The sequence below is a fragment of the Gordonia sp. NPDC003950 genome, assembly GCF_053605205.1.
Window position 1 is genome coordinate 1 of record NZ_JBSGIT010000018.1, and the last position, 115,343, is coordinate 115,343.

Annotated in this window: 110 protein-coding genes, 2 tRNA genes, 1 pseudogene and 1 riboswitch (1 of these 114 running past the window's edge); of the genes and pseudogenes, 50 read left to right on the top strand and 63 right to left on the bottom strand. The window is 67.1% G+C overall.

All coding sequences use genetic code 11. The features are described 5' to 3' along the window. Positions 1–349 precede the first annotated feature (349 nt). The 3 genes from ACWETB_RS16120 to ACWETB_RS16130 all read right to left on the bottom strand — a co-directional run bounded on the left by ACWETB_RS16120 (position 350) and on the right by ACWETB_RS16130 (position 2,233). Positions 350–820, bottom strand: coding sequence for a hypothetical protein (locus ACWETB_RS16120; protein ID WP_452212228.1), 471 nt, complete (start codon positions 818–820; stop codon positions 350–352). Positions 821–986: 166 nt separating this feature from the next. Further along, positions 987–1,748 carry a siderophore-interacting protein gene (locus ACWETB_RS16125; RefSeq protein ID WP_449742281.1) on the bottom strand — a complete coding sequence of 254 codons (762 nt, stop codon included), beginning with the start codon at positions 1,746–1,748 and terminating at the stop codon, positions 987–989. Between the two features lie 137 nt (positions 1,749–1,885). Beyond that, the gene (locus ACWETB_RS16130) at positions 1,886–2,233 is read right to left on the bottom strand and encodes a GNAT family N-acetyltransferase (protein ID WP_449742282.1); all 348 of its coding nucleotides are present in this window, start codon (positions 2,231–2,233) and stop codon (positions 1,886–1,888) included. A 322-nt stretch (positions 2,234–2,555) separates the two neighbouring features. Beyond that, a riboswitch (TPP riboswitch) is annotated at positions 2,556–2,668 on the top strand. Between ACWETB_RS16130 and thiC the strand changes: the two genes are divergently transcribed. Next, positions 2,662–4,353, top strand: a complete 1,692-nt coding sequence (gene thiC, locus ACWETB_RS16135) for a phosphomethylpyrimidine synthase ThiC (protein ID WP_449742283.1) — start codon at positions 2,662–2,664, stop codon at positions 4,351–4,353. (Overlaps the previous riboswitch by 7 nt.) A 50-nt stretch (positions 4,354–4,403) precedes the next feature. Next, on the top strand, positions 4,404–5,237 hold the full coding sequence (gene thiD, locus ACWETB_RS16140) for a bifunctional hydroxymethylpyrimidine kinase/phosphomethylpyrimidine kinase (protein ID WP_449742448.1): 834 nt from the start codon (positions 4,404–4,406) through the stop codon (positions 5,235–5,237). On the opposite strand, the gene ACWETB_RS16145 is transcribed toward thiD, so the two are convergent. Further along, positions 5,212–5,574 (bottom strand): VOC family protein, encoded by a 363-nt coding sequence (locus tag ACWETB_RS16145; RefSeq protein WP_449742284.1) that lies wholly within the window; start codon positions 5,572–5,574, stop codon positions 5,212–5,214. The genes thiD and ACWETB_RS16145 overlap by 26 nt on opposite strands. Positions 5,575–5,632: 58 nt before the next feature. Between ACWETB_RS16145 and ACWETB_RS16150 the strand changes: the two genes are divergently transcribed. Continuing rightward, complete coding sequence (locus tag ACWETB_RS16150; RefSeq protein ID WP_449742285.1) at positions 5,633–6,430, top strand: HAD-IIA family hydrolase; 798 nt, start codon at positions 5,633–5,635, stop codon at positions 6,428–6,430. Positions 6,431–6,508: 78 nt separating this feature from the next. Here the strand turns inward: ACWETB_RS16150 and ACWETB_RS16155 are convergent, their stop codons facing one another. Then, positions 6,509–6,892, bottom strand: coding sequence for an SHOCT domain-containing protein (locus ACWETB_RS16155; protein WP_449742286.1), 384 nt, complete (start codon positions 6,890–6,892; stop codon positions 6,509–6,511). Between the two features lie 132 nt (positions 6,893–7,024). Between ACWETB_RS16155 and ACWETB_RS16160 the strand changes: the two genes are divergently transcribed. Continuing rightward, positions 7,025–8,071, top strand: a complete 1,047-nt coding sequence (locus ACWETB_RS16160; RefSeq protein ID WP_452212232.1) for an LLM class flavin-dependent oxidoreductase — start codon at positions 7,025–7,027, stop codon at positions 8,069–8,071. On the opposite strand, the gene egtD is transcribed toward ACWETB_RS16160, so the two are convergent. From egtD to ACWETB_RS16175, 3 genes are all read right to left on the bottom strand, one after another. Next, on the bottom strand, positions 8,058–9,011 hold the full coding sequence (gene egtD, locus ACWETB_RS16165; RefSeq protein WP_452212234.1) for an L-histidine N(alpha)-methyltransferase: 954 nt from the start codon (positions 9,009–9,011) through the stop codon (positions 8,058–8,060). The two genes, ACWETB_RS16160 and egtD, sit on opposite strands and share 14 nt — an antisense overlap. After that, positions 9,008–10,279 carry an ergothioneine biosynthesis protein EgtB gene (gene egtB / locus ACWETB_RS16170; protein WP_452212236.1) on the bottom strand — a complete coding sequence of 424 codons (1,272 nt, stop codon included), beginning with the start codon at positions 10,277–10,279 and terminating at the stop codon, positions 9,008–9,010. The genes egtD and egtB overlap by 4 nt, the downstream gene beginning before the upstream one ends. A gap of 294 nt (positions 10,280–10,573) precedes the next feature. Then, entirely contained in the window at positions 10,574–11,068 is a 495-nt protein-coding gene (locus ACWETB_RS16175; protein ID WP_452212238.1) for a DUF5709 domain-containing protein, read from the bottom strand. A gap of 155 nt (positions 11,069–11,223) precedes the next feature. On the opposite strand from ACWETB_RS16175, the gene ACWETB_RS16180 reads away from it, so the two are divergent. Then, entirely contained in the window at positions 11,224–11,802 is a 579-nt protein-coding gene (locus ACWETB_RS16180; RefSeq protein ID WP_452212240.1) for a hypothetical protein, read from the top strand. Between the two features lie 14 nt (positions 11,803–11,816). Here ACWETB_RS16180 and ACWETB_RS16185 read toward each other — a convergent pair whose 3' ends face one another. The 3 genes from ACWETB_RS16185 to ACWETB_RS16195 form a co-directional block, all read right to left on the bottom strand. Next, a complete protein-coding gene (locus ACWETB_RS16185) occupies positions 11,817–11,966 on the bottom strand; it encodes a hypothetical protein (RefSeq protein WP_452212242.1) in 150 nt (49 codons plus the stop codon). A 12-nt stretch (positions 11,967–11,978) separates the two neighbouring features. Next, complete coding sequence (locus ACWETB_RS16190; RefSeq protein WP_452212244.1) at positions 11,979–12,497, bottom strand: hypothetical protein; 519 nt, start codon at positions 12,495–12,497, stop codon at positions 11,979–11,981. A gap of 845 nt (positions 12,498–13,342) precedes the next feature. After that, the gene (locus tag ACWETB_RS16195) at positions 13,343–13,780 is read right to left on the bottom strand and encodes a DoxX family protein (RefSeq protein WP_449742292.1); all 438 of its coding nucleotides are present in this window, start codon (positions 13,778–13,780) and stop codon (positions 13,343–13,345) included. Positions 13,781–14,074: 294 nt separating this feature from the next. Between ACWETB_RS16195 and ACWETB_RS16200 the strand changes: the two genes are divergently transcribed. Then, positions 14,075–15,439, top strand: a complete 1,365-nt coding sequence (locus ACWETB_RS16200; RefSeq protein WP_449742293.1) for a M1 family metallopeptidase — start codon at positions 14,075–14,077, stop codon at positions 15,437–15,439. Positions 15,440–15,587: 148 nt separating this feature from the next. Here the strand turns inward: ACWETB_RS16200 and ACWETB_RS16205 are convergent, their stop codons facing one another. Both ACWETB_RS16205 and rfbA read right to left on the bottom strand, forming a co-directional pair. Next, a complete protein-coding gene (locus ACWETB_RS16205; protein ID WP_452212247.1) occupies positions 15,588–16,199 on the bottom strand; it encodes a dTDP-4-dehydrorhamnose 3,5-epimerase family protein in 612 nt (203 codons plus the stop codon). Further along, the gene (rfbA, locus tag ACWETB_RS16210) at positions 16,196–17,074 is read right to left on the bottom strand and encodes a glucose-1-phosphate thymidylyltransferase RfbA (RefSeq protein WP_449742295.1); all 879 of its coding nucleotides are present in this window, start codon (positions 17,072–17,074) and stop codon (positions 16,196–16,198) included. The genes ACWETB_RS16205 and rfbA overlap by 4 nt, the downstream gene beginning before the upstream one ends. A 136-nt stretch (positions 17,075–17,210) precedes the next feature. On the opposite strand from rfbA, the gene rfbB reads away from it, so the two are divergent. Then, a complete protein-coding gene (gene rfbB, locus ACWETB_RS16215) occupies positions 17,211–18,215 on the top strand; it encodes a dTDP-glucose 4,6-dehydratase (protein ID WP_449742296.1) in 1,005 nt (334 codons plus the stop codon). A gap of 159 nt (positions 18,216–18,374) precedes the next feature. Here rfbB and ACWETB_RS16220 read toward each other — a convergent pair whose 3' ends face one another. Beyond that, complete coding sequence (locus ACWETB_RS16220; RefSeq protein ID WP_452212250.1) at positions 18,375–19,280, bottom strand: alpha/beta hydrolase; 906 nt, start codon at positions 19,278–19,280, stop codon at positions 18,375–18,377. Positions 19,281–19,386: 106 nt separating this feature from the next. Between ACWETB_RS16220 and galE the strand changes: the two genes are divergently transcribed. The 3 genes from galE (at position 19,387) to ACWETB_RS16235 (ending at position 22,357) form a co-directional block, all read left to right on the top strand. Beyond that, positions 19,387–20,406 (top strand): UDP-glucose 4-epimerase GalE, encoded by a 1,020-nt coding sequence (galE, locus tag ACWETB_RS16225; protein WP_449742298.1) that lies wholly within the window; start codon positions 19,387–19,389, stop codon positions 20,404–20,406. 78 nt (positions 20,407–20,484) lie between these two features. After that, positions 20,485–21,930 (top strand): DHA2 family efflux MFS transporter permease subunit, encoded by a 1,446-nt coding sequence (locus ACWETB_RS16230; protein WP_452212252.1) that lies wholly within the window; start codon positions 20,485–20,487, stop codon positions 21,928–21,930. Beyond that, positions 21,923–22,357 carry a MarR family winged helix-turn-helix transcriptional regulator gene (locus tag ACWETB_RS16235; RefSeq protein ID WP_449742300.1) on the top strand — a complete coding sequence of 145 codons (435 nt, stop codon included), beginning with the start codon at positions 21,923–21,925 and terminating at the stop codon, positions 22,355–22,357. Before ACWETB_RS16230 ends, ACWETB_RS16235 begins: the two co-directional genes overlap by 8 nt. 5 nt (positions 22,358–22,362) lie before the next feature. Here ACWETB_RS16235 and ACWETB_RS16240 read toward each other — a convergent pair whose 3' ends face one another. Both ACWETB_RS16240 and ACWETB_RS16245 read right to left on the bottom strand, forming a co-directional pair. Then, positions 22,363–23,625 (bottom strand): MFS transporter, encoded by a 1,263-nt coding sequence (locus ACWETB_RS16240; protein WP_452212255.1) that lies wholly within the window; start codon positions 23,623–23,625, stop codon positions 22,363–22,365. Then, positions 23,622–24,284, bottom strand: a complete 663-nt coding sequence (locus ACWETB_RS16245; protein ID WP_449742302.1) for a GntR family transcriptional regulator — start codon at positions 24,282–24,284, stop codon at positions 23,622–23,624. The genes ACWETB_RS16240 and ACWETB_RS16245 overlap by 4 nt, the downstream gene beginning before the upstream one ends. A 280-nt stretch (positions 24,285–24,564) precedes the next feature. Here ACWETB_RS16245 and ACWETB_RS16250 point away from each other — a divergent pair, with 280 nt between their 5' ends. After that, on the top strand, positions 24,565–25,782 hold the full coding sequence (locus ACWETB_RS16250) for an NAD(P)-dependent malic enzyme (RefSeq protein WP_452212257.1): 1,218 nt from the start codon (positions 24,565–24,567) through the stop codon (positions 25,780–25,782). A 90-nt stretch (positions 25,783–25,872) separates the two neighbouring features. Here the strand turns inward: ACWETB_RS16250 and ACWETB_RS16255 are convergent, their stop codons facing one another. Continuing rightward, entirely contained in the window at positions 25,873–26,556 is a 684-nt protein-coding gene (locus ACWETB_RS16255) for a VOC family protein (protein WP_059036365.1), read from the bottom strand. Positions 26,557–26,618: 62 nt separating this feature from the next. Here ACWETB_RS16255 and ACWETB_RS16260 point away from each other — a divergent pair, with 62 nt between their 5' ends. The 9 genes and pseudogenes from ACWETB_RS16260 (at position 26,619) to fabG (ending at position 35,039) form a co-directional block, all read left to right on the top strand. Further along, positions 26,619–27,203, top strand: coding sequence for a hypothetical protein (locus tag ACWETB_RS16260; protein ID WP_452212259.1), 585 nt, complete (start codon positions 26,619–26,621; stop codon positions 27,201–27,203). A 7-nt stretch (positions 27,204–27,210) separates the two neighbouring features. Continuing rightward, positions 27,211–27,627 (top strand): annotated as a pseudogene (locus tag ACWETB_RS16265) (helix-turn-helix domain-containing protein). A gap of 57 nt (positions 27,628–27,684) precedes the next feature. Beyond that, positions 27,685–28,365 carry a TetR/AcrR family transcriptional regulator gene (locus ACWETB_RS16270; RefSeq protein WP_083533907.1) on the top strand — a complete coding sequence of 227 codons (681 nt, stop codon included), beginning with the start codon at positions 27,685–27,687 and terminating at the stop codon, positions 28,363–28,365. A 193-nt stretch (positions 28,366–28,558) separates the two neighbouring features. Then, positions 28,559–29,773 carry a beta-ketoacyl-[acyl-carrier-protein] synthase family protein gene (locus ACWETB_RS16275; protein WP_059036368.1) on the top strand — a complete coding sequence of 405 codons (1,215 nt, stop codon included), beginning with the start codon at positions 28,559–28,561 and terminating at the stop codon, positions 29,771–29,773. Positions 29,774–29,806: 33 nt separating this feature from the next. Beyond that, a complete protein-coding gene (locus ACWETB_RS16280; RefSeq protein WP_452212262.1) occupies positions 29,807–31,381 on the top strand; it encodes a class I adenylate-forming enzyme family protein in 1,575 nt (524 codons plus the stop codon). Then, positions 31,378–32,193: an enoyl-CoA hydratase/isomerase family protein gene (locus ACWETB_RS16285; RefSeq protein WP_348808341.1), complete on the top strand. Its 816-nt coding sequence runs from the start codon at positions 31,378–31,380 to the stop codon at positions 32,191–32,193. Before ACWETB_RS16280 ends, ACWETB_RS16285 begins: the two co-directional genes overlap by 4 nt. A gap of 54 nt (positions 32,194–32,247) precedes the next feature. Beyond that, positions 32,248–33,372: a CaiB/BaiF CoA transferase family protein gene (locus ACWETB_RS16290; RefSeq protein WP_452212264.1), complete on the top strand. Its 1,125-nt coding sequence runs from the start codon at positions 32,248–32,250 to the stop codon at positions 33,370–33,372. Positions 33,373–33,439: 67 nt separating this feature from the next. After that, the gene (locus tag ACWETB_RS16295; protein ID WP_452212266.1) at positions 33,440–34,216 is read left to right on the top strand and encodes an enoyl-CoA hydratase-related protein; all 777 of its coding nucleotides are present in this window, start codon (positions 33,440–33,442) and stop codon (positions 34,214–34,216) included. Positions 34,217–34,280: 64 nt separating this feature from the next. After that, on the top strand, positions 34,281–35,039 hold the full coding sequence (fabG, locus tag ACWETB_RS16300; protein WP_452212268.1) for a 3-oxoacyl-ACP reductase FabG: 759 nt from the start codon (positions 34,281–34,283) through the stop codon (positions 35,037–35,039). A 161-nt stretch (positions 35,040–35,200) separates the two neighbouring features. Here the strand turns inward: fabG and ACWETB_RS16305 are convergent, their stop codons facing one another. Beyond that, positions 35,201–35,653 carry a 4a-hydroxytetrahydrobiopterin dehydratase gene (locus ACWETB_RS16305; protein ID WP_452212270.1) on the bottom strand — a complete coding sequence of 151 codons (453 nt, stop codon included), beginning with the start codon at positions 35,651–35,653 and terminating at the stop codon, positions 35,201–35,203. A 167-nt stretch (positions 35,654–35,820) separates the two neighbouring features. Here ACWETB_RS16305 and ACWETB_RS16310 point away from each other — a divergent pair. Further along, positions 35,821–35,896, top strand: a tRNA-Thr gene (locus tag ACWETB_RS16310). Positions 35,897–36,250: 354 nt separating this feature from the next. Further along, positions 36,251–37,180 carry a DMT family transporter gene (locus tag ACWETB_RS16315; protein WP_452212272.1) on the top strand — a complete coding sequence of 310 codons (930 nt, stop codon included), beginning with the start codon at positions 36,251–36,253 and terminating at the stop codon, positions 37,178–37,180. Positions 37,181–37,732: 552 nt separating this feature from the next. On the opposite strand, the gene ACWETB_RS16320 is transcribed toward ACWETB_RS16315, so the two are convergent. From ACWETB_RS16320 to ACWETB_RS16355, 8 genes are all read right to left on the bottom strand, one after another. Then, positions 37,733–39,322, bottom strand: a complete 1,590-nt coding sequence (locus ACWETB_RS16320; RefSeq protein WP_452212274.1) for a hypothetical protein — start codon at positions 39,320–39,322, stop codon at positions 37,733–37,735. 357 nt (positions 39,323–39,679) lie between these two features. Beyond that, on the bottom strand, positions 39,680–40,111 hold the full coding sequence (locus tag ACWETB_RS16325; RefSeq protein WP_452212276.1) for a nitroreductase family deazaflavin-dependent oxidoreductase: 432 nt from the start codon (positions 40,109–40,111) through the stop codon (positions 39,680–39,682). A 9-nt stretch (positions 40,112–40,120) separates the two neighbouring features. Next, the gene (locus tag ACWETB_RS16330) at positions 40,121–40,342 is read right to left on the bottom strand and encodes a hypothetical protein (RefSeq protein WP_449742311.1); all 222 of its coding nucleotides are present in this window, start codon (positions 40,340–40,342) and stop codon (positions 40,121–40,123) included. Between the two features lie 113 nt (positions 40,343–40,455). Then, positions 40,456–41,538, bottom strand: a complete 1,083-nt coding sequence (locus ACWETB_RS16335) for an ABC transporter substrate-binding protein (protein WP_449742312.1) — start codon at positions 41,536–41,538, stop codon at positions 40,456–40,458. A 127-nt stretch (positions 41,539–41,665) separates the two neighbouring features. After that, a complete protein-coding gene (locus tag ACWETB_RS16340) occupies positions 41,666–42,469 on the bottom strand; it encodes an ABC transporter permease (protein WP_348805302.1) in 804 nt (267 codons plus the stop codon). Next, on the bottom strand, positions 42,466–43,278 hold the full coding sequence (locus tag ACWETB_RS16345; RefSeq protein WP_449742313.1) for an ABC transporter permease: 813 nt from the start codon (positions 43,276–43,278) through the stop codon (positions 42,466–42,468). Before ACWETB_RS16345 ends, ACWETB_RS16340 begins: the two co-directional genes overlap by 4 nt. Continuing rightward, positions 43,271–44,128, bottom strand: a complete 858-nt coding sequence (locus tag ACWETB_RS16350; RefSeq protein ID WP_348805304.1) for an ABC transporter ATP-binding protein — start codon at positions 44,126–44,128, stop codon at positions 43,271–43,273. Before ACWETB_RS16350 ends, ACWETB_RS16345 begins: the two co-directional genes overlap by 8 nt. A gap of 96 nt (positions 44,129–44,224) precedes the next feature. Beyond that, positions 44,225–45,517, bottom strand: coding sequence for a DNA polymerase III subunit delta' (locus tag ACWETB_RS16355; protein ID WP_452212280.1), 1,293 nt, complete (start codon positions 45,515–45,517; stop codon positions 44,225–44,227). Positions 45,518–45,690: 173 nt separating this feature from the next. Here ACWETB_RS16355 and ACWETB_RS16360 point away from each other — a divergent pair, with 173 nt between their 5' ends. Continuing rightward, a complete protein-coding gene (locus tag ACWETB_RS16360; RefSeq protein ID WP_449742449.1) occupies positions 45,691–47,148 on the top strand; it encodes an adenylate/guanylate cyclase domain-containing protein in 1,458 nt (485 codons plus the stop codon). A gap of 47 nt (positions 47,149–47,195) precedes the next feature. On the opposite strand, the gene topA is transcribed toward ACWETB_RS16360, so the two are convergent. The 3 genes from topA to ACWETB_RS16375 form a co-directional block, all read right to left on the bottom strand. Further along, positions 47,196–50,258 (bottom strand): type I DNA topoisomerase, encoded by a 3,063-nt coding sequence (gene topA / locus ACWETB_RS16365; RefSeq protein ID WP_348805306.1) that lies wholly within the window; start codon positions 50,256–50,258, stop codon positions 47,196–47,198. A gap of 314 nt (positions 50,259–50,572) precedes the next feature. Further along, complete coding sequence (locus ACWETB_RS16370; RefSeq protein ID WP_449742315.1) at positions 50,573–51,154, bottom strand: hypothetical protein; 582 nt, start codon at positions 51,152–51,154, stop codon at positions 50,573–50,575. 100 nt (positions 51,155–51,254) lie between these two features. Next, positions 51,255–51,458 (bottom strand): cold-shock protein, encoded by a 204-nt coding sequence (locus tag ACWETB_RS16375; RefSeq protein ID WP_004022110.1) that lies wholly within the window; start codon positions 51,456–51,458, stop codon positions 51,255–51,257. 407 nt (positions 51,459–51,865) lie between these two features. Between ACWETB_RS16375 and ACWETB_RS16380 the strand changes: the two genes are divergently transcribed. Next, positions 51,866–54,232, top strand: a complete 2,367-nt coding sequence (locus ACWETB_RS16380) for a DEAD/DEAH box helicase (RefSeq protein ID WP_452212282.1) — start codon at positions 51,866–51,868, stop codon at positions 54,230–54,232. 143 nt (positions 54,233–54,375) lie between these two features. Further along, positions 54,376–54,918 carry a hypothetical protein gene (locus ACWETB_RS16385; protein WP_452212284.1) on the top strand — a complete coding sequence of 181 codons (543 nt, stop codon included), beginning with the start codon at positions 54,376–54,378 and terminating at the stop codon, positions 54,916–54,918. Between the two features lie 339 nt (positions 54,919–55,257). On the opposite strand, the gene ACWETB_RS16390 is transcribed toward ACWETB_RS16385, so the two are convergent. The 7 genes from ACWETB_RS16390 to ssd form a co-directional block, all read right to left on the bottom strand. Beyond that, positions 55,258–55,650, bottom strand: coding sequence for an Rv3654c family TadE-like protein (locus tag ACWETB_RS16390; RefSeq protein ID WP_452212286.1), 393 nt, complete (start codon positions 55,648–55,650; stop codon positions 55,258–55,260). Positions 55,651–55,663: 13 nt separating this feature from the next. Next, on the bottom strand, positions 55,664–56,074 hold the full coding sequence (locus ACWETB_RS16395) for a TadE family type IV pilus minor pilin (protein ID WP_452212288.1): 411 nt from the start codon (positions 56,072–56,074) through the stop codon (positions 55,664–55,666). Continuing rightward, positions 56,075–56,296: a DUF4244 domain-containing protein gene (locus ACWETB_RS16400; RefSeq protein WP_348805314.1), complete on the bottom strand. Its 222-nt coding sequence runs from the start codon at positions 56,294–56,296 to the stop codon at positions 56,075–56,077. A gap of 596 nt (positions 56,297–56,892) precedes the next feature. Further along, positions 56,893–57,519 carry a type II secretion system F family protein gene (locus ACWETB_RS16405; RefSeq protein WP_449742324.1) on the bottom strand — a complete coding sequence of 209 codons (627 nt, stop codon included), beginning with the start codon at positions 57,517–57,519 and terminating at the stop codon, positions 56,893–56,895. Then, positions 57,516–58,316, bottom strand: coding sequence for a type II secretion system F family protein (locus tag ACWETB_RS16410; RefSeq protein ID WP_449742325.1), 801 nt, complete (start codon positions 58,314–58,316; stop codon positions 57,516–57,518). Before ACWETB_RS16410 ends, ACWETB_RS16405 begins: the two co-directional genes overlap by 4 nt. Next, on the bottom strand, positions 58,313–59,485 hold the full coding sequence (locus ACWETB_RS16415) for a TadA family conjugal transfer-associated ATPase (RefSeq protein WP_452212291.1): 1,173 nt from the start codon (positions 59,483–59,485) through the stop codon (positions 58,313–58,315). The genes ACWETB_RS16410 and ACWETB_RS16415 overlap by 4 nt, the downstream gene beginning before the upstream one ends. Beyond that, entirely contained in the window at positions 59,482–60,618 is a 1,137-nt protein-coding gene (ssd, locus tag ACWETB_RS16420; RefSeq protein WP_452212293.1) for a septum site-determining protein Ssd, read from the bottom strand. Before ssd ends, ACWETB_RS16415 begins: the two co-directional genes overlap by 4 nt. Before the next feature lie 415 nt (positions 60,619–61,033). On the opposite strand from ssd, the gene ACWETB_RS16425 reads away from it, so the two are divergent. Further along, positions 61,034–61,843: an HAD family hydrolase gene (locus ACWETB_RS16425; RefSeq protein ID WP_449742328.1), complete on the top strand. Its 810-nt coding sequence runs from the start codon at positions 61,034–61,036 to the stop codon at positions 61,841–61,843. Positions 61,844–62,416: 573 nt separating this feature from the next. Here the strand turns inward: ACWETB_RS16425 and ACWETB_RS16430 are convergent. Beyond that, positions 62,417–63,196: an oxidoreductase gene (locus ACWETB_RS16430; protein ID WP_452212353.1), complete on the bottom strand. Its 780-nt coding sequence runs from the start codon at positions 63,194–63,196 to the stop codon at positions 62,417–62,419. Positions 63,197–63,405: 209 nt separating this feature from the next. Here ACWETB_RS16430 and acs point away from each other — a divergent pair, with 209 nt between their 5' ends. From acs to ACWETB_RS16445, 3 genes are all read left to right on the top strand, one after another. Beyond that, a complete protein-coding gene (gene acs / locus ACWETB_RS16435) occupies positions 63,406–65,358 on the top strand; it encodes an acetate--CoA ligase (RefSeq protein ID WP_449742330.1) in 1,953 nt (650 codons plus the stop codon). Positions 65,359–65,550: 192 nt separating this feature from the next. After that, positions 65,551–66,078, top strand: coding sequence for a phage holin family protein (locus tag ACWETB_RS16440; protein ID WP_449742331.1), 528 nt, complete (start codon positions 65,551–65,553; stop codon positions 66,076–66,078). Between the two features lie 3 nt (positions 66,079–66,081). After that, the gene (locus ACWETB_RS16445) at positions 66,082–67,020 is read left to right on the top strand and encodes an alpha/beta fold hydrolase (RefSeq protein WP_449742332.1); all 939 of its coding nucleotides are present in this window, start codon (positions 66,082–66,084) and stop codon (positions 67,018–67,020) included. A gap of 36 nt (positions 67,021–67,056) precedes the next feature. On the opposite strand, the gene ACWETB_RS16450 is transcribed toward ACWETB_RS16445, so the two are convergent. From ACWETB_RS16450 to nth, 4 genes are all read right to left on the bottom strand, one after another. Further along, the gene (locus tag ACWETB_RS16450) at positions 67,057–68,250 is read right to left on the bottom strand and encodes a MarP family serine protease (protein ID WP_449742333.1); all 1,194 of its coding nucleotides are present in this window, start codon (positions 68,248–68,250) and stop codon (positions 67,057–67,059) included. Continuing rightward, the gene (locus ACWETB_RS16455; RefSeq protein ID WP_449742450.1) at positions 68,247–69,008 is read right to left on the bottom strand and encodes an NUDIX hydrolase; all 762 of its coding nucleotides are present in this window, start codon (positions 69,006–69,008) and stop codon (positions 68,247–68,249) included. Before ACWETB_RS16455 ends, ACWETB_RS16450 begins: the two co-directional genes overlap by 4 nt. A gap of 158 nt (positions 69,009–69,166) precedes the next feature. Continuing rightward, the gene (locus ACWETB_RS16460; RefSeq protein ID WP_449742334.1) at positions 69,167–69,964 is read right to left on the bottom strand and encodes a TlpA disulfide reductase family protein; all 798 of its coding nucleotides are present in this window, start codon (positions 69,962–69,964) and stop codon (positions 69,167–69,169) included. Next, complete coding sequence (nth, locus tag ACWETB_RS16465; protein WP_452212355.1) at positions 69,964–70,740, bottom strand: endonuclease III; 777 nt, start codon at positions 70,738–70,740, stop codon at positions 69,964–69,966. The genes ACWETB_RS16460 and nth overlap by 1 nt, the downstream gene beginning before the upstream one ends. 173 nt (positions 70,741–70,913) lie before the next feature. On the opposite strand from nth, the gene ACWETB_RS16470 reads away from it, so the two are divergent. From ACWETB_RS16470 to ACWETB_RS16480, 3 genes are all read left to right on the top strand, one after another. Continuing rightward, a complete protein-coding gene (locus ACWETB_RS16470; RefSeq protein ID WP_348805328.1) occupies positions 70,914–71,126 on the top strand; it encodes a hypothetical protein in 213 nt (70 codons plus the stop codon). Between the two features lie 148 nt (positions 71,127–71,274). Then, the gene (locus ACWETB_RS16475) at positions 71,275–71,949 is read left to right on the top strand and encodes a Crp/Fnr family transcriptional regulator (protein ID WP_348805329.1); all 675 of its coding nucleotides are present in this window, start codon (positions 71,275–71,277) and stop codon (positions 71,947–71,949) included. 169 nt (positions 71,950–72,118) lie between these two features. Further along, entirely contained in the window at positions 72,119–72,970 is an 852-nt protein-coding gene (locus ACWETB_RS16480) for an MBL fold metallo-hydrolase (RefSeq protein WP_452212298.1), read from the top strand. A gap of 25 nt (positions 72,971–72,995) precedes the next feature. Here the strand turns inward: ACWETB_RS16480 and ACWETB_RS16485 are convergent, their stop codons facing one another. From ACWETB_RS16485 to ACWETB_RS16495, 3 genes are read right to left on the bottom strand one after another with little or no spacing between them, the layout of a single operon-like run. After that, positions 72,996–73,763 carry a TSUP family transporter gene (locus ACWETB_RS16485; RefSeq protein ID WP_452212300.1) on the bottom strand — a complete coding sequence of 256 codons (768 nt, stop codon included), beginning with the start codon at positions 73,761–73,763 and terminating at the stop codon, positions 72,996–72,998. Next, positions 73,760–74,236 carry a RidA family protein gene (locus tag ACWETB_RS16490; protein ID WP_452212302.1) on the bottom strand — a complete coding sequence of 159 codons (477 nt, stop codon included), beginning with the start codon at positions 74,234–74,236 and terminating at the stop codon, positions 73,760–73,762. The genes ACWETB_RS16485 and ACWETB_RS16490 overlap by 4 nt, the downstream gene beginning before the upstream one ends. A 5-nt stretch (positions 74,237–74,241) precedes the next feature. Continuing rightward, on the bottom strand, positions 74,242–74,406 hold the full coding sequence (locus ACWETB_RS16495) for a DUF4177 domain-containing protein (RefSeq protein ID WP_348808389.1): 165 nt from the start codon (positions 74,404–74,406) through the stop codon (positions 74,242–74,244). A 57-nt stretch (positions 74,407–74,463) separates the two neighbouring features. Here ACWETB_RS16495 and ACWETB_RS16500 point away from each other — a divergent pair, with 57 nt between their 5' ends. From ACWETB_RS16500 to ACWETB_RS16510, 3 genes are read left to right on the top strand one after another with little or no spacing between them, the layout of a single operon-like run. Further along, positions 74,464–75,609: an ArsA-related P-loop ATPase gene (locus ACWETB_RS16500; RefSeq protein ID WP_452212304.1), complete on the top strand. Its 1,146-nt coding sequence runs from the start codon at positions 74,464–74,466 to the stop codon at positions 75,607–75,609. Then, positions 75,609–76,712, top strand: coding sequence for an ArsA family ATPase (locus ACWETB_RS16505; RefSeq protein WP_348808391.1), 1,104 nt, complete (start codon positions 75,609–75,611; stop codon positions 76,710–76,712). The genes ACWETB_RS16500 and ACWETB_RS16505 overlap by 1 nt, the downstream gene beginning before the upstream one ends. Positions 76,713–76,772: 60 nt before the next feature. After that, a complete protein-coding gene (locus ACWETB_RS16510; protein WP_452212306.1) occupies positions 76,773–77,369 on the top strand; it encodes a hypothetical protein in 597 nt (198 codons plus the stop codon). A 210-nt stretch (positions 77,370–77,579) separates the two neighbouring features. On the opposite strand, the gene ACWETB_RS16515 is transcribed toward ACWETB_RS16510, so the two are convergent. After that, complete coding sequence (locus ACWETB_RS16515) at positions 77,580–77,888, bottom strand: WhiB family transcriptional regulator (RefSeq protein WP_449742340.1); 309 nt, start codon at positions 77,886–77,888, stop codon at positions 77,580–77,582. 309 nt (positions 77,889–78,197) lie between these two features. On the opposite strand from ACWETB_RS16515, the gene ACWETB_RS16520 reads away from it, so the two are divergent. The 5 genes from ACWETB_RS16520 (at position 78,198) to ACWETB_RS16540 (ending at position 85,988) form a co-directional block, all read left to right on the top strand. Beyond that, a complete protein-coding gene (locus tag ACWETB_RS16520; protein WP_449742341.1) occupies positions 78,198–80,648 on the top strand; it encodes a penicillin-binding protein in 2,451 nt (816 codons plus the stop codon). Between the two features lie 130 nt (positions 80,649–80,778). Further along, on the top strand, positions 80,779–81,720 hold the full coding sequence (locus ACWETB_RS16525) for a metallophosphoesterase (protein ID WP_449742452.1): 942 nt from the start codon (positions 80,779–80,781) through the stop codon (positions 81,718–81,720). Between the two features lie 82 nt (positions 81,721–81,802). After that, entirely contained in the window at positions 81,803–82,516 is a 714-nt protein-coding gene (locus tag ACWETB_RS16530; RefSeq protein WP_449742453.1) for a haloacid dehalogenase type II, read from the top strand. Positions 82,517–82,611: 95 nt separating this feature from the next. Continuing rightward, positions 82,612–83,022 carry a DUF7144 family membrane protein gene (locus ACWETB_RS16535; protein WP_452212309.1) on the top strand — a complete coding sequence of 137 codons (411 nt, stop codon included), beginning with the start codon at positions 82,612–82,614 and terminating at the stop codon, positions 83,020–83,022. A 242-nt stretch (positions 83,023–83,264) separates the two neighbouring features. After that, positions 83,265–85,988 carry a hypothetical protein gene (locus tag ACWETB_RS16540; protein WP_452212311.1) on the top strand — a complete coding sequence of 908 codons (2,724 nt, stop codon included), beginning with the start codon at positions 83,265–83,267 and terminating at the stop codon, positions 85,986–85,988. A gap of 210 nt (positions 85,989–86,198) precedes the next feature. On the opposite strand, the gene ACWETB_RS16545 is transcribed toward ACWETB_RS16540, so the two are convergent. Beyond that, positions 86,199–86,272: transfer RNA gene (locus tag ACWETB_RS16545), tRNA-Pro, on the bottom strand. A 172-nt stretch (positions 86,273–86,444) separates the two neighbouring features. Between ACWETB_RS16545 and ACWETB_RS16550 the strand changes: the two genes are divergently transcribed. The 3 genes from ACWETB_RS16550 to ACWETB_RS16560 all read left to right on the top strand — a co-directional run bounded on the left by ACWETB_RS16550 (position 86,445) and on the right by ACWETB_RS16560 (position 88,745). Next, positions 86,445–86,864: a DUF7144 family membrane protein gene (locus ACWETB_RS16550; protein WP_452212313.1), complete on the top strand. Its 420-nt coding sequence runs from the start codon at positions 86,445–86,447 to the stop codon at positions 86,862–86,864. Positions 86,865–87,003: 139 nt separating this feature from the next. After that, entirely contained in the window at positions 87,004–87,630 is a 627-nt protein-coding gene (locus ACWETB_RS16555; protein ID WP_452212315.1) for a lipocalin family protein, read from the top strand. Positions 87,631–87,704: 74 nt separating this feature from the next. Then, positions 87,705–88,745 carry an acyl-CoA dehydrogenase family protein gene (locus ACWETB_RS16560; protein ID WP_452212317.1) on the top strand — a complete coding sequence of 347 codons (1,041 nt, stop codon included), beginning with the start codon at positions 87,705–87,707 and terminating at the stop codon, positions 88,743–88,745. Positions 88,746–88,810: 65 nt separating this feature from the next. Here the strand turns inward: ACWETB_RS16560 and ACWETB_RS16565 are convergent, their stop codons facing one another. The 12 genes from ACWETB_RS16565 to ACWETB_RS16620 all read right to left on the bottom strand — a co-directional run bounded on the left by ACWETB_RS16565 (position 88,811) and on the right by ACWETB_RS16620 (position 100,878). Continuing rightward, on the bottom strand, positions 88,811–90,175 hold the full coding sequence (locus ACWETB_RS16565) for a M20/M25/M40 family metallo-hydrolase (protein ID WP_452212319.1): 1,365 nt from the start codon (positions 90,173–90,175) through the stop codon (positions 88,811–88,813). A 167-nt stretch (positions 90,176–90,342) separates the two neighbouring features. After that, complete coding sequence (locus ACWETB_RS16570) at positions 90,343–90,885, bottom strand: histidine kinase (RefSeq protein ID WP_452212321.1); 543 nt, start codon at positions 90,883–90,885, stop codon at positions 90,343–90,345. 73 nt (positions 90,886–90,958) lie between these two features. After that, positions 90,959–91,501, bottom strand: a complete 543-nt coding sequence (locus tag ACWETB_RS16575; protein ID WP_449742349.1) for a CbrC family protein — start codon at positions 91,499–91,501, stop codon at positions 90,959–90,961. 144 nt (positions 91,502–91,645) lie between these two features. After that, positions 91,646–92,131, bottom strand: a complete 486-nt coding sequence (locus ACWETB_RS16580) for a Dps family protein (protein ID WP_452212324.1) — start codon at positions 92,129–92,131, stop codon at positions 91,646–91,648. A 92-nt stretch (positions 92,132–92,223) separates the two neighbouring features. Beyond that, the gene (locus tag ACWETB_RS16585; protein WP_452212326.1) at positions 92,224–92,655 is read right to left on the bottom strand and encodes an organic hydroperoxide resistance protein; all 432 of its coding nucleotides are present in this window, start codon (positions 92,653–92,655) and stop codon (positions 92,224–92,226) included. A gap of 153 nt (positions 92,656–92,808) precedes the next feature. Beyond that, positions 92,809–94,284, bottom strand: coding sequence for a catalase (locus ACWETB_RS16590; RefSeq protein ID WP_452212328.1), 1,476 nt, complete (start codon positions 94,282–94,284; stop codon positions 92,809–92,811). A 138-nt stretch (positions 94,285–94,422) separates the two neighbouring features. After that, the gene (locus tag ACWETB_RS16595) at positions 94,423–94,878 is read right to left on the bottom strand and encodes a Fur family transcriptional regulator (RefSeq protein ID WP_449742352.1); all 456 of its coding nucleotides are present in this window, start codon (positions 94,876–94,878) and stop codon (positions 94,423–94,425) included. 84 nt (positions 94,879–94,962) lie between these two features. After that, entirely contained in the window at positions 94,963–95,622 is a 660-nt protein-coding gene (locus ACWETB_RS16600; RefSeq protein WP_449742353.1) for a hypothetical protein, read from the bottom strand. 75 nt (positions 95,623–95,697) lie between these two features. Then, on the bottom strand, positions 95,698–97,062 hold the full coding sequence (locus ACWETB_RS16605) for a hypothetical protein (protein WP_452212358.1): 1,365 nt from the start codon (positions 97,060–97,062) through the stop codon (positions 95,698–95,700). A gap of 507 nt (positions 97,063–97,569) precedes the next feature. Continuing rightward, positions 97,570–98,856 (bottom strand): lipase family protein, encoded by a 1,287-nt coding sequence (locus ACWETB_RS16610; RefSeq protein WP_452212330.1) that lies wholly within the window; start codon positions 98,854–98,856, stop codon positions 97,570–97,572. Positions 98,857–98,956: 100 nt separating this feature from the next. Beyond that, positions 98,957–100,345: a GntP family permease gene (locus ACWETB_RS16615; protein ID WP_449742455.1), complete on the bottom strand. Its 1,389-nt coding sequence runs from the start codon at positions 100,343–100,345 to the stop codon at positions 98,957–98,959. After that, positions 100,345–100,878, bottom strand: coding sequence for a gluconokinase (locus ACWETB_RS16620; RefSeq protein WP_449742355.1), 534 nt, complete (start codon positions 100,876–100,878; stop codon positions 100,345–100,347). The genes ACWETB_RS16615 and ACWETB_RS16620 overlap by 1 nt, the downstream gene beginning before the upstream one ends. Positions 100,879–101,033: 155 nt before the next feature. Here ACWETB_RS16620 and ACWETB_RS16625 point away from each other — a divergent pair, with 155 nt between their 5' ends. Then, the gene (locus ACWETB_RS16625) at positions 101,034–101,750 is read left to right on the top strand and encodes a FadR/GntR family transcriptional regulator (RefSeq protein WP_449742356.1); all 717 of its coding nucleotides are present in this window, start codon (positions 101,034–101,036) and stop codon (positions 101,748–101,750) included. 103 nt (positions 101,751–101,853) lie between these two features. Next, positions 101,854–102,819, top strand: a complete 966-nt coding sequence (gene glsA / locus ACWETB_RS16630) for a glutaminase A (RefSeq protein ID WP_452212333.1) — start codon at positions 101,854–101,856, stop codon at positions 102,817–102,819. Positions 102,820–102,902: 83 nt separating this feature from the next. Here the strand turns inward: glsA and ACWETB_RS16635 are convergent, their stop codons facing one another. The 3 genes from ACWETB_RS16635 to ACWETB_RS16645 are packed head-to-tail and all read right to left on the bottom strand — an operon-like array spanning position 102,903 to position 106,273. Further along, positions 102,903–103,931 (bottom strand): fused (3R)-hydroxyacyl-ACP dehydratase subunits HadA/HadB, encoded by a 1,029-nt coding sequence (locus ACWETB_RS16635; protein ID WP_449742358.1) that lies wholly within the window; start codon positions 103,929–103,931, stop codon positions 102,903–102,905. A 45-nt stretch (positions 103,932–103,976) separates the two neighbouring features. Then, positions 103,977–105,005, bottom strand: coding sequence for an aspartate-semialdehyde dehydrogenase (locus ACWETB_RS16640; protein WP_449742359.1), 1,029 nt, complete (start codon positions 105,003–105,005; stop codon positions 103,977–103,979). Between the two features lie 2 nt (positions 105,006–105,007). Further along, positions 105,008–106,273 (bottom strand): aspartate kinase, encoded by a 1,266-nt coding sequence (locus ACWETB_RS16645; protein WP_449742360.1) that lies wholly within the window; start codon positions 106,271–106,273, stop codon positions 105,008–105,010. A 182-nt stretch (positions 106,274–106,455) separates the two neighbouring features. On the opposite strand from ACWETB_RS16645, the gene ACWETB_RS16650 reads away from it, so the two are divergent. Further along, positions 106,456–107,772: a hypothetical protein gene (locus ACWETB_RS16650; RefSeq protein ID WP_452212336.1), complete on the top strand. Its 1,317-nt coding sequence runs from the start codon at positions 106,456–106,458 to the stop codon at positions 107,770–107,772. Between the two features lie 139 nt (positions 107,773–107,911). Here the strand turns inward: ACWETB_RS16650 and ACWETB_RS16655 are convergent, their stop codons facing one another. Both ACWETB_RS16655 and ACWETB_RS16660 read right to left on the bottom strand, forming a co-directional pair. Further along, positions 107,912–108,361, bottom strand: a complete 450-nt coding sequence (locus tag ACWETB_RS16655) for a hypothetical protein (protein WP_452212338.1) — start codon at positions 108,359–108,361, stop codon at positions 107,912–107,914. A 173-nt stretch (positions 108,362–108,534) separates the two neighbouring features. Then, entirely contained in the window at positions 108,535–109,230 is a 696-nt protein-coding gene (locus tag ACWETB_RS16660; RefSeq protein ID WP_449742363.1) for a TetR/AcrR family transcriptional regulator, read from the bottom strand. A gap of 193 nt (positions 109,231–109,423) precedes the next feature. Here ACWETB_RS16660 and ACWETB_RS16665 point away from each other — a divergent pair, with 193 nt between their 5' ends. The 4 genes from ACWETB_RS16665 to ACWETB_RS16680 form a co-directional block, all read left to right on the top strand. Next, the gene (locus tag ACWETB_RS16665) at positions 109,424–110,959 is read left to right on the top strand and encodes an MFS transporter (RefSeq protein WP_449742364.1); all 1,536 of its coding nucleotides are present in this window, start codon (positions 109,424–109,426) and stop codon (positions 110,957–110,959) included. A 10-nt stretch (positions 110,960–110,969) separates the two neighbouring features. Then, positions 110,970–111,542, top strand: a complete 573-nt coding sequence (locus ACWETB_RS16670; protein ID WP_452212340.1) for a nitroreductase family protein — start codon at positions 110,970–110,972, stop codon at positions 111,540–111,542. Positions 111,543–111,569: 27 nt separating this feature from the next. Next, positions 111,570–114,533, top strand: coding sequence for an ATP-binding protein (locus tag ACWETB_RS16675; protein ID WP_452212342.1), 2,964 nt, complete (start codon positions 111,570–111,572; stop codon positions 114,531–114,533). Positions 114,534–114,599: 66 nt separating this feature from the next. After that, positions 114,600–115,343 carry the 5' portion of an ATP-binding cassette domain-containing protein gene (locus tag ACWETB_RS16680; RefSeq protein ID WP_452212344.1) on the top strand. The gene runs 246 nt beyond the window's last position, so 744 of the gene's 990 nt are visible here — the first part of the coding sequence; its start codon is at positions 114,600–114,602; its stop codon lies off the right edge, out of view.

The window sequence follows — 115,343 nt, forward strand, 5'->3', positions numbered from 1 at the left end:
AGTTCCGGCGCGGTAGTCGTGCGAATTGTGGTGTCGGCCATGATGTTCACCCCCTCTGCTCGGTCGCTCCAACTGAACTGACTCAAGTGTAGCGAGGGGGTACGACAAAACTGATCGGTGCGGAATCTGCTGGGTGCGAGAACTATCCGCATCCTCAGCGTTGGGTTCGGTTGGGGGTGGCCTGGTTTCGCTGTCGGGTTGCGGAGGAGGCCTCGACCTCGACAGGCTCGGCCTGCGGATACACCGACCCGCAAGCTCGTCGGCACTCGACCAGCGGGGATCAGGCGCACTCGACCAGCGGAAGCGGGGGTGGACCGGCCGGCCTCCGTGCGGGCGGGACTTGCCCGCCCTACTCCTCCGCAGCCCGCGCGAGCGCCGGCTTGAGCAGGTCGAGGACGTAGACGGTGGCGTTGGGTGAGGGTTCGTTGAGCCCGGTCACCTGCACCGTGTCCATCAACGTGACCGCACCGGCTTTCACCGAGTCGAGATTCTGGTATCCGGGAAGTCCGGGCAGTCGCTTACGCAGGTCGTCGTTCTGGACGCCCATGACGAGGAGGTCGGAGTTGAGCCACGGGATGTTCTCCGCACTGATCTGGAACCGCGGCTCGCCGGTCTTCTGCGACTGCGCGATCAGGCGTGGCGCCATCACCAGTCCGAGCGATGTGAACAGCTGTCCGGCACCGTCATTGGGGTCACCGAGCACGGAGAACTGGTCGGTGCCGTAGAGGTACGGCCGCGGCCGGTTGGTCGACGGCGTACTGCTCGGTTGGATAGTCGTCGGCCGGGTACGCAGACCCGTACGCCTCGTCGTAGGGGGCATCTGCCCCACCCGCCGCCCCGCCGACAGCGTCGTTACCGGCCGATCCCTGTGTCATGTCGTACTCCCGTCATACCCGGAGTCCACCCCCGGAACCCCGCTGAAGGAGAGGCTAACCTGCCTGTTCGCGATTCCCAACCCGCTGTTGCCCAGACCGAACCGCAGGCAATCAGGACGGATCGGCCTCCGGCCGCCAGTAGGCCTGCGCCTTCACGCCCTTCTTGCCGAGGCCGAAGTCCTCGCGCAGCACCCCGGCGACGGCTCGAGTGCTGGTGGAATCCAAGGCGACCCAACCGAATTGGCCGGCGGACGGGGTGGCCGCGGCGCGCACCGCGTCGACGAGGGCGGCACCGTCACGCTCGCGGCGAACCCAGTGCAAGGTGTCCTGCGGCCGCAGCCGGATCGGCAGATCCTTATCGTCGTCGTGCGCGAATTCGAACCAGATCGTGGCCGCCACCTCCGGCGACGACGACGCACTCAGCGCGTCGAGCAACGAATTGATCGCCGGCAGCGAGGCCGGATCACCCGCGATGAGCCACCCGGTGGGAGCCGGCTCCGGGATGGCGAACTTCGATCCCATGAACGTGGCACCGATGGTCGTCCCCGGCTGCGCGGCCTGAGCCCAGCGGGCGGCCGCGCCGTCGTGGATGGCGAATTCGATGAAGAAGGTGTCGGCCTCGGCGTCCGCGTCGGCGAGGGTGTAGCCCCGCTGATGCGCCTTACCGTTCGACTCGAACCACAACCGGACCCACATCGTCGGATGGATCGGGCGGTCGGCGAGCAGGCCGCCCCCGGTGAATCCGACGCGAATGTAGTGGTCGGTGATCACCTCGTTGCTGGTGACGGTGAATTCGTAGTCGTCGGCGCGGAGCAGCTTCAGGATCGCTCCCTGGATACCCCTCGACGGCGCCTTGTGCTGGGTCTCGGCCATGCCGGACGTCCCTTTCCTCGACGGTGGTTTGAGGTCAGGGTAGCCTAAGTCAAAACAGGCGAGCCGCCGCGAGCGGGCCCACCAGGACCTTTTACACCGGCGCCAACGGCACGATTACACCGGCGCCAACGGCACGATTACACCGGCGCCAACGGCACAACACCGGGATGCTGGTCCAGGAAATCCTTGGTGAAGGTACACACCGGCCGCACCCGCGCCCCCTGATCGCGAATGTAGGCCAGCGCACCCCGCGTCAATCGGGTTCCGAGGCCGTGTCCGGTGTACTCGTCGTACAGAACGGTGTGCAGCACCGTCACCGTGCGTTGCCCGTCGACGTCGTCGATCGAGTAACCGAGAACTCCGACGAGGTCACCGGCGACCCACAGTTCGAAGCGCTCCCGCTCGGGGTTGTGCACCACCTGCGAGATCTGCTGAAGAATCGACTGCGCCGTCTGCGGCGGGCGATGCCGGTGTTTGCGTTGCATGTGTCCATATCCCTTATGCCGTGGTCCGGTGAACGACGAACCCCTGCCGACCGGCGCCCCTTCCTGTCGGCGAATCACTCTCTGTGATTCCGGTCACACACTACATTACGGTTCCGTAGGTGGGTGACGTGAACGCAACGGCCTGTGGACGAATCCGTTACGGTTCGGCCACCTCGGCCAGGCGTCTGCGAATCGCTTCCACACCCCTGCCACCCGCACCATCCACTGGCCCATCGGCGCCACACCACCCGACGTCGATCGGTTGAACCCCGACCCGCGTATGCTCATCCGTGTACGACGACGATGCATATCGTCGGTGCACAACTTCACACGCGGGGGCTCCCACGTACCGGGGGCTGAGATGGCGACAGGCGGTCGCCGACCGCCCGAACCTGTCCGGGTAATGCCGGCGTAGGGAGACACAGACCATGGGCACACCTGTATCCGCCGACCGCACACGCACCACCGACACCGTCGACGGCTCGATCCTGACCACCGGCCCGATCCAGGGCAGCACCAAGCACTACCTCGAGGTGGACGGCCTGCGCGTCGGGCAACGCCGCATCCACCTCACCAACGGTGAGCACCTCGACGTCTACGACACCTCGGGCCCCTACACCGACGACGCCGCCGACATCGACGTCGAGAAGGGGCTGCCACCGACCCGCGATTCCTGGACGCGGCCCGCTCCGATCGACGGCGCCTCGACCCAGTTGGCCTGGGCGCGTGCGGGAATCGTCACCGACGAGATGCGGTTCATCGCCGCCCGCGAGGATGTCGATGTCGAACTCGTGCGCCGTGAGGTCGCCGCCGGCCGGGCGGTGATCCCGGTCAACCATCGACACCCCGAGTCGGAGCCGATGATCATCGGCAAGGCCTTCGCGGTGAAAGTCAATGCCAACATCGGCAATTCGGCCGTCACCAGCTCCATCGCCGAGGAGGTGGAGAAGATGGTGTGGGCCACCCGCTGGGGCGCCGACACCATCATGGACCTCTCCACCGGCTCCGACATCCACATGACCCGCGAATGGATTCTGCGCAACTCGCCGGTCCCCGTCGGTACCGTGCCGATCTACCAGGCATTGGAGAAGGTGAAGGGCGATCCGACCAGGCTGACGTGGGAGATCTACCGCGACACCGTGATCGAGCAGGCCGAGCAGGGCGTGGACTACATGACCGTGCACGCCGGGGTGCTGCTGCGGTACGTGCCACTGACCGCCCGCCGCGTCACCGGCATCGTCTCGCGCGGTGGGTCGATCATGGCCGCCTGGTGCCTCGCCCACCACGAAGAATCATTCCTCTACACCCACTTCGACGAACTGTGCGAGATCTTCCGGCGCTACGACATCACCTTCTCCCTCGGCGACGGACTGCGTCCCGGCTCGATCGCCGACGCGAACGATGAGGCTCAGTTCGCCGAACTGCGGACCCTCGGGGAACTCACCACGATCGCGAAATCTCATGGCGTGCAGGTGATGATCGAGGGACCGGGCCACGTGCCGATGCACAAGATCGCCGAGAACGTGCGGCTGGAGGAGGAACTGTGCGAGGAGGCACCGTTCTACACCCTCGGCCCACTCGCCACCGACATCGCACCCGCCTACGACCACATCACCTCGGCGATCGGTGCGGCGATGATCGCCCAGGCCGGCACCGCCATGCTGTGTTATGTCACGCCGAAGGAGCACCTGGGCCTGCCCAACCGTGACGATGTCAAGGTCGGCGTCATCACCTACAAGATCGCCGCACACTCCGCCGATCTGGCCAAGGGCCATCCGCGCGCACAGGAGCGCGACGACGCACTGTCCAAGGCGCGCTTCGAGTTCCGCTGGAACGATCAGTTCAACCTGGCACTCGACCCGGACACCGCACGTGAGTACCACGACGAGACCCTGCCCGCCGAGCCGGCCAAGACCGCCCACTTCTGCTCCATGTGCGGTCCCAAATTCTGCTCGATGCGGATCTCGGCGGACGTGCGCGCCTACGCCGAGGAGAACAATCTGGTGACCGCCGAGGACATCGACCGCAAGATCGCCGCCGAAATGGCCGCCAAGTCAGCGGAATTCGCCGACGCGGGCGGACGTATCTACCTCCCCATCGAGGCGGGCAGCACGCCGTGAGCTCTCACCTCCTGCCCACCGCCCCGCCGGGGGTCACGCCGACGCGGGTGATGACCGTCGCCGGTTCGGATTCCGGTGGCGGCGCTGGTATTCAGGCCGATCTGCGCACCTTCGCACTGTTGGGCCTGCACGGATGCGTTGCCGTCACCGCGGTCACCGTGCAGAACTCGGTGGGCGTCAGCGGGTTCCAGGAGATCGACCCGGGTATCGTTGCCGCCCAGATACACTCGGTGGTCTCCGACATCGGGGTGTCGGCGGTCAAGACCGGCATGCTCGCCTCGGCGCCGATCATCGACGCCGTGGTGGCCGCATGCACCGAACTCGGCATCGGGCGAGACGCGCCCGTCCCGCTGGTGGTCGATCCGGTGAGCGCATCGATGCACGGCGACGCCCTGCTCGCCACCGAGGCCCTGGACACGTTGCGCACCAACCTGTTTCCGCTTGCCACGCTGGTGACACCGAACCTCGACGAGGTGCGATTGCTGACCGGGATCGAGGTCGTCGACGACGCCACCCAGCGTGATGCGGCACGCGCTCTTTACGCACTCGGCCCGCGTTGGGTGTTGGTCAAGGGTGGTCATCTGCGGACCAGCGCGCAGAGCCCCGATCTCCTGTTCGACGGTGAACAGTTCCTCGAGTTCACTCACGAACGCATCGACACCGGCCACGATCACGGCGCCGGCGACACCCTGGCAGCCGCGACGGTATGTGCTCTCGCACATGGCAGGTCGGTGCCGGATGCGGTCGGATTCGCCAAGGACTGGGTGACCCGCGGGCTCGCGGCCGCCTATCCCCTCGGCGCGGGCCACGGGCCGGTCAATCCGCTGTGGCGGGTCGGTGCGGCGCCGGACGGTGCGGCTACCGACGGTGAGACAGCACGTTGACCACGTTGCCGTCGGCGTCACGGAAGAAGAAACGCCGTACGCCCCACTCCTCGTCGGAGAGCGGGTGGACGATCTCCACACCGTCGGCGAGCGCCTGCGCGTAGGCGGCGTCGACGTCGGGTACCTGCAGCGACGCCACCGGATTCACTTGCGCGGTCGCATCAGTGGTCATCAGCGAGAATTGCGGTGCCGCACCACCGACGGCATCCGAATTGCCCAGCGTCGCAATCCATCCGTGATTCATCAGGACGTCGAGTCCCAGCAACGAGGTGTACATCGTCACGGCCTCGTCGAGGTCGTCGACTGTCAGGATCGGTACCGCGCGCACGAGTTCCATCTCCACGAGGATAGGGCAAGCGTGCGACCGTCGGCCGAGAACAACGTAGCGTGGAGCCATGACCTGGACCTACCTGATGGACATGGACGGTGTCCTCATCCGTGAGGACCACCTGATCCCCGGTGCCGATGCGTTCATCGCCGAACTCCGTGACGGCGGCATCCCGTTCACCGTGCTGACCAACAATTCGATCCGCACGCCCCGCGATCTGCGCGCCCGGCTCCTGCGCACCGGCCTGGACATTCCCGAGGATTCCATCTGGACCTCGGCGTTGGCCACCGCCCGTTTCCTGGACACCCAACGCCCCGGCGGCAGCGCATACGTCGTCGGCGAGTCCGGACTGACGACGGCCCTGCACGACATCGGTTACGTCATCACCGATGTCGACCCCGACTACGTCGTCCTCGGTGAGACGCGGACGTATTCGTTCGAGGCCATCACCACCGCGATCCGCCTGGTGGAGCGCGGTGCGCGGTTCATCGCCACCAACCCCGACGCGACCGGGCCGTCGGCGCAGGGCCCGCTGCCCGCGACGGGTGCGGTCGCCGCGTTGATCACGCGTGCCACCGGGCGTGACCCGTACTACGTCGGCAAACCGAATCCGCTGATGATGCGCTCGGCCCTGCGCAAGATGGGGGCGCATTCCGAACACACCCTGATGATCGGCGACCGGATGGACACCGACGTCATCTCCGGGCTCGAGGCGGGACTGCAGACATTGCTGGTGCTGTCCGGGATCTCGACCATCCAATCGGTCGAACTGTTCCCCTACCGGCCCACGCGGGTCATCGACTCGGTTGCCGATCTCGTCGGGCACACCACCAATCCGTTCGGCGGCGAACCCGACAGCCTCTGAGGCCTGAGTCCGGCCGAGAAACGCCGACCGCCCACCCGGTGAGTCCGGATGGGCGGTGAGAGTCGGGGTGACTCGACGTCAGTGAGCGAGCGCCTTCGCCTTGAGGGCCTCGTACTCGTCGGCGCTGATCGCGCCGGAATCCAGGAGCGACTTGGCGTCGGCGATCTGCTGCGCGGGTGAGGTACCGGCGACCGACTTGATGTAGCTGTCGGATTCCTTCTTGTACTCAGCCGCCGCCGCCTGCGAACGCTCGGCCATGCCCTGGCCCTTGGCCAGCAGGTACACCAGCGCCGTCAGGTACGGAAAGATGATCAGGAAGATCACCCAGATCGCCTTCGATAAACCGGACGCCTTATGATCACGGAAAAGGTCGGCGATGATGTACCAGAGCACCACCAGGTACGCGACGAACGCGAAGATGATGACCATCGACCACAGGAAATTCCAGAACGAATCCCACACGGGAGTGCTCCTTCAGAAATAGTGAAGCGACCAGTGTTCTGGCCAGCAATAGCATTGCACATATTCGCGGATTCATAGTGAGGCAAAGGGCTTATTTCGTGCCAACTTCTCCGTCGTCGCCCGGCGGGCACAATGGACCTCGTGAATCTGGAACTGGGACTCGACACCTTCGGTGATGTCACCGTCGACGACGACGGTGCACCGATCACCGCGGCGCAGTCGATACGCAATCTCCTCGAACAGGCCGTCCTCGCCGACGAGGTAGGCGTCGACTTCCTCGGCGTCGGCGAACATCACCGCGACGACTACGCGGAATCCGCGCCCGAGGTGGTGCTGGGTGCCGTCGCGGCCCGCACCACCCGGATGCGGCTGGGCTCGGCGGTCACCGTCCTGTCCTCCGACGACCCGGTCCGCGTGTTCGAGCGGTTCTCCACCGTCGACGCCCTGTCTTCCGGTCGCGCCAAGGTGATCCTGGGGCGCGGCTCGTTCACCGAATCCTTTCCGCTGTTCGGCTATGACCTCGAACAGTACGAGGAGCTCTTCTCCGACAAACTCGAGTTGTTCACCCACCTGCGCACCGGTAACCCGGTCACCTGGTCGGGCACCACCCGCGGCCCGCTGAGCAACCAGATCGTGTATCCGCAGTTGGAGAATCCGCCGCTTCCGACCTGGATCGCGGTCGGCGGGAGTCCCGAATCGGTGGTGCGCGCCGCGCGGCACGGACTGCCGTTGATGCTCGCGATCATCGGCGGCGACCCGCTGCGGTTCGCACCGTATGTCGACCTGTATCGCCGCGCACTCGACCAGCTCGGCAAGCCGACGGACCTGCCGGTGGGTGTGCACTCCCCCGGCCACGTCGCCGACACCGACGAGCAGGCCCGCGACCAACTGTGGCCGCACTACCGTGCCTATGTGTCGCGGATCGGCGCAGAGCGTGGCTGGCCGCCACCGACACGCATCGAATTCGAACGATCCACCGGACCAGGCGGCTCACTCTACGTGGGCTCGCCGGAAACGGTGGCCGGCAAGATCGCCACCACCGCCCGCGCGCTCGGTCTCTCCCGTTTCGACATGAAGTACTCCCACGGCACCCTGCCGCACCGCACGTTGATTCGTAGCGTGGAACTGTATGGCTCGCAGGTCATTCCGCGAGTGCGGGAGTTGCTCAGCGACGACTGAGGGTCAGCAGGAAGTCTCCGTGCGGGTCGGTCCAGCCGGTGACGTGCGCCAGTCCGGCGTCGGCGAGTTCGGCATCCAGGGTGGCCGGATCGAACTTGGTGCTGATCTCGGTGAGAATCTCCGCACCGACCGGCAGTACCCATTCCCGTTGCAGCACCCCGAAATACGCCCGGACGTCCCGCCGGGCCCGCAGCCACATCTCGATGCGGTGCCGGGTCGGATTCCACCGTGCGATGTGGTCGAAGTCGTCGGCGTAGAGTCCCGTCGCGGCCAGGCCGGTACGGAGCACCTCGATCATGTTGCGGTTGAAATCCGCTGTCACACCGGCCTTGTCGTTGTAGGCGGCGACCAAACGGCCGGTGTCCTTGATGAGGTCGGCGCCGAGCAGGAAGTGGTCGCCGACGGCGAGCGACGCCGCGAGCCCGTCGAAGAAGGCGCGCCGCGCGTCGTCGTCGAAGTTGCCGATCGTACCGCCGAGGAACACGACCAGACGGTTCCCCGGCGAACCCGGAAGTAGCAGTTCGGATTCGGTGAAGTCGGCCTCGGTGGGCTCGATCGCGATGCCCGGGTAGTCGCGCGCCAGGATCGTCGACGACTCGGCCAGCATCTCGGCACTGACATCCACCGGCACGTAGGTGACATCCACACCCGCGGGGGCCCGCGCGGCGAGCGCATCGAGCAGTAGACGCGTCTTGGTGGAGGTGCCGGAGCCGAGTTCGACCATGGTGGTGGCGTTCGACGTGGCGATGATGTCGCCCGCGTGTGCCCGCAGGATCGCCGTCTCCCGACGTGTCGGGTAATACTCGGGGACGCGGGTGATCTCGTCGAACAGCCGGCTGCCGCGCTCATCGTAGAGCCACTTCGTCGGCAGCACAGGCGGATCGAGCCACAGTCCGGCCAGCGCGTCGGCGGCCAGCGGTGCCACGACGTCAACGGTCACCGCGCCAACCTCAGGCCGGCGAACACCCACCGCGACGAGGCCGGGAAGAAGTTCCGGTACGTCAGACGCTCATGCCCTCGCGGGGTGATCGCGCTAGCTCCCCGCAGGACGTGCTGATCGGACATGAACTTGCCGTTGTACTCCCCGACCGCACCATTGGCGGGCACGAAACCCGGGTAGGGCAGATACGCGCTCGCGGTCCACTCCCAGACGTCGCCGATCATCGCTGCCCCGGCCACGCCCGGGTGGCATCGGTCCGGGTCGAGGAGCTCACCTCGTTGCGACCCGAGTGCGCAAGCGGCTGCCTCCCATTCGAATTCGGTCGGCAGCCGTGCTCCGGCCCACCGGGCGAAGGCATCCGCCTCATAGAAGGACACGTGCACCACGGGTTCGTCGAGTTCGATGCGACGTCGCCCGGACAGCGTGAAGGTGGTCCATTCGCCGTCGTCGAATCGCCAGTAGCCCGGTGCGTCCCAACCGTGTTGACGAATCGTGGCCCACCCGTCGGACAGCCAGAACTCGTGGCGCCGATAGCCGTCGTCGGCCATGAACTCCAGCCAATCGGCGTTGGTGACGGCACGTTCGGCGACCTCGAAGTCCTCTAGGAACACTCGATGCCGCGGCCCCTCGTTGTCGTAGGAGAAGCCCACTCCCGGCGCCGCACCGATCTCGGTGACGCCGCCGGAGACCGACCGCCAGGTGGTCGGGCCGGTGGATGTGGGCGTGTCCGGGTCCCGGTCGACGTACACCGGTCCGGGTGAGAGCGGGATCGTGGAGAACAGATGCTTGATGTCCATCAGGAGCAATTCCTGATGCTGCTGTTCGTGATTGCAGCCCAATTCGAGCAGATCGAGGGCGTCATCGTCGAGGGCGCCGCGGGTGAGGACGTCCTCCATCGCACCGTCGACGTAGTTGCGGTAGTGCGTGATGTCCTCGACACCGGGTCGGGTCACGAGTCCGCGGTCGGGGCGTGGATGCCGTTCGCCGACCGCCTCGTAGTAGCTGTTGAACAGGTAGCGGTAGGTTTCGTCGTACACGGTGTAGGACGGGTCGCGCCGCAGGATGAACTCCTCGAAGAACCAGGTGACATGCGCGCGATGCCATTTCGCCGGACTGGCCTCGGTCATCGACTGCGGTGTCTGATCTTCAGCGGACAGTCGCGCCGACAGCAGGTCGGTCAGCTCCCGGACATCTCGAAAGCGTTGCGCCGGTGACTGATCGGCGTGGGTACCGTCTGGGCTGGTGGAGATGCGTTCGGTAATGCTCACTGGAGTACCTCCCGTGGCGTGTGGACCCCGGGCTCTCCCGAGTCGTCGTAGTCCATCGTTCCTACGACGCGTGGAACTGTCAACGCGCCCAGATCACGCGTATTCCGTTCGGCACCGCGCCGGACGTCGCGCTCGCCGTGTCGTACGGCGATCACAACGCGAAACGACCGGTCCCACACGGAATTCCTCCGTGTCGGACCGGTCGCGTGGCGAGGTGCCGCAAGAACGGTTGCCCGGTAACGACTCTCGCATTCCGGACATGGCGGCGTGAGGCGAGCCCGGCAAGCGCCAGGGTCAGGCCTCGTCGCCGACGACGTGCACCGCCGCTTCCTCCGCGCTGGCGCCGGCGCCGTCGATACCGCAATCGGAGGCGACGGCCTCGGATTCGGTGTCCACACCGTCACCCCGATCGGGTGCGAGCAGGCGACCGGCCCGACGCTCGCCCACCTGATCGGCATCCTCGGCGAATTCGTCGTCTGCGTCGGATTCGTGCGACTGCCAGTCCCGCTTCTGGTCGGCGACGATGTCGTCGAGCGGGTCGGTCGCACCGACGTCGGGCTCTTCCTCGGCGAGCTTCTGATCAAGCGTCTCCCCGTCACGCATCTCCTGGGCTGTCAGTCCGTGGACCGCGCCCTTGGGCGCGTAGTCGGGCGGCGAGAAGCCTTCGTCGAGGACGTCGTCCACACCTCGATCGTCGAGGGTGTCCTCGGGCTGCAGCTGATCGTCGGGATCGAGGCTGTACTCGCCGTCGGAGCCTTCAGGGGTGCTGTCGTTGTCGTATCCGGTCACACTTCCCACGATGCCAGGCCGCACCGCGCGTGGCCAGTATCCCCAGGTGATTGGGGTAATTCTGCCCAGAATCCGGCCGTCGACGCCCACCCGCGGCCGGTAACATGTTTGTGAAACAGGTCACTTTCTGCTGCCACGTCGGCGACAATCGAGTCGTGATCGAGGAAATGCAGGACGAAGCCCGGTCCTTGCTCTCGGCCGGTGAGTACGGACATGCGCTGGCCGAGTTCTCGGTCCTGCGCGAGATCCGATCACGCCGCGAGGGGCCGTACTCGCCGATGTACCTGTCCAACCTGCACGATTCGGTGCGCTGCATGTCGCACCTGCACCTGTGGGCCGACGCGACGCCCCTGTGCCGCGAGCTGCACGGAAGGTACGTCCGGACCCACGGTCGCGGCGAGGCGGACACCGTCGACGTCGCCAAACACTGGGCGTGGGCGCTGGTCCACCTCGACGACTACCCGCCCGCGGTGCGGCTGTACCTGCTGACCGCCGACGCCCTGTGGGACGTCGATCGTGATCAGGCGCACCGGCTGCTCGGTGCGGCGTTGACTCACCGACACGGCCTCGAGCCCGAAACCCTTCTGACGCCCGGCGAGATCGACGGCGTCGGCCTTCGTCACGCCGACGACGTGCTGGCCGACCTCACGTCGTTGCGCACCCACCTTCCCGACGGCGCCGAACTCGACCGCACCGCATTCGCCCGCACCAGTATTGATGGGTTGGTGGCGTAGTCCCGCCTGGCCGGTCAGCGGCGTCGTTGCCGCCGACGGATGTCGACGCTCTCCCTGCTGAAGTAGGCGCGTGAGCGCCGGTTCCACAGCAGGTAGTACATGAAAACGTTGATCGCGATGACAATCACGGCGATGACGATCACGATCACGATGGCGGCTTCCACTGTCCTCCTTGATCACGCGTAGGCGAAGAGGGCGGCGAAGCCCACGAAATACAAGACCACGAATGCAACGGAGATGAGCACCACCACCGAGATCCGGATGATTCCGATGACCGTGTAGTACAGATACGCCCCGCGCGCGCCTCGCAGATACGAAATGGCGATCCACAGATCAATCGCCCAGAAGACCAGCACGGCTATCGACACGGCGAGCAGGTAGTCGTGATACCCGGTGAGATCCCAGCCCGAGACGGTGGTGGTCTCGTACCCGTAGTCCGAGTAGGTCGTGCTGCTCGACGGTGCTTGGGACCAGCTGTCGATGCTGAGGAACCACACCCACCAGATCGCCTCGCTCACCCCGATCAACACCAGCCCGATGACCTGCCACCACCCGAAGAACGTCACCTGCCAGGGACGCCGGGTGGCAACCTCCACGGGATCGGCACCGAGCACGATCACCGGTTGGTACACGTGCAGGGGAGCCACGGCGGGCGTCGCCACCGCCGGCGCCGCGACCACGGGCCCCGAGACCACCGGCCCCGCTACCTTGGGGGCTGCAGCAGAGGACGGAACCGGCAGCGGCCAATCCTGAGATCGGCGATGCGATGCCCTCGATGACGGTGGGGCCGACGCACCCGCCGGCGGTGGAGGGGGCGGCGGGGGTACCGATCGGGCCTTCGGCGGCGGTGGGGGTGGAGGCGGCGGTGCGACAGCCGCGCCGAACGTACTCGGCCGAGCGGGACGCGATCCGGACGGCGGGCCGGGATACGACATTGTCCGATTTTAGGGCCCCGGACCTGCGCAGATCTGTCGCCTATTCGGAGGAATCGACAGCGCCACCTCATCACCGACAGCGCTCTCGTCGACGTTGACAGCGCTTTCGCCATCACCGACTCCTGCGGCGACGTCGAGTCGGTACCGGAATCCGCCGATCTCGATGACACGGTCAGTCAGTGGCACGGAGGTAGGTCGAGGTGCTTGCCCATTTCTAGACATCCCACTGAGTACAGAAGGGCTGTGACCTGCGATTTTGGCGCGAGACTGCTTCGAGAATGTCTAGAAATGGGCAAGAGGTGATCTCGGACGGCATTGGCCGCGCCGGATGTGGTGCGGGTGCGGCCTGTGTGATTTCTGGTACAAGCGGGACTGTTGCGAAGTAAGGATCACGCGTTCCGAAATCTGCTTGCCCATTTCTAGACATCCCGCCCAGTACAAGATGGCCGTGACCTGGGGTTTTGCCGGAAGGCTACTTGAGAAATGTCTAGAAATGGGCAGACAGCCCCGATCAATCGACACGCGACACGCGAATGCACGTGATCGCCGATGTTGACGGCGCACGCACAGCCACGAGCGCTGTCAACCTTCGCCTCGCTCAGTCCTCAGTCGACTGCAGCCGAGCGTCGCCGGCCTCGACCCCGCACGAGGTAGTTGTCGGCGGCGAACACTCCCGCGTTGGCGAAGCCGACGGCCAACAGCCCGGCGATCAGCGCGAGAGGCCATTCCCAGCCGGCCTTGCCATCGGCCACCCAGAAGCCCAGGTCCCAATGGACGTAGTAGATCGCGCCGATCATGTCGATGACCAGCAGCACCGAGACGATGGGCAGCAGCAATCCGAGGATCAGCAGGATGCCACCGACCAACTCGAGCCAGGTCACGGCGTAGGCGGAGAAGCCGGGCGCGACCACGCCCATCCCTTCGAAGTTCGCCTTCACACCGGAGATGTGGAAGGTGTTGAGCTTCTGCCACCCGTGGGCGATGAAGATGCAGCCGAGGATCACTCGGGCCGCCAAGAGGGCTATGCCCCGGAATCCGTTCATCTAACTCTCCTTTTCGACGAGAAGTCTTGTGGACTGTCTCCGCTATCGACCACCACAACCTATACGGACCACGGTCCGTTTACAACGTGGCCCGACCGGAGCCAACCGATGCGCACGATGGCCGGAAGGTAGTCTGAGTGTCCGCAAGGTCGAAGCGACATCGGTCCATCTCGGGGCGATCGTCATCTGGTCGAGAGCTTCGACATCAGCCTGTGACCAGATCGCGATGCGCCGTGACATCGCGTCTCCGGCGCGGGCAGTTCGGCGAGTTCATGAAGAGGCGAGGAGATGTGGGTGCCGGGTAAGTCGGGCAGAGGCGCACGGCAACCGGGCTCCGGGCAACCGGTATTGGGTTCGCCGACCGACGTCCTCGATCCCTACCTGCCGGACAACGGAAACCTCGGCTACCGCATCAGCCGATACGACCTCGACCTCATGTACAAGGTCGCCGGCAACCGGCTCGAAGGCACCGCCACACTGACTGCGACCTCACACATCGATCTGCGACGGTTCAGCCTCGACCTGGCCAGCACCCTCACCGTCACGCGCGTGAGCGTCAACGACAAGCGCGTCCGCTATTCGCACCGCAACAAGAAGCTGACGATCACCCCGGCCGATCCCATCCCGCCCGGCGGCGCAATGACGATCGTCGTCCGCTACCACGGGTCCCCACGCCCCATCCGCAGTTCGTGGGGCGAGGTGGGCTGGGAAGAACTCACCGAGGGCGCGCTGTGCGCCAATCAACCCAACGGTGCGGCGTCGTGGTTCCCCTGCGACGACCACCCGATCGCCAAGGCGCCCTACCGCATCTCCATCACCACCGACAGCCCGTATTTCGCTCTGGCCAATGGCGTCCTGGAGTCCAAGCGGGCACGCGCCGCCCAGACCACGTGGGTGTATCACCAGGTGGAACCGATGCCGACCTACCTCGCGTCGATCCAGATCGGGCCGTACAAGAAGGTCTCACTGGCCACCAAACCGTTGCCCGTCGACGCGGTGATCCCGCCGCGGCTGACCAAGAACTTCGACGTCGACTTCGGCCGGCAACTCGAGATGATCGACGTCTTCGTCGAGATGTTCGGCCCGTATCCGTTTCCCCGCTACACCGTCGTCGTCACCGACGATCCCCTCGAAATACCCATTGAGGCACAAAGCTTTTCGACGTTCGGTGCGAACCACTGCGATGGCACTCGCAATTCGGAACGACTCGTCGCACACGAACTGGCGCATCAGTGGTTCGGCAATTCGGTGACGCTGGCCCGGTGGCGTGACATCTGGCTGCACGAAGGATTCGCCTGCTACGCGGAGTGGCTGTGGAGCCAACGTTCCGGCGGACGCAGCGCCGACGAATGGGCGCGCCACTACTACCAGAAGCTCGCCGCCTCCCCCGTACGCGTCCCCCTCGCCGACCCGGGTCCGCGAAAGATGTTCGACGACTGGGTGTACAAGCGCGGGGCGATCACCCTGCACGCCTTGCGTCTGACCATCGGCGACGGCAACTTCTTCGCTCTCCTGCACCGGTGGACCGAGAAGTACCGCTACGGATCGGTGACCACCGAGGACTTCATCGCCCTGGCGGCCAACTTCTCGTCCACCCCGCTGCAGGATCTGTGGCAGCGCTGGTTGTTCACCCCTGCCCTGCCGCCGTTCCCGGTTTAACCCGCACACGCTGCAGGTGCCACCGAAAAGCTTTGGGCGAGCCGGAAAGTGGCGGAAGAATGGTTCCTCCCCCGGGTTCGCTCCAATCAGCGGGAAATAGCTGGGGGACGAATCTGGACGTGAGGGAAGAAATCCGGCGGTAACGCACTCAGAGCCCGGTCAGATACTCCGTGACCTCGTCATACCGCGGCAGCAATCCGGACTCGGCGGCCTCCAAAAGTCCGGGCGCCGCCGTGTCTTTCGCGGACAGCTCGTAGTTCAGCGCACTGCCGTCGCGCCCCGTCGTCGGCCACTCGATGCCGAGTTCTTCATCGAGCGGGTTGATGCCGTGCTCGGCACCCGGGTTGTATCCCGTCGAACACAGATAGGTGACCGTCGAACCGTCGGCCAGCGAGAGGAACGCATGCCCCAGCCCCTCCGAGAGATACACCGTGCGGCGGTCGACGTCGTCGAGCAGCACCGTGTCGTAGGTGCCGAAAGTCGGTGAGCCGACCCGGATGTCGACGATCACGTCGAGGATGGCACCCGACGGACAGGTGACGTACTTCGCCTGCCCGGGCGGCACGTCGGCGAAGTGCACGCCCCGCAACACGCCGGCCGCCGACACGGACAGATTCACCTGGGCGAGGTCGAAGCGATGGCCGATGGTCTCGCTGATGACGTCGGCCTTGAACGCCTCGGTGAACAGCCCACGTGCGTCGCCGTGCAGCACCGGGGTGAACTCCCACGCCCCGGCAATGGACAGTGGCCGAACCTTCACGCGAATCCCTTTCCGCGGGCGAGGATGTCGAGGAGGTAGTTACCGTAGCCCGACTTGCGCAGCCGTTCCGCCCGGGCGGCCAGCTCGTCGTCGGTGAGATACCCATGCCGCCAGGCGATTTCCTCAGGCACCGCGATCTTGAGTCCCTGCCGCTGTTCAACGGTGCGAACGAAGTTCCCGGCGTCGAGCAGCGAGTCGAATGTGCCGGTGTCGAGCCAGGCGGTCCCGCGCGGCAGCACGGTCACCTTGAGTTCGCCGCGTTCGAGGTAGTGGGCGTTGATGTCGGTGATCTCGTATTCGCCTCGCGCACTGGGCCGCAGTCCGCGGGCGATCTCGATCACCTCGTTGTCGTAGAAGTACAGTCCTGGCACCGCATAGTTCGATTTCGGTGCGGCCGGCTTCTCCTCCAGCGACACCGCGGTCCCCATCTGATCGAATTCGACGACGCCGTACGCGCTCGGCTCGGCCACCCAGTAGGCGAAGATCGCCCCGCCTTCGATATCACCGAAACCCTGCAACTGCGAACCGAGACCGGGACCGTAGAAGATGTTGTCGCCGAGCACCAGGGCCACCGACTCGTCGCCGATGTGGTCGGCGCCGAGGGTGAACGCCTGCGCGAGCCCCTCGGGGGCGGGTTGGGTGATGTAGCTCAGCTCGATCCCGAACTGCGATCCGTCGCCGAGCAGCCCCCGAAAGGCCGCCTCGTCCGACGGTGTGGTGATGATCAGGATCTCGCGGATACCGGCCAGCATCAGCGTCGAGAGCGGGTAGTAGATCATCGGCTTGTCATAGACAGGGACGAGCTGTTTGCTCACCCCCTGCGTGATGGGGTGCAGCCGGCTCCCCGTTCCTCCGGCCAGAATGATCCCGCGCATGGGGCCAAGCCTAGTGGTTCGCCCATCCCCACGCCGAGGCGTGCGCGGCGTCTCACATCACCACGCCGCCCGGCGACCATCCGACCACCTCGGTATCGTCTGACCCACACCATCACTCGAGGAGAAGTGGGAGACGATGCGCGTTCTGGTCACCGGGGGCGCCGGATTCATCGGCGCGAACTTTGTGCTTCGTACCGTCGAACAGCGTCCTGACGTGCGCATTCGCGTCCTCGACAAGCTCACATATGCCGCGAATCCGGCCACGCTCGCACCGGTGTCGGATGTCGTCGAACTGATCGAGGGCGACATCGCCGACGCAGCCCTGGTCGATCGGCTGGTCGGCGACTCCGACCTGGTGGTGCATTTTGCCGCCGAATCCCACAATGACAATTCGCTCGCCGACCCGTCGGACTTCATCCAGACCAACCTGGTGGGCACTTACACCCTGCTCGAGGCGGTGCGCCGGCACGACGTCCGCTATCACCACATCAGCACCGACGAGGTGTACGGCGACCTCGAACTCGACGATCCGGCCCGCTTCACCGAGGCAACCCCATACAACCCGTCGAGCCCGTACAGCTCCACCAAGGCCGGTAGCGATCTGCTGGTGCGGGCGTGGGTGCGCTCCTTCGGGGTGGCCGCGACCATCTCGAACTGCTCCAACAATTACGGCCCGTATCAGCACGTGGAGAAGTTCATCCCGCGTCAGATCACCAACGTGCTCTCCGGTGTCCGGCCCCGCCTCTACGGCGACGGCCGCAACGTGCGCGACTGGATTCACGTCGACGACCACAACGACGCCGTGTGGACCATCATCGAGAAGGGCGAGATCGGCGAGACGTACCTGATCGGCGCCGACGGCGAGGTGGACAACCGCACCGTCGTCGAGACCATCCTGGAACTGACCGGACAACCGCGCGACGCCTTCGACTTCGTCACCGACCGCCCCGGTCACGACCTGCGCTACGCCATCGACTCCACTCGCCTGCGTACCGAATTGGGTTGGCGGCCACAGTATGTCGACTTCCGATCCGGCCTGACCGCAACCATCGACTGGTATCGGGCCAACCCCGACTGGTGGCAGACCGCCAAGCAATCCGCGGAGTCGAAATACGCTGTCACCGAACGGGTTCTGGGCTGACGCCGTCCCTTCGCTCAGCGACGGCAATCTCCACGGTCGCCGCGACCAGCGTTCCGACGGCGGCCACGGCCGGTCACCACGCTGATGAGGGCATAGATCCCGCCGACGAACCACAGGATCATCACGACGATCAGTACGTAGTCCCAGAACACCCGGCCCTCACACCCCCGCCGGCACCGTCGCCGTCAGGAACGCGATCTGATCGCCGACCACCCGCTCGAACGCGTCCCCGACGTAGATGTCGAAGTGCCCGTAGGGGTAACACTCCAACGTGATCATCGGATTCGCTTGCGCCGCAAGCACAGTCGGACCCACCGGCGCGACGGTGTCGGCGTCGCAGGCACACACCAGGGTGGGGATGCGGATCTTCTTCATCGACCGCGCAGGCGAATGCACCGAGATCGCCAGACCGATCCGGGCCGCCACCTCGTTGCGGAACGCCGACCCCTCGGGCACCAACCCCAGGTACCCGGGCACCACGTCGGGGGCGGTCATCAGCGCCGTGTCGTGACCGGTGCCGGCGAGTGCGACGAGGACCGGTTCACGGCGCAGCACCATCGACACGAGGTCGGCGACACCCCGCGCCGACACCTTGGCCGCGCCGCGGCGATCGAGCGCCAACGTCGACGCCATACCACTGGTGAACGGGCACTGCGAGATCGCGGCGGCCAGATCGGGGTGGCGGGCGGCCAGAACCAGCGCATGACCGCCGGAGAACGACGTCCCCCACACGATGACGCGGGCCGCATCCACGCCGGGCAGGCTGCGCGCGTATGCGATGGCGGCGTCGTAGTCGGCGAGTTGCCGACGAACCGACAGCAGCTGCCGGGGTTGCCCGTCGCTGTCACCGAAGTGCCGGTAGTCGAAGACCAGACACGCATACCCCGCCTGGGTGAAACGCTCGGCGAAGGCGTCGAGTCGCATGCCACGCACCCCGCCGAGGCCGTGCGCCATCACGATGATCGGCGGATCCGGCGTTCCCGGCTCCGCATCCGGCCGGTACCACCACGCCCGGATCGTCGTTCCCGACGACGCGAACTCCACATCGGACCGCTGCACACCCATATCCACCCCTACAAGTCTCGTCGCGGGCGTCACCGTTGTCGTCGGGTCGTGCGGATCACAGCATCCTCGCGGCCATCTGTCAGGCTCGCCGCCTACCGTGAACAGTATGCGTGTACTCGTCAGCGGCGGAGCCGGCTACATCGGCTCACACACCGTCATCAGACTCGTCGAACATGGCCACGACGTGCTCATCGTCGACGACTTCTCCAACTCCAAGCCGACGGTCATCGGCCGGCTCGAGGCCCTGACCGGCACACATATCCCCGTGCACGCCTTTGACCTCACCGACGTCGACAAGACTGAGCATCTGTTCGCCCACGAGCAGATCGACGCCGTCATCCATTTCGCCGGCTTCAAGGCTGTCGGCGAGTCGGTGGCCAAACCGCTCGACTACTACCAGAACAACCTCGACTCGACGTTCTCGCTGCTGCGGGCGATGGGCCGGCACGGCGTGTCGACGTTGGTGTTCTCGTCGTCGGCGACGGTCTACGGCGCCGAGCCCGTGCTGCCGATGACCGAGGACTCCCCCACCTCGGCGACCAACCCGTACGGCTGGACCAAGGTGATGATCGAGCAGGTGCTGCGCGACGTCGCCGCCAGTGACGACGCCTGGCGCATCGCGGCGCTGCGGTACTTCAACCCCGTCGGCGCCCACCCGAGCGGGCAGATCGGCGAGGACCCGTCCGGCATCCCCAACAATCTGATGCCTTTCGTCGCGCAGGTCGCCGTGGGCCGTCGGGACAAGCTGTCGGTGTTCGGTGACGATTACGACACCCCGGACGGCACCGGGGTGCGCGACTACATCCACGTCGACGACCTCGCCGCCGGTCACGTCGCCGCCCTGGAGCAGATCAGCACCACCGACCCCGGCCTGTCTGTGTGGAATCTGGGTACCGGACACGGTGTTTCGGTGCTCGAGGTGATCAAGGCCTTCGAGCGTGCCAGTGGCCGGGAGATCCCGTATGAGATCGCACCGCGCCGCGCCGGCGACATCGCCGCGTCCTACGCCGATCCGTCGCGGGCCAACGCCGACCTGCACTGGAGCGCGGAGAAGACCATCGACGACATGTGCGTTGACACCTGGCGGTGGCAGTCGGGCAATCCGAACGGCTACCCCGACGCCTGACCCCGACGCCTGACCCCGCCCGAAACCCATGACCACGTGACCGTGGCCGAATATTGGTTGTAGTTCTACAATCTTTGTATGTCTACAACTACCTCCGTCGAGCTGACCCCTCGCCGCAAGACGGTCATCCTCGCGACCTGTTGTATGAGTCTGCTGATCGTGTCGATGGACGCGACCATCGTGAACGTCGCCCTTCCCGCGATCCGCACCGACCTCAACGCCTCGGTCTCGTCCCTGCAGTGGGTCATCGACATCTACACGTTGGTGCTGGCCAGCCTGCTGATGCTGTCCGGGGCGACCGCCGACCGATACGGCCGGCGCCGCCTCTTCCAGATCGGGTTGATCACCTTTGCCGTCGGCTCCCTCGCCTGCAGCCTCGCCCCGTCGATCGGCATCCTCATCGCCGCCCGCGCCCTCCAGGCGATCGGCGGCTCGATGCTCAATCCGGTGGCGATGTCGATCATCACGCAGGTCTTCGTCGATCCCAAGGAACGCGCCCGGGCGATCGGCATGTGGGGTGCGGTCGTCGGGATCTCGATGGCGGTCGGTCCGATGGTCGGCGGCGCCCTCATCGATCTCATCGACTGGCGGGCGGTGTTCTGGGTGAACATCCCGATCTGCCTCATCGCGGTCACCCTGACCGCGCTCTACGTGCCCGAATCACGCTCACCCGTCATGCGCACCCTCGATCCCGTCGGTCAGGCCCTGGCGGTCCTCGCGCTCGCCGCGGTCGTCTACGGCCTCATCGAGGGACCGGGCCACGGGTGGGGATCGCCGCGCACGATCATCGTGTTCGCCGTCGCCGTGCTCGCCTTCGTCGGATTCCTCATCGCCGAACGCCGTCATCGCGATCCGTTCATCGACCTGCGCTTCTTCCGGAGCGTGCCGTTCTCCGCCGCGACCGCCATCGCGGTCTGCGCCTTCGCGAGTTGGGGTGCGTTCCTGTTCCTGATGTCGCTGTACCTGCAGGAGATCCGCGGCCTGTCCGCGATCGCGACCGGCGCCATGTTGTTGCCCGCCGCACTCGCCGTGCTGATCCTCTCGCCGCTGTCCGGGCGGGCCGTCGCCCAGTTCGGCACCCGTCCGTCCCTGGTGGTGGCCGGCATCGCGATGCTGATCAGTTCGGCCCTGATGATCACCATCGACGCCGGCACCTCCCTGGTGCAGATCGGCATCATCTTCGCGATCTTCGGCATCGGCTTCGGCGCCATCAACGCGCCGATCACCCACTCCGCGGTCAGCGGCATGCCACGACACCGGGCGGGTGCGGCCGCCGCGGTCGCGTCGACCAGCCGGCAGGTCGGCGTCAGCATCGGGGTGGCGCTGGCGGGCAGCATCACCGGCGTCGCCGCGGCCGGGATCGGCCCGTCCTTCAGCACCGACATGCACCCGATGTGGCTGCTGGTCGTGGTGTTCTCCGCGACCATCCTGATCCTGGGGATCGTGTCGACGACGCGGTGGGCCAAGCACACCTCCAACGAGGTGGCTCGCGTGCTGATCGATCCGGAGCCCGCCGATGCCTGAGTCCCGCGCGTCTGAGCCGACCGACGCCGACCGCCTGCGCACCGAGATCTGGCGCGCCATCGCCGCCGCCGTCATCGACTCGCGCGATCAGTGGAGGCGCGACGTGGTCGCGACCACCGGGCTCCCCTTCAGTCGCTACCGCGTGCTCCGACGCGTCGCACGAAAGCCGATGACACTCAAGGAGGTCGCACATGCGGCGATGATGGACGCACCGGCCGCGTCGGTGGCCGTGTCGGACCTGGAGTCCGCCGGGTATGTCACCCGGGAACCGTCACCCACCGACCGCCGATCCAAACACGTCCTCGTCACCGACGCCGGCCGCACTCTGCTGGATATGGTCAACAACATCGCCGACCCGCCGCCGGAGACATTGATGAGGGCCACCCCCGAACAACTCGCGGTGTTGCACACCGTGTTCGGCGAGTAGGGGTTTCAGTCACCGTCGCCGACGCGATGGCGACGATGCCCCACCAGCACGACGGCCAGGCAGATCAGCGCCGCGACGACACCGAAGCCGAACATGTCGGTGTAGGTGATCGCCCCGAAACTCTCTGACACCCAAGCCAAGACGGCGGGAACCGCGAAGCCCAGGTACGTGACCCCGTAAAACACCGCCGTCAATCCGGCGAGATCACTACGGCCGGAGGGATTCCGCGCTCCATGGTCACGAGCGATGCGCTGCACCTCCAGCAGTCCGGCGATCATCGCCATGCCGTACCCGCAGCCCAGGACGGTCGCCGCGACCAGCGACAGCCAGATGGTCAGGACGTGAGCAGCCAAGGCCGCCAACACCATTCCAATCGCGAGGACCACCAGCGCACTGACCACGCCACGCACGCCGTCGGGGTCGTCGATGCGGCGACCCAGGGATTGAATGCCGAAACCCGCGGCGAGTCCGAGCACACAGCACAACGCCGCGAAGGCGATCGGCGCACCCGCGGTTCGCGCGGACATCAGCGCCGGAATGACCGCATAGGCCGACGCACACGCCCCGAACACCCACGGCGCCACCGGGAGCACGACGAGCAGGAAGCGGCGGTGTCCGGCCGACGGGATCTTCAGATCATCGAACAGTCGACCCGGATCGGTCTGCCGCGCAACCGTTTCCGGAACTCGTAGGATCAGCACCGCGGCGATCGCGGCGATCGCGATGTTGACGGCGTAGGCGAGGACATGCGGCAACGGCGCCCACTGGGCCAGCGCTCCGGCAACCCCGGCGCCGATGCCGAAGCCGGCGGTCAGGCTCATCGCGGCCCGCCGAGCACCCGCCGCCGCCTTGTCACCGCCCCGGATGCTCAGCTCGGTGATCCAGCTGCCGCCGACGGCCATCGACAATCCCAGTGCCACACCGCTGCACACGCGTCCGATCGACAGCAGCGCCACCGAATGCGCACCGAGCGCCAGGAGCACCGACCCGAGTGCGGCGAAGATCGGCGCGGGCATCATCAGGGGCCGTCGGCCGAACCGGTCCGAGAGCGGGCCGCCGATCAGCAGGGCGGGCACGATGCCCAGCACGTAGAGGAACAGCAGGGCGTCGACCATGACGGCGGAGAACTCACCGCTCTGCCGATACATCACCAGCAGCGGGGTGAACTCGTTGCCGCCCCAGGCCGAAGCGAACACGGCCAGGGCGACCGCGGGCCACGTACGGCGGCGGGTCGTCGTCGACGACGGGAATTCGGTGGTGAGGGTCATCGGTCATCTCCGGGCCGGTTGCGAGTGGCACCGACGCTGTGGACGGCGTCGAGGTGCCTCGTCAACGCGGCGTCGAAGCCGTCGGCGTCGCGCTGCGCGATGAGTTCGAGGAGTTCGGCGTGATCGGCGAGGATGCGCGCAGCGATGCGCGCATCGCGGTGGACGCTGGCGGTCGTCATCCGGCGATGCCGTTCACCGAGTCCGGTGAAGAAGCCGGCGAGCAACTCGTTGTCTCCGGCGACGACGATGAGCTGATGGAACTGGGCGTCGATCCGCGCGAAGTCGGCGATGTCGTCGGCGGGCACGAGGCGATGCCGCTCGAGATTGTCACGCAGTTCCGCGGCCAGCGTCGCCGCCGACGCATCCCCCACGGCCCGCACCGCGTGACCCTCGAGCAATCGGCGGGCGTCGACGACGTCGCGCGCCTCCCGCTCGGTCACCGGGAGCACCAGGGCACCGCGTTTGGGGTAGAGACGCATCCAGCCCTCGGCCTGCAGCCGCAGGAAGGCCTCCCGCACGGGCGTGCGACTGACCTCGCAGCGGCCGGCGACCTCCCCTTCGGAGATCAGCTCACCGCCGGCGATCTCGTTGGTCAGGATGAGCTCCTTGACCTCGCCGTACACCCGGTCGGCGGCCGACGGCACGGACGCATGCAACATAGACACAAGATGAATGCTAGCGGCGGACCGGGCGGAACGGCCACCCCGGAGTTGCACGGAACACAACAACGCGACCACTGTGACCGCGTCGTCGGGCGCGGGTGAGACACTTGCGAGCAATCCGCGTGGCGCCTGACCAGGCATGCGATGCGGATGCAACGTGCAACGGCTGACGGCATACCCCCCGCGCTGGCGCCGAGCACGACCACGCCGCGACGCGTCAACGCCGACACGTCGCGCAGAACAGGTGACGCTGAGCCCGTCGCCCGACCAGGAGGAAATGCCCGTGACAAGTACGGACGACAACACCACAACACGACCCGGCGAGCCCACGATCGCCGACGCCCCCATCACCGACGACGAGATCTTTCTGGCCCATGCCGGCGGCAAACTGACCGTGGAACTGCGTTCCCCCATCGAGACCAAGCGCGACCTGTCCATCGCCTACACGCCCGGCGTGGCGCAGGTGTCACGCGCAATCAACGCCGAGGCCGATCTGGTCAACCGCTACACCTGGACCGACCGGCTCGTCGCCGTCGTGAGCGACGGATCGGCCGTCCTGGGCCTCGGCGACATCGGCCCGCGCGCCTCACTGCCGGTGATGGAGGGCAAGTCGGCGCTGTTCCGCACCTTTGCCGGCCTCAACTCGATCCCGCTGGTGCTCGACACCAAAGACCCCGACGAGATCGTCGAGACCCTCGTCCGGCTGCGCCCGAGCTTCGGCGCGGTCAACCTGGAAGACATCTCGGCGCCCCGCTGCTTCGAGATCGAACGCCGCGTCATCGAGGCCCTCGACTGCCCGGTCATGCACGACGATCAGCACGGCACGGCCATCGTCGTGCTCGCCGCGCTCAAGGGTGCCGCCCGGTTGCTCCACCACGGCCTGACCGATCTGCGTGTGGTGATCTCCGGTGCCGGTGCCGCAGGCGTCGCGTGCGCCAACATTCTGCTGGCCGCGGGCGTCGCCGACGTGGTGGTGCTCGATTCCAAAGGCATCGTCTCCGTCGGCCGCGACGGCCTCAACGTATTCAAGGAAGACCTCGCCCAGCGGACCAATCCGCGTGGTCTGGTCGGCGGCGCGGCCGAGGCGTTGGCCGGTGCCGACGTGTTCATCGGCGTCTCGGCGGGGCAGATCGACGAGGCGTTCATCGCCTCGATGAACGACGACGCGATCGTCTTCGCCCTGTCCAACCCGGACCCGGAGATCCACCCGGACGTCGCGGCCAAGCACGCCGCCGTCGTCGCCACCGGACGCAGCGACTTCCCGAATCAGATCAACAACGTCCTCGCCTTCCCCGGCGTGTTCAAGGGTGCCCTCGACGCCGGTGCGCGCCGTATCACCGAAAGCATGAAGATCGCTGCGGCAGAAGCGATCCTGTCGGTGGTCGCCGACGATCTCGCCGTCGACAAGATAGTCCCGAGCCCCCTGGATCACCGGGTGGCGCCGGCCGTATCCGCCGCTGTGGCCGCAGCGGCGCATGCCGAAGGGATCTGCTGAACGGCGCCCTGCCCCGATGACCACAAACGTCCCCGTGAGGCCCTCTCACCGCAATAATCCCGAGCCGGCCGCCCACGGGGACGTTTCTCGTCATTCGGTCTGGGCACCCTCCCGCTCCTGCCAGGTGCACAGACAGATCTCGTTGCCCTCGGCGTCGGCGAGCACCCAGAACTCGGGGGCGTGCTCGTCGGTGACCAGTCGACCGCCGGCGTCGAGGGCCGCGGCCATCCGGTCGGCGACCACGTCGTGCGGCAACCAGAGGTCGACGTGCATCCGGCTGCGTTGTGACCGTGGGGAATCCATCTGCTGAAACCACACCGGTGGGAGCAGTCCGTCGGGGTCTGTGAGGTCGGCGAGGGTGTGCTCGGGGTCGTCGCGGTAGCCGAGCACCGCACGCCAGAATGGACGGATCGCCTCGAGGTCGAGGGCGTCGATCGCGAGGTCGAACCGGGCGGGCGGCGCGGCGAGTGGCGACAAGTCCATCTCGGCGGCGATGTCGGCGATGGCACCGGCCAACGCGACGTCGGCCGCGGTGATCCGATGTGAACTGTGCGTACTCAACGTGAGATGCACTGAGCCGTAATGCAGATCAATGTCGGGGTGATGATTCGCCGCCTCGGCCGCGTCGATGATGCGGGCGACGAATCGACCACCGGTCACCATGTTCGACGTGGCGTAGGCCGCCTGCAGGGCGTCCCCGATGACGCGCCACGGATCGGCGACGGCGGCGGTGACCTCGGCGGCGGTGAGGGGTGTGCGTGGGGTTTCGGTCATGACCCGACGATACGACCCGCAATCGCGTGTGACGCGCGGATATCGCTACTATCCTGGGCGCCATGCTGATACCGGCACGGCTGACGGGACGCATCGTCGACGGCGAGGTGGATCTGGCCTTTCGACGATGGACGTCGCCGCGCGTCGCAGCGGGTTCGCGGTTCATCAGCAACGAGATCGTCGTCGAGGTGACCTCGGTCGAGGAGATCACCCTCGCCGACATCACCGACGACGACGCCCGCCGTGCCGGTTTCGATTCCGTGGCCGATGCCGGTAAGGCGTTGCGTCGCAACGAAGCTCCCGTCTTCCGGATCGGACTGAGATATGCCGGACCGGACCTCCGCATCGCACTGCGTAACGACGCCACGCTCTCCGACGACGACCTCACCGACCTGCAACGACGACTCGATCGCCTCGACGCCCACTCCACGCACGGCCCGTGGACGCGAGAAGTGTTGTCCCTCATCGGCCGTCGTCCCGCGGTGGTCTCCACCGAGTTGGCCGCCGAGATCGGACGACCACGGCCCGAGTTCAAGCTCGACGTCCGGAAACTCAAGAAGCTCGAGCTGACCCACAGCCTCGACGTCGGATACGAATTGTCGCCGCGGGGCGCGGAGTTCCTCCGCCGCGACGCGCAGGACTCATAATCGATCCATGCCCTCGCGTCCGCCTGCGCGTCACCTGCTCCGTGCGAAGGAACTGGTCGACACCCGATTCGCCGAACCACGCGGCGGATGGAACGAGCCGCGGCGATGCTGCGCGGCACCGACCGCAGCGTCGCCGACATCTGCGCGGCGGTCGGATTGACCAGCGTCGGGTCGTTCACCACCGGTATTCGGTCGGGCCTTCGGCACATCTCCCACCGAACACCGAGAGTCGTTCCCACCCGCAGCCACCTACGCTCGCCTCCCGGCGTGCGTACCGCGCGTCTACGGCCGGCCGGCGGCGACCTCGCGAACCGAGGGCATTGCGCAGACCAACACGGCACACGAGAAGCAGACCCACGCCGTCGGTGCTGCGGCCCGCGCCGAGGGTTTGGCCGCAACATGCGGAGTGATCGACTCGGTGTGACGGCAAGCGCGAGCGCTCACCGAGTCGACCACCGCAGTCCGGTATCGTGAGCCGACGATGTCCAGCGATGTGACCAGCCCCGATGATCGACCTGCAAAGAGTGTCGATCAACTCAGCGAGAAGGGGCGCCGCACACGCGATCGACTGCTCGATGCAGCTCGCGTCGTCTTCGAGCGCGACGGATTCATCGATTCCCGGGTTGCCGACATCGTCAAAGAAGCCGGCGCCGCATACGGCACCTTTTACACCTATTTCCCCTCCAAAGAGGCAGCCTTTCTGGCAGTGATCGAGACCCAGCAGGATGCGATCAAAGAAGCTGCCCGTCAACACGAGGCCGGAGTCGAGCGCCTCAACGCCCGCGATGTGGTCGAGGCCTCCAACCGCGCCTACCTCGAGGGCTACGGCAAACATTGGCGCCTGATGGAAGCGTGGTCGGTGGCCGCCGCTGTTGACCCCGAGATCGGCGGGCTACTCGAGGAGCTGATTCACTTCAACATCGAGCGAACCGAACGCTCACTGTTGCGGCTCCAGCAGCGCGGCGACATCTCGACAGACATCGATCCCCACTACGCCGCGCGCGCTCTCAACGCCATGGTGATGCAGTTCTCCATCCGTATCTTCCGCGACAACCCAGAGGGTGTCGACATCGACACCGCGGTACGCACCATCACCAACATCTGGTGTCAGGGCATTGGGCTCGGCGAGGATGCCCCGGCGTTCGACGCCACACACCCCTGACCGAGATTCACCCCGCGCTCCCCCACCGATAACCACCGCCGCGCCCTGGTGCTCCAGCCGACCGCCCGGGGCTTGTCTGCGCCCGCATCCGCGTCCACATCCGCAGACTTGATATTGACATCAATGTCATATTCTCGCTAGATTTCATGTGCCCGCCGTCACATAGCGGTGGCACTGGCGAGAGGACTCCGACATGACAACCGTCGCGATCACCGGACAGGGCGTGATCTCCAGCCTCGGCCTGACCATCCCCGACTTCTGCGCCGGTCTGGACAAAGCCACCGTGGCAGTCGAAGCCACGCCATGGTCGGCAGAGACCGGAGGTCATCTCTACTACTCCCCGGTCACCGGATTCGACCCGACTCACTGGCTCGATGAACGCACCGAACGCGGCAGCGACAGATTCGCCCAGTACGCCGTGGCCGCCGCCGCCGAGGCCGTCGCAGATTGCGGGATCGGCCAGCTCGACCCACTTCGCACCGCCGTGGTCATGGGTACCTCGATGGCGGGAGCAGCAACTCTCGCCGGAGCCCAAGAGGCTTATGACGCAGGCGGTTACGGCTCGGTACCCAAAAAGCTACAGATGATGGCGTGGCCCAACATGGCGGCCGGACACATCGCGCTGCGCTGGAATCTTCATGGCCCGTTGCTGACGATCTCAACCGCATGCGCATCGTCGCTGGACGCGATCGGTATTGCCGCACGCATGATCGCCAGCGGCCAGGCCGATGTGGCGATCGCCGGCGGAACCGACAACGGTGGCGTCAAGATCAGCAGCCTCGGCGCCGCCCGGTACGGCATGTCACCCACCGACATCGACAACCCGCACGAGATCTGCCGCCCATTCGACCGTAATCGCAAGGGGGTCATGGGAGGCGACGGTGCGGGCGTAGTGATCCTCGAGCGCGCCGAACACGCCCGCGCTCGCGGTGCCCGCATCGACGGAATCGTCCGCGGTTATGGTTCGCTGTCCGACGGCTATCACCCCTCCTCCCCCGATCCGTCTGCGCGCTGGGAAATAGCGGCAATGCAGGCGGCCCAAACCGATGCCGGGCTCCACCCCGGCGAGATCGGCGCGGTCGTGGCACACGGCACTGGAACGCCTGTCGGCGACGCCGCCGAGATCTTGGCCATCAACACCGTTTTCGGCGAGTCAGTGTGTGCCACATCCATCAAAGGTCATGTCGGGCATACGGCCGGGGCAGCCGGAGTGATGGGCGTCATCACCGGTCTGCACACCCTCGCGACCCGAGCCCTCCCGCCGACCGCCTCGACCACCGATCTCGAACCCGACATCCAGTTTCGTGTTCCGCTCGGCTCCCCGGGCTCAGTCGATCTCGACGCCTTTCAGGTGAATGCCTTCGGCTTCGCCGGCCAAAACGCCTCGCTGGTCATCAGCCGAGACTGAAGAACTCGGCGACACCCACCGAAAGGACCACTCATGCCCGGATTTGCGTTCACCGACAACCTCGGCGCGATCACCGACTTCGGACTCCACTTCCGCCCCGACGAGCCGGCACTGATCCAACACGACCGTACCTTCACCTATCGTGAACTCGACGAGCGAATCAATCGGGTGGCGTGCGGGCTTCTCGCCGCCGGGATTCACGCCGGCGACCGAGTACTCATCTTGTGGGAGAACGATATCCGGTTTGTCGAGGCCACCTTGGGAACAATCCGTGCCGGTGCCGTTGCCGTCCCGGTGAATCCCAACCTCACCGAAGCGATGCACCGAATGCATCTCAACGACAGCGGCGCCGTCGCCGTCCTTGCCGGCACCACCGCCGCAGCCCACGCCGCATGTTTTGCCGACGATGAACGCGCAATACTGGCGGTCACGGCGGATGGATCTCAATCACACATGGTCGAACACGAGGCATGGCTGGCGTCGTCGCCGGCCCAGCGACCCGAGATGAGTTCACACCCTGAGGAACTGGCCTGGGCGCCCTACACCTCCGGGACCACCGGCACCCCCAAAGGTGTCAAACTTGCCCACCAGATGCTGTTGCGCGATGCCCAACTACTCAGTCAGAACTGCTATCTCAATCCCTCGGATCGAGTCGTCCTGGCAGCCCCGCTGTTCCATATGAACGCCGCAGCATGTGGGATTCTGCCGATGCTCTTTGTCGGCGGTTCTGTGTATATCCTGCCCTCCTTCGAGCCCGCTACCGTGCTGCGCACCTTTGCCGAACAGCGAGCCACTTACTCGTTGGGGGTTCCGGCGATGTTCAAACTCATGTTGTCCCAGCCTGATTCGGAACTCGCACGCGACTACAGCGCCTTGCGATTGATCTGCTGCGGCTCGGCTCCGATGCCACCGAGCCTGATCGACCGGCTCACCGAGGTCTTCCCCAATGCGCGTTTCGTGGAGGGCTATGGGCTCACCGAATGTGGCCCTGCCGCGACGATGAACCCCCTCATCGGTCCTCGCCGAAACGGAAGCATCGGCCGGCCACTGCCTGGATTCGAGGCCCGGATCGTCGACTACGACGGGGAAGAGGTAGCCCCCGGCAACACCGGCGAACTGTGGTTGCGCAGCCCGCTGTGTACCACGCTGGGTTACCTGGGACGGCCCGATGAGGATGCCCGTAAACGCAAGGCCGACGGCTGGTTCGCCACCGGCGACCTGGCCGTGAGTGATGAAGACGGCTGGCTCTACTTTCGGGGGCGCGCCGATGATCGCATGAATGTCGGTGGCGAAAACGTGTATCCGGCCGAGGTCGAGGCGATCCTGACCCGGCATCCACAGGTACGCGATGTCGCGGTTGTCGCCCTGCCTCATGACACCAAAGGGCAGGTGCCAGTTGCCTTCATCGTTCGTGAGACCGGGTCCGACCTGGATGAGGTGAGCCTCCGCGAGTTTTTCTTTACCGAAGGTCCTGCATACGCGCACCCGCGGCGGATTCACTTTCTCGACTCACTACCGTTGTCGCCCACCGGCAAGACGGACCGCCGCTCACTGACACGACAAGCCAGGGACACCACACCGGCCGAGATCTCCGGAGGACCACGATGACCCAACCCCTCGTATCCAACCCGTCGACCGATATCGTCGTCGACGATTGGGAACCGGGCATTCGCCGGATCACCATCAACCGAGCTCCTCTGCGCAATGCCTACCGAACCCAGACTGCTATCGAAATAACTTCGGCAATAGCGCAATTCACCGCCGATGACACCGCACGGGTACTCATCATCACCGGTGCGGGCGGGGCCTTCTGTGCCGGCGGGGATCTCACAAGCACGTATGAGACCGAGCACGCCGCGGCCGTCGAGTTCGGGCATGGGGTGGTGATTCGAGAAGGTATGCACTCGGTGATCCGAGCCCTGGCGATCTGCGAGAAGCCGGTCATCGCCATGATCAGCGGCCCTGCAGTTGCCGGCGGTCTGGCCCTGGCGCTGGCGTGCGATATCCGCATCGCCGATGCCACCGCCCGACTCGGCGACACCTCCGGCCGCGTGGGCCTGCTCCCCGATGAGGGGGGAGCATGGTTGTTCAGTCACGCCATGGGCACCGACCAGGCACTAAAGATGCTGTGGGGCAACGAGATCTACGATGCACAACAGGCACTCGAGCTGGGGTTGCTCACCGAGGTCGTCGACGACGCCGCGAGCGCCACCCTCGCACTCGCCCGCAAGTTCGCGGCCACCGCACCACTGACTACCCGAATCGTCAAGCGGTTGGTGCGCAACGCCGGCGTGCAGACTCTTGATCAATCGCTGCGCGAAGCCGAGTATGCCGTGGAGATCATCAATCACACCGCCGACGTGGCCGAGGGCATCAGTGCCTTTGTCGGCAAACGTACTCCCAAGTTCAGTGGGCGCTGAGAGATGAGCACCGACGTACCGCCGACAATTGATGAGACTCGATACGCCGCCCCCATGACAGGACCACTATCCGGGGTATCGATCCTCGACATGTCTCGACTGGCACCCGGCCCCTATGCGACGATGCTGCTCGCCGATCTCGGCGCCGAGGTGACCGTCGTGGGCGGCGGTCGGGCAGGGCTACCACTGGATGCGGTGTCCCGGGGCAAGCGGTTTATCTCGTTGGATCTCAAATCTACTGCTGGCCAACAGGCATTGCATCGGCTGGCCGCCGAATCCGATGTCTTTGTCGAGAGCTTTCGCCCCGGTGTCGCCGCAAGACTCGGGGCAGGCTATGACGATCTGCGCGGTATCAGACCCGACCTGATCTACTGTTCCCTGACCGGATACGGCCAGGACGGACCAATGCGGAACGCGGCCGGCCACGACATCAATTACCTTGCGATGAGCGGAATGTTGGCAATGTTGGGGCCCACCGATGGTCCGCCGAGCATCCCACTGAACCTGGTGGCAGACTTCGCCGGAGGCTCTCTCGTGGCGGCAATGGCCATCGTTGCCGCGCTCTTCGAGCGCACCCGCTCCGGGGCCGGCCAATACCTCGATGTGGCGATGGTGGACGGGGCAGTGTCGCTGATGTCCATGCACCGCCAGATGTGGGGAACCTCGGCCGCCCCCAGCCGCGGGGAGAGCGTATTAGCCGGAGCCGCACCGTTTTACCGGTGTTATGAAACCTCCGACGGCCGATACATGGCCGTCGGCGCGCTGGAACCGCAATTCTTTGCAGCACTGTGGTCAACGCTCGGGCTCGGTGCGGTGCCACCCCAGTATCCACGCACCGCCTGGCCACGGATCGCGGCCGACCTCACCGCGGTATTCGCCTCGCGCACCCGTGCGGAATGGACCGAGGTCTTCGCCGGAGTGGATGCTTGTGTCTCCCCGGTCCTCGACCCCGACGAGGTGTCCGCCGATTCTCATATCCGGTACCGGCACAGCTTCACCTATGACTCTGCTGCTCCGGCGATCCCCCGGCTCTCGCGTACTCCCGCGCGAGCCGGTGCCACTGATCGCACCGACCAGACTGAGGCTGTGTTGTCGGGAGCAGGCATGACAGCAGAACAGATCTCGGCCGCGCACGACACCACCGAACCGACCGGGCTGACCGGCTGGCCGGATATGTGAAGCCCCGCCATGTCTACGCCACCGATCACGCGCCGTCTGCGGCGCCCCAACTCATCAGGAGACAGTAATGAACGAAGTGACGCTCGCCAGGAGCGGCGCAATCGCCACGGTGACCCTCAACCGTCCCGAGGCGATGAACGCGATGAACGACGCCCTCCTCGACCAGCTCGTGGAAACCCTTGAGTCGCTGGACGGCGACGAGTCAACCCGGGTCGTCGTCATCCGCGGGGCAGGCCGCGCCTTCTGCGCGGGTGGTGATCTCACCGTTGATCACACCGGGCTCACCCCTGCGGTGGCCGAAAGCCGTCTGCGCGCGCACGTCCGGGCGGCAGAGATCCTGCGCGCAGGTCACATGGTGAGTATCGCTGCGGTCGACGGCGCGGCCGCAGGTGCGGGCTTTGCACTCGCCGCCGCTTGCGATCTCCGGGTGATCTCCGAATCGGCGGTCTTTCGCGCCGCATTTCTCACCGCGGCCATGAGCGGTGACTTCGGGTTGTCATGGTCGTTGACCCGACTCATCGGGTCGGCCCGCGCCCATGAAGTCTTGTTGCTCAACGAGAGAGTCACCGCCGCTCGGGCCGTCGAGATCGGCCTGGCATCGCAGAGCGTCGTCGCCGCAGAGTTCGAGTCGCACCTCGACGCCATGGCCCAGCGATTGGCCGCCGGCCCGCCTCTTGCCCTCGCCGCGATCAAAGCCAACCTCAATGACGCCACAGAACTCTCCTTCACCGAATGCCTTCGCACAGAATGCCGTCGACATGTGGCGACCGGCCTCAGCGCCGATGCCACCGAGGCCGGCCACGCATTCTTGGAGAAGCGTCAACCCCGGTTCGTCGGCCGCTGACGAGCCCGCAACTACACCTCCACCACTCAATTACACCTCCACCACTCAATGATCAGGAGAATCCATGTCTGAAAACACTTCTCAGGTGGCCATGGTCACCGGAGCCGCCCGCGGCATCGGAGCAGCAGTAGCCGCCCGCCTACTCGCCGACGGCATGGCTGTGGCATTGCTCGACAACGATGCCTCCGAACTCGAGCCAACCGCCAAAAGGCTGTCGAATAAGGGCACGGTGCACCACGTGGTGACCGACGTCCGCGATCCCGATGCCGTTGCCGCAGCAGCGGAATCGACGAAGCAGACCCTTGGGGACCCCACCGTCCTGGTCAACGATGCCGGATACATCCGCGATAACCTCTTTCACAAGATGACACTGCAGGATTGGGATGACGTGATGAACGTGCACCTGCGCGCGGCCTTCATCACGACTCAGGCGGTTCAGCCGTTCATGGCGGCCGCCGGCGCCGGCCGCATCGTCAACATCTCCTCGGTCGCCGCGTTGGGCAACCGTGGGCAGAGCAACTACAGCGCAGCCAAGGCCGGTATCCAAGGGTTCACCAGGACGCTGGCCGTCGAGTTGGGTCGATTCGGGATCACCGCGAATGCCATCGCTCCCGGCTTTGTCGACACGGCGATGACCCGAGCGACTGCCGCACGCATGCGGATGGAGTTCGATGATCTCGTGGCCACGGCGTCCAAGCAGATCCCGCTCGGTCGGGTCGGCCAGCCCGAGGATATTGCTGGAGTCGCCTCCTTCTTGGCCGGGCCGGATTCGGCCTATGTCACCGGCCAGGTCATCTACGCCACCGGCGGGCCCACGGTCTGACCTGAACACATCGGTTTCGAGGGCGATCCGGTCTTGCCAGATTCATAGGCGTATCTCGTTACCCTCAACGTCGGCCAGCACCCACGCATTCGGGCGCAAACTCGTCGCTCACGAGGTGCCAACCGGCCGCGATCACCGCAGCCATCCGCTCGGCGACCGCATCATGGGAAACCCATGGGCCGACGTGGGTGCGGCTGCGTTGCGGTCGCTCGGTGTCCATCTGTTGAAACCCACACCGTCGGCAGGATGCCGTCGGGGTCCTCGAGGTCGGCCGTGGTGTTCGGGCCCGTCACGTAGGCCGGCGCCGCCCGCCAGAAGGGTGCGAGCGGCGATGTCGAGTGCGGCGAGGTCGATGTCGACGCGCCCGAACGGGCAGGGGTGCCTGCAAGCGTGAGCTCGGCGGCGATCGCCGCGATCGTATTGGCCGGGGCGACGTCGACCCTGGTGATGCGGCGATTGCTGTGCGTGCTCAGACGAATGTGCACTGAGCCGTATCGCAGGTCGATGTCGGGATGGTGATCGGCCCGCTCGGAGGCATCGATGATGCGGACGACAAAGGTGCCAACGGTGACCATGTTCCCGGTGCGGAATGACGCATGAGCGGCGTCGGCCATCACGCGCCAGGGGTCGCCGAGCTGCTCAGTGGCTTCGGCAGCGGTTACCGGCTACGTGGAGCGGTCACGATCCGACGATACGACCTTGCATCGCCGACCGAGGCCCGGCCGGTTTTGGCTCCCCGAAGCCCACTCGCTACACTCGTGGGCGCTGCCTCGCGCAGCACGCCGCCCTAGCTCAGTCGGTAGAGCAATTCACTCGTAATGAATAGGTCAGGGGTTCGATTCCCCTGGGCGGCTCCACGAGAACACGCAGTTGACGGCCGTCTTCGAGCGTGACCGCATCGCTGGTTCCGGCACGTCAGCAGGACCAACCGCCACCCGACCGACGTCGGGTGGCACCGGTGCGGGCGATATCGGAGACCAAGTTGACGAACGTCGCGGCGGCGGCACACACCACCGCGAGGTCGACGGCCAGGCAGCACGACCGCGACCGCCTGAGCACCGCGAAGTCCACAACCGACCGGGCCGCAACCGGAGACATTCGTGTGGTGGCCGCGACTCGACATACGGACGTAGCGGACATGGAAGCGCTCGTCACGGGTAACCTCTAGCGGTGTCCATGACAGCCGAACACCTCGAAGTTGCGGAGTCGACGTGATCCTGCCGATGATCCTGGCCCTGGTTGCCGCGCTGCTGTTCGCCCTGGCGTCGGTGCTGCAGGCGAAGGGTACCCAGGGATTGCCGGACGAGGGCGCCACCGGCGCAGGATTTCTCGTCACCCTCGCCCGCCGCAAGACCTGGCTACTCGGAATCAGTGCCGACGTTCTGGGGTTCGGGGTGCAGGCGTGGGCATTGGCGGTGGGCAGTCTCATGCTGGTTCAGCCACTGTTGGTGAGCACCTTGCTGTTTGCACTACCCCTGGCCGCGATCACCGAACACCGCAAACTGCTTGCCCGCGAATGGTTCTGGGCGGCAATACTCTTCGCCTCGCTGGTGGTGTTCATGGTGTTGGGGCAGCCGATGCACGGCATCGAGGATCCCACGTTCAGTGCGTGGATCATCCCGATCGTCATCATCGTCCCGCTGGTCGCGGCGTGTGTCGGAGTCGGCTCTCGACTGCCGCACGGCACCTGGCGGTCGTTGACCCTGGCGATCGCAGCCGGTGTGCTGCTGGGGGTTTCGGCACCGCTGACCAAGACCACCATCGCCGAGTTCGGTCACGGCATCGTGACCGGGTTGACGAGTTGGGAGTTCTGGGCGATGGCGGTGACGGCCACCCTCGGAACTCTGTGGCAGCAGTCCAGTTACCAGGCCGGCGACGTGCAGACCAGCCTGCCCGCGGTGACCGTGCTCAAACCGGTTGTCGCAATGGCGTTGGGCCTCACCATCTACCAGGAAAGCCTGCGGGTCGGGCACGCCGGTGACATCGTCGTGATCGTCGCACTCGCCATGATGTTGGCGTCGACCATCATGCTGGGTCGGCTCTCGGCACCCGATGACGCTGCACCCGACGCAGCCACCGCCGCAACCGATTCCGGAGGGCTCCAGTCGAACGGCACGCTGGGCGAACCCCAGACCGACTGATCCGGGATGCGCCGAGGAAGTTTGGACAAGACCGGGGGATTTCTGTAATCCACCCCGGCCTCTGGTTCAACAAGCGAGTTACAGCATCGCGTGAACGTGGTGACGAGAGTATCAGGTCGCCGAGCGTGAACGCCAATCGATTATCCTGAACGCGATGGAACCGGAGGCCCGACAGTCGCCGATCGACTGGTTGACGAACGCCGGAAAATGCTGTAACACAACGATTTTGGCCGGAGCGACTTTGCCTCGCCGCCGCGACGAGGTCGCTCCCCCGTTCCATCCGCGACGGAACTCACGCACCAGAACGTTCCACACGGTGTAGACCACGAAGGCGATCGCGCGAAGACCAATCCACTCCCCACGGCATCCCAGAAACCCTGGTCACCACGTCGCCGCCAGGATCGTCGTGATGACGAACAGGATCAGTGCGGCTTCGGTGTTCTTGCGGATTCCCCCGAGCGTCGGCGGGCTGTCCGTCGCTCGTAGGACACGCCGATGCCCGGGGACGGCACTGGCCCCCGGGCATCGGCGTGCATGCGGTCTGCGCCGACCTCAGGCCGCCGGCGTGACCGCGGGACTCGACGCCGGATCGGCAGATGTCTCGTCTGCCGACGTGTCGTCTTCGGACGATGCGTCACCGGCGGTCGGTTCCTCGGGTGCGGCATCTTCGGTTTCCGACTGCGGGGCCGGATTCGGCGGGTCGATCGTGTCATCGTCGTCGTCGCTGTCCACGACAACCGGCGCGGGGGCGTCATCCTCGACCGGTGACTGGTCCTCATCGGCTCCACCACCGGTCTCGGTGCCCGTCTGCACACCCCCGCCCGTGCCGCCACCGCCGGTGGATCCGCCGTCGGTGGATCCGCCGTCGCCCGACCCGCCGTCGCCTGATTCATCCACAACCGCGGCGGGATCGATCGACGGGTCGTCCTCCGTGGACACACTCATCAGGGTCGGCTGGGCGGCACGCAGCGACTGCGTCGACACCGTGGTGCTCGCCAACGTCGACGAGCCCAGACCCGACAGCCAGTCACCGGTGTTGAAGGCGGGGATGTCGAAGAGGTCCAGCACATTGAAGGCCGGGACGTCGAAGGTGGGGATCAGCTGGAGCGCCGAGGACGGCGTGCCGAAGGAGAACGTCGGGAGGCTGAGGTAGTTGACGAAGTCCACGCCCAAGCCAAGAGGATCACCATGTGCTTTGAAAGCCCCGGGGAAGAGCACCAGCGACGACCCCAACCATCCGATGGTCACAGGCCCGGTGTAGCCATAGCTGCTTGTCAGTGCGACGCCTGAGCCCGCACCGTTCAACGTCAGGCGCGCGAAGTCCTTGGTCAGGTAAATCGGTTCTCCTGTCAGGGCATTGAGCACAATTTGCGTGAGCTGATCCGTGTCGGTGAGCAGACTGAGCGCCGACAGTGGATTGGTGAGCGCAAGTTCCACTCGACCGTCCGGTTTGTCATACCGAAGGTCCACCGTCGCAGCGATATTGGCGCATGATCCGGCGGTCGACGAGTTCGCTACCGCGAGACCGCCGAAGCAGAAGATGACGTCCTCGGGGAGGAGGGATTCGATTCCCGTGATGATCAGGGGCCCTACACCCGGCACGCCATTGATCGCATCGATCACGTCTTGAGGAAGGTAGTTCTCGAGGTCGTTGACACCTGCGGTGGCGGCGGCCAGACCGAGGATTGCTAGAGCGAACGTGGTGTTGTCACCACCGAGCGCCGCGCCCGCCGCCAAGCCCGGAAGGATCGCTATTGTCGTCGAGTTGCCAAGTCGCGAATCGTAGTACTCCAGGATGTCGTCGACGCCCACGCCTAGCACTGAAAGCGCAGCTTGAACTGACAGTGGCAGACTATCGAACCCATCTTCAATGAGATCCCTAACCTCACCCGCCGGATCCAACGACACGCCACCCAGCGCGCTCGTCGACTCGATCCCCAGCTGCGCGATGATCTGGTTCAGCAAGGCCGTCGTCTGGTCGTGAATGCTCGCCAACCCGCTCGTGACCTGAGGGTTCGCCGCCTGCGCCTGCCCATCCCCGAACGCCAGTCCGGCGGTCAGGGCAGCTGAGGCGGTCAGTGCGGCGGCGCCGACGGCGGCGCGGCGGGTGAAGGGTTCGCGAACGAGACTGTGTCGTCCCATGGGTGCAGGCTCCTTGTGTCGTGTCCGGTGGAGAAGGAGCCCCCCGCTTCCCCGGCAGTGCGCCACGAAGGCTAATCCAGACAAACCACGCAGATCTGCCTAATCGCTGATTTTCTCTCAGGTTCGTACACGTGAACGAAAGAGATCAAAGAGACTGCGCGAGTGACGGTGACGGCAGCGTTCTCAGCCCGGGAGGCCGTTGCGTATTCAGGATTGTCTCAGTCGCTTCTCAGCAATGGGTCGGCGGTGCCGGTGATGGTTGGGGGTGGCCGGTTCGTGGGTTCCAGCGTCTCATCCACTACGCCGCGCGGTGAAGGATGGGTGGAAGACGTTATCGCTCAGCGTGATTCCCGGGAATCAGCCGCGCGGTATCAACTCGACGATCGCGATCGGCCGACTCGTCTTGGCCTGATACTGCGCGTACCGACCACCGTTCACCTTGTCGGCGATCTCCCAGCGCAATGCGTAGTCGGGGTCGTCGGGATAGGTGGCGCGGGCGGTCACCGGAATATGCTTGCGACCCACCTGGATCTCCACGTCGGGGATGGCCTTGAGGTTGGCCAGCCATGCCGGCGGACGCGGCGATCCGCCGTTGGACGCGACGACGAGGTAGGCCTGCCCGTCCCGGGCGTAGGTGAGGGCGGTGGTGCGGGGTTGACCGGTCTTGCGTCCGGTCATGTGCAGGAGCAGCGTCGGATTGCCGAACAACAGCCGATGCCCGATCAGGCCACCGGAGTGCTCGTAGATCCACTGGTGCGCGTGCAACGCACGCACGAAGAGACTGGCCACGACAGGGCCCTACGCGGACGAGCCGCCGCCCTCGGTGTCATCGGAGGCCGGATCGTCGGAGGGAGCGTCACCAGAAGATGGGGCATCAGAGACGGACGCTGCGCTGTCGTCCGACGTCTCGTCGGCGAGCGGGTCGTAGCCGGGGACGCCTTCGAGCACGGTGAGTTCGTTGTCGATCGCCGCGCCGAGCGCCTTGGCGTCCTCTTTGATCTTGTTGATGAAGTCCGACATGCTCACTCCTCGCCGACCGCGGCACCGGTTTCTCCGGCCGATACTCGCCGTCCAGGGTACAAGAGCCGGCGGCCGCGGCCCCGGGAGATGCCCGTGGGCGCGGCCGCCGCCGGTCAGGCCCGCTTGAGGTCGGGGTTCTCCGCGTAGACCTCCTTGATCAGCGACATGTCGAAGATCTGGTCGGCGGTGAGGGTGTAGCCCGCCTTGGCCAGCGCCTCGATGTTCTGGTCGATGAGCGCGTCGGTCATGGTCAGCAGGCCGTTTGCCTTGGTGTCGGCGGAGACGACGAGACCGTTCTGTGCGGTGGCCTCCTTGGTCTGCTCGGCCTCGTCGAGTCCGAGGTCCTTGCCGTACTTGGTGACGGCGAGTTTCGCCGATCCGGCCGGGTCGGCGACGGCGTCGTACCAGCCCGCGATGTCGGCCTTGAGGAAGGCCTTCACCTTGTCGCGTTCGTTGTCGATGGTTTCCTGCCGGACCACCAGCGTCTCGGCCACCAGCGGCAGGTTGAAATCGGCGAACAGGAAGTTGGTATTGGCAAAACCGGACTCCGCCAACGTGATCGGCTCGTTGGTGACGTAGGCGACCCATCCGTCGACCTCACCCTTGGTCAGCGGCGTCGGGTCGTACTGGACGGTGATCTTCTGGACGTCGGCCTCGGTCATCCCGTTGGCGGTGAGCAGCGCCTTGAAGACGTTCTCGTTGGATGCCTGCACACCGATCTTCTTGCCGGCCATCTGCTGTGGCGTGGTGATCGGCGCGCCGGCCGAGGAGACGATGCAGAAGGGGTTCTTCTGGAAGGTCGCCGCGACGGTCTTGAGGGCGGCGCCCTGCAGGATGACCGGCGCGGTGAGCTGCGGGGCGGTCATCCCGATCCACACCTTGTTCGACGTCAGGCCGGTCTCCACGCCGGTTCCGGCGCCGCCGCCGGTGAGCAGTTCGGGGGTGCCGAGTCCTGCCTGTTCGAAGTACCCCTTCTCCAAAGCCCAGTATTCACCGGCGAATTCGATGTTCTTCTGCCAGGAGAGTTGCACCTTGGGGTTGGTCGACGAGGCGCCCCCGGTGTCGGAACTGCCGCTGCTGCAGGCCGAGAGGGCCCCTGTGACACCCAGTGCCCCGGCCGCACCGCCCGCCATCAGGGAGTAGCGCAGGAACGATCGGCGATCGAAACCCCGGGCGGGCGTGTGGTGTTGTGTCATTGTTCCTTCTCCCCTCCCGGCGGACGTCGGTGATCCGCCGAGTATTCTCCGGTTGTCTGTTCTCCGGTGTCAGCGAGAGCGCCGTTGCCCTGCATGGTTTTTCGTATCGCCCACCGTCGTGGTCATCTCAGGCCGGCGTCATTCCCATCTGGCTCAGCACGACGGTCTCGATCACGCCGACGATGGCGTAGATGACGATCGACGACACCGTGATCACCAGCACCGAGGCCCACAGTTCATCGTAAGCCGCGGCCGGAAGTGCTTGCTGCAGAGTTGCTCCCAGCCCCTTATTGGTGGCCAGCCACTCGGCGACGGTGGCACCGATGATGGCACCGGGCACCGACACCTTGGCAGCGCTGAACAGCGACGGCACCGCCGACGGGATCGCCGAGACGCGCAACGCGGTCCAGCGACCTCCGCCGTAGACGGCCACCACGTCGTCGAGGTGTTTGGGAGCGGCGGCCAATCCGGTCATGATCATCACCAGGGCGGGGAAGAACACCACGATTCCGCCCATCACCGCCACCACCGCCACACCGCGTCCGACGATCATGGTGATCAGTGGGGTCATCGCGACGAGGGGCACCGACCGCAGCAGCATCGCGATCGGCATGAAGGTCTGCGCCGCGGGCCGCGACACCACGAACACCGCGGCCACCACCAGCGCCGCGATCATTCCGGTGACGAATCCGATTGCGGAGTCCTGCAACGTGATCCAGAGGTTATCGGTGATCTGTTGGCGGTTCTGCCCGGCGTCGGGATCAGTGAACAGGTAGGCGAGAACGTCACTCGGGGTGCGGCCGATGATCGGCCCGATGTCGGGGAAGGCGAGCAGGAACAGCCACCAGATCACCAGGATCAGCACGAACGACAGGACCAGCGATCCGAGGAACTTCGCGATCGTCCACAGACTCGATGCGCCGACACTCATCGCGTCACCGCCGTCCCGGTGGACCACCGGGTGACGAATCGCGCGATCACCGCGATGATCGCGTACCCGATGCCTGCGACCACGCCGCACAGCAGCGCGATCGCCCACACCTGTGGGATGTCACCGGCCTGCTGGGCGATGATCATCGCGGGCCCGGCACCCTGCTCGGGCATCGCCAGGAACTCGCCGAGAACCGCACCCAGCACCGCCGCGGGTGCCGAGATCTTGAGCGCGGCAAGCGTATTGGGAAGGGCGGCCACGGACCGCACGAACCATAGCTGGGCGAATCGTCCGCCCCCGTACACCCGTACGAGGTCGAGGCTGCCCCGGTGCGGTGACCGCAGGCCGGACAGCGTGCCGATCATGGTGGTGAAGAACACCGAGATCGCGGCGAGGAACACGATCATCGTCTGCACCTCGGCGAAGGCCACCTGGATGATCGGCGCGACCGCGATGATCGGCGTGCAGTAGGAGATGATGGCCAGCTGTGTCGCGAGCCCCTCGACGGGCGGGATGATGATCACCAACAACGCCAATGCGATGGCCAGCCCGTTGCCCCACAGGAATCCGCGGAAGGCCAGCGAGATGGTGGCCGAGAAGTTGTCGACGTAGAACTGCAGTCCCCGATCCCCGATGGCGGCCAGGACCGCCCAGGGCGTCGGGATGGTGCCGTTGAACCATTCGAGGGCACCGGCGAGCCACCAGAGGCCGATGAGTCCGACGATCCCGATGGCACCGGCGGCCCACCGGTCGGGTGCCAGCCGACCCCAGCGGCCGGTCGCGGCCTGCCCGACGACCGCGCTACTCATGCGCGGCCCCTGCGGTTATGGCGGTCTCGCCGGCACCGGTGTCACCGCCGGCGGGCTTGGCCCCAAACAACAGACCGGACAAATGGTCGTGCAGCGCATGGAATTCGGGGGTGCGCATCATCTCGGGGGTGCGTGGGCGCGGCAGGTCGATCGGCACCATCTCGATCACCCGACCGGGCCGCGGACTCATCACCGCGACGACGTCGGACAGGAAGACCGCCTCGGCGATACCGTGGGTGACCATCAGCGTGGTGGCCGGCTTCTCCGTCCAGATCCGCAGCAGTTCGATATTGAGACGCTGACGGGTCATGTCGTCGAGCGCACCGAACGGTTCGTCGAGCAGAAGCGCGGTCGGGCGCACCACCAGGGCGCGCGCGATGGACACACGCTGACGCATCCCGCCCGACAGCATCGCCGGTTTGGCCTTCTCGAATCCGGTGAGACCGACGAGCTCGATCAGGTCGGCCACCAGCGCGTCGTCCTTGGGCATCCGGCCCACCTGCAGCGGCAGTTTGATGTTGGATTCGACCGATCGCCACGGCAGCAGGGCGGAATCCTGGAAGGCGATCCCGAGCTGATGGTTGCGTTGCAGCTCCGACGGCGACTGACCGTTCATCAGGACGGTGCCGGTGGTGGCGTCGTCGAGTCCGGCGAGGATGCGCAGCACCGTCGATTTGCCGCACCCCGACGGTCCGAGCAGCGACAGGAACGCCCCCTCGGAGGTCTGCAGGGACATCTCAGACAATGCGGTGACCGAACTCGATCCGCGGATCGAGCGGGTGGCGAATGTCTTCGTCAGACCGGTGATGTCGAGACCGGTACCGAGTGGACGCGCCGGAACTGGGGCCATGCGAGGCCACGCTAGAAGGTCGGTATTGCCCCTTTATTACCGTTGAGTAACCCGAGGCGCTTCGCGGTGAACATCGCGATGCCCGAGCGACACCGACTACCGCGGCACCGGACTGCGCATCGCGAGCCCGATCCGGGCGACCATCGCGTCCACCGCGAACTTCGGTTTGACGTTGACCTCCAACGCTTCCCGGCAGTCCAGCACGGCCTCCACGCAGCGCAGCAGCTGTTCGGGGCTCGCATAGGCGGCCAACGGCCGGGTGATGTCGTCGGTCTTGTCCGGGTGCATCGCGGTCACCCCGGCGCCCATGGAGATCACCAGCGCATCCCGGTAGAGCGCCGCGAGGTCGACCAGCGCACGGTCGAGGACGTCGCGCCCCACCCGGGTGGCCCGTGACTTCTGCCGCTTCTCCAGCTCCTTGAGCGCACCCGCGCTGCCGCGCGGGGCCCGGGCGGTCCCCTTGCCGGTGCCACCGGCACCCAATGCGGTCTTGAGTTCGTCGGTCTCGGCCTCGTCGAGTTCGGCGCTGATCGCCTTGGCCGCCGTCTCCGCCGACCGGACGAGGTCCTCGGCGGCCTTGTAGGCCGTCGCGTCCCGGGTGGCCGCACGGGCGATCCCCAACGCCGACTCGCGTTGCGCACGCGCGTCGGCGTCGGTGGCGAGCCGCTTCGCGCGGCCGATGTGACCGCCGCACACCGCGGCCGCCCACGACGCGGCCGGCGGGTCGATGCCGTCACGGTCGATGAGGACCCGTTCGATATCGGCGGTCGACGGCGTCGCAAGCGGCACGTGCCGGCAGCGCGAGCGCAGGGTCACCGAGATGTCCTCGGGATCGACCGACGGCGCACACAGCAGGAACACCGTCCGCGACGGCGGCTCCTCGACCACCTTCAGCAGGGCGTTGGCGGCCTGCTCGGTGAGCCGGTCGGCGTCCTCGACGATGACGATCTGCCAACGGCCGGTGCCCGGGCGCCGAGAGGCCACCTGAACGATCTCGCGCATCGAGTCCACCGACAGGCTCAACCCCTGCGGGACGATGTTGCGGACGTCGGCGTGGGTCTGGGCCATCACCGTCGTACACGCACGACATTCGCCGCAGCCGACGACGTCCGGATGCTGGCATTGCAGGGCGGCCGCGAAACACGTCGCGGCCACCGACCGGCCGCTGCCGGGCGGCCCGGTGAACAACCAGGCATGGGTCATCGACGCACGCGCACCCGCATTCAGGGCAGCGTCGGCGCCCGCGTCCGCCTCGTCCGAGAACATCGACACCGACCCCATCGCCGCCTCGTCGAGGCGGTTCGCCAGCCCGCGGGCAGCGCGCGCTGCGTCGGTCAGGTCGGCGACCACGGCCGACTGTCCGATCATGCGGTCAAAGACATTTGTCACAGCAGCCAGCCTAAACCGCAGCTGGGACAGTACTGTCCCGGCCAATCGCGTTTAACAATTGCAAGCAGCCAGCTACCGTGGTCGACGTGGTGCAACGTCGGTCATGGCTGTCCAAGGCCATTCACACGGGGAAATGGCTGGTCCACACCCCGTGGCCGATCCTTGCCCTCGACATGCTGCGCGCCAACCTCGTCGGCGCCCTGTTCACCTTCGCATTCCTGCGGTTCGGCATGCCGGCCAGCGACTCGTTCCGGCTCGACGAGATCACCGCCGTCAACCAGGCGATCTTCGCGGTGTACCTGGTGGTGGCGATGATCGTCGGGGCCCTGCTGAGCATCCAGTTGTCGCTGCCGGTGCTCATCTGGCATCGGCGACGCACCCGGTTGGACAACGAAGGGGCACGACGCCGCGCCCTCCAGCTGCCGATGCTGCTGTCGGCGGTGAACGTCGGCATGTGGTTGATCGGCGGCGTCCTGTTCACCGTGGTAAACCTCACCGTCTCGCGGCGCGATGCGTTCATCGTCGCGATGGCCAGTGTCATCGGCGCCCTGGTGACCTGCGTTCTGAGCTTCCTGCAGTTCGAGAAGGTGCTGCGCCCGATCACCGTCGCCGCGATGGCCAACAATCCCGACAACGCGATCGCCCCCGGCGTCACCACCCGCATCACCGTCTTCTGGGTGATCAGCGTCGTCGCCCCGACGGCCGTCATCGTCGGCCTGATCACGATGCAGCGACTGCACTTCATCGAGACCGATGCGACCGGGCTGCTCCGACCCATCCTGTGGATGGCGCTGGCCTCGCTGGCATTCAGTGTGCTCGCGATCTTCCGGGTGGTCGCGGCGATCAACGATCCGATCAAACAGTTGCGGCGCGCGCAGGCGAAGGTTTCCGCGGGCGACCTGAACGCCGCGGTGAAGATCTACGACGGCTCCGACCTCGGGCTGCTGCAGGCCGGGTTCAACGACATGGTCGCCGACCTGCGCGAACGGCAGCAATTGCGCAACCTGTTCGGCCGATACGTCGGCGAGGACGTGGCCCGCCGCGCCATCGAGACCGGTACCGAACTCGGAGGCGAGGAACGCTACGTCGGCGTCCTGTTCGTCGACATCGTCGGTTCGACCCGGCTGGCCGTCAACCGGCCACCTCGCGAGGTGGTCGACCTGCTCAACGAGTTCTTCCGGGTGGTGGTGGCCGTCGTCGGCCGCCACGGCGGGTTCGTCAACAAGTTCCAGGGTGATGCGGCGCTGGCCATCTTCGGTGCCCCGCTCGACCTCGAAGACTTCGCCGGCCGAGCGTTGGCGTCGGCGCGGGAACTGCGCGCCGAACTCTACGAGACCCTCGGCGACACCGACATCGGCATCGGGGTGTCGGCGGGCAAGGCGATCGCCGGCCACATCGGGTCGGAGCAGCGACTGGAGTACACGGTGATCGGCGACCCCGTCAATGAGGCCGCCCGGCTCACCGAACTCGCCAAGGATGAACCGGCCCGCGTGCTCGGTTCGGCGCGTGCGGTGTTCCTCGCCTCCCAGGGCGAGGCCGAGCACTGGGAGATCGGCGAGGGCGTCGAACTGCGCGGACGCGGTATCGAGACGCTGCTGGCGCGACCGCTCGTGGAGACGCCGCAGCAGTAGCGGCACGTGCAGCGATAAGGCCGGTCTGTTCCGGGCAGCCGGCTCGGTCAGCCGTCGGCCGGGGGCGTCTTCTGGGCGGCCGTCTTCTTGGCCGTCGTCTTTTTCGCCGTCGTTTTCTTGGCCGCCGTCTTTTTCGCAGCGGTCTTCTTGGCGGCGGTCTTCTTGGCCGGGGCCTTCTTCGCGGCGGCCTTCTTGGTGGTGCGCTTCTTGGCCGGACCGCGGGCGCGACGATCGGCGAGCAGCTCCATGGCACGTTCGACGGTGATGGTGCCGACCTCGTCGCCCTTGCGCAGGCTCGCGTTGGTCTCGCCGTCGGTGACGTACGGGCCGAAGCGGCCGTCCTTGATCACCATCGGCTTGCCGGACACCTCGTCGTTGCGCTCCAGATCACGCAGCGGCGGCGCGGCGGCCTGCCGACCGCGACGCTTGGGCTCGGCGTAGATCTTGAGTGCGTCCTCGAGGGTGACGGTGAAGAGCTGATCCTCGCTGGTCAGTGACCGCGAGTCGGTGCCCTTCTTCAGGTACGGCCCGTACCGGCCGTTCTGCGCGGTGATCTCGTCACCGGATTCCGGGTCGGTTCCGACCACCCGCGGCAGCGACAGCAGCTTCAGTGCATCCTCGAGCGTGACGGTGGCGACGTCCATCGTCTTGAACAGCGAGCCGGTCCGCGGCTTGGGGCCGGCGGCCTTCTTCGCGGTCTTGCGAGCCGTCTTCTTGGCGGCGGTCTTGGTGGCCGTGGTGGTCGAGGCGCCACCCCCGGTCGGGGTCTCGTCGAGCGGGACCACGTCGCCGTCGGCGGCACCACCGTCGCGGGGGGTCGGGCCGGCCGGGATGGTGGCCGGCGCGCCCGACGATCCCCCGTCACCGTCGTCCCCGTCGTCGTCGCTGGGCAGGATCTCGGTGACGTACGGGCCGAAACGTCCTTCCTTGACCACGATTTCGTGGCCGGAGGCCGGATCGACGCCGAGCACGCGACCCTCCTGCGGGGTCGAGAAGAGCTTCTCGGCCACCGCGAGGGTCAGTTCGTCGGGGGTCATGTCGGCGGGCAGATTGGCGCGCTGCAGATCCGGTTCGGCGTCGGGGCTTGCGGCGACATTGCGCTCGAGGTACGGCCCGAAGCGGCCCACCCGGACGTACACCGGACGTCCCTGCTCGTCGTCGAACAGCCGGATCGAGTTGACCTCGCGGGCGTCGATCTCCTCGAGGTTGACCCCGACGAGCTTCTTCAGCCCACCGTGCTTGGCGATCTCGGAGTTCGCGATTTCTGAATCATGTTGTCCCCCAGCCGCATCGTCACCGAAGTAGAACTCGGTGAGCCAGCGGGTGCGGTTCTCCTGACCGCTGGCGATCTGGTCCAGATCGTCCTCGAGGGAGGCGGTGAAGTCGTAGTCGACGAGACTCTCGAAGTAGGCCTCGAGCAGTCCGACCACCGCGAACGCGACCCAGGACGGAACCAGCGCGTTGCCCTTCTTGAGGACGTAACCGCGGTCCTGGATGGTGCCGATGATCGACGCGTACGTCGACGGCCGGCCGATGCCGAGTTCCTCGAGCACCTTGACCAGCGAGGCCTCGGTGTAGCGGGCCGGCGGGTTGGTGGTGTGCCCGTCGGCGGAGGGCTCGGTTGCGGTGAGCGCCTGACCTTCTCGCAGTTGCGGCAGCCGGTTCTCGGCGTCGTCGGCCTGGCCGCCGGCCTGATCGTCGACGGTTTCGACGTAAGCAGACAGGAAGCCCGGGAAGGTGATGGTACGGCCCGACGCCGCGAAGGTGGCGACCTCACCGCTGGTCGCGGTGCCGCTGATGCGCAGGCTCAGGGTGGTGCCCTTGGCGTCGGCCATCTGGCTGGCCACGGTGCGCTGCCAGATCAGTTCGTACAGACGGAATTCGTCGGTCTCGAGCTGCCCGGCGACCTGTCCGGGGGTCCGGAAACTCTCACCGGCCGGCCGGATCGCCTCGTGGGCTTCCTGGGCGTTCTTGACCTTTCGCGTGTACTGACGCGGAGTCGGATGAACGAAGTTGTCGCCGTACAGATCTCGTGCCTGTGCGCGGGCCGCGTTGATCGCCGACTCGCTGAGCGTGGTCGAGTCGGTACGCATGTAGGTGATGAAGCCGTTCTCGTACAACCGCTGCGCGATACGCATCGTGCGGTCGGAGGAGAAGCGCAGCTTGCGGCCGGCCTCCTGCTGCAGCGTCGAGGTCATGAACGGCGCATACGGACGACGCGTGTAGGGCTTTTCCTCGACGGAGGTGACCTGCATCGCCGCGTTGTCGAGGGCTGCGGCCAATGCGGTCGCACGCTGCTGGTCGAGGACAACCACACCGTCGGTCTTCTTCAGCACGCCCTTGGGGGTGAAGTCACGACCGGTGGCCACGCGGGCGTCGTCGACGGAGACCAGGCGCGCGGTGAAGGTGCGCGGGGTCGAGTCGGAGTCGGCACCGGTGTCCATGGTGGCGTCGATGTCCCAGTACTCCGCCGACACGAACGCCATCCGCTCACGTTCACGTTCGACGATGATGCGGGTGGCCACCGACTGCACGCGGCCCGCCGACAGCCTCGGCATGACCTTCTTCCACAGCACCGGGGACACCTCGTAGCCGTACAGGCGGTCGAGGATGCGGCGGGTCTCCTGCGCGTCGACGAGATCGATGTCGAGGTCGCGCGGGCTCTCGGCGGCGGCGCGGATCGCCGGTTCGGTGATCTCGTGGAAGACCATCCGCTTGACCGGGATCTTCGGCTTGAGCGTCTCGAGGAGATGCCAGGCGATCGCCTCCCCCTCGCGGTCACCGTCGGTGGCGAGGTAGAGCTCGTCGACGTCCTTCATCAGGGACTTGAGTTCGGTGACGGTCGATTTCTTGTCCGGCGAGACGACGTAGAGCGGCTCGAAGTTGTCGTCGACGTTGACGCCCAGGCGCGCCCACGGCTGACCCTTGTACTTCGCGGGCACGTCGGCCGCGCCGCGGGGCAGGTCGCGGATGTGACCGCGGGAGGACTCGACCACGTAGTTCGACCCGAGGTACCCGGCGATCTTGCGCGCCTTGGTGGGCGACTCGACGATCACGAGTCGTCGGATCGCCTTCCCGCTCGTGGGGGTCGTGGTGCTGGTCTCGGCCAACGCGGGTCCTTCGCTTTCGAACTGTTCGCTTCGGTGGGTGTCGCCGGCGGGTGTCGTCGGTGGGTGTCGCCATGGGGGCGGTCACCTGCACTGTAGAAGAAAACCGTTCTGGTATCCGTCAGTGGGGTTTGTACCTTATTAATAGCGTCAATTGCACATCCGAATTCCCGCAGGGGCACGTCGGACATTCCGAATGAACGGCCTTGGGGCCGAAAATCCGCTGGTCAGACTACATTGGGCGGTTCGGTCACACCGACGACGACGCGGCCGACATCGGCGCGATCCGTCACCGATCCGTGACCTGACCGGGGCAGTCAGTACGGGTCGCCGGGCCAGTCGCCGGCCGATGCCCCCGCGGGTCCGCGGCCGACGTATTCGGCCAGTCGGGCCAGCCGGCGGGGCCCCGACACCCGCAACGCCGGGGTGTTGATGCGGGTCCCGACCAGTGTCGGGGCGATACCGACCCGCATGAGCGCGGTGGCCAGTACCGCGTGGGAGTCCGGGCAGTGCGGGTCCAGTCCGAGCAGATACTGACCGTGATCACCGTGTCCGGTGGCCAGTGCCCAGAACCGCAGCGCCCGGGGTGAGGGAACCCAGCCGACCGGCATCGTCTTGACCGCCCCGGTCGACCACGCGCGGTGCAACACGTCGAGGTCGTGGCAAACCGAGGTGCGCGCGATCGGCGAGCCCTCGTCCGAAGTGATCGATTCGGCGTCGAGTCCGGTGCTGCGCATCTCCTCGACGATCGCGTCGGCACGCCAGTGCGCACCGACGACCACCGACACCCGGGTACCCGACCGCGTCGACGCCGTCTGGCCCCAACCGGCGAGCAGACCCGCGAGATCGGCCACCACCGGCTCATCGGTCTCGGCTGAGAAGAACGCCAACTGGCCCACACCACCGACATTACTGCCCGGACACGAAAAACCGCTCCCGGCCTGATATCAGGACGGGAGCGGTTTTTGAGAAGCCTGTTCGCGTCTCCGCGAGATCGGCTCAGACGGCGCGGACGCCCGTCGCCTGCGGGCCCTTGGTGCCCTGTCCGACCTCGAACTCAACGCGCTGGTTCTCTTCGAGGGTGCGGAAACCGGATCCCTGGATCTCGGAGTAGTGGACGAACACGTCGTCGGACCCCTCGTCAGGAGCGATGAAGCCGAAGCCCTTCTCCGCGTTGAACCACTTCACAGTTCCCTGTGCCATTACTGCATTCCTTTACATCATGCCAACTGTCAAGTACGGGGTGGCCCCGTACCGTGGCCGGTCTGACCGCCATACCTCGAAGAATCCCCGCCGGATGGGTGGACACCACCCACGTAGGAGTAAAACTCAGTACCACGGCTGCAACCCGATTCCCCCGAACACCGCAGTGACGATGTACCGAGAGAAGCTGCGGCCGCACATAGTCAATCATGTTCGGGGCGTCAGCGATAGTCGCAGCAACCACGACGAATGAAAATGTGGACGATTTCGAGCAGATGGAATCTGTCGGTAACATCTGAACAGACCCCGCGCCAGTGAGGAACATATCGATCCGGTCTCGAATCCCCGTCCGACAGCGAAACTCTGCGACGTCGACGAGGTGCGGACACGACCCCGATGCACGCTCTATGACTTTGCACACCTACGGAACCGAACTGTTGCGCCGCTGCCTCGCCGGTACCGAAACGGACTCTGGTCCTCTCACTCATCTATCCGTCATCCCCTCGCGCGCACCAACTTTCGCCGAGTGGCCGGAGTGGGTCGCCGACGAGGTCCGATCGGCGTTCGCCGCCCACGGCATCGAGCGGCCATGGGCACATCAGGTGCAGGCCGCCGAACACGCCCACGCCGGGCGGCATGTGGCCATCTCCACCGGCACCGCATCGGGAAAATCCTTGGCGTATCAACTGCCGATCCTGACCGCAATGCTCGACGAACCGCGCGCCACCGCCCTCTACCTCGCTCCCACAAAGGCATTGGGCACCGACCAGATCCGGGCGGTCTCCGCGGTCACCGCCGGCCGGGCCGCCTTCTCCCATCTCGCGCCGTGCGCCTACGACGGCGACACCGATACCGAGATCCGGCACTGGGCCCGGACCCATTCCCGGTGGATCTTCACCAACCCCGACATGCTGCATCTGGGCATCCTCACCGGCGTCCTGGCGCGGGGCACACCGACGGCAGCCGGGCCCGTCCACGGCCAGTGGCGCCAGTTCTTCCGCCACCTGCGCTACATCGTGATCGACGAATGTCACCACTACCGAGGCGTGTTCGGGTCGCACACCGCCCTGGTGTTGCGACGCCTGCTGCGTCTGGCACGGGCGTGCGGGTCTGATCCGACTGTGATCGCGGCCAGTGCGACGGTCGCCGATCCGGGCGCCGCATTGTCCCGGCTCATCGGCGAACCGGCCGTCGGCGTGACGCAGGACTGTTCGCCGCGCGGCGAACGCACCGTCGCACTGTGGGAACCGGACTTCCTGCCCGGCATCTCCGGCGAGAACGACGCACCGGTACGACGCTCCGCGGGAGCCGAATCCTCGCGACTGCTGGCCGATTTCGTGATCGACGGGGCGCGGACCCTGTGCTTCCACCGCAGCCGCCGCGGAGTGGAGATCGCCGCCCTCGGTGCACGAAAGCTGTTGTCGCACAGTGCGCCCGAACTGGTGGACAAGGTCGCCGCCTACCGGGCCGGTTACCTCGCCGACGACCGGCGCCGCCTCGAGGCGGCGATCTCGGCGGGCGACCTCGTCGGCGTGGCCACCACCAACGCCCTCGAGCTCGGCGTGGACATCAGCGGCCTGGACGCGGTCATCATCGCCGGATATCCGGGCACCGTCGCATCCTTCTGGCAGCAGGCCGGCCGGGCCGGACGCCAACGCACCTCCGGCGACGCCCTGGTCGTGCTGATCGCCCGCGACGATCCCCTCGACACCTACCTTGTCCACCACCCGCAGGCCCTGCTCGGCACCCCGGTGGAGGCACCGGTCATCGATCCGACCAATCCCTTCATCCTCGGACCGCACCTGCTGTGCGCCGCCACCGAATACCCGTTGCAGGACACCGAAATCGAACGCTGGGGTGCGCGCGGCACGGTCACCGAGCTCGCCGCGAAAGGGTTGCTGCGCCGCCGCGCGGCCGGCTGGTATCCGGCGCCCGGGGTGGATCCGCACGGCGACATCGACATCCGCGGCGGGATCGGCGGACAGATCCTCATCGTCGACGCGACGACGTCGGAACTGCTCGGCACCGTGGACGCCGGACGGGCCCCGGCGACCGTGCATCCGGGCGCGGTGCACATCCATCAGGGACGCACCTTCGTCGTCGACGAACTCGCCCTCGACGACGGGCTTGCGCTCGCCCACCCGGAGGAACCCGACTGGACGACGTCGGCGCGCGAGACCACCGCGATCACCATCACCGACACGCTCTCGCAGGAGTCATACGGACCGCTGAGGACCGCGCTCGTCGACGTCGACGTCACCCACCAGGTGGTCGGCTACCTGCGGACGCTGCTGTCCGGGGAGGTCCTCGACGCGGTGGAACTGGACATGCCGCCCCAGACACTGCACACCCGCGCGGTGATGTACACCCTCGACCCCGAGGCCCTGGAGGACGTCGGCGTCGACGCCACCCGCCTGCCGGGCTCCTTGCACGCCGCCGAACATGCGGCCATCGGGCTGCTGCCGCTCGTCGCCACGTGTGATCGCTGGGATATCGGCGGACTGTCGACCAACCTGCATCCCGACACCGGATTACCGACTGTCTTCGTCTACGACGGGTACCTGGGCGGCGCGGGCTTCGCCGAACGCGGATTCGGTGCGTTCGCCACCTGGATCGCCGCCACCCGCGACGCCGTGGCCGGGTGCGGATGCGAGTCGGGATGCCCCTCCTGCGTGCAGTCCCCCAAGTGCGGCAACGGCAACGACCCGTTGGACAAGGCCGGTGCGATCGCGACCCTGACGTTGATCGGCCGGCTGCTGCAGTCGCCGGACTGAGCCCATCGCCACCGATATGCGCTGTTCAGCGGATGTTCCGGGACACCGGCAGCACCGATTGACGATCCCTTGTGGATGCACGCACGATTGCGAATTCCGATGTGTGGCGGGACTACCCGCGAGTTCTCGGTGATACTGGTCGAATGCACGACAGGGATTCGGGGCGGAGCACACCGTCGCGGACCATCCTGCGGGCGCGCCCGGTGTACTACCTCCTGGCCCGCCCGACGCAGGAGCCGGATAGTCTGCCGCCGACGATCGGCGAGAGCGACGTGTTCTTCTCCGAGGACGAGGCCCTCGACGCACTCGACATCCACTACGCCTGGACCGCCGTTCGTCACGACGACAGCGAATTCGTCGAATCCGCGCACTGGTATCTGCAGAGCGCGATGGTCGGCCCCCGCATCAGCCCGTCGCTGGGCGAGGTGTACCTGGCGACCGTCGACGAGCAGAGCGGTGAGACGTGGGCAGCGGCCGGCGGATTCCTCACCGAGGGTGAGGTGGTCCACTGGGCGCCGTTCGTCGCGGCGGTCCGCCCGCGCATCCGCACCGCCGTCGGCGACGCCGCGCTCGAGCTCGCCTACCGCGGCGACACATCGGTGTACTTCGGGCAGGTCTGGTTCGCGCCCATGCATTCAGTACGGGTGTACCCGAAACGCATCGTCGTGGGCGATGCGCACGGGTGAGGGGCGCACGGGTGAGGGGCGCACGGGTGAGGGGCGCACGCGTGAGGGGTTGCCGGTTCAGGCGCCACACACGGCGAGACCTGGTCGGCGACGTGGCGTGGCTCGGGGCCAGGGCGTCGCCGTCACGTTGGTGAGTCAACTGTCATCGCAGGGGTCGGGCACCATATCGGCGTCGCGATCGGCCCGGCCCGGCGCACGCCGATCTGCTCACCGGCGCCCGAGCGGCCTGGGTGGTCTTGGTGGCGTTCGGGCTGCCGGCGGCTCTGATCACCGCGGCGGCGGCCGTCGCCGCGGTGACGTGCGGCGTCAGCGGCCACCCGGTGACGCCAACGCCCGCCCTCAGCCCACCGGACCGGCCCGTGCCGCCGCATGGGCCTCCCGGGATCCGAACACGCCCAACTCGATCGGGACCACGACCTCCACCACCAAATCACCTCCCCGAAGCCCGCACGTCCTCAGTTGCGCGCCGCTTCGCTGATCGGCGATCACCTCACGTGCCGACGCGCACGGATCGGCGGCGGCACCCACCTGGTCGACGGCGGCGGCCAGGGCCGCCAGGTCGGCGGCGGATTGGGCGCGGTGCCGAGCGACGACCGACGCCCCGACGTAGACGACCATCAGCAGCACCGTCAGCACGGCAAGGATCACCCCGGCCGCCACCACCGTCGCATAGCCGTCCTCGTCGGCGACGACACCGGCGCCGAGCCGACCTGGCCTCGATACCGCGGTCACGGAGCAACCCAGGTCACGGACGGACCCCGGGTGCGAACTCCACCTGATCGGAGCCGTCGGGTTCTGGGACGGCCACCGCGCGGGCGGTCATCGACACACCGGGCAACATCGGCACGTCGTCGGTGACCTCGACGACGATCCGGACATCGGTCGTGTTCACCGAGATCCGTGCGTCACCGCCGACCAGATCCGTTGCCGCCGAACGTGCCTGCGCATCTCCAGAGGCGGTGAGTCGCGCCACCTCGCGAGCGGCGTCGGTACATCGGATCTCGGTGACGACCGCGCCGATGACCCCGAGTCCGAGGATCAGGATCGCGATGATCGCCGAGATCCCATACGCCGCTTCGACCGTCACCATCCCGACCTCGTCGGTGATCAGTCGCCGCAGCCACCGGCATCGGATTCTGCTTTCCTGCAAAGACATTCAGTTCACCGAAGTGGACAACGCTTTGTTGATGATGCCGGTCAGCGCCGAAACGATGTCACCGCCGGTGACGACGGTGTACAGAATCGCACCGAAGGCCGCCGCGGCCACGGTGCCGATGGCGTATTCGGCGGTGCTCATGGCGTCGTCCTCGCTGATCAGGCGTAGCGTCCGAACGGTGATCCAGTCGCGGGTCTGACGGTATCTGCGGTGAGGTGACATGGGGTGGTCCCTTCGATCGTCGGGTTGATTCACGGGATTGGACGCATCGGAGGGCGCCGCGGTTCCACGAATCCCCGACATATTTCGGGAACACACCGAGTAGTTGGCTACCGTCCCGGCGGTGATGGTCAGCCAGATGATCCGGGCCTGCGCCGCGGCGGGCATTCGCGACGGCCAGCACTACGTCGCTAGTCGGCGAGTACCTCGCACCGGTGCTGGCCGGGCGTGACGGCGTCGATCCGGCGGCCCTCGACCGGGCGACCCGGATGTGGTCACGACGACGCGAACGGGAATGCGTCGAGGTCTATCAGTGGACCAACTTCCTGGCCTCCGGCCTGCCACCGCCCCCTCGAAAACGAGTTGTACCGCCGGGCCGGTGCGGACATCGGCTACACGCCAATTCTCGCCGACATCTACAACCGGGCCCGCCGACCCGCGGAGATGATGCCCGTCGCGGCCCTGGCCGCGTCGGTCGCACGTGCACTGCGACGCCCCGACGTGACCCCCGGTGAGGTCGGGACCGATCCAACGATTCCAGCAGCAGCGCATGCTCGGCGAGTGCCGGGAGAAACGTCGATTCCCTTCTTAAGGCCCGGTCAGATCCCGCCGAGGGTCTGCGCGGCGAGCCCGACGACGACCGGCACGATACCCAGGCACACGAAGGCCGGCAGGAAGCATAGGCCCAACGGTCCGCTGATCATGACGCCGGCGCGTTCAGCGCGGGCCAGGGCATCGTCGTTCGCCCGACGCCGCACGGTCAGGGCGAGGTCGGTGACCCCCTGCGAGAGCGCAGAACCGGCCCGCGCCGATCGCCGCGCCAGGGTGGCGAGTTCGTCGAAACATGTCATGGCGGACTCATTGCGCCGATGCCGCCACCATCGGCGATCGGCTCGGGAGGTGGATGCGGGTGCCCACGCCTGCTGCGGATCGGCTCCGAGGGAAAGCAGTTCGGCCGCTCCGGCCAGTGGGCGCGCCAAACCGGTCGGGGCACTTTGTGCGGCAACCCGGACCGACACCGCGACGGGTAACCCCGCACGCAGACAGACCGCGAGCAGATCCAGTGTCGCCGCGACTGCGAAGGGATCGTCGGGGCGCGTGACGACGCCGAGCCACCGGGGCTCACGGTTGCGCACCGGCATGTCGGTGACCCGGTAGAGGACCCATCGACGCTCCGGCCAGCACCAGCACGCACCGGCGAGACACAGCATCACCATCGTGGTCATCGGGTGATCACCTTGTCGGAGATCCGTTCCGACCACACCAGCCCGGCGGCCACCAACGACGCACCGACCACCAGCAACACCCCGCCGACCCCACCGCCGGTCAGGATCTGCACCGGACGCGCACCCGTGGCCTGTCCCAACGCAATACCCAGCAACGGCAGCACCGCGAGAACCGATGCCGTCGCCCGGGGACCGGCCAGTCCGGCACGGGTGCGATCGTCAAACCCGCGGCGCTCCACCAGATCTGCGCGGACCGAGTCCAGCAGTTCGGCCAGGGGTAGTCCGTATCGGTCCGCGGTCTGCCAGGCGATCGCGATCCGGCTCCACGACTCGTCATCGGTACCCGCATCGGCGTCGACGACGATGGTGCCGCCGAGTTCGGCACGTCCGGCGAGCACCGACAACGCCGCCGCGACGGTGCTCGTACCGTCGTTTCCCGTCGACATCTCTTGTGCGGCAACTGAACATGCTCGTGCCGGTGGTGCGCCGACCGAAAGTTCGGCGATCATCAGCGTCAGCGCCGTGAGAAGTTCGTCGCGGTGGTGCGCACGCTCGGCGATCCTGCGCCGATGTCGCGACAGCCACCATGCCACCCCGGCCACGATGCCCGCCGCGATCGCCGGCGCGGCACCGCCGATCACCGCCACGGCACCCATGCCGGGCATCATGATCGGCCACCGCGCGAGGCCGGGCACCGACGACCGCGACGCGAGTCGGATGCGTTGCAGTCGGTGTGCAGCGCGAGGGCGACCCGTCCACAGGACCGCGCACGCGAGCGCGAGAAGTACCGGCGTCATCGGCGTGCCATCACTCCGCGGAGCTGTGGGTGAAACTCGGTGATCCCGCTGCCGGACAGCCAGACCGGGACGATCGTGACAAGTCCGTCGGTCTCCCGATGCAGCATCCCGATCTCCGCGACACCCCGGGTGCCGTCCGCGCGTCGGGAGACGCCGATGACGACGTCCACCGCGGCACCGAGCTGGCTGTGCAGTGCCGCGCGCCCCATTCCGCCCAGTGCCGCAAGCGCTTCCATCCGTGCGGGCACCTCGGCGGTCGAATTGGCGTGCAGCGTACCGCCACTGCCGTCGTGCCCGGTGTTGAGTGCGGTGAGCAGGTCGATCACCTCCGCACCACGCACCTCACCGACGATGATGCGGTCCGGCCGCATCCGCAACGCCTGCCGCACCAGCGCCCGCACCGGGACCTCGCCGGCACCTTCGACATTCGCGGTTCGCGCGACCAGCCGGACCACATGCGGATGTGTCGGTGTCAGTTCCAGGGCGTCCTCGACGCAGACGATCCGCTCGGTATCGGCCATCTGCTCGATGAGCGCGCCGAGCAGGGTCGTCTTACCCGACCCCGTTCCGCCGACGATGAGGAAGGACAGCCGCGCGTCGAGGATGCCGCAGAGGAGATCGGCGGCTTCGGCCGGAATGGCGCCCGCGTCGACGAGTGCATCGAACCCCATACTGGCGGTGCGTAACACCCGCAGCGACAGGCAGGTTCCGTCGGCCGAGAGCGGTGGGATCATCGCATGCAGCCGCACCGTGTAGCCACGACGTCCCAGGCTCGACAGTTGCCCGTCGACCCACGGTTGGGCGTCGTCGAGGCGTCGGCCGGCGCTGAGTGCGAGACGCCCGGCGAGGCGGCGCACCGCGGCGTCGTCGTCGAATCGGATACCGGTGAGCGCCAGTCCCGTTCCACGGTCGACCCACACCCGGTCGGGCCCAACGACGAGGATATCGGTGACGTCGGGTTCGGCGAGGAGTTCCTCGAGACGACCGGCCCCGGTCAGTTCGGTCTGCAGGTAACGCAGCACCGCGAGCAGGTCGGTGTCACCGAGCACCCCGCCGGATTCGGCACGGATCGCGTCGGCGATGACCGCAGCGGTCACCTCGGCCTTCTCGGCGGCGAGCCGGGTACGCACCCGATCGAGGAGCGCCTCGTCGGCGTGTGCCGCCCTCATGCGACCGACCGATCACCGGCCGCGGGTGGCGGGGCGGACCGACCGGCGACGGCGGTTCGGACGCCGGGACCCGACGCCGGCCCGTGGTCGGCGACAGTGACGGCGCGATACACCGCCGTCGCCGCCCGCCCCAGCGGGCTACGCGAACCCGGTTGCAGCCGTCCGATTTCCACGCGTCCGGGCAGTCTCGGATCCGGACGGAAGGCCGCGAGGAGCGGCAGACCGACGGCGTCGGCGATCTGCGCGGGCCGCAGACCGCCCGGCGACGGCCCGCGGATCACCAGCCCCACCTCGGCGGCATCGCCGAGAAGTCGGTCGGCCACCCGGCGGGCCGCGGCGCACCCGGACACCGTCGGAGCGGCGACGAGGACCACCAGATCCACCGATTCGACAACGCCGCGCACGATGTCGGTATCGGTGCGTGGCAGGTCGACGACCACCAGATCGCCGTGGGCGCGGCCGGCATCGACGGTGGCGAGCACCGCGTCGGGGGTCAACGGCGCACCGTCGTCGCGGCGACCGGTGAGCACCGAAAGGCGGTCGTCGGCCTTCGGCAACGCATGACGCAGCGCCTGACCGTTGACCGCGCCAGCCTCGATCGCGAGGTCCTGCCAGCGCAGGCCCGGCCGGTCCTCGATGCCGAGCAGCAGATCGACACCGCCGCCGAACTCGTCGACGTCGAGGAGCAGCACCTCCTCGCCCGCGTCGCCGGCGGCGAGGGCGACCGCGGCGGCCAGCACCGAAGCCCCGGCTCCACCGTGGGCGGCCATCAGCGCGATGGCGCCGGCGGTGGCCTGACGCGGGGTGCGCAATTCGGTCAGTCGTCGGACCAGGTGGGACTCGTCGGCGGGAAGGAGCGCGGCATCACCGGCGCCGAGATCCATGGCCGCTCGCCATGTGGTCGCCGCCGGCGGCGTGTCGGCGACGAGCAGCACACCGGGCCGTCGCGGGACGGCGGTGTTGCCGAGCACGGCCACCGCCGACGGATCGACGACGACCGCGCGAGCCCGCAGCCACTCGGCGCGGCACCGTTGCGGGTCGGCCACGACGAGGCGGTAACCGGCGGCGGCGGCGCATCGGGCAACGTCGTCGCACAGGGCGGGATCGACGAGGGCCAGCAGGGAGTCGGACATGGCGTCATGGTGACCGAATCCCGGGCCCACGCCGGGGACCCGGACGGATTGACGCACTGATCTGTGGAGACCGCGCTGACTGTGCACAGCCACTGGGGGTTACTCGGGGAAACGTGCCTCAGATAGAGGACGACCCCGGCCAGGGGGGGAGGAGGCCGGGGTCATCGCGTTTCAGCCCCGGGGGGTCGGGCTGAAAGGCACCGGTCCGAAGACCGGATACCACCGACTATACACCCTCGATCGCTGCCCGCAAGCACAATCGAGAGCCGACACAACCGCGCATTTTCATCTCACTGCCTGCGGGTTTACCAACCCCAAACGGGCTTTACCAACCCGAACGGGCACTGCATCGACCGCAACGCGCGAGATAACCGAAGTCGACTTATGGCGTCGCCGAGAGTCGTATCATCCGACGATGAGCGATGGCCGCCCACCCACGCCCGGGCCGGACGTCGCAGCCTTCTTCGATCTAGACAAAACGGTCATCGCCAAGTCGTCCATCCTCGCCTTCAGCCGCGAGTTCTTCCACGGCGGACTACTCGACACCCGAACCCTGATGAAGTCGGTCTTCAACCAACTCACCTTCGCCCTCTCCCCGGCTGACGCCGACCACGTCGAACGCCTGCGGCGCCACGTCACCACCATGTGCCGCGGATGGGATGCGACCCAGGTGCAGCGGATCGTGGCCGAATCGCTCGACGAAGTCGTCACTCCGCTGATCTACGCCGGCGCCGCCGAACTCATCGCGTTGCACCACGATCAGGGTCACGACGTCGTCCTGGTGTCCGCATCCGGCCACGACATCGTCGAACCCATCGGCGCACTGCTCGGCGTCGACCACGTCCGAGCCAGCGAGATGCGCGTCGACGACGACGGTCACTACACGGGTGAACTGACCTACTACTGCTACGGGGAGGAGAAGCGCTCGGCGATCGAGAGCGTGGCCGCCGAATACGGCTACGATCTCGACAAAAGCTACGCCTTCACCGACTCGATCACCGACGTCCCGATGCTCGAATCCGTCGGCCACCCGCGCGTCGTCAACCCCGATCGAGCACTACGCCGGCAGGCCGAGAACCACGGCTGGCCGATCTACGACTTCGCGCTCGAGACCGAACCGTCGGCGGCATCCGCCGCGGCGCCGGCCCTCGCGGCGGCACTCGTCGTCGGCGTCGGAGCGGCCGTCGGCTACGGGATGGGAGTGCGCCGAACGACTTCCCGGTAGCCGCCTCGGCACCCGGAAGTTGTTGCGTACCAGCATGAACCGCAGGTTACGAGAACTCCACCGAACGTTGACACGCTTGAGTCTTGCTGTGATCGGCATCACGGTGTACAAAGGTCTTACGGAACCTCGGAAGGCAACGCTCGATCCGGAAGAGAAGGAGCGAGCCCCCATCCCGAGCCTTCCCAGCACGGGCGGCAAGTACCCACGCGGAGCAAGCCGCATAAGGCACAAGTGTTGTGCGCCTGCGACATCGAGGCCATGTGACGAAGATGGAATGGCAGCGCCCCGACCCTCGGACAGCGCCGACGGAATCCACGGATGACGGCGTGATGGGACGAGATTGGCAGCGCCGGAACAGAATTCGATTTCATAGTCGAGGTCAATCGCCGAGGCGGTAACCACAACCCACCAAGCACGCTTGGTAGCTTGAGTCCGTGCTTTGCGGGCGGCACCTTCGTTGACGACGAGGGCGCCGCCCGCAGTGTTGTGTGTGGGGGAGAACAAGCGCTGTCGGCGAATAAGCGAGCGCCGTCAACGGGATTCAGGGCGCTGTCAACGAAAACCAGAGCGCTGTCAACGAAATCGGGAGGCTTCGCCTCCACCGGCACGCGCGGCGTCGGCGATCGACCTCGCCTCGGCCGCACCGGCGCTCAGCGCCTCGCAGCAGAAGATGATCCACTCCCCCAGCGCCTCCGGACGGCCGGTGCCGAATGCCTTCGAGAGCACCCGGTAGTCGGCGACCCGCCGCAGCCACGTCACCTCCGGCACGCCCAGATTGTGCGGATCGAGGCCCGTCGACATACAGACCAACCGTGACGCGGCGCGCGCCACCACTCCGTTGGCCGTCGGGAAGGCCCCCAGACTCAGCAACTCGCCGTGGACGACCGCGGCCAGGATCGGGGCCGCCACCCGGGTGGAGCCGGTGATCAGCTGGGCCAGCAGGTCCAGCCGGTCGGCGACCTCGGCACCGGCGCGGGGCCGGCCGAGGTCGTCGGGATCGTCGACCAGATCGGCCGCGGCCAGCATGTGCAGCCGGGCGAAGGCCTGCGCCGGGGCGCGGCGGAAGATCGCGGTCAACGAGTCGGCGGCGTCGCCGTCGAGGGCCTGGGCCACCCGCATCGCGCCGGCCAGGATCGGATCGTCGAAGTCACCGTCACGGCGCAACTCGACGCTGCCCCCGTCGATCGCGGCCGAGGACCGCCCGGCGCGCCACGACGCCTCGGTCGCGGTCTTGTCCCAGCCACGCAGATTGGCGGGATGACGATGCACGGCCGCGAGCGCGTCACGCGCGGTGTCGGCGGCGGCGCTCACCCCGGGCAGGTCGGCCAGGGGGGCGAGCGGATCGGCGGTCACGTGGTCGAACCCTACCCGTGGCGCCCACCCGACGGTGACCGGGCGCCGCTCACCGAACACCACCCACCATTCGTCGCGCGCAGTGGCCCGCGGTGTCTGCAACGGCCATCCAACGTGACTACCCTCACAATAGGTTCCCCACGGTCGCCGCGTCACGCGCGGCGGCTATCCGCGATCTGTTGCCGACCAGCGAAAGGCCATGCAATCCGATGACCACATCCGCATCCGAAACCGTTCCCGGTTACCCGCCGTCGGAGGAGTTCGCCGCCCAGGCCAACGGCACCGCCGAACTCTATGACCGCGCCGAGGCCGACCGCCTGGGCTTCTGGGCCGAGCAGGCCCGACGCCTCGATTGGGACACCGACTTCTCCCAGGTCCTCGACTGGTCGGACGCCCCGTTCGCGAAGTGGTTCGTCGGCGGCAAGCTGAATGTGTCGGTCAACTGCGTCGACCGCCACGTCGCCGCGGGCAAGGGCGATCGCGTCGCGATCCACTGGGTCGGTGAGCCCGGCGATTCCCGCGACATCACCTACGCCCAGCTCAAGGACGAGGTGAGCCGCGCCGCGAACTACTTCACCGCGATCGGCCTGACCGCCGGCGACCGGGTGGCCATCTACATGCCGATGATCCCCGAGGCACTGATCTCGATGCTGGCCTGCGCCCGCCTCGGTCTGACCCACTCGGTGGTCTTCGCCGGATTCTCCTCCGGCGCCCTGCGCTCCCGCGTCGACGACGCGTCGGCCAAGCTCGTCATCACCACCGACGGCCAGTACCGCCGCGGCAAGCCCGCCCCGCTCAAGACCGCCGTCGACGAGGCCCTCGGCACCGGCGACGACGCCGCGGAGTCGGTTGAGAAGGTCATCGTGGTGCGCCGCACCAACCACGATCCGGACCTGCCGTGGGTGGAGGGTCGCGATGTGTGGTGGGAGGACACCGTCGCCGAACAATCCCCCGAACACGAGCCGGAGGCCTTCGACTCCGAGCACCCGCTGTTCCTGCTGTACACCTCGGGCACCACCGGTAAGCCCAAGGGCATCGTGCACACCTCCGGTGGCTACCTCACGCAGGCGTCCTACACCTTCCACTACGTCTTCGACCACAAGGAAGGTCGCGACGTCTTCTGGTGCGGCGCCGACATCGGCTGGGTCACCGGGCACAGCTACCTCGTCTACGGTCCGCTGTCCAACGGCGCCACCGAGGTCGTCTACGAGGGAACCCCCAACTCCCCCAACGAACATCGCCACTTCGAGATCATCGAGCGCTACGGCGTCACCATCTACTACATCGCGCCGACGCTGATCCGCACCTTCATGAAGTGGGGCCGGGAGATCCCCGACGCCCACGACCTGTCGTCGGTGCGGCTGCTCGGTTCGGTCGGCGAGCCGATCAACCCCGAGGCGTGGAAGTGGTATCGCGACGTGATCGGCGGCAACAAGGCCCCGATCGTGGACACCTGGTGGCAGACCGAGACCGGCGCCATCATGATCTCCCCGCTGCCCGGCGTCACCTCCACCAAGCCGGGATCGGCGATGGGCCCGCTGCCCGGTATCAGCGCCACCATCGTCGACGACAACGCCAACCCAGTCGGTGCCGGCGAACAGGGCTACCTCGTCCTGGACAAGCCGTGGCCGTCGATGCTGCGCGGCATCTGGGGCGACGACGAACGCTACCGCGACACCTACTGGTCCCGGTTCGCTGAGCACGGCTGGTACTTCGCCGGTGACGGCGCCCGCTACGACGACGATCACGCCCTGTGGGTCCTCGGCCGTGTCGACGACGTCATGAACGTCTCCGGGCACCGCATCTCGACCGCCGAGGTCGAATCCGCGCTCGTCGGGCACTCCGGGGTCGCCGAGGCCGCCGTCATCGGCGCCGCCGACGAGACCACCGGCCAGGGCATCGTCGCCTTCGTCATCCTGCGCGAAGGTGTCGAGAACACCGGCGAGACCCTCATCGCCGAACTGCGCCAGCAGGTGTCGATCGAGATCTCCCCCATCGCCAAACCGCGTGAGATCAACGTCGTCCCCGAACTGCCCAAGACCCGCTCGGGCAAGATCATGCGACGCCTGCTCAAGGACGTCGCGGAGGGCCGCGAACTCGGCGACACCTCCACCCTGGTCGATCCGTCGGTCTTCGAGGCCATCCGCGCCAAGAAGGCCTGAGTCAGATCATCGGGCCTGAGCTGCGGCGGAAGGCCCGAGCGACCGATCACCACCGCGTCGCGACCGCAGTGAGCGGCGCTCCCCGCCGGGAGCGCCGCTCAGTTGCGTCCGGGTCCGAGGGCGACACTCCATCGACCCCGACGCGGGGCAGCATGGCAACATAACCCACACACCCCAGAGACGGAGGATCCTGTGAGCCGAAACGACAACGGCCAGACTGCACCGAGCAGCCGGCCGGTCCCCGCGATCCCGCTGTCGGACGCGGATCTCGGCCCCAAGGGCGAACCGAGCATCGGCAACCTGGTCAAGGACGCGACCGCGAGCATGTCGACGCTGGTGCGTTCCGAGGTCGCACTGGCCAAGGCGGAGCTCGTCGACGAGGCCAAGAAGGCCGGTGCCGGTACCGGCGCGCTGATCATCGCCGGCGTGACCGCCCTCTACGCCAGCCTGTTCTTCTTCATCTTCCTCGCCGAGCTGATCGCGGTGTGGCTGCCTCGCTGGGCGGCCTACCTGATCGTGCTGGGTCTGCTGATCCTCATCACCATCGTCGTGGCGATCGCCGGTTACCTGTTCTTCCGCAAGGTCCGCGGGCCCAAGAAGACGATCGCCTCCGTCAAGGAGATCCAGACCGTCCTGCCGACGTCGCCGGCGCATACCGACCGTTCGAAGGCGGCCGTCGCCACGGACCATCCGAACATCCCGCCCGCCCGCGAAGGCTGACACGTGGTCGCGCCCGACCCGTCGAGCGTGCGGCTGCCCGGCATCTGGCGTCACCTCGATGTCCGGGCGAACGGCCTCCGGTTCCACGCCGTCGAGGTCGACGAGCCGATCGCCGACCGCCCGCTGGTGCTGTTGCTGCACGGGTTCGGCGAGTTCTGGTGGAGCTGGCGGCACCAGTTGGGTGCGCTCTCGCAGGCCGGTTTCCGGGCCGTCGCGGTGGACCTGCGCGGCTACGGCGACAGCGACAAACCGCCCCGCGGTTACGACGGCTGGACGCTCGCCGGTGACACGAACGGGCTGATCCGCGCGCTCGGCCATACCAGCGCCACCCTCGTCGGGCACGCCGACGGCGGTCTCGTGTGCTGGGCGACGGCCACCCTGCATCCCCGGGTGGTCTCGGCCATCGCGGTGATCGCCTCACCGCATCCCCGATCGCTGCGGCACGACGTGCTCCTGCGCACCGATCTGCGATCGTCATTCCTGCCCGGGTTCCTGGTCAATCAGCTCCCGCGCTACGCCGAGTCACGGCTGACCCGACGCGACGGCGCCTTCGTCGGCCGCTACTTCGGGCGGCGCGCCGGCCAGGCCTGGAAACGCACCGACGACTACGCCGAGGCGGTCACCCGCAACCGTTCGGCGATCCAGATCCCCTACGTCGCGCATTCCAGCCTGGAGTATCAGCGGTGGGCCTTCCGCTCCCAGTTCCGGCCCGAGGGCATCAGGTTCATGCGCCTGATGCACCGGCGACTACACATCCCGACGCTGTCACTGCGCGGTGCCGACGACCCCTTCATCACCGAGCACGTGATGACCGAAAGCCACACGTGGGCCGAGGAATTCACCCATCGCGAGATTCCCGGCAGCGGACACTTCGCCCATCAGGAACAACCCGAGGCGCTCAACGCCCATCTGATCGAGTTGCTGCGGACGACGCCGACATAGCGGCGTCTGACGTCCGGGTGCATCGCCGACGGCCCGTCACTCGCGCAGACACACCCCGGTCTTCACCCGCGCATAGCGTTCTTGCGCCCGTTCCAGATCACCGCGGACGACGTTGGCGGTCAGCGCATACCCGGTCTCGTCGGCCGGGTTCTCCGCGGTCGCGAAGACGACGCCGAGAACCTCACCGTTCGCATTGATCATCGGCCCACCGGAATTGCCCTGCCGGATGACGCCCCGCACCGTGTACACCTCACGCACCACCTGCTGGTCGCGGTAGATGTTGGCGGTCGGCAGTTCGCTCACACCACGTACCCGTACCGCCGTCGATCGGAAGGGCCCGGCCTCCGGGAACCCCAGAACGATCGCGTCGTCGCCGGTCGCGGCCTCGCGCGCGGCGAACTCCAGGGGCTGCGCGTCGAGGTCACTGACCCGCAGTACCGCGACATCGTTGCGGTCGTCGAAGAGGATCACGTCCGCGTCGTAGGCGTCACCGCCGTACGGGGTCACCGTCAGGGTGGTGGTGCCGGCCACCACGTGCGCGTTGGTCATCACCAGATCGCGACCGACGACGAAACCGCTGCCCTCCAGCGCCTGACCGCAATCCGGTGCCTCACCCTCGATCTTCACCACACTCGACCGGACCCGCGTGACCACACGCGAATCGGCGAGAGCGGCATCGGGCGGATCGACCTGGCTGGCCGTGGTGGTGGGGCGCAGCACCCCGTCGAACACCTCGCCCTGGAACAGTTCGTCGAAGCGGTCGGCCGCGCGGGCCTCCAGGCCCGCCGGTGCGGCCTGCCCGACCGCACCGAGAACCGCCGAGTCGTCGATGGCCTGCTTGAGCGGAGACCCGTCGTGCGACAACGGGATCGACAGCAACCACATCGCCAACACCGCGGCGATGGCCTGCAGTACCAGGCCGACGCCGCTGTCGACGGCCCGCAACTCCGGTGACCGGATGCCGCTGCGCAGGGCACTGCCCAGGATCATGCCGGCGACCTCGCCGATGACCACCAGCCCGACGAGGACGACGACGGTGATCACCAGCTTCAGGTTCGGGTCGTCGGTGATCGAATAGGCATGTGGCACAAGCAGAATGCCGGCGACGGCGCCGAGCAGGACCCCGAGTACGGCCAGCGCCGAGGCCACCGCACCGTGCCGGTAGCCGCTGATCGCCGCGATCAGCGCCACCGCGATCACGACGATGTCCACCCACGTCGAGGACGTCACGACTGCGTCCCGTCGTGCTGGTCGCGCAGATGCGCGGGCAGCACCGCGGCCGCACCGGTCTGCTGCGGGCTGCCGGCCAGCTCGATCATCTCGTCGAGGGGTCGGACGTCATCGGTGTTCCACGGCACCGCCCATCCCGCGGCATCACTGATCGCGGCCAGCAGACCACCGGTGAAACCCCACACGAGCAGACCGTCGACGAAGAACGCGGGCCCCTTGTAGACCTGGCCACCAAGCACCGACCGACGAACCTGGAAACGGTTCTGCGGGGCGAGCAATTCACGCAGCGACACCCGGGCCACCCGCGCGGTCTCCCCCGGGTCGACGGCGCGCACCGGTCCCGGCGTGCTCCAGTGTGCGAGCACCGGCACCACATCGAACCCGGAGACCGGCACCGGGAAGCTGGGCAGCGTGGCCAGGACGTCGACGCCGTGGGCGGACAGTCCCGTCTCCTCGTCCGCCTCGCGCAGGGCGGTGCCGACCGGGAAGTCGTCGCCCGGATCAACGCCGCCACCGGGGAAGGCCACCTGCCCGCTGTGCTGACGCAGCGTCGGCGCCCGCTCGGTCAGCAGCACCTCCGCGTCGGCGGGCAGACCCCCGGGATGCAGCGGATCCGCGTCCCACGACCCGGAGATCAAGATGAGCACCGACGCCGACCGGCGGTTGCGGCCCAGCATCGCGGCCCAACGCGTCCGATCACCACCGCGGGAAAGGACCCGCTCGCGGACCGCGGTGACGTCGTCGGTCAGCGCCCGCATCCACGGTGGGATCTGCGCCCGCGGTACCAGCGGACCGATCGGCGTCTCGGGGACATCGTCCGGGTCCGGTGCACCACCCTCGGAAGGCGTACCACCATCGGCCCGGGTACCGCCGCCGGAGTCCGGGCTTCCCGGATTCCCGGAGCGGTGAAAGATACTCACGTAGTGACCCCCGTCGCCGACCGCACCTCGTCGGCGATCTGTTGGGGATCGTCGAATACCGTGGGCGCGATCTTGGCCACACTACCGTCCGCGCGGACGATGATCGTCGACGGAAACACCCGCGGCGCCCGCAGCGCCGCGGCCACCGCACCGTCGGTGTCGAGGACGACCGGCAGATGCACGCCGAGTTCGGTCAGGAATCGCAGCACCAGATACGGGTTGCCCGCCCCCTCCTTGGCGTGCACGGTGAGCACGGTCACCCGGTCTCCCGCGCGCTGTGCGTATTCGGCGAGCACCGGCAGTTCGCGGCGGCACGGCTCGCACCAGACCGCCCACATGTTGATGACCAGCGGCTTGCCGACGGTCCCCGCCCCGACGTCGTAGGGCGCGCCCGTGGCCAGGCACGGCACGCTCACCCCGGCCAGCACCGCCGAGGCCCCCGGCGGCGGGCCGCCGACCTGCGGACACGGGGCGATCGCGGCGTCGGTCCGCGCCTGCGCCAATTGCGCGTCGTCGACCTGCAGATCGGTTGCCGACAGCGCCCCGGACGGACGGACCTGCTCCGACGACGAGGACGAGGATCCGCCCTCACGCGGCCAGATCGCCACCACCAGGGCGATGACGACGATGAAGAACACCACCGTCCAGCGCGCGGCGGGCGGGAACCGGGAGCCGCGCGGTCGGTGCCCGGGTGTGGGCTGCGGGGTCGGTGCCGGCGAGGAGATCGGCGTCTGTCCGGACGTGCTCTCCGGAGCCTCGGACGAACCGTGTGGGTCGCTGTGGTCGGTCGTCATCAGGGCGCGATCCCCGCCAACTCCAGCAGATGATCGGTCTCCGGTCCCTTCACCAGTGCCGCGGCCTGCTCCTTGTCAATCGGTCCGGTACCGACCGACGGGCAGTCCTTGGCGAGGATGCACACGCCGCAGGCGGGCTTACGGGCGTGACAGACCCGACGGCCGTGGAAGATCACCCGATGCGACAGATCGGTCCAGTCCTTGCGTTCGATCAGCTCGCCGACCGCGTGCTCGACCTTCACCGGGTCGGTCTCCTCGGTCCACTGCCACCGGCGCACCAGCCGGCCGAAATGGGTGTCGACGGTGATGCCGGGCACCCCGAAGGCGTTCCCCAGCACCACATTGGCGGTCTTGCGGCCGAAACCGGGCAGTGACACCAGTTCGGGAAGCGTGTGCGGCACCTCGCCGTCGAAGCGTTCGACCAGTGCCTGCCCCAGTCCGATGATGGAGTTGGCCTTGTTGCGGTAGAACCCCGTCGACCGGATCATCTCCTCGAGTTCGATCCGATCGGCCTGCGCGTAATCCCAAGCGGTCCGATACTTCTCGAACAGCGCCGGGGTCACCTGATTGACCCGCACGTCGGTGCACTGGGCCGACAGGATCGTCGCCACCGACAACTCCAGCGGCGTGGTGAAGTCGAGTTCGCAGTACGCATGCGGAAACGCGACCATCAGCGCGCGATTCATCCGACGTGCACGACGCACAAGACCCAGGTGGGTCTCGCTTTTCACCGACCTCTTCGACGGCACCGCGCCGGCGGTCGGCGCCTTCGCCATCCGTGCCGGCGATCCCGGGGCCTTACGTGCACTCACCGGACCAGATTAGCGATCGTGCTCGGGGTGATCGGCGCGCGCGTCGCCGCACTCGCCGCCAACGCTTTGGTCACAAAGCGATCACCACGGCCATTCTGGTTGGGAGCCGGCAACCCCTCCGGTGTTTACTGGGGGCCATGCAAGGACTCGCCGTGCTGCTGTTCCCGGCTGTGCTGATGCTCTTCGCGCTCGGTATGGAGAAGGTTCAAGCGTGGACCGACAAGGTCACGGTCAACCGTGACAACGTCGAGGAATTCCTGGAGGGCGCGGAGCCGGAGCACGTGGACACCCTCGCCCGCGAGGGGATGCCGGCCGCGCTGGACGAACTCCGCAATCGCCGCGCAGGCTGAGTCGTCGCACATTTCCCGCATCGGGACACGCTCGCCATTGCGGCGCCCGTGACCCATTCAACACTTATGCTGGTGGCGAGAGTAGCGTTGCAAAGGGTGCGATGATCCGGTCGCACCCCGTGTTGTCACAGTGAGAAGGGACTCCTTGGTGGAGGAAGTACTGGCGCGGGCGGGCATATTTCAGGGTGTTGAGCCCTCTGCCGTTGCGGCGTTGACCAAGCAGCTGCAGCCCGCCGATTTCCCGCGTGGGCATGTCATCTTCCACGAGGGCGAACCCGGCGACCGGCTCTACATCATCCTTTCCGGCAAGGTGAAGGTCGGCCGTCGCTCGCCGGACGGACGCGAGAACCTGCTGACGATCATGGGGCCGTCGGACATGTTCGGTGAGCTGTCCATCTTCGACCCGGGTCCGCGGACGAGCTCGGCCACCACGGTGACCGAGGTGCGCGCGGTGTCGATGGACCGCGACGCGCTGCGCGCCTGGATCAAGGACCGCCCGGAGATCGCCGAGCAGTTGCTGCGCGTCCTCGCCCGCCGCCTGCGTCGCACCAACAACAACCTCGCGGACCTCATCTTCACCGACGTCCCCGGCCGCGTCGCCAAGCAGCTCCTGCAGCTCGCGCAGCGTTTCGGCACCCAGGAGGGCGGCTCACTGCGCGTCACCCACGACCTCACCCAGGAAGAGATCGCTCAGCTCGTCGGCGCCTCCCGCGAGACCGTGAACAAGGCACTCGCCGATTTCGCCCAGCGCGGCTGGCTGCGTCTGGAGGGCAAGAGCGTGCTGATCGCCGACTCGGAGCGCCTGGCCAGGCGCGCAAGGTAAGAGCGGACCAGACCTGACGAAAAGTGGGGGAAGAGTCTTCTTCCCCCACTTTTCTGTTTCTCTGCGGGAAGTTTCTGGCCGACGATGACGAACCCCGCGGAAGTACGCCGTCGGGCCCCGATCACCCACCCGATCCGTCGTCGGGTGTGAGCGCGATTACCCTGGGCGCATGACGGATTCCGGTGTCGGAGCCCCCGACGAACCCACCCCGGCGAACGAGCCGGTCTCCCATCCCGCCTACGGCGTGCTGCGCGAGGTCACCCCGTTCGCGTCGGTGCTGCTCTGTGAGAACCCGGGCGTGATGGAACTCGACGGGACCAACACCTATATCCTGCGGGCTCCCGGCCACGCCGAATGTGTGGTCGTCGACCCGGGCCCGCCGCGTCACAAGAAGCATGTGAAAAACATTGCGGCCCAACCGGGTATCGCGTTGACGCTGATCACCCACCGGCATTTCGACCACACCGGCGCCATCGATCGGTTGACCAAACACACCGGTGCACCCACCCGCGCCCGGCTGGCCGAACACAGTCGCAACGCGCCACCGCTGCGCGACCGGGAGATCATCGAGATCGCCGGACTGCGCATCACCGTCCTGTTCACCCCCGGTCATTCCGGTGATTCGGTGAGTTTCCTGGTCGAGCACGAGGATTCGCGTGCCGTGCTCACCGGCGACACCATCCTCGGCAGCGGCACCACCGTCATCGACCCCGCCGACGGCAGCCTGCGCGACTACATGGCGTCGCTGAACCGGCTCATCGTCGACGGCGCCGACGCGGCGCTGCTACCCGCGCACGGCCCCGACCATCCGGCCCTCGAGCCGGTGGCCCGCTTCTACAAGGCGCACCGCGAGGAGCGCATCGACCAGATCCAGGCCGCGCTCGACGAGATGGGTGTCACCGCGCACCAGGCCAAGCCGATGAAGGTGGTCAAGAAGGTCTACGCCGACGTCGACAAGAAGCTCTGGCCGGCAGCCCGGATGTCGGTGAAGGCGCAGTTGGAGTACCTGCGGGGGGAATGACCACGGCGTCCGTGACGCCCGCTGCTCACCCGGTGATCAGGTCATACGACAGCTTCGCCACCATCACCACGACGACGACCAGCAGCACCCAGCGCACGAAGGCACTGCCGCGCCCCAACGCCATCCGCGCCCCGATCTGCGCGCCGATCACGTTGCCGATTGCCAACGCCGCTCCGAGCAGCCACATCACGTGGCCCTGCGTGGCGAACACCGCCAGCGCCCCGAGGTTGGTGCCGGTGTTGATCACCTTGGCCGTCGCCGAACTCTCCAGGAAGTTCGTCCCGACCATCGCGGTCAAGGTGATGATGAGGAAGGTTCCGGTGCCCGGGCCCATCACACCGTCGTAGAAGGCGATCACGACGCCCGCGATCACCAGTCCGGCGATCATCGACGCCCGCGAACGTGTTGTGGCCGAACCGGATCCGAAGCCGGGGTTCAGAGCGACGAAGAGTCCCACGACCACCAGCATCACCAGCACGATGGGTGTGAACACGTCGGTGGGCAGGCGGCTCGCGACGAAGGCACCGGCACCCGAGCACAGCACGGCGCAAGCGAACACCGGCGCCAGTCGTCGCCAGTGCAGCGGCACCGCACGGGAGTACCGCCACGCCGCCGACGCGGTACCCACGACCGCGGCGAGTTTGTTGGTGGCCAGCGCCGACGCCGGCGCGACGCCGGGCTGACCGATCAACAGCGCCGGGATCAGGATGAGCCCGCCGCCACCGACGACGGCATCGACCCATCCGGCGGCCGCCGCGGCGAGGATCAACGCCGCGACGACCTCAACGCTCACTGATCGGCGACCTCGACGATGAGTTCGACCTCGACCGGCGAGCCGAGCGGGAGTTCGGTCACGCCGACCGCCGATCGGGCGTGGACGCCGGCGTCGCCGAAGATCTCACCGAGCAGGTCCGACGCGCCGTTGAGCACCCCGGGTTGACCGGTGAATCCGGGAGCCGACGCGACGAAACCGGTCACCTTGACCACACGCACGACCGCGTCGATCCCGACGAGGCCGTCGACGGCGGCCAACGCGTTGATGGTGCACTGCCGGGCGGCCGCGGTGGCCTGATCCGGTTTGACGATGCCCTCGGCACCGACGCATACCTTGCCGCGCGCACTCAGCTCGCCGTCGACGAATGGCAGCTGACCGGAGGTGTAGACGAGGTTCCCCGACCGCACCGCCGGCACGTAGTTGGCCACCGGCTTCGGCGCGACCGGCAGCGTGATCCCCAGTTCGTCGAGACGTCGGGTCCAGGTACCCACCGCGATCAGCCCTTCGGTCGTTTCAGGTAGGCGACGTGCTGCTCCCCGGTCGGTCCGGGCAGCACGCTGACCAGCTCCCAGCCGTCGGCGCCCCACTGATCGAGGATCTGTTTGGTGGCATGGGTCAGCAGCGGAACCGTCACGTACTCCCATGGGGTGACTTCACTCATGAGGGCCAGCCTAACCGGTTTGTTCCCGAGGACTTCCACAGTGGATAGGGTGGGGCGATGGTCGACGATACTGCCGATGACGGCACGACACACACCGCCGCCGGGGGCGGCGCCGGTGACGGCGCGCGGTATGCGGCGCAGGCCGAGGCCGACGACCTGGCCGACGATGTGACCGCAGCGGCCCTGCGTGAGGACACCGAGGACGTGACCGCGCAGAATTCCTGGCCGGACTCGGCGGCCCGGGCGCGATTGCACTTCGTCTCCGGCAAGGGCGGCACCGGCAAGTCCACCGTCGCCGCGGCGCTGGCGCTGACCCTGGCCGCCGACGGCAAACGCGTCCTGCTCGTCGAATGCGAGGGTCGGCAGGGCATCGCACAACTCTTCGACAGCCCGCCGCTGCCACCCACCGACACGCGTATCGCCACCTCCGAGGGCGGCGGCGAGGTGTGGGCGCTGGCCATCGATATCGAGCACGCCCTGCTCGAGTACCTCGACATGTTCTACAACCTGGGCTTCGCCGGCCGCGCGATGAAGCGCATCGGGGCGATCGACTTCGTCACCACCGTGGCCCCGGGTCTGCGCGATGTGCTCATCACCGGCAAGATCAAGGAACGCATCATCGCGACCGACAAGAAGGGCACCCGGGTCTACGACGCGGTCGTCGTCGATTCGCCACCCACCGGTCGCATCGGCAGCTTTCTCGACGTCACCAAGGCGATGGCCGACCTGGCCAAGTCGGGACCGATCCGCAACCAGAGCGAGGGCGTGGCCCGGCTGCTGCACTCGGAGGAGACCGTGATCCATCTGGTCACCCTCCTCGAGGCGATGCCGATCACCGAGACCATCGAGGCGGTCGACGAACTGCGCGGCAAGGATCTGCACATCGGCAGTCTGATCATCAACCGCGTCAACCCGATTCATCTGCCCGCCGACTCGATCGACGACATCGCCGAGGGACACATCGATGCCGCCGCCGTGGCGAAGGGACTGACCGCGGTCGGCATCGACGCCTCCGAATCCGACTTCGCCGGGCTGCTCACCGAGACCATCGAGCACGCCTCCCGGCTGCAGGCCCAGCAGGTCGCCAAGGCGCAGCTCGACGAGGTCGAGGTGCCCACCCTGGAACTGCCCACCCTCGGCGACGGCATCGACCTCGGCGGGCTCTACGAACTGGCCAATCTGCTGCAGAAAGCGGGCGCGTGATGCCACTGGACCTGAAGATGGGCGCCGTGCTGGCCGACCCGGAGACCCGCGTGGTGATCTGTTGTGGCGCAGGCGGAGTCGGCAAGACGACGACGGCCGCCGCGATGGCGCTGCACGCCGCCGAGGCCGGTCGGACCGTCGCGGTGCTGACCATCGACCCGGCCAAGCGGCTCGCCCAGTCACTGGGGATGAGCGAACTCACCAACGACCCGCAACCGGTCGCCGTCGACGGTGCCGGAACGCTGGACGCGATGATGCTCGACATGCGCCGCACCTTCGACGAGATGGTGCTCGAATACTCGACACCCGAACGCGCAGCGGCGATCATGGAGAACTCCTTCTACCAGACCGTGGCCGAATCCTTCTCCGGCACACAGGAATACATGGCCATGGAGAAGCTCGGCAAGCTGTTGGAGACCAATCGCTGGGATCTGATCGTCGTCGACACCCCGCCGTCGCGGAATGCACTGGACTTCCTCGACGCCCCGCAACGCCTCGGTTCGTTCCTGTCCGGACGGCTGATGAAGATGCTCGTCGGCGGTGGCCGCGGGGTGGGCCGGATGGTCACCGGCGCGATGAGCCTGGCGATGCGTGGCGTCTCCACCATCATCGGTGGCGACATGCTGCGTGATGTCGCCACCTTCGTGCAGTCACTGGACTCGATGTTCGGCGGTTTCCAGGACCGGGCGATGAAGACCTACGAACTGCTCAAGCAGCCCGGCACCCGATTCGCCGTGGTGGCCGCCGCGGAACCGGATGCCCTGCGCGAGGCCGCGTTCTTCGTCGATCGGCTCTCCGAGGAGTCGATGCCGCTGACCGGACTGATCCTCAACCGCACCCACCCCAACCTCACCGGCATCACCGAGGACGCCGCGCGGGCGGCGCTGGAGCGCAGCGACGGCGACCTCGACGAACTCACCCGCGGCGTGCTGCTGGTGCACGCCGAACGCGCCGGGACGGCCAAGCGTGAGGTCCACCTGCTGCAGCGGTTCACCGCCGCCCACCCCACGGTGCCGATCGTCGGGGTCCCGTCGCTGCCGTTCGAGGTCGCCGATCGGGTCGCGTTGCGCGCGGTCGCCGAGCAGATCACCGGGCGGGGCTGACGCATCACATACATCGGGGGATGGGCGCGCCACTGTGCGGGTTCGGCGGTTCTCGGCGGGTTGCTCACCACATTCGGCGCGGCACTGTTCCAGGGACTCGCCAGCCCCGGCGGCCGCGGCTACGTGACCTACATCGCGGTGTGGCCGGAACCCGCCGATGGCTTCGGGTCGGAGACGCTGCGTTATCTGACCGTCGCGGTGATCGGCATCGTGATCGGCGCGCTCGCCGCAACGGTCTCGTATCTGACCGGCGCCCGGGCCGCCCCGGCCGGCTCCCGCGTCGGCCTGACCGTGACGGCCGGACTCGTCGGCATCACGCTCGGACTGGCGCCCGTTCTCGCGATGCTGACGGTCACCGACTACCCGGACGTCTCACCGCTGCTGATCTACGGGGTCTGTGGCGTCGGCGGTGCCCCACCGTCGGTGTGCGTTGAGCAGCACCGCATTTCGCCCCGACTGCACGGTGGTCATTCATGCCGACACCGATGGCACCCGCGGCGAGGCGACCTGGAATTCGCCGACGAACTCACCCTCGGTCGCGAGCAGATCCGGCACAGCGTGTATTCGGCGCAGAAGGTGACGTCGTCGCGGACGTGGCCTCGCGTATGTGCTCGCCGTGGCCGCGATCGGCCTGGCGCTGAGGGCCGTCGGGGATGAGCGGGTGCGGTCGACGATGTACGCAACCGCGGCCGTGTTGCCGATCGGGGCGGTGGCGGCGACGGCCGGCGGGGTGACACGGCGGCGAGCGGGCCACGACTCTCGCCCGGCCTGAACGCGAATCGTCCCGGATCCCACCCCGCCGAAACGACACATCACCGGCGGGATGTACCCGGCCGGTGATGTGTGACGTGACTTGTCTGCGCTACCTCAGCCCGCGACCCGCTGACGCCGACGCTGCGCCTCGAAGAACGCGGCCCACGAGGTGACCTCGGGATGCTGACGCAGCAGCGCCCGACGCTGACGTTCGGTCATGCCGCCCCAGACGCCGAATTCCACCCGATTGTCGAGCGCGTCGGCACCGCACTGCAGTTGCACCGGGCAGTGGCGGCAGATGGTGGCGGCCTTGCGCTGTGCGGCGCCACGAACGAACAGATCGTCGGGATTCTCCCCGCGGCAGCGCGCTTGCGACACCCACGTCAATCGCGCCTCTTCCGTTGAAACCGCCGCTGTCGCCATCGTCGCCCCTGTCTGTCGTTGTATGCCGGCCACCTGCGTCGCCGACTTCTCGACTGCAACCCGCCCATTCGAGATCGCCGCGTCGTATTTGATACATGCAACACTCTGTCGGACCTGCTGTTAAGTGAGTCACATTCTGCCCTCAATCTAGGGATCTGTGCTGACGACCGCAACCCCTGGGCCGGAAAAACTGGCACACACGTGCAGACTTGACGAATCGTCGCAGTTCAGAAGGCATGCCGTGGTCGACGACATCGCCCGCGGTCGAGGCTGCGCGGGTGTTGACGAAATCACACGTATCCTGTCGTGGTGCCGATCTCGAAGAAGCTGGGGCCACTCGCCGCGGCGTGTGTGCTCGCCGGTGTGTTGGTCGCCGGACTCCTCTACCCCGTGGCCACCGGAATCGGAGTCGTCTCCAATCGGGCGGCGTCGGCGGTGGAGAACGTCTCCTCCGAACTGCTCAACGGCACCCTGCCGGAGGTCACGACGATGACCGACGCGGCGGGCAATCCCATCGCGCTCCTCTTCGATCAGTACCGCTATCAGGTCGGCTACAACGACATCTCGCAGAACATGATCGGCGCGATCATCTCGATCGAGGACCGCCGCTTTCTCGAACACGACGGGGTCGACTGGAAGGGCACGATCCGCGCGGCCCTGAAGAACTCGTCATCGGGCGAGGTGCAGCAGGGCGCGTCGACGCTGGACCAGCAGTACATCAAGAACTATCAACTGCTCGTGCTCGCCCGCACCGAGGCCGACCGGCAGGCCGCCACCGAGACCACCCCGGCCCGCAAGCTGCGTGAGGTGCGGATGGCGCTGACGATGGAGCAGTCACTGATCGAGCAGGCCAAACGCAAGGGCCTCTCGGACGCCGCCGCCAAGCAGGAGGCGAAGAAACAGATCGTCACCCGCTACCTGAACGTCGTCCCGTTCGGCAACAACGCCTACGGCATCGAGGCCGCGTCGCAGGTGTATTTCAACTCGCACGCCAAGGACCTGACGGTCGAGCAGGCGGCGCTGCTGGCGGGCATGGTGCAGTCCAGTAGCGCACTGAACCCGTACACGAATCCCGAGGCGGCGTTGGCACGGCGGAACACCGTGCTCGACACGATGATCCAGAACTTTCCGGATCGCCGCGACGAACTCATCGCCGCCAAGGCCAAGCCGCTGGGCGTGGTACCCAACCCGAACATCCCGACCCAGGGGTGCATCGGCGCCGGGAACAACGGTTTCTTCTGTGACTACGCGCTGCAGTTCCTGGCCGAGAACGGCATCTCGCGGGACTCGGTGATGCGCGGCGGCTACATCATCAAGACCACGATGGATCCGCAGGTGCAGCGGTCGGTGCAACGCGCACTGCAGACCCAGGCCAACCCGCAGGCCGACGGCGTCGCCAGCGTGATGAGCGCGATCCGACCGGGCACGACGTCGCACCCGGTGCTGGGCATGTCCTCGAGCCGCAACTACGGCCTGAACCAGAACGCCGACGAGACCGTGCAACCGCAACCGTTCTCCCTCGTCGGCGACGGCGCCGGGTCGGTGTTCAAGGTGTTCACCACCGCGGCGGCCCTGGAGAAGGGCGTCATCGGCACCGGCTCCAACATCCCGGTGCCCGCCTTCCTCGCCGTGCAGGGCATGGGTAACAGTGGTGGTTCGTTCGGGTGTCCGGCCAACAGTTACTGCGTGAAGAACGACGGCCGGTATCCGGCGACGATGTCGGTGTCCCAGGCGCTGGCGCAGTCCCCGAACACCGCGTTCGTCGGGTTGCTGCAGCAGACCGGGGTGAAACCGACCGTCGACATGGCGGTGCGGCTGGGTCTTCGGTCCTACAACACCCCGGGCACGTCGGGCAGTGGCGACAAGTCGATCGCCCAGTACGTCAAGGACGGCAACTTCGGTTCGTTCACCCTCGGGCCGTTCCCGGTCAACGGCCTGGAACTGTCCAATGTCGCCGCGACGCTGGCATCCGGCGGTGTGTGGTGCCCGCCCAATCCGATCGGGTCGATCAACACGATCAAACGCGACGAGAACCTCAACGCGGTCCCGGGACCGGACGGCAACCCGGTGCTCAACGCCGTGCCGTTCAACCCGCCGGCCTGTGATCGCGTCGTCGAGGAGGGGCTGGCCAATTCGCTGGCCGTGGCGATGGGCCAGGACGATCGTGGGGGCGGCACGTCGGCCGCCGCGGCCGGGGCCACCGGATGGAATCTGCCCGTCTCCGCCAAAACCGGTACCACCGAGGCGCATCGCTCCGCGGCATTCCTCGGCTTCACCAACAACATCGCCGGCTCGGTGTACGTCTACAGCGACGGACCCAACCCGGAGGGCATCTGCACCAGCCCGCTGCGGTCCTGCTACGACGGAAATCTGTACGGCGGTTACGAACCGGCGCGCACCTGGTACTCGGCGATGCTGCCGGTGGCCAACAACTTCGGCCCGACGGCTCTGCCGCCGTCGGATCCGCGGTACGTGGCCGGCACCAGCCGTGGCCGCATCCCGAACGTCACCGGACTGACCGCCAGTGACGCGACCTCGCGCCTGCAGGCCGCCGGATTCAAGGTCACCCAGCTCGAGGTCGACTCCGCCCGCCCGCAGGGCACCGTGCTCTTCACCGCGCCGTCGGATTCCGCGCAGCCGGGTACCACCATCACGATGTACGTGAGCAATGGTCGCGCCGAGGGCGGCAGCGGTGAGCCGACGCAGACCACCGTGCAGGTGCCCGGCGTCGGACCGGTGATCATCGACCTGCCCGGCTGAGGCGCGTGTCGGCGTGTCCGGTGAACACGCCGACCGGCGTGTCGGGCTTCGGGTGTGCGCGTATCGTGGGGTGATGCCCATCCTCGATGCGAACCTGGTTCGGCAGCTCGAACGCCACCTCCCGACGTCGATGACGGCCCGCTCGGTGGCAGCCGGCACCGGACTCGCGGCCGCCGGACTCTTCTACTCGACGGTGATCGAACGCAATGCGTTCACGCTGCGGCACACCACCATGTCGGTGCTCGAGCCGGGCGCCACGCCGCTGCGGGTGCTGCACATCAGCGATTTGCACATGATGCCCGATCAGCGGCTCAAGCAGGCGTGGGTGTCCGAACTCGATGCGCTCGAACCGGACCTGGTGATCAACACCGGTGACAATCTTGCTCACCCGCAAGCGGTTCCGGCGGTCATCCAGTCCCTCGGCGGGCTGCTGTCGCGGCCCGGCCTGTTCGTCTTCGGGTCCAACGACTACTTCGGCCCGAAGCCGAAGAACCCATTCAAGTACTTCCGGACCGAACACAAGCGGACCCACGGGGCGCCCCTGCCGTGGCAGGACCTGCGGGCCGCGTTCGTCGAGCGCGGCTGGCTCGACGCCACCCACACCGTGCGCGAACTCGAGGTCGCCGGCGTCCGGGTGGTCGCGGCGGGCGTCGACGATCCGCACATCGAACGAGATCGCTATGACACGATCGCCGGTCGCCCCAATCCGCTCGCGCAGCTGCGGCTCGGGCTGACCCATTCGCCCGAGCCACGGGTGCTCGACCGCTTCGCCGCCGACGGCTACGACCTCGTGCTGGCCGGGCACACCCACGGTGGTCAGCTCTGCCTGCCCTTCGTCGGCGCCCTGGTCACCAACTGCCACCTGGATCGTTCCCGGGTGAAGGGCCCGTCCAATTGGGGCTCGACGATGAAGCTGCACGTCAGCGCCGGCCTGGGCACCTCGCCGTATGCCCCGGCCCGGTTCTGCTGCCGTCCCGAGGCCAGCCTGCTCACCTTGACACCCGTCTCTCATGGGGACGCGACGTTCGACGAAGATCATTCCCTGCCCCAGTTGGCCACCGACGCGCACTGAGACGCCACGCGAACCGATCCGCCGACCCCCGACCCCGACCCCGACCCCGACCCCGACCCCGACGACACTGGGTGTGACCATGATGAGCGGCGACGGCGCACTCGCCGAACAGATCTCGGTTCTCGCATTCGACACGTTCGGCACCGTCGCCGATTGGTTCACCGGTATCCGCACCGCGGTGGCCGAAGAGATCCCCGATGTCGACGCCACCGAGTTCACCCGAGAATGGCGACGTCGGTACGCGCCCATCCTGGCCCGCGTCGAGTCGGGTGAACTGGGCTGGCGGGGCCTCGACGACCTGCAGGCCGACACTCTCGGCGAGGTGGCCCGAGAGTTCGCCGTGGCCCTCGACCCGGCCGCCTCGACACGACTGGTGCACGCCTGGTGGACCATTCCCGGCTGGCCCGATTCCGCACCCGGCCTCGCTCGTCTACGCACCCGATTCACCGTGTGCGCGTTGAGCAATGGCAGTGTGGCGCTGCTGACCGCGATGGCCAAGCACAACGGGTTCGGCTGGGATGTCGTCGGCGGCTCCGATCTCTGGCGGCACTACAAACCCCACCCGGCGACCTACCTCGGAATTGCCGGTCTCCTGGAGGTGCGGCCCGATCAGGTGATGATGGTCGCGACCCATCAATCCGACCTCGATCACGCCCGTTCATGTGGCCTTCGCACCGCATTCATCGAACGTCCCCTCGAATGGGGCGATGCATCGTTGAAAGACGATTCCGGCTCGGTGCACAACGACATCCATGCACACGATATCCGTGATCTGGCAACCCAACTTGGCTGTTGATCGAATGAGTCAGTCATCCTTTTCGGGCGATGCCCATCCCGGTGACCCGCCACGAGAATTCTCTTCGGAAACACGTTTACCGAAAGGGCATTGTCATGTCGGCACCCAGACCTGTTCAGGACCAGCATCCGGTTCGCCAGGGATTCGCGGGCGGAGCCACCATCGGCGCCGCAACTCTGCTGCTCGTCGCCGGTGTCCTCGGCTTTCTGTCGGGACTCTCGGCCATCGTCAACGACAAGCTGTACGTCGCCGGACCCGAGTACATCTACCAGTTCGATCTCACCACATGGGGCTGGGTTCACCTCATCGTCGGCATCATCGCGATCGCGATCGCCTTCGGGATGTTCGTCGGTGCCACCTGGGCCCGCGTGAGCGCCGTGATCATCGCCGCGATCTCGATCGTCGCCAACTTCCTGTGGCTGCCCTACAACCCGTGGTGGTCGGTGCTGGTCATCGCCCTCGACCTGTTCGTCATCTGGGCCGTGTGCACCTGGCAGACCGACTGAGCTCCAGCGACATCTGATCTTCCTCGCTCCAGCGACATCTGATCTTCGTCAACGCCCGGCCGAGCACACACTCCGGCCGGGCGATGACGTGCGGGCGGGTGTATCGCATCTTCCGCGACGCCGCATCATCCACCTGAATGGCAGCCGGATGGGCGAGCCCCGGTCACCTGCCCCATATCTGACACCATGAGCGGCGTGCGTTCTCCGGCTGGCGGGGACACGAGATCATCACGGAGAATGACATGACATCGGTGTTGACGGACGTCGCCGTGAACGATGTGGTGGCGCGGTGTGAGCAACTGTTGGCACGCGCTGTCGAGAATCCGACCGTGCGCGGCTGGAATTCCGCCGTCGAAGCGGCAGGCGCCAACGACGCCGACGCCGCTGCCCGGGCCCTCGCCGACATGCCCGAGCAGCCGCGCTTCGTGGCGACACTCGTTCTTGGACTGGCATTCCCGGCGGTACTGGGGACCACTGCAGTGGCCTTGGATGAGTCACTTCCGCGGAGCCCGGAGCGATTCGACTGGTCGGACTGCTGTGAACTGCTGACGGTGGTGCGGTGGGCCGAACGTGCATCCGAGCTCGATGCCACCGTCCTTGCCCGCATCTGCGGCCGGGCGTACTGGCGCTCCGCCGGAATCCCCCTGCTGGCGGCGGTCCGCGTCCGGCTGGCATCCGACGATGTGACATCGGCACGACGTCTGTACGACGCCATTCCCGAGTACGCGGTGCAGGAGAAAGCTGCCGCATGCGCGCTGCTCGTAGTGCGCGGCATCACCACCCCCGACGACGCGATCACCGACGCCATCGGCAACGAGATCATCCAAGTGGGTTACGAAGAGGCACAGGCATTGTCGTGTGCCCTGACCGAATATGCCCGCGCGGGAATCGAACCCGATGCCGCAGCGGTGGTGAGCACCGTCGAGGCCATGACGAGGTGGGGTGCGGATCGAGTGGAGAAGGACGGCCGGTCCGCGGGTCTCGCCATCGGCGCTCAGGCATGTGTACGGGCCGGGTGGCTCGATCACGCGCGCACTCTGGCCGACGTCCTGTGGGATGCGCGCAACCGCGATCCGGTCCTGGCGGCGATCGCATCCGGCGTCGGGGCACCGGAGCTGGTGCGGATCCTGCATCATGAACCCGACCTCGACGAGATCCGCGCGGAGACCGACCTCGACCGGCGTCTGGAGGATGCCAGTGCGCGAGCACTCGGGCGCTTCGACACCGGTGACGCCGATGCCGCGATCGCCGCGCTTACGACCGCGTTGAACGTGACGGCAGCGGCCGCAGAGGCGGTCGATGGTTCCGATCTCGTCACGTGGGCTCGCATGCTGGCCACCGGCGGCGATCAGGACAGTGCCACACGAATCATGACGGATCTGATGCCCGACAAGAGACTGCCGCGAGTCGGATATCAGTGTGCCGTGGACGTACTCGACGCCGATCATGGCCGGGCGTTCCTGGATGCCGCGCTGTCGCGTCAGCGGGAACTGGACATGCTGGGCACCGCCACTGCGCGGACCTCCACCGCGTCGTATCTGGCCCGCGTCGTGGTTCGTGCCGACGATCCGGACCTGGAGCTCAGGTTCCTGCGCGCGGTGGTCGCCGTCGCACCGCGCGAGAAGGTGGGCCTGCCGCGTCCGTCGAATTTCGTGGAAAACGCTCGCGCCGAACGGATCATCGCAACCCTTCGCATCCTCGACGCCGCCCGCCGCGGGGAGGACGACGCCGCATCGCTTCGGCGGCTCGAGGAGTGGACTCGCATACTTCCGGAGCCGGAACAGCCGTGGATCGCTGCGGCGGCCGTCGCCTACACCGCTCAGCGACGTGAAGTGTTCGCGCCGGACAACGCCGTGCCGCGACCGGAATGCCTCCCCGGGGTCGCGGCCGAGTTGGCCCGTCGGGGACGCCTCGAGGACGCCCTGGAACTCGTGTCGCGGATCGCACTGCACGATTCCTTCCCGGAAGTGCTGCAGCAGCGCACCTTGGTCGCGGTCGCCGAGGCGACGTCCGGCGAGAGCACATCCGTCATCGACGCGTATCGCACGTGCCAGGAGACGTGGGACCGTGAGGACGACGAGATCACCGACATCGGCCGTCGCCAGTTCTACCTCGGCACCATCATGCTTGCGTGTGGTGACATCGATGGCGCGATCGACACGGCCGCCCAGATACCCGACGTGCGCCAATCACACTGCGGGGCCGGTGATCTGGTGGCGGCGATCGGTGCACACCTGGATACCCATCCCCACCTCTGGACCCCCGAACGAGCCCAGCGGCTCGCCGACACCCTCGGCGGAGAGGGCATTGGGATCGGCGACCTCATGCATCCGTTGATGGCCATCGGCCCGTCCGTCATGGAACACCATCCGCAGCCGTTCAGCCTGCTGGTGGGGGCCCGCCGAAAGTTCAGCATGCACAGCGGCCGGGGTGACTCAGAGATCGTCAGGGCTCTCGAGGGGCTCGGACTGATCCGGGCCGGACAGTATGACACCGGCATCAGATGTGTCACCACTGCCATCGCGGCGGCTGCGGATTCGGTGTCCTCGATGCACTACAGCTATCCGCAGGCATACGCGCAGTGCGCCTTTGGGCTGCCCCGGGACGCCGACGACCGCGACGAGAGCATCCGCCGGGTCTGTCGCCTCGCCGAAGGCCACAATCCCGAGCGCACCGTGCGTCGCGTCGGATCGATCCTGAACGCCACCCCACACGAGGACCTCCCCCTGGTCGCCACCACCCTGGCGGACCTGCAGGTCCCGCACGAGACGATGACCTTGGTACACAACCGAATCGGCGTCGCACTGATCCGACATGCCGACGACCCCACGCTCTTCCCGCTCGAGTCGGCTCCGGACCGGGATACCGCACTGGTCCGGGTCCGGCAGGTGGCACAGTTCCTGGCCCGCCGGGGACGCCTGATCGAGGCGAATGCTCTGGCAGCACAGTGCGGACTGGATGTATGACGGTGGACGATCGCGCCGGACTGGAATAGGCCGGAGTAGGGTGGCGGCCCGCGACACGCGCGTGCTCGCCGCGACTCACATGCCGTCGGCCACCGCGCCTTTGGTATCAACCGGGCATCTCGCCCTCAACCCCGGTAGTGCCGTGGAAACGAGGAGGCCCTGACCCGGATTTCTCCAGGCCAGGGCCTCTACTGCTTCTCAACCAAAGCGTCGGGGTGGCGGGATTCGAACCCACGACCTCTTCGTCCCGAACGAAGCGCGCTACCAAGCTGCGCCACACCCCGTGTGCAACCTGCGATAGCTTACCCCCGGAGTCCGCCAGGAGTTAAATCGGCTGGTCAGTGTGCCAATTCACGACTCATTGTGAGTCGAATCCGTGCAGCACATCCCCTTCGATCTCAGGTTCGCGTAAGGATGGGATCACGCATTTCACATCTAGGAAAGGACCCGCGCGTCATGAGCAGTTCCGCCGAGGATCGCCAGATCAACTCGTCCACCAAGACCGGCTTCGCACTCGGGATCTCGATCGTCGCCGCGGCGTTGCTGTTCGTCGCCGGCATCGTCGCGATCTTCCAGGGCATCGCCGCCCTCCACAACGACGAGATCCTGGTGGTCGGCGCCGACTACACCTTCGAGCTCGACCTGACGTCGTGGGGCTGGATCCACATCATCGTGGGCGTCATCGCCGTCGTCATCGCCGGCGGACTCGCCGTGGGCACGGCGTGGGGCCGAGTAGCGGCGATCATCATCGCGTCGCTGTCGATCATCGTCCAATTCCTGTGGCTGCCCTACTACCCCGCCTGGGCCATCCTCATCATCGTCCTCGACGTCATCGTGATCTGGGCGGTGGCCACCTGGAGTCCGGCCAACGCCTGACCGGCGCTCAGGTGTCGACGGGCTGGGCTGCCTCGTGGCGGCCCAGCCCACCGTCGTCGCCGGCGGGCACCGCTCACCCATCCGGATCACCCCTTCGCGGCGAATGGCTGGCGTTCACCGAACGAAAGGGAGTTCCGCCATGCCGCTCGCGCGCCGCACCATCCGTCTCTTGCTCGTGCCCCTGGCCGTCATCGGCGCGGCGGTGGCGATGATTGTCGCCCCCGCCACCGCCGACGCCGCGCCACTGAAGCCCGTTCCGAAGCTCGACGTCCAGCGCTATCTGGGCACGTGGTGGCAGCAGGCCACGATCCCGTCGTTCTTCGGTATCCGCTGCGCCAAGGACACCAACGCCACCTACGGCATCATCGACGCGACCACGATCAGCGTCGACAACAAGTGCACGTCGTTCACCGGGCGACCCGATGGCATCAAGGGCAAGGCGACCGTGGTCGATCCGGTGAGCAACGCCCAACTCATCGTCACCTTCCCGGGTGTCCCCAACACCATCGATCCCGGCAAGACCCCCAACTACATCGTCTCGTGGGTGGCCGACGGCGCGACACCGGACGCCCCCTACGAGTATGCGGTCGTCGGCGATCCGTCACGCCTGTCGGGATTCGTGTTGTCCCGCAAGAAGGTCCTGACCACCGCGGAACTGCGGATGCTCAAGGATGCGACAGAGAAGGTCGGCTTCAATTCGTGTACCTTCCTCATCTCGCCGACCACCGGTGGGCGCAGCGACTATTCGCCACTCTGCACGGTCTGAGCACGGTCTGACGACCGGCGATCGGTTCGGTGCGGTTGCGCCGGTGCCGACCTGATCGGTCGTAGCCTGATCAGGTGAGCACCCGCCGTCCGCCCGAAGCGCTGTTGACCGATGCCTACCGCATCGCCGACGAGATCCTCTATCCCGCCGCCGGTGAGGTGGACCGCACCGGGATCATCCCCGAATCCCATTGGTCTCACCTCGCCGGCGCCGGACTGTTCGGGATCGCCGACGCCGACGCACGTCTCGATCTCACCGCAGTCCTGGAGATCCAGGAGGTCCTCACCAGCGGTTGCCTGTCCACCGCCTTCACCTGGCTGCAGCACCACGGCGTTGTCATCGCCCTGTCCTCGACATCGAATGCGGCCCTGCGTTCGGAGTTGTTGGCCGATACGGTGAGTGGACGGCTACGCGCCGGAGTCGCCTATGCCGGCGTGGTACCCACCCCGCCGCGGATGACGGCCAACCGCACCACCGACGGCTGGATCATCGACGGCTACGCCCCGTTCGTCAGTGGCTGGGGCATCATCGACCTCCTGCAGATCTCCGCGCGCGACGTCGAGACCGACGACGTGATCGCCGCAATCCTGCCCGCGCGTCGCACGATCCCCGAGATCGCCGCGAGTCCCATGCACCTGTCGGCCGGAAACGCCACCAGCACAGTGTTTCTGCGCGTCGAGGGCCTACGGGTGAGCGACGCACAGATCGTCAGTCGCGTCAGCCTCGACGACTTCTTCGCGAGCCAGAACATCGGCCTGCGCATCAACGGCACGCTCCCCTTCGGCCTCGTTCGGCGCGCCACGGCACTGTTGGAGCGACTCGACGACGTGCACGCCGCCCGAGCACTACGCGAACGAGCCGGTGTGATCCGCGCCCGCCTCGACGAATCCCTTTCCGACACAACGGCACTCCTCGACGCTCGTGCCGACGCCGCCCGACTCGCCGTCGAGGCCACCTCCGCGCTCGTCGCCGCCGACGGCGGCCGCGCCCTGGTGACCGGTTCCACCCCGGAACGCCTGGCCCGCGAGGCGATGTTCACCCTGGTTGCCGCGAGCCGGCCCCAAGTGAAAGACCTTCTCGTCCAACGGTTCAGCGGAGCCGATGACCCGAGTTAGGACGCAGTCCCGTTGACAGTGCTCCCTATTCCATTGACAGCGCCCAGACGTCGGCCCGTTCCGCGTTACTGACCCGTCGATTCGGTTCGGGCACCGAAGTCCCGCAGGAACAACGCCTCGGCCACGGCGAGATTCTCGATCTCGGACGGGTCGACGCTCTCGTTGGGTGCGTGGATCAGGCAGCTCGGCTCCTCGACGCCGAAGAGCATGATCTCGGCGTCGGGGAAGGTCTCCTGCAGCACCGTGCACAGCGGGATCGACCCGCCCTGGCCCTGCTGCACCACCTCGTGGTCGTAGGCGCTGCGCAGCGCGGCCGATATCGCCTCGAAGGCGGGCCCTTCGGTGGAACCGGAGAACGGCTTTCCGATGGCCTCGCGTTCGAACTCCACCCGGGCGTTCCACGGCGTCACCGCTCGTAGGTGTTCGATCAGCGCATCCTGCGCCGCGGCCGGGTCCATGCCCGGGGGTACCCGGAGATTGATCCGCGCCCGAGCCTTCGGCGTCACCGATGCCGACGATCCGACCACCGGCGAGCAGTCGATGCCGAGGACGGTGGCTGCCGGTCGCGCCCAGACCATTTCGGCGATGCTGCCCGAACCGACGACGTCCACCCCGTCGAGAACCGTTGCGTCCTTGCGGAACTGCTCCTCGGAGTAGTCGATACCGGACCACTCCTGACTCGCATCGACGCCGCGCACCGTGGTGTTGCCGTCGGCGTCGCGCAGGGTGGCGAGCATCGCGATCAGGGCCGCCAGGGCGTCCGGAGCGGCACCGCCGAACATGCCGGAATGCATGGCCGACGACAGGGTTTCGACGCTGACGACGACATTGGCGATCCCGCGCAGACTGGTGGTCAGGGTGGGGCGACCGACGCCGATGTTGCCGGAGTCGAGAATGAGGATGGCGTCGGCGCTCAGCAGTTCCGGATGTTTGGGCACGAAGTCCTCGATGCCGCCGGAACCCTGTTCTTCCGAGCCCTCCCCGATGATCTTGACGGTGACGCCCAGATCTTTGCCCAGGGCCCGCAACGCCGTGAGGTGGACGGCGATGTTGCCCTTGCAGTCGGCGGCACCACGCCCGTACCAGCGTCCGTCGCGTTCGGTGAGAGTCCACGCCGGCGTCGTCCAGGCCTGTGAGTCGAGAGGCGGCTGCACGTCGTGGTGGAAGTACAGCAGCACCGTCGGCGCTCCCGGCGGGCCGGGAATGTGTCCGGTCACCGCACGAGACCCGTCGGATGTGACACGTGCGGCCACGTCGGACACCCCGGCCTCGGTGAACGCCTCGATCAGCCAGTCGACCATGCGGGCGCATTCCGGCGGTTCCGGCTGGGACGGATCGAAGACCGACTCGAAGGCCACCATCTCGGTCAGATCCTCACGAGCCCGGGGCATCAGCGCGCTCACCCGTTCGCGAATCTCGTCCACACTCACGTCAGTTCTCCTCCGATGCAGTAGGTGAGCCGGTCGGCTGCGGTAACCGAAGCCTCACACCATTGTCGCAGCAACCACGCGACTCGACCTTGCATGCCCGAATCCCGGATGCACGCAATGCATTCCGTGTGTGTGGGAGCAGCGCACGCAACTTCCGACGAAAGAGGTCAGCGTCCGTCGTCGGTGGTCGTGTCGGCGGGGGTCGGGTCGGCGGGGGTCGGGTCGGCGGTCACCGAATCCTCGCCGGTCGACGCATCACCGGCGGCGGCCGCATAACTCTCGGTGAACGAGACGCGTGGCGTCGTCGCGGCGTGGAATGCGGCGAGGCCGGCGAAGAACAGCGCGGCCAGCCCGAAGACGCCCGCGAGCGCGAGTGACGCCGCGTGCAGGACCGTCAGGTAGAGGCCGTCTCCGCGGGTCATGAGCCCGCCGGCAGCGGCCAGTACCGCGCCGAGCAGCGCCCACACGGCGCTGCGCACCCGCGGCGACACCGTCGAGACGAAGAAGAGTCGCTGGTAGAGGGCGGTCTCGTACTCGTCCACCGCGGCCAGGCGCACCGGGTCGTCGGCCCCGAGTTCGCGCAGTTCGCGCGCCAGCGACGCCCCGCGCCGCAGCTGCTCCGGCTCCCGCTCGCGAGAGCGGACGAAGGCGACGGCCGCAACGACCGCGGCCACGAGGAAAATCCCGACCATGACACCCCAGTACTCCACACCGCGAGGCTACCGTCGCCTCCGACGGGCGGGTGCGCCAGGTCACAGCGCGCCGGGCGGCGGCCCCTCTCGGTCAGGAGAGGTCCAGGTATCCGCCGTGGGCACCGCAGTGCAGGCACCGGAACAACGCGACCGCGGCGTCGCCGTCGGCACGCAGGATCGGCAGCAGCTGTCCCCACTGGTCCACCGCCACCTCGGCGGTGGTGCGTATCTGCTCGATGGCCTCATCGCCGAGGGCGGTCATCTCGTCGGTTCCGGCCATGCCGACGAATGCGGCGCCGTCGTCGCAGTGCGTCCACCATCGTCTGTCCTGCCAAGTCGGGAACCCAGGTGTGCGGTGGGCGATCACGTCGATCACGTCGCGGGGGACATCCCACCGTGGGAGGCCCCATCCGATGTCGGCGGTGAACTCACCGTCGAACCTCGCCGCCGCCGACCCGTCGGCGATGCACCACGGGCACAGGTCGTCAATCTCCTGCTCGGAGTAGAAACTGCCGTGGTAGATCCAGCCGCGAGAGCGTTCGCAACACTGACAGACGTCGTCGGCGGGTGCGACGGCACCGGCGGCCACCGGATCGGGAAAGTACCGAAATGTGGGCAGTTCGGAAGCGGGCATCGCGCCAGGATAGCCACCGGAGACGACGAGCCCCAACGCCAACGAGCCCCGCCGAAGGGGCGGGGCTCGTCACGGGGTGGGAAAGCGAGGACCAGGCTGTCGCCCTCGCGTCCCCCGGTGATGCGGTGCTCAGGGGCGTAACGCTCAGGCCACCTGGGCCTGCCACATCCAGTGCAGCTGCTCGAGCTTCGAGGCGAATCCGATCAGCAGATCCTGAGTGACTGGGTCGGTCGACTCGGTGGCGTCGATCCGCGCCCGAAGACCGGCGATGACGGCCTTGAGGTTGTCGACCACGGCCGCGACGACGTCGGCGTCCTTGGTCCAGCCCTCACCGAATCCGGTGGTGCGGGCGGTCTTGGCGACCGTCTCGGCCCGCCCGTCGGGGCTGACACCGATGGCGGTGGCGCGCTCGGCCGCGGCGTCGGTGAACTCGCGGGCGACGGCCACCAGCTCATCGAGTTCGAGGTGGACCGAACGGAACTGTGCGCCGACGACATTCCAGTGGGCCTGCTTGGCGATCAGCGACAAATCGATCAGATCGACGACGGTCTCCTGCAGCGCGGTTCCGGTGACCGACTTCTGCTCCTCGGAGAGGGTGCTGGTGATCGGGGTGTTCAGAGTAGTCGTCATCGTGTGACGTCCTTTCTGTTGTGCGGCGGCACCGTGTGCTTGTGGCGGGTGCCGCATGGATAAGTCTCGTGTCGCGCAGACGGTGACGCCGGTCAGACCCGAACGGTCAGCGTGTGCTCGATGTTTCCCTTGGTGGCCTTCGAGTACGGGCAGAAGGCGTGTGCGGTCTCGGCGAGTTCCTTGGCCTTTGCCTCGTCGAGGCCCGGGAGGTAGGTCTCGATGGACACCCCGAGGCCGAAACCACCGTCGGCGGAGTCCTTCCCGATGGCCACCGTCACGGTGACCGTGGAGTCGTCCGGCGCGGGCGTGCCCGACTGCTTGGAGGTCAGACGCAGCGCCCCGAGGAAGCAGGCCGCATAACCCGCGGAGAACAATTCCTCCGGGTTGCTTCCCTCGCCACTGCCACCGAGTTCCTTGGGCGGCTGCAGGTCGAGGTCGATGCGTCCGCTCTCGGACACGACCTCGCCGTCGCGGCCGCCGCCGCTGGCCTTGGACGAGATGGTGTATGCGGTCTCGATTGCCATAGTGCTCTCCTCACTGATACCACCGGGGTCGACGGTGGAAGATGATCGAACGTCTTTGCTGTCCAACAATTCTCGACGGAAAATAGTTCCCATTCCAGATGAACGGCGAAAGAGCTTCCCGGCTAACGGGATTCGTCGCCCACCTGGTGCTCGTCAGCCCTCGCGGCCGTTGCGCACGCCTTCTTCGACCTTCTTTCCGAGGTCGGCATCCACCTGTCGCCAGTACTCGAACACCCGCGACAGCACCGGCTCCTCGACGCCGTCGAGGACGTGGCCGACGATGTTGTTCACCAGCCGTTCACGGGCGTCGTCGTCGAGCACCTCGCGGACCATCGTTCCGGCCTGCGCCCAATCACTGTCCTCGGGGTGGGCGATGTAACCGGCCCGCACGGCCTCGTCACCGAAGGTCCACAGGCCCTCGTCGCCGGCGGCCGCGGCGTCGGCGTGTGGGCCACCGTAGGAGTTGGGCGCATAGACCGGCACGTCGGAGCGGCTGAAGTCGTAGGCCATCGCGCCCTCCTTGGAATAGGAGTTGACCTGTGCGGCCTTGGCCGAATTGACCGGCAGCTGAGCGTAATTCGTTCCGACCCGGTAGCGGTGCGCGTCGGCATAGGAGAACACCCGGCCCAGCAGCATCTTGTCGGGCGAGAATCCAATGCCCGGCACCACATTCGAGGGTTCGAAGGTGGCCAGTTCGATCTCGGAGAAGAAGTTCTCCGGATTGCGATTCAGCGTCCACTTACCGACCTCGATGAGGGGGTAGTCCCTCTGCGACCACACCTTGGTCAGGTCGAAGGGATTGAACCGATAACCCTCCGCCTCGTCGAGCGGCATGATCTGCACCTTCAAGGTCCAGGACGGGAATTCACCCCGGTCGATGGCCTCGTAGAGGTCCTGGCGGTGGTAGTCGGGGTCACTGCCGGCGAGGGTGTTGGCCTGTTCCTGGGTGAGGAACTCGATTCCCTGATCGGTCTTGAAGTGGTACTTCACCCAGAAGCGTTCACCGTCGGCGTTGACCCACTGATAGGTGTGCGAGCCGAATCCGTCCATGTTGCGCCACGACTTCGGGATGCCGCGGTCGCCCATCAGCCAGGTCACCTGATGTGCCGACTCCGGGCGCAGGGTCCAGAAATCCCACTGCATGTTGTGGTCGCGCAGTCCCGAGCCGGGGAGCCGCTTCTGTGACCGGATGAAATCCGGGAACTTGATCGGATCCTTGATGAAGAAGATCGGGGTGTTGTTGCCGACGAGGTCGTAGTTGCCGTCCTCGGTGTAGAACTTCACCGCGAAACCGCGCGGGTCGCGCCACGTGTCGGGGCTGCCCTGTTCGCCGGCCACCGTCGAAAAGCGCACCAGCGATTCGGTTGTCGCACCGGGCTGGAAGAGCTTCGCCTTGGTGTAGCGCGAGACGTCTCCGGTGATCTCGAGGTGACCGAACGCGCCGGCCCCCTTGGCGTGCACCACCCGCTCGGGGACGCGTTCACGGTTGAACTGCGCGAGTTTCTCCAGCAGGTAGTGGTCGTGGAGCAGGATCGGGCCCTGTGTGCCGGCGGTCAGGGATTCGTTGTCGCTGGCGACCGCGATGCCGGCGTTGGTCGTGGTGCGCGGGGTGTTCTGAGACGAAGTCATGCGTGGCTCCCAATCGTGAGTACGTCAGGTCGCGGCACCGGGCTGTGGCACCGTCGCCATGTGGTCGATGTCGTGTGGTCTATCTGCGAATTGTCTTGTCGCCGTGCGTTTTCAAGTCCTGTAACTTCTTCGGACCGCTCACCCTGCGGGGTCGGACTCCGCATCGTGCGCGTCGGTGTCACGGCACGCCGGGCACCTTCCCCAGAACGTCACCTCTGCTTCGTCGATCTCGTAACCGTGATCGGCATCCGGAGTCAGGCACGGGGCCCGGCCGACGACGCAGTCGATGTCGATGATCTCGCCGCAGGACCGGCACACCAGGTGATGGTGATTGTCCCCGGCGCGGGATTCATACCGCACCGGCGAGCCCGCCGGTTCGATCCTGCGCACCATGCCGCGTTCCGAGCACGTGCGCAGAACGTCGTACACGGTTTGGGTAGACACGCCACCCAGCCGGTCCCGCACGCCGGCCGCCACGAAATCGGCTGTGGAATGCGGATGGTCATGCAGGATTTCGAGCACCGCGAGCCGCGGCGCGGTGACCCGGAGGCCTGCGGCGCGAAGCGCGTGGGTGAGCTCTGTCCGATCCGGCATGACATCACCATACGCACTTATTTGGAATGAGTCCAGTATTTGGAAGAATTCCAGTTTATTAGGTGAGCCTTGCCCCGCGCCGGTTCAGCTCGACCGCAGCATCCGCGTCGGACGCATCCGGGTCGATTCGGGCAACCAGCGGTTGACGGCGCGCCGCAGCGTCATCACCGCGGCGATGACCAGCAACGCGAACTCCAACCACCCGAGCACGACCACACCCGACCACAACTCCGGATACCGGAAGAACAGATCGAGCCCGACCGGGATGCACATCAGGTGCAGCGCCACGATCGCCAGGAAGAAGTTGCGGCAGTTGCGGCTGTGGTGACTCGCCGCGGCGACCAGAAAGGCGTATTCGCCCACCAGGAACAGGACCGCGATCACCAGTCCGGCTACCGGGAGGACATCGGCGAAGGTGGTGATCTGATCCCCGGTCGGCTGCCCCTTCGGCGTGGTCACCGCGTCGACGAGCATCCGATCACGCAGTGCGTCACGGGTGGCGCCCAGTTCGATCGTGCCGTAGACGATGCAGATCAGCCCACAGATCGCCGCCCCCCACCAGGCCACCCGGGCGTGCAGCACGAGGGCCGCGGGAGCGGGTCCGGGCGCGCCCGGACGCTTCGGGTAGAGGTTCGCGCGGTCGCGGTCGGCGGAATTGCGTTTGCGCAGTTCGGCGAGATCCTCCGCGTCGAGTTCGGCCTGCGTGGGAGTGCGGTCCGCATCGTCGGGAGTGGCGTCGGTCATGGTCGCATTGTCGCACTCACCACAACCGGATCGGCCGACGACCGGTTTCGGCGCCGGTACACCCACGACCAACGCTCAGGAGCCGACCTTGAGCATCCGCCCCACCGTCGCCTGCCAGAGCGTTCCGTCGGCGGCGATAGTCCCGGTCAGTTCGAGCGGTTCGTCGACGGGCGCGCCGCCCACCGGCAGCGTCTCCACCCGAGCGCCGGTCGCGAAATCGGTCGCGATGTAGTAGACCGGCCCGAGTTGCTGCACCGCACCCGCGTCGTACGGACCGTAACCGAGACCGTGGATGAGACCGTCGGCGCGCGAGAGTTTCGGCAACGACGCGAGGCGGTCGCCGTTCTCCCACACCCGCCGGCAGCCCTGAGCCGACACATCGATGCGCGTGGAGCCGCCGACGAAGCCCGCGTCGACCGGAACCGACGGTCCCGAGACCGCCATCGGCGGGTACTGATAGCCGTAGGTGCTGGGGATGACCAGCGAATTGCCCCACGCCATCGGCGAATTCTCGGTGCCCTGCCCCGAGGTGGCGAACGCCGGCATCCGGCAGACCAGGCGGCCGGTGTCGGACTCCCGCACGATCAGCGACGGACGCGCATCGGCGTTGTCGACGATGGCCACCCATCCGTCGCCCCTCGGACCGAAATAGGTGGGTGTGGTGCCCGACCCCCAGGTGAGCTGACCGGGTTTGCGTGCCGAGCCTCGATCGTAGGGCTGCCGCCACACGATATGCGGCGCGGCCCCGGGATGGGCCCACATCTCGTAGAGCGCGTGCGTGGTGATCACCGAGACACCACCTGGGCGAACGCTGAGCCCGTTGACGAGGTCCTCCCCGGCCGGTAGATGCGCGGCATGCACCGTCCGATCGCGGGCGAGGACACCGATGACACCGTGGGTCGTGGCGAACCAGACCCGCCCGGTGGCGTCCGGGGCCAGTCCGGTGATCGCGTCATTGGCCGGGATCTGCCGCGACACGTCGATCCGCTCGTCGACATACACCTGCCAGCCGGTCGGCGTATTCCGGTGCGCCACAAAGAGAATCGAGTTCGAACCGTCGGCGACCACCACCCGGTTCCGGCCATCGAGGTATCCGTACACCCCGCCGAGCAAGCCGCCTTTGCGCAACTCGGACCGGGCCAGCGGTTCGGCCGTCCGCGGATCGAAGAGGACCACCGAGGGCACCGCGACGCCCCCCGCACCCACGAAGCCGGTGCACAATGCGACCGGCATCCCGTCGGTACCGATGAAGGTCGCCGCGCACGCGCCGCCCGGCACCGACGACGCCAGCAGTCGCGCACCCGGTCCCGGGCCGGGATTCGGTGTGGAGTCGGTGGACGCGAGATCGCCGTGCATCAGCGACGTCCCGGCCGGGCCGAGAATCGGTGGACCCGGATCGGGCAGGGGATCCGCCGTCGCGGGAGCGACACCGATCAGCATCGTCACGACGACGCCGACCACCAGCAGCGCCGACCGCACCAGCACCGACCACCACCGTCGCACTCCCCCGCGATCACACATGCGCGACAGCACATCACATCCGCCGTGATCCGACCAGGGTTTCACGCGGCCCCGTTGACAGCGCCCGCCCTGACACTGACCGCGCCCGACTCCCCGTTGACAGCGCCCGGCTCCCCGTTCACAGCGCCCGACTCTCCGTTCACAGCGCCCGACTCCCCGTTTACAGCGCTCAATCCCCCACTGACAGTGTCGGGCTGAGCGCCGTCAACGTCGGAGCAAGCGCCGTCAACGAGCGCCGTCAACGACATGGCGAGCGCCGTCAACGCTGCTGGGTCCCAACGGCTTCCCGCTTCACGACAGACCTCACGACAAACGTCCCGGTGGGCGGGATCCGCGGAGTGATCCGCGAGCCGCCCACGGGGACGTCTGTGGTGATGAATTATCGGTGGTCAGGACGTGTGGCGACCGATGAACAGTGCGCTCCGATCAGCGGTTGAACTCGCTCATCAGGAAGCTCGTGGCCGGCAGCAACGTGGTGATCATCGGCAACGCGTGGTTGACGACGAGACCCGGGAAGATCGGCGGGATCGGGTTGGTCACCAGTTGCACGTTGGCGCCCTTGGCACGCCAGTCCTGATACAGCTGATGCACCTGGCCGTACGGGATGACGTCATCGTTGATGCCGCCTTCGAGCAGCACCGGCGCGTTCGGGGTGAGCCGGCCGATGCGCTGTTCGTCGACGACCGCCTTGACGTCGGGGTACTTATTGATAACCGCCGACAACGGCTTTCCGCTGCGCGTCCACTGACTCGTCCGCTGGAACCCGAACGCGAGTCCGGTGTCACCGATGCACTGGGTCGACAGCGTCTTCAGGGCCGCGCGGCCGTTGGCGTTCGTCTCACGGTCGACGACCGTCTTGAGCGCCGGGTATCGGGCCTCGAGGCCGTTGATCGCGTAGCCGATACCACCGACGATGAACGTCCCGTCGATCTGATCGATGACCTTCGACAGATCCGCGGGCGGAGCACCGGCGTAGGTAGCCTTCACATTCAGATCCGGGGCGTAGGTCGAGGCCAGTTCGGCCGCCGATGCCGCGGCGCCACCACCCTGGGAGTAGCCGGAGAAACCGACCGGCGAATCGGCCGGTGCGCCGGCGACCTTCAGCGCGGCCCGCGCGGCATCGAGCATGGCGTGCCCGGACTCGGCGCGGTTCACGTATGTGTGGATGCCCGGGGTGCCCATCCCGATGTAGTCGGTCATTGCGACCCGCACACCGTTAAGGAGCAGCAGGTTCATCTCGAGAGCGGAATAGTTGATCGCGATGCTGGGCTTGCTCGGGTCGATGGCGAGCGGGAAGCTCATCAGCTTCGAGCCGGCACACTGATCACCTTGGCCTACGGTGCCCGGACCGAGGACCACCGTCGGGCGCGGGCCCTTGCCCTGCCACGGGGCGGTCGGTTCGACGACGGTGCCGGTCACCGGCGCGGGCGATCCGTCTTGATAGGTCGAGGTGTACATGATGCGCTTGGCGGTCCCCGGCCACTGATTCGGGACACCCGGGATCTGCAGCAGGAGCGGCGACGCCTCGCTGCGGATGATCGAGCCGGGCGTCGAATTGAACGACGATGGCGGGGTATAGAAATCGGCCGCCTGCGCCGTCGGCGCGGCCAGGCTCAGGCCGGTGCCCACCAGCGCTCCCGCGGTCACGACGCTCGCGATCCGAGCGGTCCATGAAGTTTGCCGAGATGAGTTGAATCCCCGAATGTGTCTCATGCCGAGGTAACCTACCGCACGGTAATAAAGATGCGTGGCGGGGGTCACAAATCGTAACGGTGACGTGATGATCCACCAGCACGCGCCGCCCGCCGTCGCCTCAGATCACCACCCCGAGCGCCGACACCACGATCAGCCCGGTCACCGACAGGATCGTCTCCATCGCCGACCAGGTCTTGAACGTCTGGCCGACACTCATCCCGAAGTACTCCTTGACCAGCCAGAATCCGGCGTCGTTGACGTGCGACAGGAATACCGAGCCGGCGCCGATCGCGAGCACCACCAGCGACACCTGACCGGACGACAGGCCGTCCACGAGTCCCAACATCAACGACGACGCGGTGATCGTCGCGACCGTGGCCGAGCCGGTGGCGACGCGGATCAGCGCGGCGAGCACCCACCCGAGCAGGATCACCGAGATGTTCGCCGCCGACGCCCAGTCCGCGAGCAGGGTGCCGATACCGGTGTCGACGAGGACCTGTTTGAACCCGCCGCCCGCCGACACGATCAGCAGGATGCCGGCGATCGGCGGCAACGCCGATCCGACGCAGGTGGAAATGGTGTCGCGGTCCATCCCCGAACCCCGTCCGAAGGTGACCATGGCGACCATCACCGCGACCAGCAGGGCGATCAACGGCGTTCCGAGCACGTCGAGGACCTGCCGGATCGGATTGCCGTCGTCGGCGACGACGATCTCGGCGATCGCCTTGCCGAGCATCAAGACCACCGGCAACAGAACGGTGGCCATCGTGATACCGAATCCCGGGCGGCGCGAGGTGGGGCCGTCGGCCGGGTCGGCGTCGAAGGTGCGCGGGGCGTCGAGGGGCACCCACTTGCCCGCCAGGGTGCCGAACAACGGACCGGCGACGATGATGGTCGGGATGGCGACCGCGACGCCGAGCGCCAGGGTCAATCCCAGATCGGCGCCCAGTGCGTCGATGGCGACCAGCGGTCCCGGATGCGGCGGCACGAATCCATGCATCGCCGACAACCCGGCCAATGCGGGAATTCCGATGGGGATCAACCCGATTCCTGATCGACGGGCGACGAGGTAGATCACCGGCATCAGCAGCACGAGGCCGATCTCGAAGAACATCGGCAGACCGATGATCGCACCCACGAGGGCCATCGCCCACGGCAGCATCCGCGGACTCGCATGCCCGACGATGGTGTCGACGATCTCATCGGCACCACCGGAATCGGCGAGGAGCTTGGCGAACATCGCACCGAGCGCGATCAGGATGCCGACCCCGGCCGCGGTAGAACCGAAACCCTTCGTGAAGGATTCCAACACCGTCGGAATCGACTCGCCGGCAACCACTCCCACGGTCGCGCCACCGAGGATGAGGGCAAGGAACGGATGCAGTTTCACCCAGGTGATGGTCACGACGATGACCGCGATTCCGGCCACGGCGGCCAGCACCAATTGCCAGCCGACGGCGACCGGTTCGGGCAGGTCCGCATCGGCGGCGAGCAGCATCGGCGACATCATGAGCGATCTCCCTCGGAATCATCCTCCCCGGCAACAGCATCGGTATCGATGGCTGCCGACACCCGGTCAACGATCGCATCGACGCCCTGGTCGACGTCGACGGCGAGTCCACGCTCGTCGGACCCCAGTGGCTCCAGGGTCTCGAATTGCGATGCGAGCAGCGAGGCCGGCATGAAGTGCCCCGGCCGCGACGCCTGACGACGCCGGATGACCTCGATCGAGCCCTCCAGGTGGACGAATCGAACCTCGGGACAGTGTGCCCGCAGCCGGTCGCGGTAGATTCGCCGCAGTGCCGAACAACTCATCACCCCGCCGTCGGTGTGGTCGGCCAGCCAGACACCGATCTCGTCGAGCCACGGCCCGCGATCGTCGTCGGTGAGTGGTTCACCGGCCGACATCTTCCCGACGTTGGCCGCCGAGTGAAAGTCGTCGGCGTCGGCGAACGGCACCCGCAGACGCTGCGCAAGCGCCGCTCCCACCGTCGACTTACCCGATCCCGACACTCCCATGACCACCACCGGTGACCCCATGAGCTCTCCTCATCACTTGTGCTTCCGATCACAGAGTGTGCCTCATACGTAGTATCAATTCAAGCTGTTCTGTGTAGTAGTAGTTTTATACAGAACGAATCAACGTACTCACCCGATCATTCATCACACTCCGCAATCAATGAGAGGATGTGTGGGTGAGTCAGGAAACAGGCCCGAATGACCGGCACGAGCAGGTCCTCGGCACCATCGGCGCCCGGATCGCCGCCGGGGATCTCCCCGTCGGGGCCGTACTGACCCTGGACGGGATCTGCACCGAGCACACGGTGTCGCGGACCGTCGCACGCGAGGTGATCCGGGTACTCGAATCGATGGGGATGGTCGCCTCACGCCGCCGCGTGGGCATCACCGTGCAGCCGCGCACGCGGTGGAGCGTCTTCGATCAACGGCTCATCCGGTGGCGCCTCGACAGTGACGAACGCGAGGATTTCCTGCTCACCCTGTCCGAGCTGCGACGCGGAATCGAGCCGGCCGCAGCCGCTTTGGCGGCCGTTCGTGCCGACGAGCACCAGTGCCGCGTGCTGGCCGCCGCCGCCTCCGACATGGCGGTGCACGGCCGGACCGGCGACCTCGACGCATATCTCCAGGCGGACAAGATCTTTCACCGCGCACTGCTGGAGGCGAGTGGGAACGAGATGTTCTGTGCGCTCACCGGCGTCGTCGGTGAGGTGCTGTCCGGGCGTACCCACCACGGCATGATGCCGGCGACACCCAATCCCGTCGCCATTGCTCTCCACGACGACGTCGCGCGGGCGATCCGCCTCGCCGACCCCGACACCGCGGAAGCCCGGATGCGCGCCATTATCGACGAGGCCGCGTCAGCGGTCGCCGATCACGATCCGGCACATCGCTGATCTGGCACGAAACCGCAACGTCTCGACCCGGATTCGCCGCCGAGTCCTCATATACTGGGCCCACCAAACCAGCATCCGGATGACGTATCGATCGGTGGGCCACGTGACCGAACCATTGACCCGCGTGTCGATTCAACGCGCGTTGGACACCTCGTTCCTTCGCAACCGCGACAACATGGACGGAGCAAACGCCGACTACATTCCCGCTCTCGCCAACGCAGACCCGACCCTCTTCGGCCTCGCTGTGGTCACAGCGGCCGGTGACGTGCTCACCGCCGGGGACTACACGCATCAATTCCCGATCGAATCGGTCTCCAAAGTGTTCACCATGGCGCTGGTGATGGAACAGATCGGTGCCAAAGAGTTTCGGCACAAAATCGGCGCCGACCCCACCGGGTCACCGTTCAACTCGGTGATGGCTCTCGAACTCAACAATGACAAGCCGTTGTCTCCGCTGGTCAATGCCGGCGCCATCGCCACCACGAGCCTCGTCCGCGCGGATGACTCGGCACATCGGTGGGAACTCATCGTTGACGCCTACGCAGACCTGGCGGGCCGTCGACTACAGATGAGCGGGGAAATCTACGCTTCCGAGGAGCAACACAACGCGCACAACAAGGCGATCGCCTGGCTGCTCGCCAGCGCGGGCAACATTTACTGCGATCCGATGGAGGCGTGTGATGTCTATACACGCCAGTGCTCGATCCTGGTGTCCACCGCCGATCTGGCGACGATGGGTGCCACGCTGGCCAACCACGGGACCAACCCGGTCAGCGGGAAGCGGGTTCTCGCCGAGGCGAATGTGCCCCATCTGTTGGCCGAGATGACCATGGAGGGGCTGTACACCCGCTCGGGTGACTGGGCCTACAAGGTGGGACTGCCGGGCAAGAGTGGCGTCGGCGGTGGGCTTCTCGCGATCGCCCCGGGCGAACTCGCGATCGCCGCCTACTCCTCACGGCTTGGTCCGGCCGGGAACAGTATGCGGGGGTGGGCGGCCATCACCGATGTGGCCGTCGAACTCGGTGTCGGCCTCTACCAGGACCGGCGTCATGCCGGCACCGCGGGCTGATGCCCGCCGACGCGACACAACCGCGACCACCCCGGCGCAGAGTCGTTCCGGTGCCGGTGATCGACGGGCGTGAATGATGCGGATCAGCTGAAGCGGACGTTCATCGTCGCCAGGCCGAAGATCTTGCGGCCACCGGACTTCGCGATGAGGAGGACCACACCGCTTCGGGTTTCCGGATCCAGCGACTTGATCTTGCCGGAGAATTCGATGTCGCCGCCCTCGGCCGCGGAAACGGCGGCCACCTGCGACAGCCGCACGGCATAGCGAGTGACGGCACCGGGATCGCCCGACCACGCCGAGACAAAGCCTGCGCCGAGGCCCATGGTGAGCATCCCGTGCGCGATCACGTCGGGAAGCCCGGCCGCCTTGGCGATCGACTCGTCCCAGTGGATCGGATTGCCGTCACCGGAGACACCCGCGTAGTTGACCAGATCGCCGCGAGAAAGCCGGGCGTGCCGCAGCGGCAACTCGGCACCCACGACCAGGTCGTCGAACCGTAGCGAACCCGGCGTCCGCTCGACACCGGCACTCGAAAACCGTTGCGGGACTTCGGGCCGAACCGTCTTGTGATAGTCGGCGCCGATCGCGTCGGTGGACAGCACGGTCACGTCGTGCACCACGAGACTGCGCGCCATCGCCGTCATCGACGGGTCGACCTCGTCGCCGCCGACACCGACGACGGTGGTGTGCATGGAGTGCACGGTCTCGCCGGCGGTATCGGTGAACGTGTTGGTGATGGTGAACATGTCGCGGCCCGCGATCCGACGCACTCCGGTGAGTTCGACGTCGGTGGTCAGTTCATCGCCTTCGACGATCGGCCGATGCTGCTCGAACACCTGCTCGGTCTGCACGTAGGTCTCGTAACCGACGACGACGGTTTCCAGCAGGGAACGGTTGGCCGACATCGCGGGAATCGACGTGAACGTCAGCGGTGTCACCAGTCCCGAGTAACCCAGTGCGGCCGCGGCAGATTCGTCGCGGTGCACCGGGTGGAAGTCCTGCACCGCCCGCGCGTACTCGCGGATCTTCTCGCGGCCGACGAGATAGGTGCCGTCGACCTGGTAATAGTGACCGAGCCGATCGGCGATCGCCGGGGCATCAGGAGTGGACATTGAGGGACTACCTAACGGTGGTGAGGGAAGGCGCCGGTCGCAGCGTCAGCCGACGAGCAGCTCGGCGATCTGAATCGTGTTGAGTGCAGCACCCTTCCGGAGGTTGTCACCCGAGATGAACAGCGCCAGCCCGCGACCGTCGGGAGCTCCGGGATCCTGGCGGATGCGCCCGACCAGAGAATCGTCCTTGCCGGCTGCTGCCAGTGGCGTCGGCACGTCGACCACCTCCACACCCGGTGCGCCGGAGAGGATTTCGGTGGCGCGCTGCGGCGAGAGCGGCGCGGCGAACTCCGCGTTGATCGACAGCGAGTGACCGGTGAACACCGGTACGCGCACACACGTACCACTCACCAGCAACTCCGGCAGACCGAGGATCTTGCGGGATTCGTTGCGCAGCTTCTGATCCTCGTCGGTCTCACCGGAGCCGTCGTCGACCAGCGCACCGGCCAACGCGACCACGTCGAAAGCGATGGGCGCAACATACTTGACCGGTGCCGGGAAGCTCACCGAGGAACCGTCGTAGACCAGTTTCTCGACCTCGTCGATCACCGCACGGGACTGGGAGGCAAGCTCTTCCACACCGGCCAGTCCGCTACCGGACACCGCCTGATAGGACGACACGATCAGCCGTGTCAGGCCGGCCTCGTCGTGCAGCGGCTTGAGCACCGGCATTGCGGCCATCGTCGTGCAGTTCGGATTGGCGACAATGCCTTTCGGCGGGTTCTTCGCCAACTCGCCGTTGACCTCCGACACCACCAGCGGCACATCGGGGTCCTTGCGCCAGGCGGAACTGTTGTCGATAACGGTCACACCCGCGGCGGCAAACCGCGGCGCCTGCGCCCGCGACATGGTGGCACCCGCGGAGAACAACGCGATGTCCAATCCGGACGGGTCGGCGGTCGCGGCGTCCTCGACGACGATCTCGCCGTCACCCCACGGCAGTTTCTTGCCCGCCGACCGCGGTGAGGCGAAGAAACGCACCGAGTCGGCCGGGAACTTGCGCTCCGCCAACAGGGTTCGCATGACTCCGCCGACCTGACCGGTGGCGCCGACAACTCCGATACTCACGCTCATGATCAGCGTCCCGTTCCTGCGTAGACCACGGCTTCCTCGTCACCACCGAGTTTGAAGGCCTCGTGCAGGGCACGCACCGCGTCGTCGAGTTCGGTGTCGCGGCACAGCACCGAGATCCGGATCTCGGAGGTCGAGATGAGTTCGATGTTGATGCCGACGTTGCTCAGCGCCTCACAGAAGGTGGCGGTCACACCCGGATGGCTCTTCATTCCGGCACCGACCAGCGACACCTTGCCGATGTGATCGTCGTAGAGCAGATCGGTGAAGCCGATCTCGGACTGCAGCTTGGTCAGTTTCTCCACGCCGAGCGGACCGAGTTCCCGCGGCAGGGTGAAGGTGATGTCGGTCTTGCCGGTCTCGACCTTCGAAATGTTCTGCAGCACCATGTCGATGTTGATCTCGGCGTCGGCGACAGCACGGAACACCTTGGCGGCGTAGCCGGGTCGATCATCGAGGCCGACGACGGTGATCTTGGCCTCGCTGCGGTCGTGTGCGACACCGGTGAGAATTGCTTCTTCCACGGGAATGTCCTCCATCGATCCGGCGACCAAGGTGCCGGGTTTGGTCGAGTACGACGAGCGCACGTGAACGGGAACGTTGTATCGGCGGGCGTATTCCACACACCGCAGCATGAGCACCTTGGCGCCGCACGCGGCCATCTCGAGCATCTCCTCGAAGGAGACGGTCTCCAGCCGACGCGCGTCGGACACGATCCGCGGGTCGGCGGTGTAGACGCCGTCGACGTCGGTGTAGATCTCGCAGACATCGGCCTCCAGCGCTGCGGCCAATGCCACCGCGGTGGTGTCGGAGCCGCCGCGGCCCAGCGTGGTGATGTCCTTGGTGTCCTGCGACACTCCCTGGAACCCGGCGACGAGCACGATCTTGCCCTCGTCGAGCGCGGCCCGGACCCGGCCCGGCGTGACATCGATGATCTTGGCCGCGCCATGGCTGCTAGTGGTGATCACGCCGGCCTGTGAACCGGTGAACGACTGCGCCTGCGCACCCAGCGAGCTGATCGCCATCGCGACCAGCGCATTGGAGATCCGCTCGCCCGAGGTGAGCAACATATCCATCTCGCGCGGCGGAGGTGCCGGGTTGACCTGCTGGGCGAGGTCGAGCAGTTCGTCAGTGGTGTCACCCATCGCCGACACCACCACAACCACGTCGTTGCCCTGCTTCTTGGTCTCGACGATGCGCTCGGCGACACGGCGGATACGTTCGGCCGAGGAGACCGAGGATCCGCCATACTTCTGCACCACGAGTGCCACGTCGGCTGCCTCCCTGCATGGTTGTCGTCTGTGTTTGCCATGGCAACCTTACCGGCGGCCGATCTCGTGCATGCGGGCGCCGGTCGTCGCCGGAGACCGGCACGCCTCGCCGGTTGTCGGAGTGTGGCGGGTTCGTCACGACCCCTGGCCCGGTCTGGCCGTCACTGCCCTACCATCTTGGCGTGTCCACCACGAGCGCGCGTCGTGCGCATACCGAGCCCACGAGCCCGGACGACGACGCGTCCGCGACGTCCGGACAGGTCCCCGACTGGCGCTCCTGGATCCCGCCGATCGCCATCTACCTCGCCATCCGGGCCATCGGGATCGCCGTCCTCGCGCGGTTCGACGCCCTGCGGGGGACGTCGTTACACGACTCACTGTCGGCGTGGGACGGCAAGTGGATGCTGGCGATCGCCGAGCACGGCTACGGCGACGTACCGATCGACCTGACCGACGCCAGGGGCATCCATTCCGCGGATACCGCGTACGCGTTCTTTCCCGGCTATCCCTACGCGGTGGGCCTGATCGCGAAGATCCCGTTGATCTCGCCGTTCGCGGCCGCGGTCCTCCTCAACCTCGTGCTGGGGTGTGTCGCAGCGGTCGGCGTCGCCCGACTGGGAGCGCTCTGTGTCCGCCGGATGGCCGGACGGTCACCAATGGTCGACGGAGTCACCGGACCCGACGACACCTTGCCGGTGACGGCCGAGACCCGCGGCGAGCGCGTCGTCGATCCCGCTCGCGCCGGCCTGTATCTGGTGGCGATCTTTGCCGCGACACCGATGTCGGTGGTGCTGAACATGGCCTACACCGAGGCCCTCTTCTGCGTGCTGAGCATCTGGGCGCTGGTCGGTGTGCTGGAACGCCGTTGGCTGCTCGCCGGGATGTGCGCGTGCCTGGTCGGCACGGTCCGTCCGACGGCGGTGGTGGTGATCGGAGTGGTGATGTTGGCTGCGCTGATCGATCTGTTCCGGACTCAGCGATCCCCATTCGCCGGATGGCCTGCGGCCAGGGCATGGCTCGCCGTCGTCGTCAGTCCGTTGGGGTATCTCGGATACCTCGCTGTCGTGTGGGCGCACACCGGCTCACCGACGGGGTGGTTCACCATCCAGACACAGGGTTGGGACACCCGATTCGATTGGGGCGTGGCCGCATTCGACTTCGTCAACGACATGCTGGTGAACTCCGGCGAGATCGCCCCGGTGGCCACCTCCTGGATCATCGTCGGCACCCTGTTGCTCGTGTGCGTCGCGATCTGGGCACGGCTGCCGTGGCCGATCCTGACCTACGGCATCCTCGTCGTCGCGTCGATCGTGTTGTCGAGCGGGCTGATGATGAGCCGCCCCCGCCTTCTGCTGCCGGCGTTCGTGCTGCTGATCCCGCTGGCGATTCTGTTCGCGCGCGCCCGCCCCGCCGCGGCCATCGCCGCGCTCATCCCGATCGTCGTCGGCAGCGCCTGGTTCGGTGCGCACATGCTGACGGTGTATCCGCACGCGATGTGACGGCCGGTCGCCGGTCCGCAAAGCCTGCCGAAAGTGGGGGAAGAACGTTCGTCCCCCAGAAACCTCATCGTCGGCGAGGAATGTCTACCGGACGAATCAGCTTCTGGGGGACGAACTTGTCGGATTTACGACGTCTCCGTCAGGCGAGCGCCGAGAACGTGCCGTCGAGACCCGAGTCGCGCGGTACCGTCGTCTGACTCACCGACGGCACCTGCCACGGGCAGCGGTCGAAGCCGGTACCGATCAACGACGTCACCGGCGTCCCGCGGTTGATGACCTGCAGTTCAAAACACGACCCCGGTCCGGCGTCCTGGGTGATCCAGTCCGCCATCACCGTCGCCAAGTACGCATTGATCGACGCGTCGACCACTTCCGGTGGCAGCACCTCGTCATTGTCGATCGCGAGGTCGGATATGGCGTCGGTGAGCTCGTAGGCCTGGTCGGTGGCCAGGAGTCGGGTGGTGCCGGCGTCGAACCGGAATACCCACGCGTGATCGCCGGCCGGCGCCGCAGAGGCCGCCGGAGCCAGCGCCATTCCCATCGAACAGGCCGCCAGCGCGGCAAGCATCAGTCGCCCAACCATTTTCATGTGTTCCCCCAACCCTTATCGGAAATCATCTGTGACCGCGATGCGGCTTCTGCACTATACAGTATGACTGGTTTAGCATAGCGGCGAGATATCAGATATGCGTGTCGGCGGGTGGGCACGCTCGACGGGGAACAGCGCCCAGTCGACGGGAAAGGACGCACACTCGACGGGAATCAGCGCCCACTCGACGCCGCGAATCCTGCGCACAGGTACGCGACACCCGAGTCGAGGATGGCGCGCGGCGACAACAAGCGCCCGACGTCGGTGTGGGCGGCGACCGACGACACGATGGGCAACGACGCCAGTCGGTCGTCGTCGTCGCGCTCGGTCCAGCCGCGGAGCAGGTCGCCCAACCCGCCACCGGGGTCGGTGGCCGCCCCGTCGGCGCGCAGGATCTGCTCACTGACACCGACCAGGGCGACGCCATTGACGTAACTCCAGAACGTCAGCACCATCTCGACGGCGCGTGCGGGTTCGACGCCGAGTTGCCCGAAGCCGTCGGCCAACCACTCGAGGCCCTCGAGCGAGTCGTCACCGAACCCATACCGCGGCACCGAGTAGGCCAGCACAACCCACGGATGGCGCTGGTAGAGCTGCCAGTCGATGTCGGCGGCGATGGCGATCCGCTCGCGCCACGTCGGTGCCGGGTCCATCTCGACGGGATAGGGAAAACGTCGTCCGACCTCGGCCGCCATCGCGGCCAGCAGCGCATCCTTGTCCGCGACGTGCCGGTACAACGACATCGCGCCGACGCCGAGGTCGTCGGCGATCCGGCGCATCGAGAGCGCGTCGAGTCCGTCACGGTCGGCGATGGCGATGGCCGAATCGACGATCGCCGACGTCGTCAGCTTCTGCGTCTGTGGGGCCACCGTTTCTCCCTCCTGACCGACCGCCGGGTCAACACAAGTGACATTCACCGGGAATAACCCACTTGCGTACAGCGTACTCATATCCGTACCGTCAGCGAGCGTACGACGTACGCGTCGCTTCTACGAAAACCGTCCACACCGAGCACAGTCCACACCGGGCACCATCCCCACGAGCACCACGGAGAGTCGCATCATGTCCACCCAGTACCGCCCCGTCGATCAGCGTCACCGCGAGCCCGCGCGCGCCGATCGCCGAACCTGGCTGGGTCTGGCCGTGCTGACCCTGCCGGTGCTACTGGTGTCGATGGACTTCTCCGTCCTGTACCTGGCCATCCCGTCGATCACCGACGCCATCGAACCGACGGCCGCGCAGCAGTTGTGGATTCTCGACATCTACGGCTTCCTCATCGCCGGCCTGCTCATCACCATGGGCAACGTCGGTGACCGACTCGGACGTCGACGCATCCTGCTGGCCGGCGCCGCCGTCTTCGGTATCGCGTCAGTGATTGCCGCGTTCGCACCGAGCGCCGGCATCCTCATCGCCGCGCGTGCCCTGATGGGGATCGGCGGCGCGACGCTGATGCCGTCGAGCCTGTCGCTGATCGCCAACATGTTCCCGAACGCCCGTGACCGCGGTCGCGCCATCGGCGTGTGGACAGCCGCTTTCGCCGGCGGCTCGGCCGTCGGACCGGTGGTGGGAGGCGTTCTGCTGCATCACTTCTGGTGGGGCGTCGTCTTCCTCATCAACGCGCCGGTGCTGGCCGTGCTGTTCCTGCTCGCCCCGCGCCTGGTGCCCGAGTACCGCGCCCCGTCGACCGACCGCTTCGACATTGTCGGCGTCGCCCTGTCACTGCTGGCGATCCTGCCGATCGTCTACTCGATCAAGACGATGGCCGCCGAGGGCGTCACCCCGCTCGTCGCAATCATCGGCGTGGTGGGTGTGGCGATGTTCGCGGTGTTCATCGTGCAGCAACGCTCCGCGCGGGCACCGCTGCTCGATCTGAAGCTCTTCGCCAATGCGCAGTTCAGCTCCGCCGTTGCGGTGGCGCTGGTCGGCATGATGGCCCTCGGCGGCACCTCGTATCTGACCGGGGTCTACCTGCAGTCGGTGATGGGTCACGACGTGCTCGCCGCCGCCCTCGCCGGTCTGCCGATGGCCATCGCCGTCGCGGTGTTCTCGATCGGCGCGAGCCGGGTCGCCGCCTGGGTGGGTGTGCGTACCGCGTTCATCGGCTCGGTGGTCCTGGCCGCCGCCGGCAACCTGGGATTGCTGTGGCTGACCACCGACAGTTCGCTCTGGATCTATCTGGTGGCGACGTCGATCGCCGGTATCGGCTACGGCATCCAGTTCAGCCTGGTCTCCGACATCGTGGTCGGCTCGGTTCCGCCGGAACGTTCCGGCGCCGCGTCGGGCATCTCCGAGACGAGCTTCGAACTCGGGACCGCGCTCGGCCTGGCCCTGCTGGGGTCGCTGGCCACGTTGGTGTTCCGTGAGCACACCGACGGCCGGAACTTCGGCGACACCCTCGGCGAGACCCTGCACGACGCCGGGCAGCTGGGTCCCGACGGCACCGCATTGGCCGACGCCGCACGCAGCGCCTTCGTCGACGGAATCCACGCCGCGTCGCTGGCCGCGGTGATCACGTTGTCGGTGCTGGCAGTGGTCCTGGCTGTGGTACTGCGCACACCGGTCGCCGACGACGACGATGCCGCCGACAGGACACCGTAGGCTCGTCGGGGTGCACGCACCGATCGAGAATCGCTGGAGCGCCCGCGGCTACGACCCCGAGGCGACGCTCACCACCGCGGAGGTCACCGACGTCCTCGAAGCCGGCCGGTGGGCACCCACCTGGGGCCGTATCCAGCCGGTCCGGTTCATCGTCGGACTCCGCGGTGACGACACCTTCGCGCGTCTGACCGCAACCCTCAACCGCGGCAACAAGAGTTGGGCACCGGCCGCCGGCGCCCTGATCCTGCTGAGCACCAGCAACAATCCCGACGACGCCATGGTGCACGAGTACGGCGCCGTCGACCTCGGTTTCGCCGCCGCACAGATGAGCATCCAGGCCGTCTCGATGGGGCTCAACGCGCATCCGATGGCCGGATTCGACCCCGCCGCCGCGCGGGCGGAGTTCGACATCCCGGCCGAGTCCCGACCGATGCTGATGCTCGCCATGGCCCGACTGGCCGACGACCCGACCACCCTCGCCCCCGAAGTGGCCGAACGCGACGCCTGGCCCCGGGAGCGACTCCCCTTGCACGACATCACCTTTGCCGGACGGTGGGGCACGTCCTTCTACCCCACCGACTGACCACAGCCGGCCGCCGATCGATCCCCGATGAGTTCCCCGCCGACGACGACACATCCCCGTGTCGGACTGCTGGGTCCCATCTCGGTCATCGACGGTGACGACGAGACACCCATCACGTCCGGGCGCGCCCGGGCACTGCTGACCGCCCTCGCACTGGCCCACCCGCGGCCGATCGGCGTCGCCGCACTGGTCGCCGACGCCTGGGGAGACCGGCCGCCACAGAATCCGGCCGGGGCCGTGCAAACGCAGATGTCCCGCCTTCGGCAGATCCTCGGTGCCGGGGCGATCGTGGGCTCGGCCGCCGGATATCGACTCGACCTCGCCGTGCCGGTCTCCGATCTCGCTGTGGCCGAATCACTGTCTGACCTCGATGACGACCCGGACGGGGCCGACGCGACGCGGGTGCTGGCGCTGTGGCGCGGCGACGCCGGCGCCGACCTGCCGGCCGGTGAACTACGGGATCGCCTGCGCGCCCGGGCCGATCGCGCCCACCGTGCCGCGCTCGAACGGGATTGGCATGCCCGCCTGTCGCACGACCCGGCCGATGTCGCGGCCGAGATCGCCGACCTCCGTGGCGATCTGCCACTCGACGAGCATCTCGCGGCGCTCGGGATGCGGGCCCACCTGGCCGCGGGCGATCCGAACGCGGCGCTCCGCATCCACGCAGAGATCGGTGCCGAACTCGCCGAGCGGCTGGGCGCAGATCCCGGTCCGGAACTTGCCGCCGCCCACAGCGCCGCGCTCGCATTCGCTCCGCTGCCCCACACCCCGTCACCACCGGCCGACATGTACCTCGCCGACGCGGACACGAATGCCGAACTCGCCGAGTCGATTGCACGATCGTCGCTGGTGACGATCGTCGGTCCCGGCGGCATCGGCAAGACCCGGCTGATCACCGAGTACATCGCGTCGGCCCGTCCGGCCGAGGTCTTCGTCGACCTGTCGGCGGCCCGCCATCCCGACGACGTCGCGGCCGCCGTCGCCATCGCGCTGGGACGCGGCTCCCTGCCCGAACAGGACACCGCGACGGCCACACCGTCGGTCACCACGGGCGCCGTCCTCGCCCAGCTGAGTCCCGTCGGTGCGCTTGTGGTGCTCGACACGTGTGAACACCTGGTGGCCTTCGTCGCCGACCTCGTCGACCACATCCGTTCCCACCGTGACGATCTCACCGTCGTGGCCACAAGCACGACGCCGCTGGGGGTGCCCGACGAGCGCATCGTGACCGTCGGCCCGCTCGACACCGACCGGGGCGTCGAACTCGTCACCCGGCGGGCCCGCGAGTTGCGGTCGGACGTCCACCTCGATCGCGGCCTGCTGATCGAGTTGTGCCGACGCCTCGACGGTTCGCCATTGGCACTGGAACTTGCCGCGGCACAACTGCGTTACCTGTCGCTGGCCGATGTGGTCGGGCGACTCGACGCACGTTTCGGGCTGCTCGCCGTCGTCGGCGGGGGTCGTCACCAGCGCATCGCCGACGTCGTCGCCGCCAGTTGGGACCTGGTGAGCCTGCCCGCACAACGCACCCTGGCGGTCCTGGCCCTATTCCCCGCGGAGGTGCGTATCGATGACGCACTGGGTTTCGAGGCGGTGACGCTGTCCGCGCTCGCCGAACTCTGTGATCACCACATGGCGAGCGTCGTCGAGTTCGACGACGGCCGCACGCGGTACCGGATCACCGAGACGGTACGAGAGTTCGTGCGGGAACGCACTCGGCTGGACCCGCCGGTCGATCGGGCCCTGCATCACGAATTTGTCTCCTGGGCAGCCGATGTCGTGACATCGACGACGGATGATCTGATCGCCGGCCGGGTCGGTGACGCTGCCGGGCGCCTCGACGAGAGCACCGACGCGGTGTTGGCCGCCCTCCACGATCCCGCCACCGCCGCCATCCCGGGTGCCGTCACCCGATTGCTCCCCATCACCCTGTGGCGTCTGGTGCGCACCGGTGGCTATCCCGACGCCGAACGGCTCGCCGTGATCGCTCTCGATCACCCCGGAAGTCCCGACGATGTACTCGGATTATTGTGCGCCACCGCCTATCTCATGGTTCGTGGACGATTCCGAGAGGCCATGCGGGCACGGACACGGCTGCGCGCCGCGGTCCGCCGGGCACCGGCGACCGCCGGGCCCATCGCACTGGCCGTCGGCATCGTCACCGGATCGCCGCACGCGACCGCGCGCAACCTCGCGGACGCGACCCGCTCGCCCGACGCCGTCGTCGCCGCACTCGCCGAGATCGTCCGATCCGATATCGCCGAATTCTATGCAGCGGTGCACTTCTCCCGACGCTGCGCGCTGGCGGCGCTGGTGTGCGCCGAGCGGTCGGGGCACCCGTGGCTGATCGCCGCCGCCCGCCAGCGACTCGGCCGCGGGCATGCCCTGACCGGGGACCGACCGGGTGCGGCCGCCCTGTATGCCCGCAGCGCAGACGACTTCGCCACGATCGGGTTCTCGGACGAGTCCACGGGTATCCGCATCCATCAGGCCCTGGCCCTGTCACCCTCGGATCCGGCCGCGGCCGCCGAGATCCACGAGGCGTGCCTGCTCGCCGCCGGTGATTCGCGGCGCCCGCACATCGCCACCGCCCACATGGCCCTGTCGGTGCTGCGTCTCCCGGAGAACCCGCAGGCGGCGCGGCGCTCCGCGGACACCGCGATCGCCATCATCGGAGCGCCGCACGACGGACACTCGGCCTACCTGCACGGGGTGCGTGCGGTGATCCTGGCCCGGTCCGGCGCCAACGTGGCCGCACGACTCGCGGCCGACGCACTCGGCGTCGCGTTGCGGTTTCTGGTGGCCGCGCCGACCGTCAATCTGCCGGCGCTGGCCGGGGCGGCCGCGGCGATCTGTCTGGTCGAGAATCGCGCCGCCGACGATCCCCTCGCCGCCGCCGCGCGGGGCGCCCACTACCGGCGCGACTTCGCGGTGATCGACCTCGGCGAGGGACCTCGGTCACACCGACGGAGTCTGATTCGGCTGGTCGGATAGGTTTCGAGACGTCGTCGGCGCGCGTGTGAAAGGGAGATGAAAGGGAGGCCGGGCACTGTGGTCGGCATGCTTCCCGACATCGCGATAAACGCGGAGCACCTGCGCAAGACATTCGGTGACGTCGTCGCCGTCGACGACGTCTCGCTCACCGTGCCCACCGGCTCGGTCCTGGGTGTCCTCGGACCCAACGGGGCCGGCAAGACCACCACGGTCCGTATGCTGGCGACCCTGATCCGGCCGGACTCGGGCCACGCCACCATCTTCGGACGCGACCTGGCCGGCGATCCCACGGCCGTGCGGTCGCTGATCTCCCTCACCGGGCAGTACGCATCGGTCGACGAGGATCTCACCGCCCTGGAGAATCTCGAGTTGTTCGGTCGGCTCCTGGGTTTCAGTGGTCGCAAGGCCCGCGCCAGGGGCAGCGAGTTGATCGAGCAGTTCGGGCTCGCTGCCGCGGCGAACCGTCCGGTCAGCGGATTCTCCGGCGGCATGCGTCGCCGCGTCGACCTGGCCGCCTCGATGATCCGCACACCGGCCCTGCTGTTCCTCGACGAACCGACCACCGGACTCGACCCCACCACCCGCACCCAGGTGTGGTCGGTGGTACGCGATCTCGTCGATCAGGGCACCACGGTGCTGCTGACGACCCAGTACCTCGAAGAGGCCGACCAACTCTCCGATTCCCTGGTCGTCATCGACTCGGGCCGCGTGGTCGCCTCCGGTGACGCCGACTCCCTCAAGGACCGCGTCGGCACCCGTTCCCTGGAGGTCGCGGTGGAACCGGCCCGGCTCGACGACGCCGCACGGGTT

Bases quoted from the DNA above. Each gene is read 5' to 3' on its own strand.
- ACWETB_RS16120 (WP_452212228.1), bottom strand. From the start codon at position 820: ATGCCCCCTACGACGAGGCGTACGGGTCTGCGTACCCGGCCGACGACT.
- ACWETB_RS16125 (WP_449742281.1), bottom strand. From the start codon at position 1,748: ATGGCCGAGACCCAGCACAAGGCGCCGTCGAGGGGTATCCAGGGAGCG.
- ACWETB_RS16130 (WP_449742282.1), bottom strand. From the start codon at position 2,233: ATGCAACGCAAACACCGGCATCGCCCGCCGCAGACGGCGCAGTCGATT.
- thiC (WP_449742283.1), top strand. From the start codon at position 2,662: ATGGGCACACCTGTATCCGCCGACCGCACACGCACCACCGACACCGTC.
- thiD (WP_449742448.1), top strand. From the start codon at position 4,404: ATGACCGTCGCCGGTTCGGATTCCGGTGGCGGCGCTGGTATTCAGGCC.
- ACWETB_RS16145 (WP_449742284.1), bottom strand. From the start codon at position 5,574: ATGGAACTCGTGCGCGCGGTACCGATCCTGACAGTCGACGACCTCGAC.
- ACWETB_RS16150 (WP_449742285.1), top strand. From the start codon at position 5,633: ATGACCTGGACCTACCTGATGGACATGGACGGTGTCCTCATCCGTGAG.
- ACWETB_RS16160 (WP_452212232.1), top strand. From the start codon at position 7,025: ATGGACCTCGTGAATCTGGAACTGGGACTCGACACCTTCGGTGATGTC.
- ACWETB_RS16195 (WP_449742292.1), bottom strand. From the start codon at position 13,780: ATGAACGGATTCCGGGGCATAGCCCTCTTGGCGGCCCGAGTGATCCTC.
- rfbA (WP_449742295.1), bottom strand. From the start codon at position 17,074: ATGCGCGGGATCATTCTGGCCGGAGGAACGGGGAGCCGGCTGCACCCC.
- rfbB (WP_449742296.1), top strand. From the start codon at position 17,211: ATGCGCGTTCTGGTCACCGGGGGCGCCGGATTCATCGGCGCGAACTTT.
- ACWETB_RS16220 (WP_452212250.1), bottom strand. From the start codon at position 19,280: ATGGGTGTGCAGCGGTCCGATGTGGAGTTCGCGTCGTCGGGAACGACG.
- galE (WP_449742298.1), top strand. From the start codon at position 19,387: ATGCGTGTACTCGTCAGCGGCGGAGCCGGCTACATCGGCTCACACACC.
- ACWETB_RS16230 (WP_452212252.1), top strand. From the start codon at position 20,485: ATGTCTACAACTACCTCCGTCGAGCTGACCCCTCGCCGCAAGACGGTC.
- ACWETB_RS16235 (WP_449742300.1), top strand. From the start codon at position 21,923: ATGCCTGAGTCCCGCGCGTCTGAGCCGACCGACGCCGACCGCCTGCGC.
- ACWETB_RS16240 (WP_452212255.1), bottom strand. From the start codon at position 23,625: ATGACCCTCACCACCGAATTCCCGTCGTCGACGACGACCCGCCGCCGT.
- ACWETB_RS16245 (WP_449742302.1), bottom strand. From the start codon at position 24,284: ATGTTGCATGCGTCCGTGCCGTCGGCCGCCGACCGGGTGTACGGCGAG.
- ACWETB_RS16250 (WP_452212257.1), top strand. From the start codon at position 24,565: ATGCCCGTGACAAGTACGGACGACAACACCACAACACGACCCGGCGAG.
- ACWETB_RS16255 (WP_059036365.1), bottom strand. From the start codon at position 26,556: ATGACCGAAACCCCACGCACACCCCTCACCGCCGCCGAGGTCACCGCC.
- ACWETB_RS16260 (WP_452212259.1), top strand. From the start codon at position 26,619: ATGCTGATACCGGCACGGCTGACGGGACGCATCGTCGACGGCGAGGTG.
- ACWETB_RS16270 (WP_083533907.1), top strand. From the start codon at position 27,685: ATGTCCAGCGATGTGACCAGCCCCGATGATCGACCTGCAAAGAGTGTC.
- ACWETB_RS16275 (WP_059036368.1), top strand. From the start codon at position 28,559: ATGACAACCGTCGCGATCACCGGACAGGGCGTGATCTCCAGCCTCGGC.
- ACWETB_RS16280 (WP_452212262.1), top strand. From the start codon at position 29,807: ATGCCCGGATTTGCGTTCACCGACAACCTCGGCGCGATCACCGACTTC.
- ACWETB_RS16285 (WP_348808341.1), top strand. From the start codon at position 31,378: ATGACCCAACCCCTCGTATCCAACCCGTCGACCGATATCGTCGTCGAC.
- ACWETB_RS16290 (WP_452212264.1), top strand. From the start codon at position 32,248: ATGACAGGACCACTATCCGGGGTATCGATCCTCGACATGTCTCGACTG.
- ACWETB_RS16295 (WP_452212266.1), top strand. From the start codon at position 33,440: ATGAACGAAGTGACGCTCGCCAGGAGCGGCGCAATCGCCACGGTGACC.
- fabG (WP_452212268.1), top strand. From the start codon at position 34,281: ATGTCTGAAAACACTTCTCAGGTGGCCATGGTCACCGGAGCCGCCCGC.
- ACWETB_RS16305 (WP_452212270.1), bottom strand. From the start codon at position 35,653: ATGGCCGACGCCGCTCATGCGTCATTCCGCACCGGGAACATGGTCACC.
- ACWETB_RS16320 (WP_452212274.1), bottom strand. From the start codon at position 39,322: ATGGGACGACACAGTCTCGTTCGCGAACCCTTCACCCGCCGCGCCGCC.
- ACWETB_RS16330 (WP_449742311.1), bottom strand. From the start codon at position 40,342: ATGTCGGACTTCATCAACAAGATCAAAGAGGACGCCAAGGCGCTCGGC.
- ACWETB_RS16335 (WP_449742312.1), bottom strand. From the start codon at position 41,538: ATGACACAACACCACACGCCCGCCCGGGGTTTCGATCGCCGATCGTTC.
- ACWETB_RS16340 (WP_348805302.1), bottom strand. From the start codon at position 42,469: ATGAGTGTCGGCGCATCGAGTCTGTGGACGATCGCGAAGTTCCTCGGA.
- ACWETB_RS16345 (WP_449742313.1), bottom strand. From the start codon at position 43,278: ATGAGTAGCGCGGTCGTCGGGCAGGCCGCGACCGGCCGCTGGGGTCGG.
- ACWETB_RS16350 (WP_348805304.1), bottom strand. From the start codon at position 44,128: ATGGCCCCAGTTCCGGCGCGTCCACTCGGTACCGGTCTCGACATCACC.
- ACWETB_RS16360 (WP_449742449.1), top strand. From the start codon at position 45,691: ATGCTGCGCGCCAACCTCGTCGGCGCCCTGTTCACCTTCGCATTCCTG.
- ACWETB_RS16375 (WP_004022110.1), bottom strand. From the start codon at position 51,458: ATGGCACAGGGAACTGTGAAGTGGTTCAACGCGGAGAAGGGCTTCGGC.
- ACWETB_RS16380 (WP_452212282.1), top strand. From the start codon at position 51,866: ATGACTTTGCACACCTACGGAACCGAACTGTTGCGCCGCTGCCTCGCC.
- ACWETB_RS16385 (WP_452212284.1), top strand. From the start codon at position 54,376: ATGCACGACAGGGATTCGGGGCGGAGCACACCGTCGCGGACCATCCTG.
- ACWETB_RS16395 (WP_452212288.1), bottom strand. From the start codon at position 56,074: ATGTCTTTGCAGGAAAGCAGAATCCGATGCCGGTGGCTGCGGCGACTG.
- ACWETB_RS16400 (WP_348805314.1), bottom strand. From the start codon at position 56,296: ATGTCACCTCACCGCAGATACCGTCAGACCCGCGACTGGATCACCGTT.
- ACWETB_RS16405 (WP_449742324.1), bottom strand. From the start codon at position 57,519: ATGACCACGATGGTGATGCTGTGTCTCGCCGGTGCGTGCTGGTGCTGG.
- ACWETB_RS16410 (WP_449742325.1), bottom strand. From the start codon at position 58,316: ATGACGCCGGTACTTCTCGCGCTCGCGTGCGCGGTCCTGTGGACGGGT.
- ACWETB_RS16415 (WP_452212291.1), bottom strand. From the start codon at position 59,485: ATGAGGGCGGCACACGCCGACGAGGCGCTCCTCGATCGGGTGCGTACC.
- ssd (WP_452212293.1), bottom strand. From the start codon at position 60,618: ATGTCCGACTCCCTGCTGGCCCTCGTCGATCCCGCCCTGTGCGACGAC.
- ACWETB_RS16425 (WP_449742328.1), top strand. From the start codon at position 61,034: ATGAGCGATGGCCGCCCACCCACGCCCGGGCCGGACGTCGCAGCCTTC.
- acs (WP_449742330.1), top strand. From the start codon at position 63,406: ATGACCACATCCGCATCCGAAACCGTTCCCGGTTACCCGCCGTCGGAG.
- ACWETB_RS16455 (WP_449742450.1), bottom strand. From the start codon at position 69,008: ATGCGGGCGCTGACCGACGACGTCACCGCGGTCCGCGAGCGGGTCCTT.
- ACWETB_RS16460 (WP_449742334.1), bottom strand. From the start codon at position 69,964: ATGACGACCGACCACAGCGACCCACACGGTTCGTCCGAGGCTCCGGAG.
- nth (WP_452212355.1), bottom strand. From the start codon at position 70,740: ATGGCGAAGGCGCCGACCGCCGGCGCGGTGCCGTCGAAGAGGTCGGTG.
- ACWETB_RS16470 (WP_348805328.1), top strand. From the start codon at position 70,914: ATGCAAGGACTCGCCGTGCTGCTGTTCCCGGCTGTGCTGATGCTCTTC.
- ACWETB_RS16480 (WP_452212298.1), top strand. From the start codon at position 72,119: ATGACGGATTCCGGTGTCGGAGCCCCCGACGAACCCACCCCGGCGAAC.
- ACWETB_RS16495 (WP_348808389.1), bottom strand. From the start codon at position 74,406: ATGAGTGAAGTCACCCCATGGGAGTACGTGACGGTTCCGCTGCTGACC.
- ACWETB_RS16500 (WP_452212304.1), top strand. From the start codon at position 74,464: ATGGTCGACGATACTGCCGATGACGGCACGACACACACCGCCGCCGGG.
- ACWETB_RS16505 (WP_348808391.1), top strand. From the start codon at position 75,609: ATGCCACTGGACCTGAAGATGGGCGCCGTGCTGGCCGACCCGGAGACC.
- ACWETB_RS16515 (WP_449742340.1), bottom strand. From the start codon at position 77,888: ATGGCGACAGCGGCGGTTTCAACGGAAGAGGCGCGATTGACGTGGGTG.
- ACWETB_RS16525 (WP_449742452.1), top strand. From the start codon at position 80,779: ATGACGGCCCGCTCGGTGGCAGCCGGCACCGGACTCGCGGCCGCCGGA.
- ACWETB_RS16530 (WP_449742453.1), top strand. From the start codon at position 81,803: ATGAGCGGCGACGGCGCACTCGCCGAACAGATCTCGGTTCTCGCATTC.
- ACWETB_RS16535 (WP_452212309.1), top strand. From the start codon at position 82,612: ATGTCGGCACCCAGACCTGTTCAGGACCAGCATCCGGTTCGCCAGGGA.
- ACWETB_RS16540 (WP_452212311.1), top strand. From the start codon at position 83,265: ATGACATCGGTGTTGACGGACGTCGCCGTGAACGATGTGGTGGCGCGG.
- ACWETB_RS16550 (WP_452212313.1), top strand. From the start codon at position 86,445: ATGAGCAGTTCCGCCGAGGATCGCCAGATCAACTCGTCCACCAAGACC.
- ACWETB_RS16555 (WP_452212315.1), top strand. From the start codon at position 87,004: ATGCCGCTCGCGCGCCGCACCATCCGTCTCTTGCTCGTGCCCCTGGCC.
- ACWETB_RS16575 (WP_449742349.1), bottom strand. From the start codon at position 91,501: ATGCCCGCTTCCGAACTGCCCACATTTCGGTACTTTCCCGATCCGGTG.
- ACWETB_RS16580 (WP_452212324.1), bottom strand. From the start codon at position 92,131: ATGACGACTACTCTGAACACCCCGATCACCAGCACCCTCTCCGAGGAG.
- ACWETB_RS16585 (WP_452212326.1), bottom strand. From the start codon at position 92,655: ATGGCAATCGAGACCGCATACACCATCTCGTCCAAGGCCAGCGGCGGC.
- ACWETB_RS16590 (WP_452212328.1), bottom strand. From the start codon at position 94,284: ATGACTTCGTCTCAGAACACCCCGCGCACCACGACCAACGCCGGCATC.
- ACWETB_RS16595 (WP_449742352.1), bottom strand. From the start codon at position 94,878: ATGCCGGATCGGACAGAGCTCACCCACGCGCTTCGCGCCGCAGGCCTC.
- ACWETB_RS16600 (WP_449742353.1), bottom strand. From the start codon at position 95,622: ATGACCGACGCCACTCCCGACGATGCGGACCGCACTCCCACGCAGGCC.
- ACWETB_RS16605 (WP_452212358.1), bottom strand. From the start codon at position 97,062: ATGCTGATCGGTGTCGCTCCCGCGACGGCGGATCCCCTGCCCGATCCG.
- ACWETB_RS16610 (WP_452212330.1), bottom strand. From the start codon at position 98,856: ATGAGACACATTCGGGGATTCAACTCATCTCGGCAAACTTCATGGACC.
- ACWETB_RS16615 (WP_449742455.1), bottom strand. From the start codon at position 100,345: ATGTCGCCGATGCTGCTCGCCGCCGATGCGGACCTGCCCGAACCGGTC.
- ACWETB_RS16620 (WP_449742355.1), bottom strand. From the start codon at position 100,878: ATGGGGTCACCGGTGGTGGTCATGGGAGTGTCGGGATCGGGTAAGTCG.
- ACWETB_RS16635 (WP_449742358.1), bottom strand. From the start codon at position 103,931: ATGTCCACTCCTGATGCCCCGGCGATCGCCGATCGGCTCGGTCACTAT.
- ACWETB_RS16640 (WP_449742359.1), bottom strand. From the start codon at position 105,005: ATGAGCGTGAGTATCGGAGTTGTCGGCGCCACCGGTCAGGTCGGCGGA.
- ACWETB_RS16655 (WP_452212338.1), bottom strand. From the start codon at position 108,361: ATGAAAATGGTTGGGCGACTGATGCTTGCCGCGCTGGCGGCCTGTTCG.
- ACWETB_RS16665 (WP_449742364.1), top strand. From the start codon at position 109,424: ATGTCCACCCAGTACCGCCCCGTCGATCAGCGTCACCGCGAGCCCGCG.
- ACWETB_RS16675 (WP_452212342.1), top strand. From the start codon at position 111,570: ATGAGTTCCCCGCCGACGACGACACATCCCCGTGTCGGACTGCTGGGT.